Raw genomic sequence first — 112,417 nt, 5'->3', positions numbered from 1 at the left:
CAGAGCGTGGAGTCGCCCTCCTCCAGGCCGAACTCCTTGTGCCGGGAGGCGATCTCGTCCGGTTCGAACTCCCCGAACAGCAGGCCGAGCGCCCCGTGGACCGTGCCGGCGGCGCCGCCCTCCTCGTAGTCCGCCGCCTCGACCCGCTGGGCCTGTGCCAGCAGTCGCTCGGGTTCCGCCACGGCGTAGTCGCGGCGGATCAGCACGCTGATCGCGTTCGGTTCCTCCGGGCCCGCGTACGGCGGCAGGTCCTCCGCGCCCGGGATCTCGAAGGGTGTGACCTCGTCGTAGCGGTCGTAGAGCAGCTCGTCGTACACCTCGGCGGCCGCGGCCAGTTGGTTGAAGGCCTCGTAGACGGCCGGGTCGTCCTCACCCGACCTGCGTTCGACCGCGGCCAGGTGGCGGTCGAGCGCGGTCTTGACCGCCTCGGCGGCGGCGCGTACCTCGGCAGCGGTGGGCTGCGCAGCATCAGACATAGTGCAGACGCTATCCGTACCGGGCACCAGACCGCACAATAGATGCGATGCCGGAATACGAATTTGTCGACGTGTACGTCCCGCGCGGGGTCTCCCGCAAGGAGGCCACACGTCTGCTGACGGACCATGCCGAGTACGGACACTGGGAGTTGGACCGACTGAGCCTGATGCGCGATGGCAGCCGCAGGGTGCGGTTGCGCCGGCGGATCATCCGTCAGGTGCGTGCCACGTGGTGAGACGAGGCGCATGAACGGAGCGGGCCCCGCGGTGCGGGGCCCGCTCCGTTTCCGGGTCACGCCGAGGCGCGTGCCCTGCGGTACAGCACCGCGCCCGCGAGCAGCGCGCCGGCGCCGGCCGGCAGCATCAGGTCCAGCGGCAGTTCACTGCCGGTGTGCGCGAGCTGCCCGGCGGAGCTGCCGCCCTGCTCGCCGACCTGGGACGAGCCACCGGGCGTGCGTCCGCCGTGACCGCCGTGACCACCGGTGGCGGGCGGAGTGCCCGGAACTCCGGGGTGGCCGGGCCGGCCCGGGTGCCCCGGCTGACCCGGGTGCCCCGGGTGCCCCGGCTGACCCGGGTGCCCCGGCTGGCCCGGCTGACCGGGGTGCCCCGGCTGGCCCGGGGTGCCGGGCGGGGTCGTACCGCCGCCGCCCGGAGGCTGCGTGTGGTGGCCGCCGCCGTTGGCGCAGTCGTCGCCCTTCGTGCCGTTGCCCGCGCCGATCACGTCGACGCTGTTGCCGCAGACGTTGACCGGCACGTCGATCGGCACCTGCACGGTGTTGCCCGAGCCGACGCCCGGCGAGCCGCCGGTGTGTCCGCCCGCGTGCGAACCCCCGGAGCCGCCGGAGCCGCCCCCCTCGCCCGGGTTGGCGCACCGGTTGCCCGCCGCCGGGTTGAGGACGCCGACGACGTTCACGCTGTTGCCGCAGACGTTGACCGGCGCGTGCACCGGCGCCTGCACGACGTTGCCGGAACCGACGCCCGGCGAGCCGCCGGCGTGCCCGCTCGCGTGCGAACCCCCGGAGCCGCCGGTGTTGGCGCACCGGTTGCCCATCGCCGGGTTGAGGAGCCCGACGACGTTCACGGTGTTGCCGCACACGTTCACCGGCACGTGCACCGGCGCCTGCACGACGTTGCCGGACAGTACGCCGGGCGAGCCGTTGGCGAAGCCGCTCGCGCCCGAGTCGGCGTGGGCGTAGCCGCCCGCTGCGGCGATCACGCCGGTCGCGGCGGCCACGGTCATCAGGCCCTTGCGGGTGCCCTGTCGCATGGTTGGTTTTCCCCTGCCTTCGATCCTGCTGTCGTTTTCTCGCTGTCTTTTCTCGTGAAAGGACGCGAAAAGAGCGGTCGGCCCCGGAGCGCATGGCGCGCGCTCCGGGGCCGACGGAAAAGACGCCCCTCAGGGAGTCGGCGTCACTTGTTGACGCAGGTGTTGCCGAAGGCGGGGTTCAGCAGCCCGATCACGGAGATCGTGTTGCCGCAGACGTTCACCGGGACGTGAACGGGCACCTGAACGACGTTGCCGGAGACGACACCCGGGGAGTGCACGGCGGCACCCTGGGCACCGGAGTCGGCGACGGCCAGGCCCGCACCCGCGAGAACCAGACCACCAGTGGCAGCCGCAGCAGCGACGACCTTCTTGAGCATTTGTTCCTCCTTGTTGGCAAAGCGACCCCAAGCTTTCGGGATCACATGACCAGTAACGAGGAGGGAGTAATGGAGCTACGAGCTTATGGTCGCATTCACTCTTTTCAGTACAGCTCGTACGAGCGCCCGATTAACTGACCGCGCGGCCTTACGAGGCGTCGATGAACCGGTCGAGCACGCGCACGCCGAACCGGAGCCCGTCCACCGGCACCCGCTCGTCGACACCGTGGAACATGCCCGCGAAGTCCAGCTCCGGCGGCAGCTTCAGCGGAGCGAAACCGAAACCGCGAATGCCGAGGTCGTCGAAGGACTTGGCGTCGGTGCCGCCGGAGAGCATGTAGGGGACGGCCTTCGCGGCCGGGTCCTCGGCGAGCAGCGCGGACTGCATGGCGTCCACCAGAGCCCCGTCGAAGGTGGTCTCCAGCGCCTTGTCGGAGTGCACGTCCTCGCGCCGCACGTTCGGCCCGAGGAGCTTGTCGAGGTCGCCGAGGAACTCCTCCTCGAAGCCGGGCAGGAAGCGTCCGTCGACGTGCGCGGTGGCCTCGCCCGGGATGACGTTGACCTTGTACCCGGCGCCGAGCTGGGTGGGGTTGGCCGTGTTGCTCAGGGTCGCGCCGATGAGCTTGGCGATACCCCCGAGCCTGGCCAGGGTGGACTCCATGTCCTCCGGGTCCAGCTCGGTGCCGAGCGCGTCCCCCAGCTCGTCGAGGAAGGCCCGTGTGGTCTTGGTGACCCGCACCGGGAACCTGTGCCGCCCGACCCGGGCGACGGCCTCCGACAGCTCGGTGATCGCGTTGTCCCGGTGGATCATCGACCCGTGCCCGGCGGTGCCGGCCACGGTCAGCTTCATCCAGTGCATGCCCTTCTCGGCCGTCTGGATCAGATAGAGCCGCCGCTGCTCGTTCACGGTGAACGAGAACCCGCCCACCTCGCTGATCGCCTCCGTGACGCCCTCGAACAGCTCGGGGTGGTGGTCGACCAGGTACCGGGCCCCGTAGGTGCCGCCGGCCTCCTCGTCCGCGAGGAAGGCGACGACGACGTCCCGCGGCGGCCGCCGTCCGCTGCGCAACCGGTCCCGGACGACCGCGAGGGTCATGGCGTCCATGTCCTTCATGTCGACGGCCCCGCGCCCCCACACGCACCCGTCCGTGACCTCGCCGGAGAACGGGTGGTGGGTCCAGTCGGCGGCGTTCGCCGGTACGACGTCCAGGTGGCCGTGGATCAGCAGGGCGGGCCGCGACCGGTCCTCGCCCTCGATACGGGCCACGGTCGAGGCGCGCCCCGGGTGCGACTCGAAGATCTTCGGCTCCAGCCCGACCTCGGCGAGCTTCTCCGCGACGTACTCGGCGGCCTTGCGCTCGCCGGGTCCGGAGTGGTCGCCGTAGTTGCTGGTGTCGAACCGGATCAGCTCGCGGCAGAGGTCCACGACCTCGTCCTCGCCGGTGACGCCCCTGGCCGTGTCCGTCTCGCTCACGTGCTTCCTCCCGCTGTCACTGCCGGCTGTCCGTCTTCGCCGTCGTTGCCGGTGGTCATCCTCATCCTCCCCCTCCCCCGTCCCGGGCCCAAGACCGGTCCCGGCCCGGTCACACGCCGTTCACGCGCGAGCGGACCCGGGAACGGGGGGTGATCGGCCACCCCGGAAAGCCTGGTAATGTTTCCTTCGTCGCCGCGGGGGAAACCCCGCACGACAGACACCTTGTCCGGGTGGCGGAATGGCAGACGCGCTAGCTTGAGGTGCTAGTGCCCTTTATCGGGCGTGGGGGTTCAAGTCCCCCCTCGGACACCAGCTGAAACCCCTGCTGAGCAGGGGTTTCTTGCGTTGGTGGCCCACGCCGGCCGACCTGGCCGCCGCACGGCTTGCGCGCGCGGCTTCCACACGGATTCCGCGCGGCTTGCGCTTCAACTCCTCCTCGCCCAGGGCGACATGTGGGCCATCTCTCGCCTGTCCGGTGGATCCGCAGGTCAGGGCGTCGGGGCCGGGGTCCGGCCGTCCTCCGTACGGCCGTCCCGGGTGGCCGCGCCAGGGCCTCGGTCCTAGCGTCGTACTAATATTTCCGGCTTGTTACCGAGCTGGAGCCGGACAACCCCAGGCAGACCTGCGGGCCCGCCAGCGCCCCGGGTGCCCCGGGATCGAGACGCGAGGACCCGATGGCAGCCATCAGCGAGAGCAGCGCTCTCGGCCTGCTCGAGGACGAGATCCGCGAGCGGTACGGTGACACGGAACCCTCGACGGCACGTTTCTCCGCCGGGCCGGCCGCCCCGCCGCGGACCCTCGTCGACGTCTTCGACGCCTCCGTGCGCTCGCACCCGGACGAACTCGCGCTGGACGACGGCTCCGACCGGCTCACCTACCGGGCGCTGGCCGCCGAGGTGGAGCGGACGCGGCGGCGGCTGGCCGAGGCGGGCGTGGGGCTCGGGGACCGGGTCGGGGTGCGGGTTCCGTCCGGGACCAACGAGCTGTACGTCACCGTCCTCGCCGTACTGGCCGCCGGTGCCGCCTATGTACCCGTGGACGCCGAGGACCCGGACGAGCGGGCCGAGCTGGTGTTCGGGGAGGCCGGGGTGCGGGCCGTCGTCGAGGGCGGCCGGCGGATCACCGTGCACGGCGGGCCGGGGGCGCCGGCCGGGCGCCCCGGCCCCGGGCACGACGCCTGGGTGATCTTCACCTCCGGTTCCACCGGCAGGCCCAAGGGCGTCGCCGTCAGCCACCGCAGCGCCGCCGCCTTCGTGGACGCCGAGGCCGCCCTGTTCCTCACCGAGGAGCCGATCGGCCCCGGGGACCGGGTCATGGCGGGTCTGTCCGTCGCCTTCGACGCCTCCTGCGAGGAGATGTGGCTGGCCTGGCGGTACGGGGCCTGTCTGGTGCCGGTCCCCCGGTCGCAGGTCAGGAGCGGCGCCGACCTCGGGCCCTGGCTGGTCGAGCAGGAGGTCACCGTGGTGTCCACGGTGCCGACGCTGGCCGCGCTGTGGGAGCCCGAAACCCTCAACGACGTACGGCTGCTGATCTTCGGCGGTGAGGCCTGCCCGCCCGAGCTGGCGCAGCGACTGGTGACGGAGGGGCGCGAGGTCTGGAACACGTACGGGCCCACCGAGGCCACCGTCGTGGCCTGTGCCTCGCTCATGAGCGGTGCGGAGCCGATCAGGATCGGGCTGCCGCTGAACGGCTGGGAGCTGGCCGTCGTCGACGAGGCCGGCGAGCCGGTGCCGATGGGCGGCAGCGGGCAGCTGGTGATCGGGGGCGTGGGGCTCGCGCGCTACCTCGACGCGGAGAAGGACGCGGAGAAGTACGCGCCGCTCACCTCGCTGGGCTGGGAGCGGGCCTACCGCAGCGGCGATCTGGTGCGGGCCGAGCCCGAGGGACTGGTCTTCCTCGGGCGCGCCGACGAGCAGATCAAGCTGGGCGGCCGGCGGATCGAGCTGGGCGAGGTGGACGCGGCGCTCCAGGCGCTGCCCGGTGTCGCCGGCGCCGCCGCCGCCGTGCGCACCGCCCGCGGCGGCAACCAGCTCCTGGTCGGCTATGTCGTCACCCAGGACGGCTGGGACCAGCGGGCCGCCGTCGAGAAGCTGCGGGCCGTGCTGCCCGCCGCGCTCGTCCCGTTGCTCGCGCCGGTCGACGAGCTGCCGACCCGCACGTCCGGCAAGGTGGACCGCAACGCCCTGCCGTGGCCCCTGGAGGGGGTGGAGGCTCCCGCCGCCCAGCTCTACGGCACCGAGGCCTGGCTCGCCGAGCAGTGGACGGAGGTCCTCGGCATCCCGGTCACCGGTGCCCGTGACGACTTCTTCGCGATCGGCGGCGGCAGCCTGGCCGCCGCCCAGCTGACGACGCGGCTGCGCACCCGCTACCCGAGCGCCGCCGTCCTCGACATCTACCAGCAGCCGACCCTGCGCAAGCTGGCCCGCCGGCTGGAGGAGTCGGCGCAGGACGACGCGGCCGGCCGGGTGGTCGCCCCGGTGCCGGTGCGCGCCCAGCTCGTCCAGCTCCTGCTGCTGGTCCCGCTGTTCACCCTGCTCGGGCTGCGCTGGACGGTGGCGCTGGCCGCTCTGGGGAACCTGCTGCCCGCGTACTCCTGGCTGCCGACCGCCCCCTGGTGGCTGGTCGCGGCCGGTGCCGTCGTCCTGTTCAGTCCGCCGGGCCGGATCGCGGTCGCGGCGGGCGGGGCGCGGCTGCTGCTGCGGGGCGTGACGCCCGGCCGGTATCCGCGTGGCGGCGGTGTGCATCTGCGGCTGTGGACCGCCGAGCGGCTGGCCGAGGCCGCCGGGGCGACCTCGCTGACCGGGGCGTGGCTGCAGCGGTACGCGCGGGCGCTGGGCGCCCGGGTCGCCGCGGACGTGGACCTGCACGCGCTGCCGCCGGTCACCGGCATGCTCCGGCTCGGGCGCGGGGCCGCCGTGGAGTCCGAGGTGGACCTGTGCGGGTACTGGCTGGACGGGGACCGGCTGGAGATCGGCCCGGTCAGGGTCGGCGCGCATGCCGTCGTCGGGACGCGCAGCATCCTCTTCCCGGGCGCCCGGGTGGGCAAGCGGGCCGAGGTGGCGCCCGGCTCGGCGGTCGCCGGGCAGGTCCCGACCGGTCAGCGCTGGGCCGGGGCGCCCGCGGTCAAGCTCGGCAAGGCCAAGCGGAACTGGCCCAGGGAGCGGCCGCCGCGCGGCACGTTCTGGCGGTTCGTGTACGGCGTGACGGGCGTCGCGCTGACCCTGTTGCCGGTGCTCGCGGGCGGGGCCGCCCTCGCGGTGGCCGCGCTGTTCGTGGCGCCCGGCGGCGGGCCGGGGGCGGCCCTGCGCGGTGCCGCGCTCGCGCTGGTCCCGGCGACGCTCGCCTTCGGTCTGGCGTACGCGCTGCTGGTCCTGGTGGCCGTACGGCTGCTGAGCCTCGGGCTCCGCGCGGGAACGTACCCGACGCACGGCCGGGTCGGCTGGCAGGCGTGGACGGTCTCGCAGCTGATGGACCGGTCGCGGGAGACGCTGTTCCCGCTGTACGCGGGGCTGGTCACGCCGGTGTGGCTGCGGCTGCTCGGGATGCGGATCGGGCGGGGCGCCGAGGTGTCGACCGTGCTGGCGCTGCCGAGCCTGACCACGGTCGGCGAGGGCGCGTTCCTGGCGGACGACACGCTGACCGCGCCGTACGAACTGGGCGGCGGCTGGATGCGGATCGGGCGGGCGGAGATCGGCCGGCGGGCGTTCCTGGGCAACTCCGGGATGACCGCGCCGGGCCGCTCGGTGCCGGACGGCGGTCTGGTCGGGGTGCTGTCGGCGACGCCCAAGAAGGCGAAGAAGGGCAGCTCGTATCTGGGGCTGCCGCCGGTGAGGCTGCCGCGCAGCGCGAGCGACGGCGACCAGAGCCGTACGTACGACCCGCCGGCCCGGCTGCTGTGGGCGCGCGCGCTGGTGGAGCTGTGCCGGATCGTGCCGGTGCTGTGCTCGGCGGCGCTGGCCGGGCTGACGGTGGCGGCGCTGTGCGCCCTCGGGCCGTGGGCGGCGCCGCTGTCCGGTGTGGTGCTGCTCGCGGCGGGCGGCGCGGCGGGCGTGGTGTCGGTGCTGGCCAAGTGGCTGCTGGTGGGGCGGCACCGCCGTGCGGAGCATCCGCTGTGGAGCGCCTTCGTGTGGCGCAACGAGCTGGCGGACACCTTCGTCGAGGTACTGGCGGTGCCGTGGCTGGCCGGGGGTGTGCCGGGGACGCCGGTCATGACGGCGTGGCTGCGCGGGCTCGGGGCGCGGATCGGGCGGGGCGTGTGGGTGGAGAGTTACTGGCTGCCGGAGACGGACCTGGTGACGCTGGCGGACGCGGCGACGGTGAACCGGGGGTGTGTGCTCCAGACGCACCTCTTCCACGACCGGATCTTGCGGACGGATACTGTGGTCCTCCGTGAGGGTGCCACGCTGGGCCCTGGCGGGATCGTGCTGCCCGGCAGCACGGTCGGGGCCGGTACGACCCTGGGTCCCGCGTCGCTCGTCATGGCCGCGGAGTCCGTCCCGGACGACACCCGCTGGCTCGGCAATCCGATCGAGGCATGGCGTCCCTGAGCGGCGCGGGCCACTGCGGATCGGCGGGCGGGACACCGGCGGAGCCAAGTGGTGGCACGGCGCAGGGAGCGGACGAGGCAGTGGCGGTTCAGCAGTCGACGGGTCCGGATCCGTACTTCCCGGACAACGGTGATCCCCGGTACCGGGTGCACCGTTACGAACTCGCGCTGGAGTACCGCCCGGGTCCGAACCGGCTCTCGGGCACGGCCCGGATCAACGCCATCGCGGGCCGCTCCCCGCTCACCGAGTTCCATCTCAACCTGGCGGACTTCAGGATCGGGCGGGTCCGCGTCGACGGACGCCAGCCGCACTACACGCACCGTGGCGGCAGGCTGCGGGTGCGTCCCGCCAAGCCGGTGCGGGCCGGGGCTGCGTTCACCGTCGAGGTGCACTGGTCGGGCAATCCCGGGCCGGTGGCCAGCCCCTGGGGCGAGATCGGCTGGGAGGAGCTGGAGGACGGGGCGCTGGTGGCGAGCCAGCCGGTCGGGGCGCCGTCCTGGTACCCGTGCAACGACCGGCCCGCCGACAAGGCGTCGTACCTGCTCTCGATGACCACGCCGTCGGCGTACGCGGTGGTCGCGGGCGGCCGGCTGCTGACCCGTACGACGAAGGCCTCGACGACGACCTGGGTGTACGAGCAGTCGGCGCCCACGTCGAGCTATCTCGTGGGCCTCGCGCTCGGCAAGTACCAGACGGTGCTGCTGGGCGATCCCGGGCCGGGCGGGGTTCCGCAGCACGGGCACATCCCGGCGCACCTGCTCCCCCGGTTCTCCCGGGACTTCGCGCGCCAGCCCGCGATGATGGACCTCTTCCAGGAGCTGTTCGGGCCCTACCCGTTCGACGAGTACGCGGTGGTGGTGACCGAGGAGGAACTCGATGTCCCGGTCGAGGCGCAGGGGTTGTCCCTGTTCGGGTCCAACCACGTGGACGGGGCCAGGGGTTCGGAGCGGCTGGTGGCGCACGAGCTGGCGCACCAGTGGTTCGGCAACAGTGTCTCCATCGCGGACTGGCGGCACATCTGGCTGAACGAGGGGCTGGCCAAGTACGCGGAGTGGCTGTGGTCGGAGCGTTCGGGTGGCCGTGGCGCCGGTCAACTGGCGGCCGCCGCGCACCGGTTGCTGTCCTCGCTCCCGCAGGATCTGCGGCTGTCCGACCCGGGTCGCAAGCTGATGTTCGACGACAGGCTCTACGAACGCGGGGGCCTGGCCGTGCACGCGGTGCGCTGCGCGCTGGGCGACGACGCGTTCTTCCGGATGCTGCGGGACTGGACCCGGCTGCACCGGGGCGGCGCCGTGACGACGGCGGCCTTCCAGGCCCATGTGGCGCGCTTCTCGGACGAGCCCGTGGAGGGGCTGTTCCAGGCGTGGGTGCGGGAGGTGGCGCTGCCGCCGCTGCCGGTGGCGCGGGAGGCGGCGTAGGGGGGTCGGGGGCGGCTCGGCCGGCGCGGCACAATGGTGCCCGTGACCGCGCGTTCCTGCCCCTGTGGCCTGCCCGAGCCGTACACCGCATGCTGCGGCCGCTACCACTCGGGTGCGGCCGCGGCGCCCACCGCCGAGGCGCTGATGCGGTCGCGGTACAGCGCGTTCGTGCGGCGGGACGTGGCGTATCTGCTGCGGACGTGGCATCCGCGGACCCGGCCCGCGCGGTTGGAGCTGGACGAGCGGATGAGGTGGACGGGGCTGGAGGTCCTCGCCGCCACCGACGGGTCGGCCTTCCACTCCACCGGGACCGTGACCTTCCGGGCCTCCTACCGGGGTGGTTCGCTGCACGAGCGGAGCCGGTTCGAGCGGGTCGGCGGGGCCTGGGTGTACGTCGACGGGGAGTTCCCCGAGGCGTAGGGCTACGGCGCCAGGATGTCCAGTTCCTGGAGGGCGCCTACCGTGATCTCGCGCGTCAGCCGTTCGGCGCGGGCGGCGTCGCCCGCGCGAACCGCCTCCGCGACCTGGACGTGCAGGGTGACGGCGGCCGGGTCGGGGTCCTCGAACATCACCTCGTGGTGGGTGCGGCCGGCCAGCACCTCGGCCACGACGTCGCCGAGGCGGGCGAACATCTCGTTGCCGGAGGCCGTGAGGATGACCCGGTGGAAGGCGATGTCGTGGATCAGATAGCCCTCCAGCTGGTGGCCGCGTGAGTTGGCCACCATGCCGAGGGTGCACTCGGTGAGTTCGGCGCACTGCTCGGCGGTGGCGTGGCGCGCCGCCAGGCCCGCCGCCACCGGTTCGACCGCCGACCGCAGCACGGTGAGGGAGCGCAGCTGGTGGGGGCGGTCGGCGCCGGCCAGCCGCCAGCGGATGACCTGCGGGTCGTAGACGTTCCACTCGGCCTTGGGGCGGACCGTGACGCCGACGCGGCGGCGGGACTCGACCAGGTGCATGGACTCCAGCACCCGGACGGCCTCGCGCATCACGGAGCGTGACACCTCGAAGTGCTGGGCCAGTTCGTCCGTGCGCAGGACGCTGCCCGGCGGGTACTCGCCCGCGGTGATCGCGGGGCCGAGGGAGTCCAGTACACGGCCGTGCAGCCCCCGGCCCGGTGTGGTCATGCACTCAGCGTACGGGGTGGATCACCGAGCCAAAAAGTCAGACTTATTCGTCACGGACTCTTGAATTCGTCGTACCTAATGGGTTTCAGTGTCGTCGACATCAGGTGTCGACGAAGACAGCGAGGTAGTGATGACCACCCCCCACGTCGTCGTGGTCATGGGTGTCGCGGGCACCGGGAAGACCACCATCGGTCCCCTGCTCGCGGCCCGGCTCGGCGTTCCCTACGCCGAGGGCGACGACTTCCACCCGCCGGCCAACATCGCCAAGATGTCGGCCGGGGTCCCGCTCGACGACGCGGACCGGTGGCCGTGGCTCGACGCCATCGGTGCCTGGGCGCACGGGCGGGCCGGGCTCGGCGGAGTGGTCAGCTGCTCGGCGCTGAAGCGGTCGTACCGCGACCGGCTCAGGGCCGCGGCCCCCGGGGTCGTCTTCGTCCATCTCACGGGCGACCGCGCGCTCATCGAGGGCCGGATGTCGCACCGGCAGGGGCACTTCATGCCCACGGCGCTGCTCGACTCCCAGTTCGCCACGCTCCAGCCGCTGGAGCCGGGCGAGGCGGGTGTCGCGGTGGACGTCGGGGGCGGCCCCGAGGAGATCGCCGAACGGGCCGTCGAGGCGCTGGACGAACTGCCGCAGCCGGCCGAGTAACACCTCCCCCGTCCCCGTACCTGCAAGGGAAACCCGTGACCAGACTCAGAGTCGAGATGCTGGCAGCGGACACCGTCCAGCCGATCACCTCGGCCGGCCACGCCCGGCTGGGCATCGCCGTCCTGGTCGGCATCGCCGTCATCGTCGTCCTCATCACCCGGTTCAAACTGCACGCCTTCCTGGCACTGACCATCGGTTCGCTGGCGCTCGGCGCGTGCGCCGGGGCACCGCTCGACAAGGCCATCACGAGCTTCACCACCGGCCTGGGCAGCACGGTCGCCGGTGTCGGTGTGCTGATCGCCCTCGGCGCGATCCTGGGCAAGCTGCTCGCCGACTCCGGGGGCGCGGACCAGATCGTCGACACCATCCTGGCCAGGGCGGGCGGTCGCGCCATGCCGTGGGCGATGGTGCTGATCGCCTCGGTGATCGGTCTGCCGCTGTTCTTCGAGGTCGGCATCGTGCTGCTGATCCCGGTGGTGCTGATGGTGGCCAAGCGCGGCAACTACTCGCTGATGCGGATCGGCGTCCCGGCGCTGGCCGGTCTGTCCGTGATGCACGGCCTGATCCCGCCGCATCCCGGCCCGCTGGTCGCGGTGGACGCGGTCAAGGCCAACCTCGGTGTGACACTGGCCCTCGGGGTGCTCGTGGCCATACCGACGGTGATCATCGCGGGTCCGCTGTTCTCGAAGGTCGCCGCCCGCTGGGCGGACGTCCCGGTCCCCGAGCGGATGCTGGGTTCGAGGCCGTCCGAGGACCTGGAGCGGCGGCCCGGCTTCGGCGCCACCCTCGCCACCATCCTGCTGCCGGTCGTGCTGATGCTGGCCAAGGCCCTGGTCGACATCGTGGTCGACGACCCCACGCACCTGGTGCAGCGCGTCTTCGACGTCGTCGGCTCGCCGCTGATCGCCCTGCTGGTGGCCGTGCTGGTCGGCATCTTCACGCTCGCCCGCCCGGCCGGCTTCAGCAAGGAGCGGATCTCGTCGGCGGTCGACAAGGGGCTGATGCCCATCGCGGGGATCCTGCTGATCGTCGGCGCGGGCGGCGGCTTCAAGCAGACGCTGATCGACTGCGGGGTGGGCCGGATGATCCTGGAGATCTCCAAGGACTGGTCGATCCCGGCGCTGCTGCTGGCCTGGCTGATCGCGGTGGCCATCCGGCTGGCGACCGGTTCGGCGACGGTGGCGACCGTCTCGGCGGCCGGTCTGGTCGCCCCGCTGGCGGCCGACATGTCGACCGCGCACACAGCGCTGCTGGTGCTCGCCATCGGTGCCGGGTCGCTGTTCTTCAGCCATGTCAACGACGCCGGTTTCTGGCTGGTCAAGGAGTACTTCGGGCTCAGCGTCGGACAGACGGTCAGGACCTGGTCGGTGATGGAGACGATCATCTCGGTGGTCGCCGGCGGTCTGGTCCTCCTGTTGTCCCTGGTGATCTAGGAGCGGTACGGCGATGACGGCTCACCCCTTGTTCGACATCAGCGGGCGTACGGCCCTGGTGACCGGCGCCGGCCGGGGCATCGGGCTCGCCCTCGCCCGGGGCCTGGCCGAGGCGGGCTGCACGGTGGTCCTCAACGGGCGAAACGGCGAGCGGCTCGCCGAGGCCGCCGCCGGCCTGCCCGGCGACCGGGTGCACACGGCCGTGTTCGACGTGACCGACGGGCCGGCCGTGGCCGCCGGGATCGCGGACGTCGAGGAGCGGGTGGGCCCGCTGGACATCCTCGTCAACAACGCGGGCATCCAACTGCGCGCCCCGCTGCTGGAGTTCACCGACGCCGACTGGCACCGGATCCTGGACACCAACCTCACCAGCGCGTTCCTGGTCGGCCGGGAGGCGGCCCGGCGGATGACGGAACGCGGCCACGGCAAGATCATCAACATCTGCTCGCTGCAGAGCGAGGTGGTCCGGCCCGGCATCGCGCCGTACGCGGCGACCAAGGGCGCGCTGAAGCTGCTCACCAAGGGCATGTGCGCGGACTGGGGCCCCTGCGGCGTGCAGGTCAACGGGCTGGGGCCGGGCTACATCGAGACCGAGCTGACCCGGCCCCTGGTCGCGGACGAGGAGTTCAGCGCCTGGGTGCGCCGCCGCACCCCGGCCGGCCGCTGGGGCCGTACGGAGGATCTGGTGGGCGGGGTGCTCTTCCTCGCCTCGCCGGCCGCGGACTTCGTGAGCGGACAGGTGCTGTACGTCGACGGCGGTATGACGAGCGTGCTCTGAGGGGGCGTCGGGGATGCTGGGTTGTGTCATCCACGGGACGGGCGATCTGCGCGTCGAGGAACTGCCGGTGCCCCGGCCCGGGCCGGGGCAGGCGCTGGTGGCCGTCCGCTACGGCGGGGTGTGCGGCTCCGACCTGCACTACTGGCGGCACGGCGGGGTCGGCGACTTCCGGCTGCGCGAACCGATGGTGCTCGGGCACGAGGTGGTGGGGACGGTGACCGGCTACGGCGTCCGGGCGTCCGGTCCCGCGCCGGGTACGGCCGTCGCCGTGCACCCGGCCACGCCGTGCGGGGGGTGCCCGGAGTGCCGTGCCGGGCGGCCGAACGTGTGCCGCGACACCCGCTATCTCGGCAGCGCGGCCCGCTTCCCGCATGTGCAGGGTGGTTTCGCCGCGCACGTGGTCGTACCGGCCGAGCAGGTGAGGGCGTTGCCGGCGGGGCTGGAGCCGCGCCGGGCGGCGCTGGCCGAGCCGCTGTCGGTGGCGCTGCACGCGGTGCGCCGGGCCGGGGACGTGCGGGGCCGCCATGTGCTGGTGACCGGCGCCGGACCCATCGGGTGCCTGGTGGTGGCGGCCGCGAAGGCGGCGGGCGCGGCCCGCGTCACGGTGACCGACCTGGTGCCCCTGGCCCTGCGGTACGCGACGGCGGTCGGGGCCGACACCGCCGTACGGGCGGACGACCCCGCCGATCCCGGGTGGCCGGCGGAGGTGGACGTGGCCGTCGAGGCGTCGGGGGTGGCGGCGGGACTGGAGACCTGTCTGCGGCGGGTGCGGCGCGGTGGGGTGGTCGTGCAGCTCGGGATGCTGCCGCCGGGCGAGTCGCCGTTCGCCGGGAACCTGCTGGTCAGCCGGGAGATCGAACTGCGCGGGGCGTTCCGGTTCGGCGCGGAGTTCGACGAGGCGCTGCCGCTGCTGGCGGGCCGGCCGGAGTTCGACACGCTGATCAGCGCGGTGCTGCCGGTCGCCGCGGCTGAGTCGGCGTTCGCCCTGGCCGCCGACCGGGGCCGGTCCTGCAAGGTGCTGCTGGACTTCACGGACGGCGCCGCGGGCTGACGCCCGGCCGGGTCAGGGGCGCCACAGGCGGTGCTCGCGGGCCGCCCACTCCCGGCTGACCGTTCCGGTGCGCAGGCCCCGGCGGGCCTCCGGGTCGCCCAGGGCCATGCCGATGTGCCCGGCCAGGACGACACCGATGGTCAGGGCCAGCCAGTCGTGCACGAAGGTCGCCGACGTCCGCCACTCCAGGGGCGCCAGATGGGTGAACCACATCAGCAGGCCGGTGCCGAGCATCACCAGCGTGGCGCCGGCGATCCAGGAGGCGTAGATCTTCTGTCCGGCGTTGAACTTGCCCGCCGGGCGCGAGGAGTGCCGTTTGTCGCGGGCCAGGGCGGCCTTCAGCCAGAGGCGGTCGTGCGGGCCGAAGCGGTTGAGGAAGCCCAGGTCGGCGCGGAACGCGCGGGAGGCGAGGCCGAGCAGGACCGGCACGGGCAGGACGAGGCCCGCGCACTCGTGGATCCGGACGACCAGTTCCCGCCGGCCGACCAGCACGGCGAGCTGCGGGATGTAGAGGACGGCGGCCGTCAGCACGCACACCCCCATCAGCGCGGCCGTCGCGCGGTGCACCCAGCGCTCCGCCGGCGTGAAGCGCCGCAGCCTCGTCGTGGCGGCCGGGGCCTCAGCTCGTAGGGTCATCGCCGCGTCCGTTCGAACGGCCCACCCAGGCGTCGACGTCGTAGCCCAGGTTCTCCCAGTATCCGGGGCGGACGTGGTCGGTGACGGTGATGCCGGAGAGCCACTTGGCCGACTTGTAGAAGTACATGGGGGCGACATAGAGGCGGACCGGGCCGCCGTGGTCGTGGGTGATGTCCTTGTCCTGCATGCGCAGGGCGACCAGGACGTCCGGGCGGCGGGCCTGGTCGAGGGTGAGGCTCTCGGTGTAGGTGCCGTCGAAGCAGGTGAAACGGATCGCCCTGCCGGTGCCGCGCACCCCGGCCGCGTCCAGCAGCCGGGAGAGCCGTATGCCCTCGAAGGGGGTGCCCGGGACCCGCCAGCCGGTGACGCACTGGACGTCCTTGACCAGCCGGGTCTGCGGCAGGGCGCGCAGGTCGGCGAGGGTGTAGGTGTGCGGGTGGTCGACGAGCCCGTCGACCTTGAGGGTGTAGTTCTCGGGTCCCTGGTGCGGGACGGACGCGGCGACCGAGTAGTAGCGGAAGCCGCCGCCGTTGGGCAGCAGACCGGTCAGGCCCGTGGGGTCCTGCCCGGAGACGGAGCCGAGGAAGGACTCCAGGCCGCGTTGGAGCACCGGCGCGGTGGCCACGCCGAGGGCGCCGAGGCCGAGGGTGCCGAGGAAGACGCGGCGGCCGACGGGACGGCCCTGTTCAGGTCCCTCCCGCGACGGCCTCGGTTCCTCGGACGGTTCAGGGTTCACGCGTTTCATTCGAGCACCTCATGGGCCCGGGGGCCAGGGATCCCGGCCGGCCGTCAGGACTCCGTAATCACTTCTTACGTACGTGCCGGAAAGCCTGGTGACTCAAAGGGCCTCGGGTCCCTGGAACCTCGGGTCCGTGAAGCCTCGTGGCTCAGAAGGCGAGGGCGTGGGCGCGGGCCCGGCCGAAGGCCTCGCGGGGGTCGCGGTGGGGGTACGACCAGGGCGCCGGGGTGGCGTGCCGGCCGATGCGCCGGAACAGGGCCGCCGCCTCGGCCGGCCGGCCCGCGCAGGACATGGCGAAGGCGAGGTGGTTGAGGTCGACGTGGCGGCGGGGGTGGTCGTCGTGCTCCCACTCCAGCCACCAGTCGAAGGCGGCCTCCAGTACCCGGCGCGCCCGGGCCCGGTACCAGTGCCCCCAGGTGGCCGGATCGGCGGGCGCCAGGCCCGCTGCGGCCAGCACCCGGTAGCGCTCGGCGAGCGCCACGGCCGGCAGGACGGCCAGCGGGGAGTCGGCGGGCGCCTCGGCGGCGCACCGCTCGGCGAAGTCGTACACCTCGTGCGCCCCGCGCGCCCCGTGCGCCCCACGCGGCTGGTCCTGGCGCCGTTCGGCGAGGCGGGCGGTCAGCAGGTGGTGGGCGTGGTGGTGCTCCGGATGGCGGCCCCGGACCTCGGCGAAGGCGCGCAGCACCTGGCGGTGCGGGCCCATGGTGCGCTCCAGCCGGAGCAGGCCGAGCCACGGCGTGGGGTCGGCGGGGGTGAGCGCGGCGGCGGCGCGGCAGGCCTCGCGGGCCCGGTCCGGTGCCTCGTCGCCGCGCAGGGCCCGCTGGACCAGGGCCAGGGCGAGCAGGGTGGCGGCGTCGGCGGAGGCGGGTTCGGCCCGCAGCCAGCCGTGGACCCACGGGGCGGCGTGGGGTTCCCTGGCGAGGACGGTGACCCGGTGGCCGCGGCGGTCCCAGTCGTCACCCGTGTGCAGCAGCAGCGAGCGGACGGCCTGCCACCGGCCCTGGGCCAACGCCGTCCGGGCGGCGGCGAGTTCGGCGTCGTCGAGGGCGTCGTCGAAGGCGTCGGTGTCCTGCGGGGTGAGCAGGGGCAGGAGTGGGGGCACCGCGGGCTTCCTGATTCTCGGGCTGCCATCAGCCGATCACGCACAGCAAACCCTCAGCCAATGGTTTGCGTCAAGCGGAACAGAGGTGTTATTGACTTCAACTACCTTGCCGGGCGCGGAACTTGGGTCCGACGGTCCGTCGATGTCGTACCGTGGAGCGGCGGTTCCCGGTCACGGCTGTGGCCTGCGCCATGGCGCGCCGGGGTCAAGTCGCCGCATGGTGGCCGAGTCAGGTATCCGTTCCTCGGGTACTCCCCGGGGCGGCACCGGCCCGGGAGCGCTACAGTCGGCCACTACGCACCCGTGGTCCACCCGGATGATCGAGGTACGCAGCGTGTCCGTTCTGGTTCTCGTTCTCGCCGTGAGCGCGGCCTGTTGCCTGGGCTTCGGGTTCGTGCTCCAGCAGAACGTCGCCCAGCGGGCCCCGCTCAGCGACTTCCTGTCCTTCCGGCTGCTGCTGGACCTGATGCGGGTGCCGCGCTGGCTGGGTGGCATCGGTCTGATGGTGGCCGGCATGGTCCTGGGCGCGATCGCCCTCGGCAAGGGGGAGATCTCCCTGGTCGAGCCGCTGCTCGCCACGAACCTCCTGTTCGCGCTCGCCCTCTCCCGCCACCAGACCAGACAGCCCCTGAGCCACCAGGGCTGGACCGGCCTGCTCCTCCTCGCCGGCGGGGTGACCGCGTTCATCCTGGCGGGCCAGCCGCGCGGCGGCACCGCGGTCACCAACCCGTTCCGGCACTGGCTGATCATCGGTGTCATGGTGGGCGTGGCCCTGCTGCTCACCACCTGCGCCAAGCGCTCCCGGCTGAGCTGGGGACCGGTGCTGCTGGCGCTGGCCGCCGGACTGCTGTATGGCGTGCAGGATGCGCTGACCCGGGTGACCGGCACCCGCTTCTCCGAGGGCGGCCTGGTCGAGGTGGTCACCGGCTGGCAGCCGTACGGTGTCGTCGCGCTCGGTGTCACCGGGCTGATGCTCGTGCAGAGCGCCTTCGAGACCGCCCCGCTGCGGATGTCGCTGCCCGCGCTCACCGCCGCCCAGCCGCTCGCCGGGATCCTGTGCGGCGTGGGCTTCCTGGGCGACCGGCTGCGCACCGACACGGGAGCGCTGGCCTGGGAGGCGGCGGGGCTGGCCGCGATCGTCGCGGGCATCGTGCTGCTGGGCCTGCACCCGGCCATGCCACGCGGCACGTCCGAGACGGAGCGGGCGCGGGACCTCCAGTCGCGCTGAAACCTGCCCGACGGCACCCGCCCAGCCCGCAGCCCGCCCGGGTCGGCCCCCGCCCAGCCCGCACCCCCGCCCGAGTCGGACCCCGCCCAGCCCGCACCCCGCCCGAGTCGGACCCGCCCAGCCCGCAGCCCGCCCAAGTCGGACCCCGCCCGGCCCGGACCCCGCCCGGACAGGGACCCCTGGGCCGGGACCCGCCCGGCCCGGACCCCGTCCAGCCCGCCCCCGCCCGGTCGGACCCCGCCCAGCCCGCACCCCGCCCGGTCGGATCGGGCTCCGCCCCGACGGGAGCCGCCCGCACAGGACCCTGGTTGGATGAGGGCATGAATCCTGCTGACGAGATCCTCGACATCGTCGACGACAACGACCAGGTCGTCGGGCAGGCCCCACGCGGCGAGGCGTACGCGCGCGGGCTGCGGCACCGGTGTGTGTTCATCCAGGCCCGGGACGCGGCCGGGCGGCTCTTCGTCCACCGCCGCACGCCGACCAAACTGGTCTTCCCGTCCCTGTACGACCTGTTCGTCGGCGGAGTGGTCGGCGCGGGCGAGTCCTACGACGACGCGGCCCTGCGGGAGGCGGAGGAGGAGCTGGGGGTGAGCGGACTGCCCCGGCCGTCGTTCCTCTTCAAGTTCCTCTACGACGACGGGGCCGGCAAGAGCTGGTGGTCGGCGGTGTACGAGGTGCGCTGCGAACCGCCGGTGCGCCCGCAGGCGGAGGAGGTCGAGTGGTACGGCTTCCTGCCCCAGGACGAGGTGGACCGGCGGCTCGGCGAGTGGGAGTGGGTACCGGACGGACTGGCGGCGTGGGAGCGGCTGCGGGAGCACCGGGGCGGCGACCGCGTACCGCTGACGTAGGGTCCTGCGCGTGATCGATTTCGCGCGGAACATCCGGCTGTGGTTCGCCCCCGAGGTGATCCGGGAGGAGGGCGGCACCCCCGACTACCGGTTCTCGCTGGCGAACGAGCGCACCTTCCTGGCCTGGCTGCGGACCGCGCTCGCGCTGATCGGCGGGGGTTTCGCGGTCGACCAGTTCCTGCCGGAGCTGCGCCGGGGCTGGCGGGTGGGGCTGGCGCTCGCCCTGCTGGGGGCCGGCGTGCTGTGCTCGCTGCGCGCGGTCAACCACTGGGTGCGGTGCGAGCGGGCGATGCGCCGGGGCGAGGACCTGCCGGTGTCCCGCTTCCCGGCGGTGCTCAGCCTGGTCGTGGCGGTGGTGGCCGTCGTGATGGTCGTCGTCGTACTGGTCGGATGGGCGGGGTGACGCCCGGGCGCGACCCGGGGCTGCAGCCGGAGCGGACACGGCTGGCCTGGCGGCGCACGACCCTGTCGGGCACCGTCGCCGCCGTCCTCGCGGTGAAGACCGCCCTGCACGGCGGCGCCTCGACGGGCGGCGTCCTCACGTGCGCGCTGTGCTGCGCCCTGTGGCTGGGCTTCCTGTGGGTCGCCCAGCACCGCATCCGCGCCCTCGCGGCGGCCCCCGCCCCCCGGGCCCTCGCACCACGCCACGCGACGGCCGCGGCACTGTGCACGGTGGCGCTGGCCGTCTGCGCGGCGGCACTGGTGGTGTAGCCGCGCGGCCGGCGTCCTCGGACGTCAGGGAGCCGTGTGCTCGTCCTCCCAGTCCACCGTCACCACGATCTTGCCGCGGGTACGGCCCTCCTGGTTCAGGCGGTGGGCGTCCGCCGCGCGTTCCAGCGGGAAGGTCCGCGAGACGTGCACGGAGATCACCCCCTGCTCCGCCAGCGCGGACAGCCGTTCGAGGTCCTCGGCGTCGGGGCGCACGAAGCAGTAGCGGCCGCCGTGGCTCAGCACCTCCGGGTCTGCGATCGAGGCCAGCCGCCCCTCGGGGGCGAGCAGGTTGACCGAGGTCTTCAGCGTGTCGCCGCCGATGGTGTCGAAGACCGCGTCCACCCCCTCGGGCACCAGGGCGCGCACCCGTTCGGCCAGTCCCTCGCCGTAGGCCACGGGCTCGCCGCCCAGACTCCGGACGAAGTCGTGGTTGTGCTCACTGGCCGTACCGATGACCCGGGCCCCCAGATGCGCCGCGAGCTGGACGGCGATCGAGCCGACCCCGCCGGCCGCCGCGTGCACCAGGACGGTCTCGCCCTGCTTGGCCTCCAGGGCGTGGACGAGCACCTGGTAGGCGGTGAGCCCGGCCAGCGGCAGCCCGGCGGCCTCCTCGAAGGACAGATTGCGCGGCTTGCGGGCCAGGGTCCGCACCGGCGCGGCCACGTACTCGGCGAAGGTGCCCCGGGACAGGAAGTCCTCACGGACGTAGCCGATGACCTCGTCGCCGACGGAGAACTCCGTCACCGCGGCACCGGGCTGCACCACCACCCCGGACACGTCCCAGCCCGGGATCACCGGGAAGACGGCGTCGAGAGCGCCGTCCAGATATCCCTCACGGCACTTCCAGTCGACCGGGTTGACGGCCGCCGCGCGCACCTTGACCAGCACCGCGTCGGGGCCGACCTTGGGGTCGCGCAGCTCGCCGTACTCCAGCACCTCGGGTCCGCCGTACCGGCTGTAATGGATGCCCTTCATGCCCTCGACCCTCCGGGGTTGGTGAACGCCACGCAACCGGGATGCCCCCATATGTCCCGTTCGCGTGGCAGCCTGTCCGTCGTCATCACGTCATCACCCCGTACCCCGAAGGTGAGCACCATGACCATCCTTCACCAGGAACACACCGCACACGACAGTCACGCCCACGGCCCCGGCTGCGGACACACCGCGGTGCCGCACGGCGACCACCTCGACTACGCGCACGACGGACATCTGCACCGCGAGCACGGGGACCACTGGGACGAGTGCGAGCCGGCCGGGCACACCGCCCACGAGGACCACGAGCACCGGCACGGCGAGAACTGCGGGCACGCGCGCGTGCGTCACGGTGACCATGTGGACTACCTGCACGACGGCCACCGGCACGCGGAGCACGAGGACCACTGGGACGACCACTGACGGACGGGTGACCGACGGCTCCCCCGCGGGGCGACCCCGGGGAGCCGTCGGACCGGGGTGGCCCCGATCACGTTCGGCTCACCCACTGGACGGCATACCGACCGGTCGGCATCATGAGTGGGGTCCCGTTCTTCACCCCGTTCGTAGGAGCGACGCATGAGCCCCGACCACCCGCCCGGACTCGATCTCGACCGGCTGCGCGGCCTGCTCGACCGGGAGCGGCCCGGCCTGGTCAGCGGCCCCCTCACCGGCCGGCTGATCGAGGGCGGACGGTCGAACCTCACCTACGCGCTCTCCGACGGTACGTCCAAGTGGGTCGTACGGCGGCCACCGCTCGGCCATGTCCTGGCCACCGCCCACGACATGAGGCGCGAGCACCGGGTGATCAGCGCACTGCACCCGACGAGCGTGCCGGTGCCCCGCCCGGTGCTGCTGTGCGAGGACGAGGAGGTGCTCGGGGCGCCGTTCTACATCATGGAGTTCGTGGACGGCACCCCGTACCGCACGGCCGACCAGCTCGCCCCGCTCGGCCCGGAGCGCACCCGTGCGGCGGTGCTGTCCCTCGTCGACACGCTCGTCGAGCTGCACGCCGTGGACCCGGCCGCCGTGGGCCTGGCGGACTTCGGGCGGCCCGAGGGCTTCCTGGACCGTCAGCTGCGCCGCTGGGGCAAGCAGCTGGACGCCTCCCGCAACCGCGAGCTGGCCGGCATCGACGAACTGCACGCCACCCTCGGACGCCGGCTGCCCGTCTCCCCCGCCGCCACCGTCGTGCACGGCGACTACCGCCTCGACAACGTCCTGATCGGCGCGGACGACCGGATCGAGGCGATCCTCGACTGGGAGATGTCGACGCTCGGCGATCCGCTCACCGACCTGGGTCTGCTGGTGATGTACAGCCGTCCGCTGGGCATGGCCGACTCCCCGGTGTCGACCACGGCCGAGGCCCCCGGCCACCCGGACCCGGCCGAGCTGATCGAGCGGTACGCCGCCCGGTCGGGGCGGGACGTGTCGGCCGTCTCCTGGTACACGGCCTTCGCCTGGTTCAAGCTCGCCGTGATCCTGGAGGGCATCCACTACCGGTACACGCTCGGCCAGACGGTCGGACGCGGCTTCGACCGCATCGGCGACCTGGTGCCCGTCTTCATCGACCACGGACTGACCACTCTTCAGGAAGGCTGACCCGAGATGGACTTCGCGTTCGACGCGCGCACGGAGGAGCTGCGTGCCAGGCTCCTCGCCTTCATGGACGAGTACGTCTACCCGGCCGAGCCGGTCGCCGAGGAGCAGCGGGCCGCTCTGGCCTCGCCGTGGGAGACCCCGGCCGTGGTCGAGGAGCTGAAGGCCGAGGCGCGCCGCCAGGGCCTGTGGAACCTCTTCCTGCCGGACGCCGAGTACGGCGCGGGGCTCACCAACCTCCAGTACGCGCCGCTGGCCGAGATCACCGGCCGCTCCCCGCATCTCGCGCCCACCGCGCTGAACTGCGCCGCGCCCGACACCGGGAACATGGAGGTGCTGGCGCAGTTCGGGAACGAGCAGCAGCGCAAGCAGTGGCTGGAGCCGCTGCTGGCCGGTGAGATCCGCTCGGCTTTCGCGATGACCGAGCCGGAGGTGGCCTCCTCCGACGCCACCAACATCACCACGCTCATCGAGCGGGCCTCCGACGGCACCGACGAGTACGTCGTGACCGGGCGCAAGTGGTACATCTCCGGGGCGATGAACCCTGACTGCAAGATCTTCATCGTGATGGGCAAGACCGACCCGGACGGGCCGGACATCCGCCGCCAGCAGTCGATGGTGCTGGTCCCGCGCGACACCCCGGGCGTCACCGTGAAGCGCGCCATGCGGGTGTTCGGCTACGAGGACCACTCGCACGGCGGCCACGCCGAGGTGGTCTTCGACCACGCGCGCGTGCCGGCGGCGAACCTGGTCGGCGAGGAGGGCGGCGGCTTCGCCATCGCCCAGGCCCGGCTCGGTCCCGGCCGCATCCACCACTGCATGCGGCTGATCGGCATGGCCGAGCGGGCCATCGAGCTGATGTGCCGCCGGGCGGTGTCCCGTACGGCCTTCGGCAAGGCGCTGGCCCAGCAGGGCGTCGTCCACAACTGGATCGCGGACGCCCGGGTGACCGTGGAGCAGCTGCGGCTGCTGGTGCTGAAGACGGCCTGGCTGATGGACACCGTCGGCAACCGGGGCGCCCACACCGAGATCCAGGCCATCAAGATCGCCACGCCCAGGGCGGTCGTCGACATCATCGACCGGGCGATCCAGCTGTACGGCGCTGGCGGCGTCAGCCAGGACTTCCCGCTGGCCGAGCTGTACGCGAGCGCCCGTACGCTGATGATCGCGGACGGTCCGGACGAGGTGCACCAGCGGTCGCTGGCGCGACGGGAGCTGAAGAAGTACCTCTGAGGGGCCGAAGAGCCTAGGGACGCAGGGCCCGCAGGAGCAGGTCGGCCAGCTGGTCGGCGACCTCCTGCGGGGTGAGCGGGCCCTCGGGGCGGTACCAGGTCGACAGGTGGTGGACCGATCCGAAGTGGTAGTCCACCACCAGGTCGGCCGGTGTCGCCGTGGAGAAGACACCCGCCTGCTGTCCCTCCTCGATCAGCGCGCGGAAGCGCTCGTGGTAGCGCCGGCGCTCCGCGCGCACCTGCTTGTTCTTCTCCGGGCTCAGATGGTGCATGGAGCGGAAGAAGATCATCGCGTCGTCGAGGTTCTCGATGGTGGTCACCACGACGTCGGCCGCCGCGCCTCTGAGCCGCTTCTCGATGGGCTCGTCCGCGTTCGCGAACGCGTCGAGGCGCTCCTGCTGGACGCGCAGCACGCGCGCGTACACCTCGTGCAGCAGGTCGTCCTTGGAGCCGAAGTAGTGGTACAGCGCCCCCTTGGTGACGCCCGCCGCCTCGACGATCTCCTGTACCGACGTGCGGTCGTAGCCCTGCTCGGCGAAGAGCCGGGTGGCGGCGGCCAGCAGCCGCTGCGGGACGGGCGTACCGTCTCCGTCCGTGGTCCTGGGCACTGCCGCCACCTGCCTTTCGTTCGTTCTACTGGCTGTCTTGCGCGCGGGAGCGAAGTTCCCGACGGAGGATCTTCCCACTTGCCGTCTTGGGCAGGTCGGGCAGGATCTCCACCTGTCGCGGGTATTTGTAGGCGGCCAGTCTCTCCTTGCAGTAGGCGGCGAGCGTACCGGGGTCCGTGTCGGCGCCGGGACGCAGGCTGATGTACGCCTTGACGGTCTCGCCCCGGTAGCCGTCCGGGACGCCGACGACGGCCGCCTCGCGCACCGCCGGATGGGTGTAGAGGACGTCCTCGACCTCGCGCGGCCACACCTTGAAGCCGGAGGCGTTGATCATGTCCTTCTTGCGGTCGACGACGTAGAGCCAGCCCTGTTCGTCCATGAAGCCGATGTCGCCGGTGCGCAGCTCGCCGTCCGGGAAGGTCTCGGCGGTGGCCTCGGGGCGCCGCCAGTAGCCGGGGACCACCTGGGGGCCGCGTACGACGATCTCGCCCTGTTCGCCGAAGGGGACCTCGGCGCCCTGGTCGTCGACGATGCGGACGATCGTGTCGGGGCCGGGCAGGCCGACCGCCAGCGTGCCGGAGCCGGGGTCCACGGGCGCTTCCAGGCCGGGCGGGACGGAGGCGCAGGGGGCGGTGCACTCGGTCAGGCCGTAGCCGTTGCGGATGTACGGCCCGAAGCCCGCGCGGAACTTCTCCACCAGGGCGGGCGGCACGGGGGCGCCGCCGGAGGAGATGTTGACGAAGGAGGAGAAGTGGCCGGGGGTGGCGTCCGGCTGGGCGGCCAGCGCCATGAAGGCGGTGGACGGGCCGACGGTGTAGTGCGGGCGGTGTTCGGCGAACGCGTCCAGCACGACGCCCGGTTCGAACCGGTAGGTGAGCACCAGGGTGCCCGCGCTGACGAGGCAGGCGCCGAGCTGGCAGACCATGCCGGTGATGTGGAACAGCGGTGCCATGGCGTAGTAGACGGGCGCCTCGGGCAGGGCCAGTCCGGTCCGCTGTCGCTCGGCGTTGTACATGATGTTGCCGTGGGTGTTGGTGGCGCCCTTGGGGGTGCCGCTGGTGCCCGAGGTGTAGCTGATCAGCGCGATGTCGGCGGGGGCCGGGTCGCGGCCCTCGGGGCCCTTGCCGCCCTGCCGGGCGACGGCCACCAGGTCGTCGGCGTCGGCGGCCGGGGGCAGCCGCTCGAAGGTCAGCACGCGCGCGTCGTGGCGGGTCTGGAAGTCCAGCTCGCAGCCGGTGAGCACGATCCGCACCGGGGAGCCGGCGGCCGTGTCGCGCAGGTACGACTCCCAGGCCCGGTCGGAGCAGATCAGCGCGGCGACCTCGCCGTCCCGCAGGACGTGGGCGACCTCGGCCGACTTGTACATGGGGTTGACGGGGACGACGGTCGCGCCGGCCTTCCAGGCGCCGAGCAGGGCCAGCACGAAGTGCGGGGAGTTCTGCAGCAGGACGGCGACCCGGTCGCCCCGCTCCAGCCCGCGTCCGGCGAGGTGGGCGGCGACGGAGTCGCTCAGCTCGTCGACCTCGCGGTAGCTCAGGCGGGCGTCGAAGTAGGTGAGGAAGGTGCGCTCCGGTGCCTCGGCGACCGCGCGGCGCAGGGCGTGCACCAGGGAGTCGGCCGGGTCGACCGGGCCGCGCTGCGCTTCGTTGAGGAGGGCCAGCCAGGGCCGGGCCGCGTAACGGGACTCGGTCACCTCGCCGCCTCCCACTTCTGCTGCAGGTGGTTCATGCTGGTCAGCCAGCGGTCGGGGTGGCCGGCCCGGGCGGTGTAGTACCCGGCGACCTCGGGGTGCGGCAGGATCAGGAAGCGGTCCTCCGCGATGCCCTTGAACAGGGCGTCCGCGACCTCCTCGGGGGCGATCGCGGTCGGCTGGAGCACGAGGTCGCCCGCGCTGCCGGTGGCGGCCAGCATGTCGGTGCGCACGCCCTGCGGACAGATCGCGTGCACCTTCAGGCCCCGGTGGCGGTAGGTCAGCGACAGCCACTCGGCGAAGGCGTAGGCGCCGTGCTTGGTGACGGCGTAGGACGGAGCGCCGATCATGGTCAGCAGTCCGGCGGCGGACACGGTGGAGACGAAGCGGCCGGTGCCCCGCTCCAGCCAGTCGGGGAGCAGTTCGTGGGCCGCGCGGACGTGGGCCATGAGGTTGACGTCCCAGGACACCGCCCAGGACTTCTCGTCGAGCACCCCGCCGACAGAGCCGAGACCGCCGTCCTCGAAGGCGACGCCCGCGTTGGCGCAGTACACGTCCACGGTGCCGCCGAGCGCGTCGCGTGCGTCGCCGACGATCGCGGAGGCGTCACCCGGTACGGCGATCCCGCCGATCTCCTCCGCCACCGCCTCGGCCTTGCCGGCGTCCAGGTCGTTGACGACCACCCGGGCGCCCTCGGCCGCGAACCGGCGGGCCAGCGCGGCACCGATCCCGCCCCCCGCCCCGGTGACGACCACTCCCGCATCCTGCACGGCTTCCACCATCGGTCTCCTTCGACACGGTGCGACTCGGCTCTGCGACGCCAGACTAACCAGTCGGTATGTACAAAAGGAAGGGCGGCTGTCACACCCTGGGAGCCCGCGCCTTCCACCCCCACGGAGGTCACCCCCATGCACCTGTCCAGAAGGGCCCTGCTGGCGGCGGGGGCCGCGACGGCCTCACTGCCGGCGGCACCCGCCGCCGCGGCCCCCGCCCACGGCCTGCGCACCGGGTTCGACAGACTCGCGGCCGACGGATACACCCTGCTCAGCGGCGAGCGGGTGGGAATCGTCACCAATCCGACCGGCGTCACCGCCGACGCCCTGCACATCGTCGACGTGATGCACGCCGACCCGCGCGTCCGTGTGACGGCGGTCTTCGGACCGGAACACGGCTTCCGGGGCACCGCGCAGGCGGGCGGCTCGGAGGGCCGCTACGCCGACCCCGCGACCGGTCTGCCGGTCTACGACACCTACCTCAAGAACGGGCAGCCGCTGGCCGACGTCTTCACCGCCTCCGGCGTGGACACCGTCGTCTTCGACATCCAGGACGTGGGCGCGCGCTTCTACACCTACATCTGGACCCTGTACGACTGCATGGAGGCGGCGTGGCTGGCGGGCAAGCGGTTCGTCGTGCTGGACCGGCCCAACCCGGTGACCGGCCGGTCGGCCCGGGGGCCCGTCCTGCACAAGGAGTTCGCCACCTTCGTCGGGCGGCAGCCCATCGCCCAGGCGCACGGGATGACGGTGGCCGAGCTCGCCCGGCTGTTCGACGGGGAGTTCCTGGGCGGCCGGGTCGCGCCGGAGACCGTACCGATGTCGGGCTGGCGGCGGTCGGAGTTCTACGACGCCCACGATCTGCCCTGGGTGCCGCCGAGCCCGAACATGCCGACGCCCGACACCGCGCTGGTGTACTCGGGAACCTGCCTGTTCGAGGGCACGAACCTGTCGGAGGGGCGCGGCACCACCCGGCCCTTCGAACTGCTGGGCGCCGAGGGCGTCGACGGACGGTGGGCGGCGGCCGCCAACGAACTGGGCCTGCCGGGCGTGCGGTTCAGGGAGGCGTACTTCGCGCCCACCTTCTCCAAGTTCCAGGGGAAGACCGTCGGGGGTGTGCAGATCCATGTGCGCGACCGGACCGTCTACGACCCCGTACGCACCGGGATCGCGCTGCTGGTGACCGCCAAGCGGGTCTGGAGCGGCTTCGGCTGGCGCCCGGACGACTGGATCGACAAGCTCACCGGCTCGGACCGGGTCCGCACGATGATCGACGCCGGTGCCGGCCCGGACGAGGTGGTCGGGGCCTGGCAGTCGGAGCTGGCGGCGTTCCGGCGGATTCGAAAGGAATATCTCCTCTACCGGTGAGACGCGGTGTATGGCCAACCTCGGCCGGCGGCGGGACGATGCGTCCACATCGCACCGTTTCGGGGGACGAGGGAGCCTGGTATGGCGGATCCTGGGATGAGCGTGACTCCCTACTGGGAGCTGACCTTCGACGCGGACGGGGACGTGGATCCCCCGGAGCGGGACCGGCTGATGGCGGAGGTCACCGCCGCGGGCGTGCACGACCTGCTCGTCTTCGCGCACGGCTGGAACAACGACCGTTCGGGCGCCACCGCCCTCTACCGACAGTTCTACGCCCCGGTCCCCCGGCTCGCGCCGGCGGCACGGATCGGGTACGTCGGGGTGATCTGGCCGTCGATGCGCTTCTGCGACGAGCCGATCCCGGACTTCCCGAGGTCGGTTGCCGCCGTGGAGGCGGCGGCGGCACCGCCCTCGGCGCTGGACAAGGACACCCGGCGCGCACTGCTGGAGACCTTCCCCGGCCGGGCCACGGTGGTCGACCGGCTCGGCCGGCTGCTGGACGAGCAGCCCGCCGGCCCGGCCGGCCTGGAGGAGTTCGGCGGGCTGGTGCGGGTGCTGGTGGCGCGGACACCGGACGGTTCCCGGCCGCCGTGCGCGGCGGACACCTCGACGGAGGAGGGGAGCCCCGCGCTGCTGGCCGGGGACACGGCGGCGGCCTGTGATGCCTTCGCGCAGGCGCTGGCCGGGCTCGGACCCTCGGGCGCGTCGGAGGGGTTCACCCTGCCCAACCCGTGGAACGGCGCCAAGGAACTCCTGCGCCAGGCGACGTACTACGCGATGAAGCGGCGGGCGGGCACGGTCGGCGAGCGGGGACTCGGACCCGTGATCGGCCGGTTGGCGCAGGCCGCGCCCCAGGTTCGGGTGCACCTGGTCGGGCACAGCTTCGGCGGGCGGCTGGTGGCGTTCGCCCTGCGCGGGCTGCCGGACGGGGTGCGCGCGGTGAAGTCGGTGACGCTGCTCCAGGGGGCCTTCTCGCACTACGCGTTCGCGGCCCGGCTGCCCCAGGACGCGGACGCGACGGGCGCCCTGCGGGGCCGGCAGGACCGCGTCGACGGCCCGATCGTGTGCTGCTACTCGCACTTCGACCAGGCGCTCGGCGACCTGTATCCGCTGGCCTCGCGGATGGCGGACGACGACCGGTCCTTCGCGGGCATCGACCTCTCGGGGGTGCTGGGCACCCGATGGGGGGCGATGGGCCACGACGGGGTGCAGGGCGTGCCCGGCACCCGCGGGCTGGATCTGGACGGGGCGCTGCGCGGACCGCTGCCGGCGTCGGGCTGTGTGAACGTCGACGCGGCGGCGGTCGTCCGGCGCGGGGGCCCGCCGGCCGGGGCGCACAGCGACATCGTGCACCCGGAATTGGCGCGGCTGGTGCTGGCGGCGGGCCGTATCGCGTGACCCGCCGCCGCTGCGGCGTCAGCGGTGCGAGGTGTACTCCACCACCTGCTGGAAGGTCGGCCGGTTCTGCCAGCTGATCTTGCCGTGCTTGATGCCGCCCAGGGTGCGCTGGACGATCGAGTCGGCGCACCACTGGTCGCCCGCCGAGCACTGGTCGTCGCCGGGGTAGACCTGGGCGGCGGTCAGCCCGGCCGCCTGCTTCAGCGTGCTGAGGAGGATGTCCCGGCAGGAGCCGAGGCTGCCGCCACCGCAGTAGGTCTGGCCGAGGCCGCCCTGCACGGACTCACCGAGGACCGCCCGGATGTCCTTGTCGACATAGCTCCACCAGCCGTACTGGAAGGAGCTTCCGGCGTGCGAGCCGGTCGGGCCGTGGCCGGCCGAGGGGGCCTCGTCGATGGACAGGTTGCCGGTGAAGGCGGTGTACAGGTCGCTGCCCAGGCCGGGTTCGAACTCGGCCTTCACCAGCAGCGGCCACCAGGCGTCCAGGATCCGGATGGCGTCGGCGTCGGCGTACGTCTTCGAGCCGGCCGAGGTTTCCGTGCGCTTGCCGCCCGCGGTCACCCACGCCTGGAGCTTGCTCACCGCGGCGGCGGCCGTGGAGTCGGTCACCGTGGAGGAGTTGATCACCTGCAGCAGCTCCGGCAGCACGTCCTCGGCGCGCAGGTCGGTCAGGGCCGCGTCCGCCATCGCCTTGACCAGCGCGGACCGGGTCACACCGCCGGCCGCGACCAGCTTCTTCACCCGGTCCTCCAGCAGGTTGCCGCGGTGCACCGAGCCGTCGCCCCAGGAGGCGGTGGTGTAGTTCTTGGCCTGCTTGTTGTTCCAGGAGATGTAGTAGTCCTGGTCGATCGAGTTCGGGTGGGCGGAGGCCGGGGTGTAGTCGGCCGTGTTGGTGGCCGGGTCCCAGTTGCGCCACTCGTAGGCCGCCTGCGCCCACACCGGGAACTCGGCGTCGACGCCGCTGGCCCGCACCGGGTTGTCGCCGCTGTTGTAGTAGGCGGTGTGCTGGGAGTCGGCGTAGAACCAGTTGAAGGTGTAGTTGATGTGCTGCGCCGCGCTCTGGAAGTCCTGCGGGCCCTTGATGTAGCCGGGGTCGTTCAGCATCTGGAAGCCGATGATCGAGTCGGCCTCGTGCAGGTACGAGGAGCGCAGCGTGGTGTAGGCGACCTTCTTGCCGCCGACGGTGGCCCGGTACTCGACCGGACCGTACTTGGTGCGCCAGACCCGCATCGTGTACGAGCCCGCCGCCGTGCCGTCGGCCGTGGTCGGCTTCCAGGCGTTGGCCTGCTCGACCTTGTCCATGGCCGTGCAGGTGCCGTGGTACAGGTAGTGGTAGTCGTCCTGGCACAGTTCGACGGCGTAGGTGTCGATGATGTCCTGGCCGGAGGTGGTCGCGCTCCAGGAGTAGTCCTGGCCGCGGCCGAGTTCGACGTACATGCTCAGGCCCGCGAAGGAGGCGCCGCGGGCGCTGATCCCGGGGCCCTGGATCTCCTGGAGCATGAGGAGCTGCGGGGCGAAGTAGCCGGTCTGCGGTCCGAAGACGGCGATCGGATGCCCGCTGGCGGTGTACTTGCCGCTGACCACCAGGGCGTTGGACATGCCCCGCTTCGCGGAGCTGAGCGTCGCCTTCGCCGCCGTCGCGGAGGCGCCGGTGGCGCCGGCGGTGGCCGCGCTGCCGGTGCGGTCGTAGACCAGCGGTTCCTGGGTCACCGAGCCCGCGTCGGGCAGCGCCTCGCCCTGGGCGTCGGCCGGCTTGGCGGCGTACGGGAAGCTCTCGCCGTTGTGGACGGTGAGGACGGCCTCGGGGTCGTTGCGCTCGCGGAAGGCCTCCCAGACCTTGGTGCCCTGCTCCACGCCGTACTTGGCCTGGGCGTCGATCAGGGAGATCGCGTTGTTGACCTCGCCGCCGCCGCCGGAGCCGAACAGCGTGCCGATCACGGAGGCCAGCGCCACCAGGTCGGTGATCTTGAAGTGGTCGATGGTGCCGGCGTTGGTGATTGAGTCCTTGTGCCCGGTCAGCACGTACTCACCGGGGAAGTAACGACCGCTGTCGGAGGCGTCTATGTAGGAGTTGATGCCGTCGAGGTAGGCGTCGGCGTCGGCGAGGGCCTGCTGGCCCCGGGCGCCGTTCTTGGCCACGGCATTGTCGATCTGCGCCTGCAGGTCGGCCTCGGTGTAGGGAGCGTTCCGGTAGAACTCCTGCTCAAGGCCCTGGTTGGCGGCCGCACCGCCCGCGAAGGTGGTCAGCTGGCCGCGTCCGACGTGCCGGAAGACGTCCATCAGCCACAGCCGGTCCTCGGCCGCCGCGTAGCCGGCGCCGAACTCGGTGCCGTACCTGGTGGTGCCGGTGATGTGCGGCACACCGGCCTTCTTGTCGCGGACGATGGTGACGTCGGTGCGGCCGGCCGGCTTCTCGGTGGAGGCGACCTGGTCGGAGGCGACCCCGAAGGACGCGTCGTTGAAGAAGGTGTTGATCTTCGCGTCGGTGAGCGTCGAGTAGCCCTTGGCCAGGCCGGAGTAGAGGCCGAGCTGGTCCTCGGCGTGGTCCGGCTGGGTGCCGAAGGCCTGGTTGAGCAGGATCTGCGCGAGGGTGGCGTTGCCGTTCTCGCCGGGCGGCAGGACGTCGGAACACTGGCCGCCGCAGTAGTCGTTGGAGGCCGTGGCCGCGACGGCGGCCGTCTGGGCCAGCGGCGAGAGCAGCCCGGCAATCAGTACGCATACGGATGCCGTCTTCAGGAACCCGGTGAGCCTGCTGGGAGTTCTCAGTTTGTCGAACAAGTCGTGATGTGGGGTGCGCCGTGGCATGGCTGCTCCTGATGACGGGGGTGGGGCCGGACGTTACCGCCGGTATCCCCGAGATTGAAGATGAACATGCGTCACTTTTTGGAGTCGATGGAGTCGGAGCCGTTCGGTCAACCCGGGGTGCCTTATGGGAGGGCATCGGAAATCGGATGGAGCCGAATCGTGTGTCGACACGTCTATTCGGCGACGTCGGGCACAGCCCGTACGACGACGCCGAAGTGACCGAAGTACAGATGCAGGTGTGACGGAGGTGCAGGGCGATGGCCGGTTTCCGGAGTCTGGCGAGACAGGTGCGCGACCCGCGGTGCGATCTGGCGCTGCGGCGGTACTCACTGCGCAAGTGCCTTGAGCGGTTCGCCCCCTACGGGCACAGGGCGACCTGGGACCACCTGTGCTCCCGGGCCGGGTTCGGTCCCGAGGACCGCTCTCCCGAACCGGCGCGGCTCGTGGCCGCGTTGGAGGAGCTGGAGGCGGCCCGGGTGGTCTGGCTGGCCTATGAGGTCGAGTTCGCCGAGCGCCGCAGGAAGGAGAAGCACGACGGGCTGCGCCGTCCGGGCAGCGTCGACGACTGGCACCGGCTGACCTGGGGCGGTTTCGGCGTGGCCTGGTGCGACGACCCCCGTGTCCACCCCGACGAACCACTGGCCGAGGTGCTGCGACGGCTGATCGCCGCCCTGGAGCGCGAGCCGGGCTCGACCTGCCCGGTGTGCGACGGGGAGCGCCTCCTGTGGAAGTACGACCTGGACCACGAACCGTCGTCCGGTCCGGTCTGCGTGGACTGCGGGATCCTGGTACCGCGCCCCGTGCTCACACCGGAGGCACTGGCCTACGCCAGGCGCGGCCGGCTGCTGATGTCGGCCTGAGCGCCGACGGAACCCGGGGGGTGCGCCGGGGATGCCGCACCCCCTGCTCGTGCCGTGCCGTGGCGTCGTGGCCGCTGAAGGGGCCCTAGCGGGCCGTAATTCGCTCGCTCCACTCCTTTCCCGTCCGCACAGTGGGAGGCGATGAAGCCGAACTGAGCGGCCCGGAACGAGGAGTCCCATGTCGACGCTGCGCGTCACCGCCGAAGTGCTGACCGTCCACGAGCATCCGAACGCCGACGCGCTGGAACTGGCCCAGGTGGGCCTGTACCGGGCCGTCGTCGCCAAGGGGGCGTACCGTACCGGCGAGGCCGCCGTGTACATCCCCGAGCAGTCCGTGCTGCCGGCCGGACTGATCGAGGAGCTGGGACTGACCGGGCGGCTGGCGGGCGGCAACGCCGACCGGGTCAAGGCGGTGCGGCTGCGCGGCGAGCTGTCCCAGGGCATCGTGTGCCGCCCGAGGGCGCTGGCGGACCTCGACCTGGCGCGGGCCGCCGCCGAGGGCACCGACTTCGCCGAGCGGCTGGGCATCACCAAGTGGGTGCCGCCGATACCGCCCACCATGAACGGCGAGGTCGAGCCGGCGCCGGGGCTGCTGCCGTGGGTCGACATCGAGAACATCCAGCGCTATCCCGGCATCTTCACCCCGGGCGAGCCGGTCGTGCTGACCGAGAAGCTGCACGGTTCGGCGTGCCTGCTGACCTACACCGCCGACGAGGACCGGGTGTACGTGTCCTCCAAGGGCTTCGGCGCCAAGTCCCTCGCGCTGGCCGAGGATCCGCTGAACCTCTACTGGCGGGCGGTGCGCGGGCACGGCGTGGCCCGGGTGGCCGCCGGGCTGGCGAAGCGGCTCGGGGCCAGGCGGGTCGGCGTCTTCGGGGAGGTGTACGGCGCCGGGGTGCAGGATCTGGCGTACGGGGCGGACGGCCGGCGGGACACGCTCGGTTACGCCGTGTTCGACGTGTCGGCGGAGATCGACGGGACGGTGCGCTGGCTGGACGCGGCCGAACTGCTGGAGGGGGAGCTGCCGTTGGTGCCGCGCGTGTACGCGGGGCCGTACGACATCGAGCGGGTGCTGGAGTTCGCGTCCGGGCGGGAGACCGTGTCGGGGCGGGAGCTGCATCTGCGGGAGGGTGTGGTGATCCGGCCGGCCGTGGAGCGGTACAGCCCGGTGACCGGGGGCCGGGCGATCGCCAAGGCGGTCAGTCCGGCGTATCTGACCCGCAAGGGCGGCACCGAGTACGAGTGAGGCGGGGCGGCCCGCGGCGGCCGAGGTGGCAGCCGCCGCGGGTCAGCCGTCCCGCTCCACCATCAGCCGCGAGCCCACCCGGCGTTCGCCGAACACGTCGTCCGGATTGGACAGGACGCAGGTGTCCAGGGACAGACAGCCGCAGCCGATGCAGTCGGTGAGGTGGTCGCGCAGCCGGTTGAGCTGCTTGATGCGCTCGTCGAGCTCGGAGCGCCAGGTCTCCGAGAGACGGGCCCAGTCCTCACGGGTCGGGGTGCGTTCCTCGGGGAGCTGGGCGAGCGCCTCGCGGATCGTGGCCAGCGGGATGCCGACCCGCTGGGCGGCCCGGACGAAGGCGACGCGGCGCAGGGCGTCCCGGCCGTAGCGGCGCTGGTTGCCGGTGGTGCGGCGGCTGGTGATCAGGCCCTTGGCCTCGTAGAAGTGCAGGGCGGAGACGGCGGCACCGCTGCGCGCGGACAACTGGCCGACGGTCAGCTCGTGGATCTTCTCCGGAATCTGGGGCACCCCTCAGAGCCTACCCACCGCCCACCCGCGGCCCGCCGTCGCGGTCCGTTGACATCGGCCCCGCTCCCGACCATGCTAAGCAGTTGCTTAGAGTTTTCGCGATGCGAGCGAGAGGCCGGGACATGGCAGCACCGAGGACCTTCACCTCCCCCGACGAGCTGAAGGCGGCCGTGGGCGAGCAGCTGGGGTACACCGACTGGCTGGAGGTCGACCAGAAGCGGATCGATCTCTTCGCGGAGGCCACCGGCGACCACCAGTGGATCCACGTCGACCCGCACAAGGCGGCGGCCGGCCCGTTCGGGACGACCATCGCGCACGGGTATCTGACCCTGTCGCTGCTGCCGCTCTTCGGCCCGCAGCTGATCCAGGTCGAGGGCGTCAAGATGGGCGTCAACTACGGGACGAACAAGGTCCGCTTCCCCTCCCCCGTGCCGGTCGGCTCCCGGCTGCGCGCCACCGCGACGATCAGCGCCGTCGAGGACGTCAAGGACGGCGTCCAGCTGACCCTCGCGTTCACCGTGGAGCGCGAGGGCGGCCAGAAGCCGGCCTGCGTCGCGGAGTCGGTCTCCCGCTACTACCTCTGACGGTCCCGGGGCCCGGACCGGCTACTTCGCTCCCACCATCCGCAGCACGAGGTCGGCGTAGAGCGCGCCGACCTCCTCGGGGGTGCGGGGGCCGTTCACGGTGAACCAGCGGGCCACGTCGATGCAGAGCGACAGCACGGCCAGCGTGGTGCCGTGCACGTCGAGCACGTCGAACTCGCCCGCGGCCACGCCCTCCTCGATGATCCCGCGCACCTCGGCGTCGACCTGGCGGCGCAGCGCGATGATCTCGGCGCGGGCGTCCGGGCCGAGCGCGTCGAGTTCGTACTGCACGACCCGGGCGGTGGTACGCCGGCCGGCGTGCCAGCGGACGAAGGAGCTGACGGCGTCGGCGAGCCGCTCGGTGGCACTGCCCTCGCGCCGGGCCGCCGTGCGCAGGATGTCGAGGGCCCGGTCGTGGCCGATCCGGCTGATGCGGTGGAGCAGCTCTTCCTTGGTCTTGTAGTGGATGTAGAGCGCGGCCGGGCTCATCCCGGCGCGGCCCGCGATGTCGCGGGTCGTCGTCGCGTGGTAGCCGCGCTCGGCGAAGGCCTCCACGGCGGCGACGAGCAGCCGCCGTGCCGCGTCCGGGGTGACCTCGTCCCACGGCTCGACCTCGCCGCCGGTCGTCTCCTCCGCCGTACTCATCGCTCGCTCGCCCCTCTCGGTGACAGGAGCTCCACCATACCGCTGAAGCTGAGCGGTCGCTTAGTGTGCCCGCTCGGAGCTTCTCGGCTTCTCGAAGGGGTCGTGCTCGGCCAGCAGCTTCTCCAGTCGGGCCTGGTCGACCCGGCTGACGATCTGGCCGGCCTCCTGGCGGTCCCGGATCACCTTGGCGAGGGTGAAGGCGGAGGTGACGAGGTAGAGGACGGCGATGCCGAGGAAACCGCGCACCCAGGCGCTGGCGCTCAGCTGGTAGATCCCGATGGCGGTGGCCGCCATGGCGACCGCGAAGGAGGCGACGGCCTGGCCGTAGAAGGCGCCCGTGTTCTGCTGCTTGACCGGTGTGTCACTCATGCCGACCAGGATCGCCGGGCGTGACGGCCGCCACATCCGCCGAAGTACTCAGCCGGATACTCAGAACGCCGAGACCCCGGTCAGCGCACGCCCTATGAGGAGCTTCTGTATCTGGCTGGTGCCCTCGTAGAGGGTCATCACGCGGGCGTCGCGCAGGAGTTTGCCGACCGGGTACTCGTCGATGTAGCCGTAGCCGCCGAAGACCTGGAGGGCGTTGTTGGCGGCGCGCACGGCGGCCTCGGAGGCGAAGAGCTTGGCCTTGGAGGACTCGACGGCGAACGGCAGCCCGCGGTCGACGAGATCGGCGACCCGCCAGGTCAGCAGCCGGGCCGCGTCCACGTCGACGGCGATGTCGCTGATCAGCTCCTGGACCAGCTGGTGGTGGGCGATGGACTTCCCGAACTGCTCGCGCTCACCGGCGTGCCGCACGGCCGCGTCCAGGGCGGCCTGGGCGATGCCGACGCATCCCGCGGCCACCGACATCCGCCCCTTGGCCAGTGCCGACATGGCCACCGAGAAGCCCTTGCCCTCCTCGCCCAGCAGCGCCGAGGCGGGCACCCGCACGTCCTGGAGGACCAGTTCGGCGGTGGCCTGGCCGCGCAGACCGAGCTTGCCGTGGATGGCGCGCCGGGTCAGACCGGGGGTGTCGGCGGGCACGAGGAAGGCGGAGACGCCCTTGTGGCCGGGGACGTCGGTGGAGCGGGCGAAGAGCAGGACGACGTCGGCCCAGGTGCCGTTGGTGATGAACATCTTGGAGCCGTTGATGACGAAGTCTCCCCCGCTCCCGCGCACGGCCCGGGTGGTGAGGCTGCCCGCGTCGGAACCGGTGCCCGGCTCGGTCAGGCCGAAGCAGCCGACGTACTCGCCGGCGGTGAGCCCCGGCAGCCAGCGCCGCTTCTGCTCCTCGCTCCCCCAGGCGGCGACCGACTTGGCCACCAGGCCCAGGGAGACGGAGACGATGCCCCGCACCGAGGAGTCGCCGCGCCCCAGCTCCTCGGTGACCAGGCAGTACGCGAGGTGGTCGCCGCCCGAGCCGCCGTAGTCCTCGTCGATGGTCAGACCAAGGAAACCGACGTCGCCGAGCTTCTTCACGATGCCCCGGTCGACCTCCTCGGCGCGGTCCCAGGCGACGGCGTGCGGAGCGATCTCACGGGCCACGAAGTCCCGGGCCAGCTGCCGGACCGCCGTCTGCTCCTCGCCGAGCCCCAGGTTCACCACGGGATCACCCCACTTGGAAAGTCGTTCTTGAAAGCCGTACCTTTAAATTAGCGCTGCTAGTTTCTGATCGCAGCCCTACTATGTGCGCCATGGCCCGACCGCGCAAGCCCCTCCTCAGCACCGACCGGATCGTCGAGACCGCGCGGGCCCTCGTGGACGCGGAGGGTCTGGCGGCCGTCTCCACGCGCCGGCTCGCCGCGGAGCTGGGAGTCAGCGGGCCGTCGCTGTACAACCACTTCCGCACGAAGGACGAGATCCTGGAGGCGGTCGCGGACTCGGTGAGCGCCCAGGTCGACCTGTCGATGTTCGAGGACGGGCGGGAATGGCGGACCGCGCTGCACGACTGGGCGGTCTCCTACCGGGGCGCCCTGCGCGACCACCCGAACATCGTCCCGGTCCTCGCCCGGGGCCCCGGCCGCCGCCCGGCCGCGCTGCGGCTCGCCGACGCGGTCTTCGGCGCGATGGTCGACGCGGGCTGGCCGCCGGCCCAGGCCACCTCCATCGGGGCGCTGATGCGGTACTTCGTCATGGGTTCCGCGCTGGACTCCTTCGCCGGCGGGTTCGTGGACGACCAGAGCGCCTACGACCCCGCCGACTACCCCCATCTCGGCCAGGCGCACCTGCTCGCCGAGCGGCAGGAGAAGATCGACGAACGGGCCTTCGAGACTGGCCTGAGGGCACTGCTGGACGGACTGACCCAGCAGTACGCGGCACTGCGCGCCCTCTGACCCGCGTCTTCGCCTCAGAACACGACCAGCGCCCGTCCGCCCTTGCCGGCCAGCATGTTCTCGAAGGCCGCCGGGATGCCGTCCAGGGCGATCCGCTCGGTCACCAGCGCGCCGAGGTCCAGCCGGCCCGCCCGGACGTGCTCGGCCAGCACCGGCAGGTCGCGGGCCGGGTCGCAGTTGCCGTAGACGCAGCCGGCGAGGGTGCGGCCCCAGTGGAAGATCTCCAGGGCGTTGAAGGTGACCTGCTGGTCCTTGCCACCGATGCCGACCACCGTGGTACGGCCGCCCCGGCGCGTGGACTCCCAGGCGGCGCGGATGGTGGCCGCGCGGCCCACGCACTCGACGGAGACGTCGACGCCCTGCTTGGCGGTGAGGGCGCGGATCTCGCGGGGCGTGTGCTCGGAGGCGAGGACGTAGTCGGTGGCGCCCGCCGCGCGTGCCAGCTCCTCCTTGTGCGGGGAGACGTCCACGGCGATGATCCGTGCCGCTCCGGCGATGCGGGCCGCCTGGAGCGTGGCGAGGCCCACGCCGCCGGCGCCGAACACCGCGACCGTCTCGCCGGGCCGTACCCGGGCCGAGTGGTGGACGGCGCCGTAGCCGGTGAGGACGGCGCAGCCGAGGAGAGCGGCGTCGGTGAGCGGGATGCCGTCCGGCAGCGGCAGCAGGCAGGAGGCGGGGACCACGGTCTCCTCGGCGAACGCGGCGACGTTCAGACCGGGGCGCAGGTCGGTGCCGTCGGCGGTGCGGGCGTACACCTCGGCGGCGCCGCTGAGGGCGTTGGCGCACAGCCAGACCTCGCCCAGCGTGCAGGCGTGGCAACTCCCGCAGGAGGGTGCCCAGTTGAGGACGACCGCGGCTCCGGGCGCCACCTCGGTGACGCCCTCGCCCACGGCGACGACGGTGCCGGCGCCCTCGTGGCCGAGGACGGCCGGGACCGGCACCCGCATGGTGCCGTCGGACAGGGACAGGTCGGAGTGGCAGACCCCGGCGGCGGCGAGGCGGACGCGGACCTGTCCGGGGCCCGGCTCCGGCAGGTCGATGTCGGTGATCTCCAGCGGGGCACCGATGGCGGGCAGGACGGCGGCACGTACGGCCATGACGGGCTGACTCCCTTAGAACTGGAGGGACTTGGTCTGGAGGTACTCGGCGAGGCCGGCCGTGCCGAGTTCCCGGCCCACGCCGGACTGCTTGTAGCCGCCGAAGGGGGCGAGGGGGTTGAAGCGGCCCCCGTTGATGTCGACCTGGCCGGTGTCCATGCGCCGGGCGAAGGCCACCGCGGCGGCGTCGGCGGCCCACACGGCGCCCGCGAGGCCGTAGACCGTGCCGTTGGCGATGCGCAGGGCGTCCTCCTCGTCCTCGTAGCGCAGGACGGCCAGGACCGGGCCGAAGATCTCCTCCTGGGCGATGGTCATGTCCGGGGTGACGTCGGCGAACACGGTGGGGCTGACGAAGTAGCCCTTCTCCCGCGGGGACCGGGTGCCGCCCGCGACCAGGCGGGCGCCCTCGGCCAGGCCCTTGTCGATGTACCCGAGCACCCGGGCGCGCTGCTTGGCGTTGACGACCGGTCCGATGCGGTCGGCGTACTTGGCGGCGGCGGCCGCCGCCAGCTCCACCGCCTCCTCGTACCGGGCGGAGTCCACCAGCATGCGGGTCCAGGCGCTGCAGGTCTGCCCGGAGTTGGACATCACGTTGGCGACCCCGACGCCCACCGCCCTGGCCAGGTCGGCGCCGGGCAGGATCACGTTGGCGGACTTGCCGCCGAGTTCCAGGGCGACCTTCTTGACGGCCGCGCCCGCCACGGCGCCGATCTGCCGGCCGACCGAGGTGGAGCCGGTGAAGGAGACCAGGTCGACACCCGGGTGCTCGGCGAGGGCCTGCCCGGCGACCGGGCCCAGGCCGGTGACCAGGTTGAACACCCCTGCGGGAAGGCCCGCTTCGTGCACCGCCTCGGCGAAGAGCCGGGCGGTGAGCGGGGTGTCCTCGGCGGGCTTGAGGACGATCGTGCAGCCCGCCGCGAGCGCCGGGGCGACCTTGGCGACGATCTGGTGGAGCGGGTAGTTCCAGGGGGTGATCGCGCCGACCACGCCCACCGGCTCGTGCAGCACGGTGGAGTTGCCGACCTTCTCCTCGAAGGCGTACGACGCCGCCAGTTCGGCGTACGAGCCCGCGACCGCGACCGGTACGCCCACGTGGACGGCCTGGGAGAAGGCGAGCGGCGCGCCCAGTTCGGCGCTGATCGTCTCGGCGATCTCGTCCCCCCGCGCCACCAGCACGTCCCGCAGTGCGGTGAGCCGGGCGGCCCGCTCGGCCGGGGCGGTGGCGGCCCAGCCGGCGAGGGCGGCGCGGGCGGCCCGTACGGCGGTGTCGACGTCCAGCGCGCCGCCCGCCGGGACACGGCCGATGACCTGTTCGTCGGCCGGGTTCACGACCTCGATCTCGTCCGTGCCCGCGGCGGGCCGCCAGCCGCCGTCGATGTACAGGCCGTCGTGTGCCTTCATGCTGCTTCCTCCCGGCGGGTGATCGTCGTCCGGCATACAAACTAGCGGCGATAGTTTTCCTGCGCCAGGCGTACCGGGACATCATGGCCGGGCCGGCCGCCCCCGTCCCGTACCGGGGTCACTCGTCCAGGTCGGGCAGGCGTGCCGGGTTGGGGCAGATGCGTTCGCCGTGCTGGTCGAAGACGAACAGGTGGGCGATGTCGACGAGGAGCGGGATCTGCATGCCGTGCCCCAGCCGGATGTCCGGGGTGGTGCGCACGACCAGGTCGCCGGGCAGCCGGCCCTCCGGGGGCGCCGGTTCGGGCTCCGCGTCGGCCGGGTGCTCCAGCACCACCACGGGCCCGGCCCGGGTGGATCCGGCCCGTTCCAGGAGCCGGTCCAGCATGCCGGGCCCGGTCCGGCGCCGGCGCCGCGCGGGCCGGGCCGCCGGGCGCGGGGCCTCCAGTTCCGGTACGACGGCGGGCCGGGAGCCGGTGTCGAGGTGGACGAGCACCTCGTGCCCCTGGAACTCCACGTGCCGCACCAGACCGGTGATCGGCACCTCACCGGGCCGGGCGGCACTGTGCTTGGCGATCCGCACCGCCTCCGAGCGCAGGCCCACGATCACCTCGCGGCCCTGCTGCACCCGCAGCAGCCGGTGGTCCAGGCAGAGGGGCTCGGGCAGCCGCAGGGACTGCTTGCCGAGGCTGATGGTCATGGCGCCGTCCAGCGGGGCCCGGACCAGTCCGCACAGCAGGTTGATGCGCGGGGTGCCGACGAAGGCGGCGACGAAGACGTTGCGCGGCTGCGCGTACACCGAGCGCGGGCTGCCGACCTGCTGGAGCACCCCGCCGCGCAGCACGGCGACCCGGTCGCCGAGCGACATGCCCTCGGCCTGGTCGTGGGTGACGTACACCGTGGTCACCCCCAGCTCCCGGGTCAACTGGGAGATCTCGGCGCGCAGATGGCTGCGGAGCTTGGCGTCGAGGTTGGACAGCGGCTCGTCCATCAGGAAGGCGGAGGGGTGGCGGGCGATGGCCCGGCCCATGGCCACGCGCTGGCGTTCGCCGCCGGAGAGCTGGTTCGGGAAGCGGTCGAGGAGGTCCTCGATGCCCAGCATGCGGGCGGTGGCGTCGACACGCGGGCGGTGGTCGGCGCCGGGCGCCTCGATGCGCAGCGGGAAGCCGATGTTGTCGCGGCTGCTCATGCTCGGGTACAGCGCGAAGTTCTGGAACACCATCGCCATGTCACGGTCCGAGGGCAGCCAGTCGTTGGCCTGCTCGCCGTCCAGGAGCAGTTCCCCCTCGTCGATCTCCTCCAGCCCGGCGATCATTCTCAGCACGGTCGACTTGCCGCAGCCGGACGGTCCCAGCAGGACCAGGAACTCGCCCGGTGCGATGTCCAGCGAGAGCCGGTCCACCACCCGGGGGCCGCCGCGGGAGTAGGACTTGCTCACGTCGTGCAGGGAGATGGCGCGTGTCATGACTGCTGCCCCCGGGGGCTGTCCGGAGCGCCGCTGCTCCGTGGTCGGAGACCTCGTGCGGGTCGTACGGGGCCTGTGCGTCACGGAAGTTAACGGAATGTACGCGGGCGGGGGAAGAGTTCGAGCGGTAACGGGTGTCGCGGTCTCAGCGGGTCGCGGTGAGGTGGGCGAAGACGACGACGTTGCTGGTGTAGCCGGTCCGCCGGCTGTAGAGGCCGCCGCAGGTGAGCAGCCGCAGCTCGGGGCGCCGGCTCGGGCCGTACACCTCCTTGTCGGGGAAGTTCGCTTTGTCGAAGACCCGTACCTTGTCCACCGTGTAGACGGCCGTGCGGCCGTCGACGCGCCGGGCCTCGATCCGGCCGCCGGGGTGCACCAGGGCGAGGGCGGAGAAGACCGCGGGACCGGAGCTGGTGTCGCGGTGGCCGACGGCGACGGCGGTGCCCCGCTCCCCCGGTGTGGGTCCGTCCTGGTACCAGCCGGCGACCTCGGGCTTGTCGAGCGGCGGTGTCTCCAGCTGCCGGTCGGGGCCGAGCCGTACCCCGACGAGCGGTGCGTCGATGCCCAGGGAGGGGACGCGCAGGGTGGTGGCCGGGGACCGGGGCAGCGGCGCGGGCGGCGGCCCCTCGGCGACCGGCGCGTCCTGCGCCCCGTCCGCCCCGGACGGGGCGCCGCGTCCCTGGCAGTGGGCGCCGACCGTCACCAGGACGGTCACCAGCGCGGCCGTCCTGACCAGGCGGTAGGCGCGGGTGCGGTGCCAGGGCCTGCGTCTGCGCCTACGCGGCACCATGCGGCCGCCGGCGGACCAGCCGGAGGTACACGGTCGCGCTGACCACCACCAGCCCCACGGCGGCGGCCGCGGTCACCGGGGTGTAGGCCTTGACCGTCTCGATGCCGCCACCGCCGGCGTGGACCCCGCCCCGTGGACCGTCACCGCCCTCCCGGGGGCCGTCACCGCCACCGCCCTGCGGGCCGTCACCGCCGCCCTGGTGCCCCTCACCGCCGCCCGGGCCCGGAGCCCCGCCCTGGTGGTCCTCGATCCGGCCCGGGTCCCCCGCGTCCTGCCGCTGGGGGTCGTGCCGGCCGTGGCAGTCCACGTGGAAGATCTTCTCCTTCGGCGTGGTGCCGATGACCCACGTGATCCGGTACTGGCCGTCGGCCAGGCTCATCGGGTCCGTGTGCCCGGCGCCGGAGCCGGGACCGAGCGCGATGGTGCCGGTCACCGTGGCGCTCGTGGGCAGCGGGGGCTGCGCCTCGATGGTGTAGGCGATGCTGCCCAGCGAGTCGAAGTTGACGGCGTCGAGATAGAACTTGCAGACCTCGGGGTCGTCCTTGGAGACGCCGAAGGGCACCCCGACCCGGTGGATCCTGATGTCACCGGCGTCTCCGGGGACGGCCGCCGCGATCGGTGCCGCGAGCCAGCTGGCGCCCGCCGCGCCGAGAACCGCGAGGGCCGTGACGCCGAACCGGGTACGGACGGCGGGCGGGGGAGTCAAGGTGGGCATGCGCTTCCTCCGAGTCAGACGATTTTCATACAAATCGCTCTCGGTCTGACTCTCTTTCACACCGGCCCCCGGTTTCCGGGAGCCCAGCCCGACGCGCCCTCAGATTTCGCTCGACCGGCGCAACCGGCGCCGCTCCCGGGTCCCCCGTCCGGCGGTCTCCGCCGCCGCCCGCGCCGCCAGGGCCGTGGCGCGCGGCGCCCGTGCGGCACTGCCCGCCGAGACCAGCAACAACCCGGCGAGCATCACGAACGGCGCCCCCACCCCCGCGACACCCGCGACCAGGCCGGCGGCGGCCGGCGCGGCGACCTGGCCGAGGCGGTTGCCGGTCAGCCGCAGGGCGAGGGCGGTGGAGCGGGCGGCGTCCGGGGCGGCCTGGACGACCGTCGTCATGGACAGCGGCTGCCCCACGCCCAGGCAGAAGCCGAGGGCCGTGAGCAGCAGGCCCAGCACCCACACCGGCACCGGCGCCGCGACTCCCGCGCACAGCACGGCCGCCAGGAAGCAGGTCACGGTGAGCAGCAGGGGCCGGCCCAGCAGCCTGAGCAGTGGGGTGAGGATCAGCCGGCAGGCGACGGTGGCCCCGGCGCGCAGGCTGAGCAGCACGCCGACCACCGAGGGCGCGATGCCCCGGTGCTCGCCGACCACCGGGAGGTAGGCGGTCAGGATGTCGGTGGCGGACAGCACGGAGAGGCTGATCAGCATGCCCGCGGGTACGCCCCGGGCGCGCAGGATCCGCCCGACGGGGACCCGGTCGCCGTCCCCGGAGCGGGACATGAGCGCCGTACGGTCCTCGATGCGCCACAGCGAGGTGAAGGCGACCGCGGCGCCCGCGCCCGCCACCACCAGGGCCAGCGCGCTGCTGCCGGCCATGTCGGGGCCGCCGATCAGGGCACCGGCCGCGATCGGGCCGACGAGCTGTCCGAGCGAGGCGCCGATGGTGAAGTGCCCGAAGTTGCGGTCCTGTTCGCGCGGGGCGGACTGGCGGGCCACCAGCGACTGGGCGCCGATCACGAAGCAGAGGTGGCCGAGGCCCATCACCCCGCTCCACAGGGCCATCGCCCAGAGGGTGCCGGCGGTGCCGCTGAGGACGCAGCCGCCCGATATCAGGACCACGCCGGCCGGCAGCAGGGGCGCGCAGCGGCCGTGGTCGGTGCGGCGGCCGAGCGGTACGGCGGCGAAGAGCGGGAGCAGGGCGTAGACGCCCGCGACGACGCCGACCGCGCGCTCGTCGGCGCCCAGCGCGAGGGCCCGGTAGGAGACGGCGGGCCGGGCCATCGACACCGCCCCCTGCGCGAAGCCGAAGGCGATGACGAGGCGGAGCAGCCAGCCGCGGTTCCCACCGGGCCTCATGGTGAATTCCTCCGACGAAGGGTCAGGTGATGTCAGACGATGCCGAGGACGAGGCCGGCGCCGAGCACCACCAGGGAGGTCAGGGCGGCCCACTTGACCACGAACCGGGTGTGGTCGCCGAACTCGACCTTGGCCATGCCGACCAGGACGTACACGGCCGGGACGAGCGGGCTCGACATGTGCAGCGGCTGGCCGACGAGCGAGGCGCGGGCGATCTCCAGGGACGAGACGCCGTGGGCCTGGCCGGCCTCGGCGAGCACCGGGAGGATGCCGAAGTAGAAGCCGTCGTTCGACATGAAGTACGTGAGCGGGATGCTCAGGACGCCGGTGACGAAGGCCATGTGCGGGCCCATGCCGTCCGGGATGTTGTCCACCAGCCACTTGGCCATGCCGTCGACCATGCCGGTGCCCTGCAGGACGCCGGTGAAGACGGCGGCGGCGAAGACCATGCCGGAGACGTTGAGGACGTTCTCGGCGTGCGCGCCGAGCCGGGCCTTCTGGTCGGGCATGTACGGGAAGTTCACGGTCAGTGCGAGCGCGGCGCCGAGCAGGAACAGCACCGGGATGGGCAGCCACTCCATGATCATGGCGGTGAGCAGTACGACGGTCAGCAGCGCGTTGAACCAGTACAGCCCGGGGCGCAGGGTGGGCCGGTCGGGGTCGAGGCCCTGCAGCCCCTCGGCGGGCTCCTCGGGCAGGTCCGCGCCGGAGCCCGCCCCGGAGCCGGTGGCGGCCCTGTCGCGTGCCGGGGTCTTCTCGGAGCCCGCGCCGACCAGGACCGTCTCCGTGCGCGGCTCCTCCACCAGCACCTCGTCCAGCGTCAGCACGCCGAGCCGGGAGCGCTCGCGGCGGCCGAGGGCGTAGGCGAGGGCGAAGACGAACAGCAGGCCGACGGCCAGGGCCGGGATCATCGGGACGAAGATGTCACTGGCGTCGAGCTTGAGGGCGGTGGCGGCACGGGCGGTGGGGCCGCCCCACGGGAGGGTGTTCATCACGCCGTTGGCCATCGCGGCGACGCCGGTCATCACGACCAGGCTCATCTTCAGCCGCTTGTACAGCGGGTACATCGCCGAGACAGTGATCATGAAGGTGGTGGACCCGTCGCCGTCCAGGGAGACGATCGCGGCGAGGACGGCCGTGCCGACGACGATCCGCAGCGGGTCGGCCTTGCAGAACCTGAGGATGCCCCGGACGATCGGGTCGAAGAGGCCGACGTCGATCATCACACCGAAGTAGACGATCGCGAACATGAGCATCGCCGCGGTGGGCGCGAGGCTGGTGACGCCGCTCAGGACGTAGTCGCCGAGCTTGGCGCCCTTGCCGACGAAGACACAGAACAGTGCCGGGATCAGCACGAGCGCCGCGATCGGCGACATCTTCTTCAGCATGATCAGGACCAGGAAGGTCGCGATCATGGCGAAGCCGAGGATGGTCAGCATGAATGGATTACCTAACGTTCGCCCTTGAACATCCCGCCGGGCAGGCGGTGCGATGACGTTAGGTCCGTCCAAACGGCGTTAACAAGACGTTGACGTGCGAGCAATAAGCGCAAAACTCCAGGTCACAGCAGTGCGGCGGCGGCGACTGCGGCGATCGCGGTGACCTCGACGGGTATGCCGTTCAGGACCGCGTTGCCGGAGAGCGGGTCGAGCAGGCTGCCGTCGAGGAGCTGGTTGACGTTGACGCCGGGGCTGGCGGAGGCGTGGGTCAGCCGGGTGCCGGAGCGGTCGTGGCCCCAGCCGTGCGGCAGGCTCACCACACCCGGCCGGACCGCGTCCGTGACCTCGGCGGGCGCCGTCACCTCTCCCCCGGGGCCCTTGACCCGTACGTCGGCCCCGTCCCGCACGCCCAACCGCTCGGCGTCCTCGGGGTGGATGTGCAGGGTGCAGCGGTTGCTGCCGCCGGTGAGGGCCGGCACGTTGTGCATCCAGCTGTTGTTGGAGCGCAGATGGCGGCGGCCGACCAGGACCAGCCCGGCCGGGCGCTCGAGCAGCGCCTGCCGCAGCCGGGGCAGATCGTCCTCGATGGGCCCGGGCAGCAGCTCGATCCTGCCGCTCCTGGTCCTCAGCGGCTGCGGCAGCCGGGGGCGCAGCGGGCCGAGGTCGATGCCGTGCGGGTGGTCGAGCAGTCTGGCCAGGCTCAGCCCGTCGGGTCGTGCGCCGAAGCCGTCGCCGTAGGGGCCGAGGCGCAGCATCAGGTCGAGCCGGCGCTCGGGGCCGCCCGTGCCGGTGAGCCGGCCCGCGAGTTCCTTCGGGTCGCGGCCGTGGACCGGGGAGTGCGGCTCCTGGACGGCCTTGCCGAGGGTCTGGTCGATCACCATCGCGTCCACGGCGGCCGGGTCGGCGCCGTGCATGCCGGTGGCCGCCAGGATCAGCCGGGCGAAGATCTCCGTCTCGGCCATCCTGCCGTCCTCCAGGGGGACGGCGGAGCGGGTGTAGCGGACCTGGTTGCGCACGGCGAAGGAGTTGAGGGCGAAGTCGTGGTGCGGGCTCTGGGAGGGCGGCGGCGGGGGCAGTACGACGTGGGCGTGGCGGGAGGTCTCGTTGAGGTAGGGGTCGAGGCTGACCATGAAGTCCAGGGAGGCCAGGGCCTTGTCGAGGCGGTCGCCGTCGGGCGCGGAGAGCACCGGGTTGGCGGCCACCGCGATGAGCGCGCGGATCGGTTCGCCCTCGGGTGTCGCGGTGTCGATCTCCTCGGCGAGCGCGGACAGCGGCAGTTCGCCCTTCGCCTCCGGGTGCCGGCCGACCCGGGAGTGCCAGCGCCCGAGCGCGAAGCCGCGTCCGGGGCCCTCCGGGCGGGGTGTCCTGCCGGTGGCGGCCTGCGGGAAGAGGACGCCGCCGGGCCGGTCCAGGTTGCCGGTGAGGATGTTGAGGACGTCCACGAGCCAGCTGGCGAGGGTGCCGTGCGGGACGGTGCAGCTGCCGATGCGGGCGTAGACGGCGGCGGTGGGGGCGGCGGCGAGTTCGCGGGCCAGGGCGCGGGTCACGTCGGCGTCGATGTCACAGGCCTCGGCGACCGACTCGGGGGTGAACTTCCGTAGCGCGGACCGGACTTCCTCCGCACCCTCGACGTGCGGGGCCAGCAGGCCCACGTTCACGAGGTCTTCCTCGAAGAGCACGTGGACCATGGCCGCCAGCAGCAGGGCGTCGGTGCCGGGGCGGATCGCGAGGTGCCGGTCGGCCAGCCGGGCGGTGCGGGTGCGTCGCGGGTCGACGACGGTGAGGGTGCCGCCGCGGGCCTTGAGCGCCTTGAGCTTGCCGGGGAAGTCGGGGGCGGTGCACAGACTGCCGTTGGACTCCAGCGGGTTGGCGCCGATCAGCAGCAGATGGCCGGTGTGGTCCAGGTCCGGTACGGGGATGGCGTGGGGGTCGCCGAACAGCAGCCCGCTGGAGACGTGCTTGGGCATCTGGTCGACCGTGGAGGCGGTGAACAGGCTGCGGGTGCGCAGGGCGCCGAGCAGGACCGACGGGTAGAGCGCGCCGGCCATGGTGTGCACATTGGGATTGCCGAGGACGACACCGACCGCGTCGGCGCCGTGCCGCTCGACGACCGGGCGCAGGCCGGCCGCCACCGCGTCGAAGGCCTCCTCCCAGGTGGCCTCGCGCAGCACGCCGTCCTCGCGTACGAGGGGGCCGCGCAGCCGGTCGGGATCGCCGTCGAGGGCCCCGAAGGAAGCTCCCTTGGGGCAGATGAACCCCTTGCTGAAGACGTCGTCACGGTCGCCGCGGGCCCCGGTGACGCGGGTGCCCTCGATGGTGAGGGTCAGCCCGCAGGTGGCCTCACACAGCGGGCAGATGCGCAAAGTGGTGCGGGACACGGGTCCTCCCGGGGCAGCGGTGCCTGTCCCGGGTGAGCATACCGACCGGTATGCCCAAAGGGGAGGCCTGTCCGGTCACCAAGCGGCACGGGGGTTCAGTCCAGCACCCGTCCCAGGTACGCCCGCAGCAGTTCCCTGGTCTCCGTGATGATCTCCGGGTTGCCCTCCGGGTCGATCCGGAAGGCGAGCTGGACGAGGGTGTCGGCGGTTTCGACGGCGACCAGGAAGGTGCGGCGCAGACGGTCGTCGGACTCACGGCCGAGGTATCCGGAGAGCATGGCGGTCAGGCGTTCGGCGACCCGGTGGTTGGGTTCGGACTGCCGGGTGCCGACCGGGATCTGGTTGCCGAAGTCGACGAGGGAGAAGCCGGGCGCGGTGCGCTTCATGGCGAGGTACTCGTCGAGTACGGCGTCCATGGCCGCCCGCCAGTCGCCCCGCTCGGCCTCCCCCAGGCGCTCGCGGACCCGCTCGGACCAGCGCTCCAGGTTGCGCTGGGCGAGGGCGTCGGCCATCTGCCGCTTGTTGCCGAAGAACCGGTAGACCGAGCCGATGGGCACTTCGGCGCGCAGGGCGACGGCCCGGGTGCTCAGGGCGTCGTAGCCGACCTCGTCGAGGAGGTCGGCGCAGGCGTCGAGGATCCGGGTCAGCCGTTCGGCGCTGCGCCGCTGGACGGGGGCTCGGCGGAGCGAGGTCGCGTGGGGCACGGGCTTCATGATGCCTTTCCGCCGGGGCCGGGTGAAGCTCACCCCGGAGTACGGAAAAGGATGGCCGTTGCACTCACCCCGGCCCGGGCGAGCCCGCCGTGACCGTGACGGTCGCGGTGTCGCCGTCGGGGCCGGCGGTCGCCCGGCCGGTGGCCGGCCCCGCCCCCGGTTCCGGCCCGCCGCCCGGTTCCGGCCCGCCGCCCGACGCGGTGATGTCGGCCGTGCTCTCGACCGGTCTGCCCTTGACGGCCCACACCGTGCCGTCGTCCGCGTACAGGCGGGCGGTGACGTGGTGGGTGCCGTGCGGGACGAGGCGGTCGGCGAGGTGGTGGCCGGGGGTGCGCAACCGGGTGACCAGGGCGCCGTCCACGTAGAGGTAGGCCACGCCGCGACCGGTGGCCGCCGTGGGACCGGTACCGGTGGGCGACAGGCGGAAGTGGTGGAGTCTGAGGCGTACGTCCCAGCCGCCCGCGGCGTCGGGCGCCACCACGACGTCGACCTCGGGCGCCCCCCGCTGGGCGACCTCGCGGTAGCGCCGCCCGGTCTCGTCCGTAGCGTCGAGGAGTTTGCCCACCGGTGAGGCCGACTCCCCGCGCCCGTGCGCCTCGCCGGCCGCGCACCCCGCCGCCGCGGCCGACAGCAGGACCGAGACCGCGAGCGCGGTGGGTAATCCACGCGTCCACGACATGACCCGGAGAGTAGAACACCCGTGCGCCGCCCGGATCCCCCTGAAGTCTGGTTCCGCCCCCACGCCGGCGGAGGTTCGGGACCCCTCTTGCGCGCGCGAAACCGCAATCCTACGGTGTTACATAGGAATCAGGAGCGCAAAGGAGCGATCATGAGCGGGGACGCGCGCAAGAGCGCCGAGGGACTGTCGTACCTCTCCGGGTTCGGCAACGAACACGCCTCGGAGGCGGAGCCGGGCGCCCTGCCCGAGGGCCGCAACTCGCCCCAGCGGGCACCGCTGGGCCTGTACGCGGAGCAGCTGAGCGGTACGGCGTTCACCGAGCCGAGGGCGCACAACCGCCGCTCCTGGCTGTACCGGATCCGCCCCTCGGCCGCGCACCCGGCGTTCACCCGCGCCGACAACGGCGCGATCCGCACGGCGCCCTTCACCGAGACCGTGCCCGACCCCAACCGGCTGCGCTGGAACCCGCTGCCCGAGCCGCCGGCCGGCACGGACTTCCTGGCCGGCCTGTGGACACTCGGCGGCAACGGCGACGCGACGCAGCGCACCGGCATGGCGGTGCACCTGTACCACGCCGACTCCTCCATGGACCGCGTCTTCAGCGACGCCGACGGGGAGCTGCTGATCGTCCCCGAGCGCGGCGGGCTGCTGCTGCGCACCGAGTTCGGGCCGCTGCACGCGGAGCCGGGCCATGTGGCGCTGATTCCGCGCGGTGTGCGGTTCCGGGTGGAGCTGCTCGACGAGTCGGCCCGCGGCTATGTGTGCGAGAACTACGGCGCCCCCTTCCAGCTCCCCGACCTCGGGCCCATCGGCGCCAACGGGCTCGCCAACGCCCGGGACTTCCGGGCGCCGGTGGCCGCCTACGAGGACGACGAGCACAATCCGGGCCCGGTGGAGGTGGTGAACAAGTTCTGCGGCAACCTCTGGACGGCGACGTACGACCACTCCCCGCTCGACGTCGTCGCCTGGCACGGCAACCATGTGCCCTACGTCTACGACCTGCGTCGTTTCAACGTCATCGGCAGCATCTCCTACGACCACCCGGACCCGTCCGTCTTCACGGTGCTGACCTCGCCGAGCGACACCCCGGGCCTGGCCGGGGTCGACTTCGTGGTGTTCGCGCCGCGCTGGCTGGTGGGCGAGGACACCTTCCGGCCGCCGTACTTCCACCGGAACGTGATGAGCGAGTACATGGGGCTGATCGAGGGGGCGTACGACGCGAAGGCGGAGGGCTTCGTGCCGGGCGGCGGCTCGCTGCACAACATGATGTCGGCGCACGGCCCGGACCGGGAGACGTTCGACCGGGCGAGCGCGGCCGAGCTGAGGCCGCAGAAGATCGACGACGGGCTGGCGTTCATGTTCGAGACCCGCTGGCCGGTCACCCTGACCGGGCACGCGGCCCGGGCGGAACACCTGCAGCCGCGCTACGACGACGTGTGGCAGGGCCTGGAGCGTCACTTCCGCCCCTTGCACTGAAGATCCCCTACCGGTACGGATGGCCCCGTGACCTCCTTCGCCCCGGACTCGATCGTCCTGAACCGCAAGCTGCCGCTCTGGTACCAGGTGTCGCAGTCGCTGCGCGCCTCCATACTCGGCCGTTCGCCCCGGGACCCGCTGCGGCTGCCGACCGAGGAACGGCTGGCGGAGCACTACGGCGTCAGCGTGCTGACCATGCGTCAGGCGCTGAAGGAGCTGGAGGACGAGGGGCTGATCAGCCGGCACCGGCGGCGCGGCACGTTCATCGAGCCGGGCGCGCGACGCGGCGCCCCGGTCCGGCTGCTCGGCTCGGTGGACGCGATCGTGGCCCAGCAGTCCGGGATGACGACCGAGCTGCTGGACCACGGCCGGGCACCGGTGCCGGCGGATCTCGCCGAGTACTTCCCGGATCTCGCCGAGGTGGCGACGTACCACCGGCTGCGCGGTGACGAGAAGACCGGCGAGCCGACCAACCACGCCGTCAACCACGTCCGTCCGGAACTCGCCGCCCGGATCGACCTGGCGGACCTGGTCCGCTGGCCGATGACGAAGGTGCTGCGGGACGCGGTGGGGGCGGACATCAGCCGCATCACGGACACCGTGGAGGCCCGGCTGGCCGACCCGGAGACGGCACGGCTGCTCCAGGTCCCGCTGCTCAGCCCGATCCTGCACTACACGGGCGTGACGTACGACGCGGCGGGCCGGGTGCTGGACGTGGCGGTCATCCACTACCGGGGCGACCGCTTCTCCTTCACGGTGACCCTGGACGCCACCTGACCACGCCGCCGGCGGGAGGCCGTACGATGCCGGGCGTGACGCACGACGACGCTCCGCTGCTCGCGGACCTGATGCCGTGGTCCGTCGCACCGCTGCGGCTGGGCCGCGCCTGGCCGACGGCGCCCGACCCGGCTTCGCTGAGGACCCGCTGGGACACCCTGCTCAAGGCCGAAGGAGCAGGTCGCGAGGCCCTGTTCGAGCCGACGCGCTCGCGTTCGCCGCACTCGGCGGTGGGCCAGCTGCCCGGGCAGGAGGCGGGGACCGAACGCCTGGCGCGTGCCTCGGGCCCCTGCGCGGAGCCGGTGCGGGTACTGGTCGCGCCCTTCGACGAGCAGTGGCTGATCCCCGACCACCGCCTCATCGACACCGCCCGCCCGGAGTTGTGGCGGGTGGCGGACGAGCGGCAGGTGTTCACGGTGGAGACGGGCGCCGACGCGGCCGACGGCACCCCGCTCCTGGCCACGTCCCTGCTTCCGCTCCTGCGCCCCGGCCGGGTCCGTCCGCTCTACCGCCGCCCCGGCGGCGCGGAACCCAATCTGGCGCCGGGTCTGCTGGACCTGCTGGGCGACCGCCTCGGCGAGCGCCCCGCCGCCCTGGACGTGCTCGCCTGGATCCTGGCGACGGTCCGCGCGGACCTCACCGTCCCGCTCACCGGGGACGCCGGGCTCTGGGGGCGCGGGGTGGCCCTGGGCCGGCGCACGCTGTGGCTGATGCGCCGCGACGGCGAGCGCCCCCGGCTTCCCGGCGGCCGCCGCCCCTACGTCCGCGCGCCCCTGCCGGCCCGTCCCCTCACCCTCGTGTACGACCGTGAGGAGGAGGTACTGCGTCTCGACGAGGGTCGTATCTCGCCGGTGCCCTCCCAGGCCTGGGACTTCGAGGTGGCCGGGGTGCGGGTGCTGGAGTCCTGGTTCACGGCCCGGGTCACGCCGGCCGAACCGGGCACGCTCGCCGCGATCCGCCCGTCCACCTGGCCGCAGGCCTGGACGTCGGAGCTGCTGGAGCTGATCACGGTGGTCACGCTGCTGGCCGAACTGCGTTCGCAGCAGGACGGGTTGGAGCTGTCGGCGCCCATCACGGCGGCGGACCTGCGCCGGGCGGCGATCCTTCCGCCCCCGTCGGCGTCCCGCCGCCCCGCGTCGGTCCTGGACCACGCGGAGGAGGGCCCGGAGGGTCAGTTCACGCTGATCTGAGCGGGAGCGGTGCCGGGAGGTGGGGGCGCCGGCCGGGGCGAGCCAGGTGGGAGGGGGGACGGGCCCGCGCACGGGTACGCACACCGGGGCGCTGCCGCGTGCCGTGGGGATGACGGACGACGGGATCGCGGCGTTGCGCGAGGACGGTGTGGCCGGCCCGAGCGCGGGCGGGCGCGTTCAGTGCCTGTTGCCGCCGAACAGCGAGCGGCGCAGTCGGCGCAGGGGTGCGAAGAGGGAGACACGGCGGACCCGCGCACCCCGGTCGCTGCGCTTGTGCGTCGTGTCACGCGCGGTCAGCTCAAGCATCAGCGAGGTGGCTTCGGCCGTCTCTCCCTGCGGTATGGCGGGACCCGCCAGTACCGACAGATGACGGTCGAGCCGCGAACTGGTCGCGCTGCTTCCGCAGGTGATCGCAGGGACCCTCGCCCTGCTGCGCACTGTTATCTGCTCCATGTCACTCCCCACCCGTACGAGTCCACCCGGCCCGGGCAGGGTAACCCTATCTCCCCGAGGGGGCATGCGTGTATCGCGGTCACGGGATTCACCTTCCCTGCAAGGAGGTTGACGACTCCTGCACGGTCACTCTCCGAATCCAACCGATTTCAGGGCGAGTTGGACAACGGGCTGGCTGGTGGGCTGCACTGAGCCTCCGTCGGGCTCGACGGTCACGGCGAGTGACGCCGACGAGGTGTCGAGACCCTTCGCGACCAAGGGCGTGTCGCCCGCGAAGAGCCCGAGGGAGCGCGGCCCGCCGCGGGGTCGCATGAGCCACAGCTGGTGCACGCGTCCGCTGGGCAGGGTGCCGTATCCGCTGAGCGTGACGACGACCTGGCCCTCCGATGCGGAAGCGATCACTCCGATATTTCCGCCGCGGTTGTCCCTTCCGCTGGTCGCACGGACGTCCGGGGCCGCGAGAACGTGGGCGATCTCACGCGACTGGGCACGCTGGGCGTCGAGTTGGCGTTGAGCCCGGCCGGCCTGGACCGCGAAGAGGGAGGCGACGACGAGGGCCGCGGCGGCGGTGGCGGTGGCGAGCGGCACGAAGAGGGGGCGCCTGCGGGGCGCATGGGAGCGGGACGGCGGCGGCTGGGCGCCCCAGACGTGCGGCGGCAGCTGCGGCGTGCGTTCACGCGCGGCCGACGCCCGCTCCTGCGGGGTGGTGCGTACGGCGGCCAGCACCCGGTCGCGCAGCGCGGCCGGCGGCGGGGCGGCCGTGGACCAGGCGAGACGGACCGCGTCCTCGGACAGGGCCCGTACCTCGGCGGCGCAGCGGTCGCAGTCCTTGAGGTGCTTGTCGAAGCGGCGCCGCTCACCGGGTTCGAGGGCGTCCAGCGCGTAGGGGGCGGCGAGGGAGTGCAGGTCCTCGCGGTTCAGGAGGCGACCAAGGATGCTCATGCGACTCCTCCCAGGCACTGGCGCAGCCGGGTGAGTCCGTCGCGCATCCGCGTCTTGACCGTGCCGAGCGGCAGCGAGAGCCGCTCGGCGACCTCACGATAGGTGTAGCCGTCGTAGTAGGCGAGGGTGACGGACTGCCGTTGCAGGACGGTGAGGCGGTCCAGGCAGCGGCGCACGGACTCGCGTTCGAGGCCCGCCTCCACCTCCTCGGCGACCTGGTCGAAGGCGGGCGACGAGGAGCGGATCGCCTCGCGCTGCTCGCGTTCGCCGGCCGCGCGGGCGCTGCGCACCCGGTCGACGGCCCGGCGGTGGGCGAGGGTCAGGATCCAGGACAGGGCGCTGCCCCGGCCGGGGTCGAACCGGGCGGCGGAACGCCAGAGTTCGAGCAGCACCTCCTGGGCCACCTCCTCGGACTGGGCGGGGTCGCGCACCACCCGCCGCACCAGCCCGAACACCGGCCCGGCCACCAGTTGGTACAGGTCTTCGAAGGCCGTCTGGTCGCCGCCCGCGACGAGTACCAGAAGCTCGTCCGCCTCCACACCGTCCCCCTTCCGCCGGCCCGAGCACCCGGTCCTTCCCGTCACCCCGCGTACGCGCAACAGAACGCACCTCCGGAGGAGTTACGGATCGGCGGCCTGAAAACGCGGGTCCGGAAAGCCGAAAAGATTTTTTCCCTCGGACCAAACCGATCGGGGGTTCCGCTCCGTATACCCGTCCGTCAGGCAAGTTGGCACTGAGGACGGACGGCATGACACCTCTAATCTCCAGGAGCGGTGCGGGGCGCAAGGGCCTTGTCACCCTCATCTGTGGTGCGCTGGCCGCAGGCGGGATCACAGCCGCCAGCGTCGCCGCGCTGGAACCGGGGGTGGCCGCAGCCTCCTCCCACCGGGAAGCCCCCCTGATCTCGGGGACCCCGCAGTACGACAACACCGACCTGTACGCGTTCGTCAGCCCGGACAAGCCCGACACCACCACGATCGTGTCGGACTACATCCCGTTCGAGGAGCCCGCGGGCGGTCCGAACTTCTACCAGTTCGCGGACGACGCCCAGTACGACATCCACATCGACAACAACGGTGACGCGAAGGACGACCTGATCTTCCGTTACACCTTCAGGACCCAGATCAAGAACAAGAAGACGTTCCTCTACAACACGGGTGTGGTCGACAACCTGACCGACCCGGACCTGAACGTCACACAGTCGTACAACCTCGACCTCATCAAGCTCAAGGACGGCAGGCAGCAGTACACGTCGAGGATCGCCAGCGACGTCCCGGCCGCCCCGTCGGACGTCGGCAAGGCCTCGATGCCGGACTACGCGAAGCTGCGCTCGCAGGCCATCTACAAGACCTCGAACGGCGGCGCGACCTTCGCCGGCCAGGCCGACGACCCGTTCTTCGCCGACCTGCGCGTCTTCGACCTGCTGTACGGCGGCAACCTCTCCGAGGTCGGCAACGACACCCTCAAGGGCTACAACGTCAACACGATCGCCCTCCAGGTGCCGAACGACCTGATCCGGCAGTCGGCGACACGTCCGACCGTCGGCATCTACGCGACGACCCAGCGCAGGAACGCGCAGGGCTACTACGCGCAGGTCTCGCGCCTCGGCAACCCGCTGGTCAACGAGGTCGTCAACCCGCAGAAGGACAAGGACAGGTTCAACGCGTCCCAGCCCAAGGACGACGCGCAGTTCCTGAGGAACGTCACCAACCCGGAGCTGCCGAAGCTCATCGAGGCGATCTACCACATCAAGGCGCCGTCGGAGCCCCGCAACGACCTCGTCAGCGTGTTCCTGACGGGCGTCAAGGGTCTCAACACGGAGCAGCCGTACGCGACGCCGTCGGAGATGCTCCGGCTGAACACGTCGATCAAGCCCACCGCCAATCCCAAGCGGCTCGGTGTGCTGGACGGTGACAACGCGGGCTTCCCGAACGGGCGCCGGCTCACCGACGACGTCATCGACGAGGCGCTCCAGGTCATGGAGGGCGAACTGGTCGGGCACAAGAACGACCTGGGCGACGCGGTCGACAAGAACGACAAGGGGTTCGAGAAGTACTTCCCGTACGTCGCCGAGCCGACGTCGGGTTCGCGCGGGCCGCTCGCCAAGGGCACGACCAGCGGCACGGACGTGCGCAGCCAGCTCGGTGACGCGCTGCAGCCGGCCGGCTCGGGCTCCGGCGGCTCCGGGAACACGGTGCTGATCGCGGGCTCGGCGGCCTCGGGCGCGGCCGGGATCCTGCTGATCGGCGCGGCCTTCGCGTGGTGGCGTCGGCGCGTGCAGCGCCCGTACTGACGCCCGCACCCCCAGACCGGCGCGGCCCGCACCCCCATTCCCCCACGGCGGGCCGCGCCATCCCCCCACGACATCCATCAGCCGATCGAGGAGAGGGCATGCCCCCGCGCACGAACGACAACGAGCCCGACGGGCGGACGGTGCCCGACACCGGGGCGTCCGGGGCGGGTGACCACCCCGCGCCCGAGGCGTCGGCGCCGGACCGGACTCCGGAGCCGTCGACGCCCGCCGCAGGTGACCGGGTCGCCGCGCTGCGCCGGGTCGCGGCCGCCGGTCGGCGCTGGCGGGGGCTTCAACTCGCCGGTACGGCCGCGTTGTTGGCGGTGGCGCTGACCGGCGGGGCGATCGCCGTGGGGGCCGACCGGGAGGCGCCGGCGTCGGTGGCGACCGCCTCCGGCGCGGTGTCCCCCTCGTTGCTGGCCGGCGGGGACCTGGACGCGAGCATCGCCGCGTTGCAGGCGCACCTGCGCGCGCAGCCCAAGGACCACGACGGCTGGGCCACCCTCGGTCTGGCCTACGACGAGCAGGCGCGGACCAAGGGCGACCCCTCCCGGTACCCGCAGGCCGAGCAGGCACTGAAGCGCTCGCTGCGGCTGTCCCCCGGCAACGTCGAGGCCCTGGCCGGCCAGGCCGCGCTCGCCGCCGCCCGGCACCAGTTCCAGGACGCCCTCACCTACGCGGACCAGGCCCTGAAGCAGGACCCGTACGGCGAAGGCGCCCTGTGCTCGCGGATCGACGCCCTGGTCGAACTCGGCCGGTACGACGAGGCGTCCAGGGCCGCCGACACCGCCGACGCGCGCAAGCCCGGCGTGCCCGTCTTCACCCGGTACGCGTACGTGCGCGAGCTGCGCGGTGACGTGACGACCGCACGCCGGGTCCTCCAGCAGGCCCTGGCCGCCGCCACCGCCAAGGGCGACGTGGCCTACGTCGCGGCCCAGCTCGGCCAGCTCGCCTGGAACCAGGGCGACTACAGGACCGCCCTCGACTACTACGCCCGCGCCCTGGCCGCCCAGGACACCTACCTGCCCGCCCTGGAGGGCCGGGCCCGCGCCCAGGCGGCGAGCGGCGACCGCGCCGACGCGATCAAGGGCATGGAACTGGTGGTCTCCCGCTACCCGCTGCCCCAGCCGCTCGTCGAACTCGGTGAGCTGTACGAGGCCCGTGGCGCGGCCGGCGACAAGGCCAGGGCGAAGAACCAGTACGCCCTGGTGGACGCCTGGATCGCGCTGGCCCGCGCCAACGGCGTCAACGCCGACCTCGACACCGCGCTCGCCGCCGCCGACCACGGCGACAAGGCCTCCGCCCTGCGCGCGGCCCGCGCCGAGTGGGCCCGCCGGCACACCGTGCACACCGCCGACGCGCTCGCCTGGGCCCTGCACGTCAACGGCCACGACCAGGAGGCACTTCCCTACGCCCGCAGTGCCACGGCCACCGGCTACCACAACGCCTCCTTCCTCTACCACCGCGGCATGATCGAGCTGGCCACCGGCCACACCGCTGACGGCCGCGCCTCCCTGACGGCGGCCCTGAAGCTGAACCCCGGTTTCTCCCCGCTGGGCGCGGATCAGGCCCGCAAGGCGTTGGGGACGGCCGAGTGAAGCCCCGTCGACTCCTCGGCGCCGCCGTCGCCGCCTGCGCGCTGGCGCTCCTGCCCGCCACGGCCGCGAGCGCGCACCCGTTGGGCAACTTCACGGTCAACCGCTACGACGGTCTGGTCGCCGCCCCCGGGCAGCTCCGCGTCGACCACGTCGAGGACCTGGCCGAGATCCCGGCCACCCAGGCCAAGCCCGACATCGAGGAGCTGGGGCTGTCGGCGTGGGCCGAGCAGCGGTGCGCCAAGGCGGCCGAGGGCAGCAGGCTCACGGTCGACGGCCGGGCGACACCGCTGACCCCCGGCGCGTCACGGGCCCGGCTGCGGCCCGGCCAGGCGGGACTCAACACCCTGCGCGTGGAGTGCCGGTTCACCGCTCCGCTCGCCAAGGAGGGCAGCGTCGCCGTCGGCTTCCACAGCGCCGGGGACACCACCGGGCCCGGCTGGCGGGAGATCACCGCGCGCGGCGACCGGATGACGCTCACCGGGACGGACGTGCCGAAGACCTCCGTCTCGCACGAACTGAGCAGCTACCCCAAGGACTTGCTCTCCTCGCCGGACGACACCGTGACCGCCGCCCTGCGGGTGCGTCCGGGCGGGCCGGCCCTGACCGAGGAGCGGCCGGGCGCCCTGGGCGCCTCCATCCTGCCGCGCGGCGCCGACCGCTGGACGCAGGACCTGAACAACCTGGTCGCCCGCCATCACCTCACCGCGGGCTTCGCCGCCCTCGCGCTGCTCATCGCGGTCGTCCTCGGCGCCATGCACGCCCTCGCGCCCGGCCACGGAAAGACGCTGATGGCCGCGACGGCGGCGGCGCGGGGCGGGCGGGCCCGGCTGAGGGACGTCCTTCCCCTGGCCGCCTCCGTGACGGTCACCCACACCCTGGGCGTGGTCGCCCTCGGCCTGCTCGTCACGGCCGGCTCGGCGGCGACCCCCTCGGTGATCGCCTGGCTGGGCCTGGCCAGCGGCGTCCTGGTGCTCGCCGCCGGAGCCAACCTGCTGCGGCGGGCCTGGCGCAACCGTGCGCCCCGGCTCTCCGGACACCACCATCACCACCCGCACCCCGAGAAGCGGTTGGCGCTCGTGGGCGCCCACGACGCGGCACCGGCGACCGGACACGGCCATCGCCATCACGAGCACGGCCACGAGCACCACCACGAGCACGAGCACGGCCATCACCACGATCACGAGCACGAGCACAGTCATGATCACGGCCACGGCCACACCGTGGAGCACACCCACGGCGGCTTCACCCACACGCACTCCACCGCCCCCACCCTGCGCGGCACGATCCTGCTCGGCTTCGCGGGCGGTCTGGTTCCCAGTCCCTCCGCGGTCGTCGTCCTGGTCGGCGCGGCGGCGCTGGGGCAGGCCTGGTTCGGGCTGCTGCTCGTGGTGGCGTACGGCGTCGGTCTCGCCCTCACCCTGACGGCCGCCGGGTTCGCCGTCGTCCGGCTGGGTACGGGAATGAACCGGGTGCTGGACCGGCGCCCCCGCTGGACCACCCACCCGGTGGCCGTCCTGGCACGCCGGAGCATGCCGCTCGTGTCCGCGCTGGTCGTCGTCGCCCTGGGTGCCTCACTGGTGCTCAAGGGGGCGGCATCCGCACTCGGCTGAGCTACGTTTGTGCAGGAGTCACGCGAGATGCCGTGGGGGGCGCCCGTGTCCGAACAACCCGGCACCGAACGGGTGATCGCCGACCGTTACCGGCTGCTGTCGCCGCTCGGCGAAGGCGGCATGGGAACCGTGTGGCGCGCCCGCGACGAGGTGCTGAACCGCGAGGTCGCCGTCAAGGAGGTGCGGGCCCCGGCCGGTCTGGCCGCCGCGGACGTCGAGCGGATGTACGCGCGGCTGGAGCGCGAGGCCTGGGCGGCGGCCCGGGTCGCGAACCGCAACGTCGTCACGGTGTACGACGTGGCGATGGAGGGCGGCCGGCCCTGGGTCGTGATGGAGCTGGTGCGCGGTCTGTCGCTGGCCGACGAGTTGGAGGCGCAGGGCGCGATGTCCCCGCAGCGGGCCGCGCACATCGGCGCCGAGGTGCTGTCCGCGCTGCGTGCCGCGCACTCCGCCGGGGTGCTGCACCGGGATGTGAAACCGGCCAATGTGCTGCTGGCGAACGACGGCCGGGTGGTGCTCACCGACTTCGGCATCGCCACGGTCGAGGGCAGCTCCGCGCTGACCATGACCGGCGAGGTCATCGGCTCGCCCGAGTTCCTCGCGCCGGAGCGGGCACTGGGCCGCACCCCGGGGCCGGAGTCGGACCTGTGGTCGCTGGGCGTGCTGCTGTACGCGGCCGTCGAGGGCAACTCGCCCTTCCGGCACGACACCCCGCTGAGCACGCTGCGGGCGGTGGTGGACGAGGAGTTGCCGCCGCCCTACCGGGCCGGTCCGCTGGCCCCGGTCATCGAGGGGCTGCTGCGCAAGGACCCCGCCGAGCGGCTGCCGGCCGAGGTGGCCGAGCAGCAGCTGCGGCTCGTCGCGGCGGGCGGCGCGCCCCGCGCGGACACGGTGCCGGTCGCGTCGTACGGCCCGGTCGTCGAGGCTCGGCGGCAGCAGCCGGCTCCCACCCCGCCGATGCCGTTCACCGCCCGGCGGACCGCCGCCGAACCGGTCCGGGAGCGCCGGGCGGGGGCCGTCCTGCTGGTGGGCCTGCTGGCCGTCGTGCTCGCCCTGGCCGGGCTGACGTACGCGCTGGTCAACCACTACGGGGGCGGGGCCGGGAGCGGGGGCCGGACGGACAGCGGGCAGTCGGCCGGCAGCAGTCTCAGCTCGCCCGCTCCCAGCCGCGGCACCGAGTCGGACACCGGTCCGGCGCAGCCGACGCCGAGCAGTACCCCGCCGAGCAGCCGGCCCGCGCAGAGTGTGGACGTCACCCTGACGGGCTCGCACACGGACTACTCCGGGAGCTGTCCGCCGTCCGCCGGCCAGGCGCCCGCCTTCACGGCGACGTTCACGGTGGGGCGGCTGCCGGCGCGGGTGGAGTACCGGTGGGTGCTGCGGAACGGGTCGGTCTCCGACCCCGGGTGGAAGACGCTGTCGTTCCCGGAGGGCGGCGGGAAGAGCAAGCAGGACCGGGTCGTGCTGACGACGTACTCGGGAAGCGGCACGATCCGCAACGCGGTCGGTGTGGAGGTGCGCGGCCCGGTGCGGGTGACGTCGGACCTGGTGCCGTTCTCGGTGACGTGCACGGCGACGGAGACCCCGACGGACGGGGCCTCCGCTTCTCCCTCGGCATCACCCTGACGGGTGTGGGCGGGTGCGGCCTCGGGTTGACGCTCAGGCCGCGCCGGCGAACGCGGGCAGATAGCCGCCGGACTGGCCGGCCGCCGTCGGGTGGTAGGACTCGCCGATGTCGAGCAGGTTCAGGCTGTGCAGCCAGGAGCTGCCGGAGCAGATCTCGTGACCGGAGAACGTGGTGCGGACGTCACCGAAGGTGAAGCCGTGGTCCAGGGCGCGCTTCTGGACGGCGGTGTCCAGGTAGTCCGCGGCGTCGTTGATGGCGGAGCGCTTGGTGTCGGACAGGCCCACGCAGGTCGTCCCCAGCCGGTAGAAGCGGGGGTAGCCGAGCACGACCACATGGGCGGACGGGGCTTTGGCCCGGATGGCGTCGTAGACGCTGTCGAGCTTGCCGGGGAGCGTGGAGTCGACGTACGCCTTGGCCGTGTCGATCCGGGACAGACAGGCGCTGTCCGACTGGAGCACACAGGTCGTCATGACGTCGGAGAAACCGGCGTCGTTGCCGCCGATGGTGATCGAGACGAGGGCGGTCGAGGAGCTGAGGGAGCCCAGCTGACCCGAGAGGACGTCGTCCGTGGTGGCGCCCGAGCAGGCGTTGAAGGCGAACGAGGACGGGGCGTGGGCGGCGTTCCACAGGTACGGGTACGCCTTGGTGCTGCGGTCGCAACTGCCGCTGGAGGCGAGGTAGCTGCCCGAGCCCACCCCGGAGGAGTAGGAGTCGCCGAGGGCCACATAGCCGCCGGTGGCCGCGGCCGGCGCCGCCTGCGCGGTGGCGGCCCCGGTCAGGCCGACGCCGGTGGCGAGGAGGAGCGAGGTCACGTATGCCGTAAATCGGGAACGTCTCATGGAACCTCCCTTTAGCAGGATCTCTGCCTCAACCGTCGTAGCAACTACGCGTGTTGACGGGAAGTGTTCATGCCAAAACTTTTCGGGCTCCGCACGGCCGGACGCACCCCCGGGCGGATCGCGGGCCGTATGCCCCGTCTTGACGGTTCCGTCGGGGCTGCGTCACATTGAAGCCCGGCATCCGGCGCGTCGGGGGGCAAAGTCGCCAATGCAGACCTTAGGTACCAACAGACATTCATCAGACGGCGCCGAGCGGGCGCGGCCGGGACCGGGGAGGGACCTGCCGCCGCTGCTCGCCGGCGCCGCGACCGCCATCGGCGCGGTCGGCGCGCTGCTCGCGCTCACCGGCACCGACTCGCCGCTGCGCGGCCCGTGCACGCTGTTCTTCCTGCTCGCCGCCCCGGCCGTGGCGATCGCGGCGGCGCTCGGCGGGCTGGATCCGTTCGGCCGGACGCTCGCCTCGCTGGCGGGCGCGGTGGTGCTGAACATGCTGGTGGCCCAGGGCATGCTGGCCATGCACCGCTGGTCGGTGCGCGGCGGGGTCGTCGCCGTCACCGTGCTCAGTCTCTCCCTGCTGGTCCCGGTCCTGACCCGTGGGCGAATCCGTTCGAGAGGGGGAACAAAGTTCGACAAAGTTGTGTAACGGCCAAACCAACAAAAACGTGAGACCTGCTTCCAGGTCTTGCCATACAGGTTCAATCGTCAATACCGTCGTACATCTCACCCGCATCGGTCCGTCATGAAGTAACCAGAAGTACCAAGCGGCTCCAGGGGAGGGCTCAGGGCCGCGACGTTCCGGCGCGGGGCGCGGTAGGGGGGTGCCGTGCTCGGTGACCGCACTGGTCCGCCGAGTCGTGCCGCGCAAGCTTTGCCAGCTCACCTGCGAGTCCGGAGATCCGTCGGGTACGGGGACCCGTTCGTCGTGCGCAGGCGAGAACCCCCCTTTCGAACCGGACACAAAGCCGGGCCCCCCGGGGGCGGGCGGCCCGCCGGACGAGAGGGACACAACTCGTGAGTTCTGTTCTGCGACCGCCCAGTTCGGGCCAAGATCCCGGATTGGCGGCCCAATACCGGCCCGTCTCCTCTCACCTGGCCATCGCGCCGCCGGTGAGTGTGGTGATCCCCGCCATGAACGAGGCGGAGAATCTCCCCTACGTCTTCAAGACCCTTCCGGACTGGATACAGGAAGTGGTTCTCGTGGACGGCAATTCCACCGACAACACCGTCGAGGTGGCCCGTGAGTTGTGGCCGCAGGTCAAGGTCGTCGAACAGCTGGGGAAGGGCAAGGGCGACGCACTGATCACCGGGTTCGAGGCGTGCAGCGGCGACATCATCGTGATGGTCGACGCGGACGGCTCGGCCGACGGCCACGAGATCGTCTCGTACGTCTCCGCGCTGGTCTCGGGCGCGGACTTCGCCAAGGGCTCCCGCTTCGCCAACGGCGGCGGCACCGACGACATGACCTTCATCCGCAAGCTCGGCAACTGGGCGCTGTGCACCATCGTCAACCGCAAGTTCGGCGCCCGCTACACCGACCTGTGCTACGGGTACAACGCGTTCTGGCGGCACTGCCTCGACAAGATCGACCTCGACTGCACCGGCTTCGAGGTCGAGACCCTGATGAACATCAGAGTGGTCAAGGCCGGGCTCAGAGTGCAGGAGATACCCAGCCACGAGTACCTGCGCATCCACGGCACCAGCAACCTGCGGGCCGTACGGGACGGCTTGCGGGTGCTGAAGGTGATCCTCGGGGAGCGCTCCAACCGGCGTGCCCTGCGCCGCCGCGGGCACCACTCGCCGATGCCGGCCGCGGGGCGGGGAGAGGTGTCTTGAGAGATCCCGACATCTCCGTCGTGATCTGCGTGTACACCGAAGACCGCTGGGAGGACGTCCTCGCGGCGGTCTCCTCGGTGCGCGCGCAGTCGTACCCGGCGCTGGAGACACTCCTGGTCGTCGACCACAACCCGGCGCTCCTGGACCGTCTGGCCGGGGAGTACAAGGAAGCCGGTGACGTGCGGGTGCTCGCCAACGCGGGCCCGCGCGGGCTGTCCGCCGGCCGCAACACCGGCATCGCCGCCTCGCGCGGCGCGGTGATCGCCTTCCTCGACGACGACGCCGTGGCCGAACGGGACTGGCTGCGCCGCTTCGCCGAGGGGTACGCCGACCCCCGGGTGATGGCCGTGGGCGGCCGCACGGAACCGGTATGGGCCTCGGGACGGCGGCCCGACTGGTTCCCGGAGGAGTTCGACTGGGTGGTGGGCTGCACCTACCGGGGGCTCCCGCCGGGCCGCGTCCGGGTGCGCAACGTACTCGGCGGAAACGCTTCTTTCCGGCGTACGGCCTTCGACGCGGCGGGCGGCTTCGCCACCGGCATCGGCCGCGACGGCGACCGGCGCCCCCTGGGCTGCGAGGAGACGGAACTGTGCATCCGCCTCACCCGCGCCCGCCCCGACGCCGTCCTGCTGATCGACGACCGGGCGGTGATCCACCACCGGGTGCCCGAGGTCCGCGAGCGCTTCGCCTACTTCCGCGCCCGCGCCTACGCCGAGGGCCTCTCCAAGGCCCTGGTGGCCCGCAGCGTAGGAGCCGGCAAGGGGCTGGAGTCCGAACGCCGGTACACCACCAGGGTGCTGCCCGCCGGGGTCGCCCGCGGCCTGCGGGACGCGCTGCTGGGCCGGCCGGGCGGCGCGGGCCGGGCGGCCGCGATCGTCGCCGGAGTGCTCACCGCGGCCGGCGGCTATGTCATGGGCGGTGCGCGGGCGCGGCGGGGCGGGACGGCGTTCCGCGTCGTGGAAGTCACGCAGACCGCCGGGGGCGCCGGGCATGCAGGGACCGCCGCGACCGGGGAGGCCCAGGATGGCTGAGGCACCCGTGCCGATCCTCATGTACCACGCGGTCGCCACCGCGCCGAACGACGCCACCCGCGCCCTGTCGGTCGCCCCGGAGGCGTTCGCGGAGCAGCTGGCGCTCATCGGCGACCTGGGTCTGACTCCCGTCAGCACGGCCGACCTGGCCGCGAGTTGGCGGTCCGGACGGGCGCTGCCCGAGCGGCCGGTGCTGATCACCTTCGACGACGGCTACGAGGGCGTCCACCGGCACGCCCTGCCGGTCCTCGCCCGGCACGGCTTCCCGGCCACCCTGTACGTGTCGACCGGCTGGCTGCGCGGCGCGTACGACATGGGGGGCGGCCTGGACGCCATGCTGGACTGGGACCAGGTGCGCGAGCTGGCGGACGCCGGCGTGGAGATCGGCGGCCACAGCCACACCCACCCGCAGCTCGACCAGCTCGACGACGACACCCTGTGGTCGGAGCTGACCCGCTGCAGGGAGATCGTCGCCGACGAACTGGGCAGCGTGCCGTTCTCCTTCGCCTACCCGTACGGCTACTCCAGCCGCCGGGTGCGCCGGGCCGTGCGCGCGGCCGGGTTCACCCAGGCGCTGGCGGTCGGCAACGCGCCGGCCCGCCGCCGCCAGGGGCCGTACGCCCTGCGGCGGATCACCGTGCGCCGCAGCACGGACGCGCGGGAGTTCGCGCGGCTGCTCGAAGGCCGTTCGCTCACCCGTACGTTCGCCCGGGACCGTGCCCTGACCAAGGGGTACGCCGTTGTCCGCAGAGCCCGCCAGGTCCGCCGGAAGGCCATCCGTTCCCGTGTCTGACACGACCACCACGAAGGCCGCGTCCACCGTCGCCGATGCGCCCGGGCAGCCGGGGCGCCGTCTCCGTCTCCCCGGGCTCGGCCGCTCCCCGGGCGGCAGCCCGCTGTTCCGCAACGCCTACGCGCTGATGCTCAACACCGGCATCTCGGCGGTGCTGGGCCTCGGGTACTGGCTGGTGGCCGCCCGCTACTACTCCGAGTCCTCGGTGGGCCAGGGCTCGGCCGCGATCGCCGCCATGAAGCTCCTCGCGGGGCTGACCGCGGTGACCCTGACGGGCGCCCTGGCCCGCTTCATCCCGGTGGCGGGCCGCGCCACCGGGCGTCTCGTCTTCCGTACCTACGCGGCCAGTTCGGTCCTGGTGTCGTTCGCGGCCGGGGTCTTCCTGCTGACCCTCGACACCTGGGGGCCGTCGTACCGCTTCCTGCACGGGTCCATCAAGGGCCTGGGCTTCGTCATGGCCGTCGCCGCCTGGAACGTGCTCACCCTCCAGGACGGGGTGCTGACCGGGCTGCGCAGCGCGACCTGGGTGCCGGCCGGGAACACGGTGTTCTCCGCGGTGAAGCTGGCGCTGCTGGTCGGCCTCGCCGCCGCCCTGCCGACCACCGGCGTCTTCGTCTCCTGGGTGCTGGCCATCGCCACCTCCATGGTGCCGCTCGGCCTGCTGGTCTTCCGGCGACTGGTCCCCCGGCACGTCAGAGCCACCGAGGAGCACGTCCAGCCGCCCACCGTGAAAGAGATCGGCAGGTTCCTCGCCGGGGACTACACCGGCTCCCTGTTCTCCCTCGCCGTGGTCTATCTGATCCCGGTGATCATCGCCTCGCAGGTCAGCTCCCAGGACAACGCGTACTTCTACATCACCACCACCATCGGCGGCACGGTCAACCTGCTCGCCATCAACATGGGCGCCTCGCTGACCGTCGAGGGCTCGCACGACCCGGCCCGCCTGGCCGCCAACACCCGGGCCGCGCTGCGCCGGATGGCCCGCATCATGCTGCCGATCTGCGGGCTGCTGTTCGTCGGGGCGCCGTGGATCCTCGGCGTGTTCGGCGCCGGGTACGCGCAGGCGGCGACCCCGCTGCTGCGCTGGTTCGCGGTCGGCGCACTGCTCCGGGTCGTGATGGAGACCTACTTCGCGGTGCTGCGCGCACAGAGCCGCACCGCCGGACTCGCCTGGCTGCAGGGGCTGTTGTGCGCGCTGGTGCTGGGGCTGACCCTGCTGCTCCTGCCCCGCATGGGGCTGACCGGGGCGGGTGTCGCGGAGGTCTCCAGCCTCGCGGTGATCGTCACGATCGCGGCGCCCCGGCTGTGGAGGACGCTGAAGGCCGCTCCGGCCGTGGTGCCCGAGACGACGGCACCCGACGGGGACCTCGCCGACCTGGGAGCGCGTGAGGTCACCGCCTCGTTCGCACCCCACCGGCGGGGGCCGGCCTGGGCGCTGGACAGCGACACCCTGGGCCTCGGTGTCCAGGTGGACTTCGACCACCAGGAGCGCCGGCCGGACGTGCGCCCCGGGCCCGGTACGCCGCCGACGGGCACCCCCGTGGCGCGCCCGGACCGGCCGACCTGGGCGCTGCGGCCCCGGACGGCGCAGGCTTCGGGGCTGACCGGGGAGCTGGGCAGCGAGCCCGGTGCGGAGGCGTCGCTGGGGCCCGCCGAGGCCGCGCTGCTGGGCAGGGCGGAGGTCGACGCGCCGTTCGAGGAGGTGCCTTCGCCCGAGGACGCCGTACCGGAGGCCGCCGTATCCGAACCGGACGTACCACCGGGGCCGGCGGATCCCGCGCGTTCCCTCCGTGACCGCCCGGTGCCCACCCGCGCCGGGGTCGTCCTCGGGTGTCTGCTGGTCGCCGCGCTCCTGCTGTACTGGGTGCCGGCGCTGCGGCTCGGCGAGTCCGACCTCGCCGCGATGGGCGGGCTCGGTCTGGTCTCCGTGCTGCCGCTGCCGACGCTGGCCGGGGCGGCGCTGCTGATCACGGTGTTCGCCTCGCTGCTCTGGCTGCGCCGCGAGCACCGGGCGCTGCTGCTGGTCACCCTGCTGGCGACCGTGGTGTCCCTGCACGCGCTGCCCGCGGTGATCGAGACCGAGCCGCGGTTCCCGACCGCCTGGCAGCACCTCGGGTTCATCGACTACATCGACCGCACCGGGTCCGCCGTGCCGGACCTGGACGCCCGCTGGAGCTGGCCGGGCTTCTTCGCGGCCGCCGCGTTCCTCGGCCGGGCCTGCGGGATCACGGACTTCACCGGGATCATCCGCTGGTGGCCGACCGCCGTCCAACTCGCCTACCTGGCACCGATGTTCCTGCTGGTGCGGTCGATGCGGGCGAGCTGGCGGGCCAAGTGGACGGGCGTCTGGATCTTCGTGCTCAGCGGCTGGGTCGGCCAGGACTACTTCTCGCCGCAGGGCTTCACCTATCTGCTGTACCTCGTCTTCGTGGCGATCCTGCTCGTCTGGTTCCGCGCCCCGGGCGTGATCTGGACGAGGTTCCGGCCGGGCGAGGCGGAGGTGGAACCGGCCGGCCGGCGCCAGCAGGCCGTGCTGCTGCTGGTGCTGATCGGCCTGTACGCGGCGAGCGTCCCGGCGCACCAGCTCACCCCGTTCGTGATGCTGGGCGTGCTCGCGGCGCTCGTGCTGACCGGCAGGTCCGAACTGCGCGGACTGCCGGTGCTGTTCGGGGTGGTGGCCGCGGTCTGGGTGGGCTTCATGGCCGAGCCGTACTGGTCCGGGCACTTCAACGACCTCTTCGGCGGGGTCGGCGGGGTCGGCAGCAATGTCTCGACCTCGGTCTCCGGCCGTATGCGGGGCGGCAGTTCGTCGCACGAGCTGGTGCTGTACGCGCGGGTGCTGCTGGCCGGCGGCGTCCTGTCCCTCGCCTGCTGGGGCTGGTGGCGGCGGCGTTTCCACCGCTACCGCGAGCGGTCGCTGCTGGTGCTGGCCTTCGTCCCGTTCCTGGGCTTCGGCATGCAGTCGTACGGCGGTGAGATGGCGCTGCGCGTCTTCATGTTCGCCCTGCCCGGGGCGGCCCTGCTCGGCGCCCTCGCCCTCTTCCCGCGCACCGGTGCGACCGCGAGGGAACGCGAGCGGGACCGGGTCAGCCTCGCACCGCTGGCCGCGCTGCTGGCCGGCCTGCTGCTCATGGGCGGCTTCCTGGTGGCCCGCTGGGGCAACGAGGCGTTCGAGCGGGTGCGGCCCGGCGAGGTGGCCGCCATGGACTACGTGTACGCCCACGACAGGCCGACCGTCCGTCTGCTGTGGCTGAGCAACGACACGGTCAACGACGTGACACCGGCGATGCCGTGGGGCGCCAGGGACATGGAGCGCGTCGACTACCGGCCCACGCTCGCACCGGCCGACCCGGTGCTGGTGTCCGGCCTGGTGAAGGCGCTCAAGGACGCTGGCCCGAACTCGTATCTGATGGTCAACAAGGGGCAGGTCGCCTATCTGGAGCTGGACGCGGGCTACTCGACGACCTGGCAGTCCCGGCTGGTCCGGAACCTCGACGACCGGCAGGAGCTGACGAAGGTCCTGGTCAACGACGACGTGACGCTGTACGCGATGCGGAAGCGGCCGGCCGGCGCGGTGCCGCGGCCGCACCCCGGACCGCTCGGGCCGCGGATCACCTGGACACCGTGGTCGGTGGTCGGCGCCCTGGCCGCCGTGGCGCTCATCCTGCTGCTCGGCGCCCGCGAGGTGGTCCGGGTCGCGGCGCGGCCGGGCATCCGCCGGCTGCGGCTGCTGCAGAGCGGTTTCTGGTTCTCGCTGCCGCTGCTGGCGGTGGTGCTGGCCTCGCTGGTGGAGCGGTTCCTGACGCTGAAGTAGCGGTGCGGGTGGGGTGGCTCAGCGGGCTCAGCGGTTGAGCCACTTCACCCCGTAGGCGCCCATGTCGAACCGCCGGCCGTCGACCTCGGCGCTGACCGGCCGGCCGAGGGTGTTGACCACCAGCACGGTCCGGTCGCCGGCGAGCACGCGGAGGTGGGGTGCGTCGTCCTTCGCGACGGACACCGTCTCGTACCGTGTGCCCGGCCCGAACGCCTTTTGGAACCTGGACAGCAGGTCGTACATGGGCAGTCCGCGCCCGCCGTCGGCGCCGTCGGTCGGTGTCCACAGGCAGCCGGCGCAGCCGGTGCCCTTCTCGTCCTCCGGGTTCCAGTAGAAGCCGGATCCGGTGCCGCCCTTGGCCAGGGCGATCATCCCGGCGGCCTGGACGGCGACGCGGTGCGGCTCGGACCAGCCCTTGCGGCCGTCGTTGCCGTCGCCGGGCTCCACGTAGTACTCGGCCCACCACAGCGGCAGGTCGTGGGTCCGCTGCCGTACCCAGCGGCTGACGGCGGTGAACTTGTCGGTGGCCGCGAACTCGTCGGGCAGCAGGTCGTCGTCGTCGGTGTAGCTGGAGCCGTCGACGACCACGAAGTCGGCGCCCGCCCGGTGCGCGTTCCAGTAGTCGAACGCGTCCAGGACCCGCTGGTCCATGGCGCCCCAGGGGCCCTTGAGGACGGTGGAGGCGTTCTGCGTCTGCCGGGGGCCGACACTGTCCATGACCAGGTACGGGCCGCCGACCATGATGTCCGCGTCCACCTTCTTCAGCGCCCTGTAGACGAGGTTGTACAGCTTCGTGTACCCCTCGTAGTCCCAGCGTCCCTTCGCGTTGTTCCAGAAGCCCTTGAACTCGTTCCAGACGACGAAGTGCCGTACGTCCGGGTAGCGCCTGGCGACGGTCGCGGCGAGGTCCGCGAAGTCCTGGTAGTGGTCGGGGGTCGGGGCGGTCTCCAGGGCGGCCTTGCTCCAGTCGGTGTGGTCGACGCCCGCCCGGCCGCCCTTCATCCAGTCCGGGGAGCAGCACAGCGTGATCACCGGAGTGCCGCCGGACCTGCGGACGAAGTCGATGCGGCGGTCCATCGCGGCGAAGTCGTAATGCCCCTTCACCGGCTCGGGGTTGTCGGCTCCCCAGCCCATGATGTGCTGGTTCTGCGGCAGCCCGGCATCGCCCGCCAGCAGCCGCTGGACGCGGTCGGTGGCGGCCGTGGCGCCCTCGTCGGCGCTGTACTGGGTGTGGGTGAAGCCCCAGCCGACGTTCGGCCGCGGCCGCTGGCCGGGGGCGACGGGCGTGCCGTGCACCTTGTCGCCGTCGCGCGAGGTGCCGGCGGTGCTTCCGCCGCCGGGAAGCGTGTTGAACAGGGTCACCACCACGGCCAGGGCGACGACCCCCACACCGAGCAGAGCGGTGAGCCGCCACCGCAGTGTGCCCGCAACTCCCGAATTCCACCCATGACGTCCCATCAAGGACAACAGTAGGGGCGGGGGTCCCCGGTGGGACAGATCCGCGAAGAAGCGGCGGAAATGCGGTGCGCGGAGCGTCCCGGTGCCGGATCATGGCGGCATGTCTGCCAACCCGTACGACGCTCTGCCGATCCGGCTCAACGTCGATGACTCCGACTCGCCGTCCGACGTCGTCGACGCGCTGTTCCTCGGCCGTTTCGCGACGGGCGAGCAGCCGTACTCGCACGCGGCCAACATCGACCGGGTGCGCTCCGGGGCGACTCTTCTGCCGCAGGACGCGCGGGTGTTGCGCATCGCCCGCGACGACGACCGCAGCGCGACCCTCGCCGAGGGCGACGGCTGGACGCTGCTGGTCTCCCGCTGGAACCGGGGTGCCGACGTCACCGTCACCGCCACCACCGCCGAACTGGCCAAGAAGGTCCTCGACCAGGCCACGGACGGCGCGACCGACGAACCGGAGCCGCAGCCGGAGAACGTGACCATGGGTTTCTGGTACGTCTCCCCCAGACGCGGCCCGCACCGCACCACCCGGCAGATCTCCGCGGGTACGTGGGAGGAGGTGCGGCCCAACTACACCGCCCCGGTGGCCGACGCCATGGACCAGCTGATGAAGACGACCCCCGAGGACATCGCGGGCCGCCTGCTGCTGCTGCACGGCCCGCCGGGCACCGGCAAGACCTCGGCGCTGCGCACGCTCGCCCGCTCCTGGCGGGACTGGTGCCAGGTGGACTGCGTCCTCGACCCCGAGCGGCTCTTCTCCGACGTCGGCTATCTGATGGACATCGCCATCGGCGAGGAGGACTCGGCGGGCAAGGGCCGCTGGCGTCTGCTGCTGCTGGAGGACTGCGACGAACTGATCCGCGGTGAGGCCAAGCACACGGCGGGCCAGGCGCTGTCGCGGCTGCTGAACCTGACCGACGGCCTGCTCGGCCAGGGCCGCAACGTCCTGGTCGGCGTCACCACCAACGAGGACCTGGAGCGCCTGCACCCCGCCGTGGTCCGCCCCGGCCGCTGTCTGGCCCGTATCGAGGTGGGCAGGCTGACGCGCGCGGAGTCGGTGGCCTGGCTGGGTGCCGAGGAGGGGGTCGGCCGGGACGGGGCGACCCTGGCGGAGCTGTACGCGCTGCGCCGGGGCACGACACCGCCCTCGGTCCCGGGGGCGCGGGACGGGGCGGACGCCGGGCTGTATCTGTAGTGCTTTGATGGACGTATGACCCTGTTCGTCGGAACCTCGGGGTGGCAGTACAAGGACTGGCGGGATCTCGTCTATCCGTCGGGTGTTCCGACGCGGTTGTGGCTGGAGGAGTACACCCGGCTGTTCGCGACCGTGGAGATCAACAACGCCTTCTACCGGCTGCCGTCACGGGAGACCTTCGAGTCCTGGCGCGAGCGGGTGCCGGCGGACTTCGTCGTCGCGGTCAAGGCCAGCCGCTTCCTCACCCACATCAAGCGCCTGAAGGACCCCGAGGAGCCGGTCCACCGTCTGATGAGCCACGCGGCCGGCCTCGGTGACCGGCTGGGGCCGGTCCTGCTCCAGCTGCCGCCTACGCTGCGCGTGGACCCGCCGCTGCTGGACGCCTGCCTCGCCCGCTTCCCGTCCGGTACGAGGGTCGCGGTCGAGCCGCGCCACGACTCCTGGTGGATCCCCGAGACGCGTGCCGTGCTGGAGTCCCGGGGCGCGGCCCTGTGCTGGGCGGATGTGCTGGCCCGTCCGATGACCCCGCTGTGGCGCACCACGGACTGGGGGTACGTGCGCTTCCACCAGGGCCGCGCCAGGCCCTGGCCGCGCTACGGCCGGCGCTCCCTGGAGACCTGGGCGGACCGCGTCGCCACCACCTGGTCCGGCACGGCGGACGTCTACGCGTACTTCAACAACGATCCCGGGGGCGCGGCGGTGCTGGACGCGGTGCTGTTCGCCAGGACGGCGGAGCGCGCGGGGTGGACGGTGACGCGCACGCCGGACGCCCTTCGTCAGCCGTCGCCGTAGACGGCCCGCAGGGCGTCCCGTACGGCCGCGAGCGCCGCGTCCTCGTCCAGCCCGAGCCGCTTGACCCGCTCCACGTACGCCTGGGCGGCCGAGGACGCCTCCCGCACCGCCGCCGGGCCGGCGGCGGCCACGAACGTTCCGTGGCGGCCCCGTGTCTCGATCACCCCGTCCGACTCCAGCGCCCGGTACGCCTTGGCCACGGTGTTCACCGCGAGCCCCAGGGACTCGGCCAGCCCCCGCACGGTCGGCAGCCGGTAGCCCACCGGCAGCGCGCCGGACCGCGCCTGCTCGGAGATCCGCGCCCGCACCTGTTCGTACGACGGCGCGCTGTCATCGATGTGGATCTTCAAGGTCACGGGGCGATTGTCCCGCACCCGGCGGAAAATGAGAGGCACCCCGGCACGCCTCCCCCGTACGGTGCCTCGACATGACAGTGATCGTTCGCGACCTGCGCCCCGAGGTGGAGGCCGACGCCGAGGCCTTCGCCCGGGTCCGCCGACTCGCCCTTCCGTACCTCCTGTTCACCGCCGACTCCGTCCGGCACGTGCTCAGCCACTCGCATCCCGACGCGCGCTTCAGGTCGCTCGTCGCCGAGGAGGACGGCGAGGTGATCGGCACGGCCCAGGTGGCACTGGCCCATGAGAGCCGGGAGCCGGGCCAGGGGTACCTCAACATCTACGTGCACCCGGAACGGACCGGTCGCGGGGCGGGCCGGCTGCTGGTGCGGGCGGCCGAGGAGCACCTGGCCGGCTGCGGTGCGACCCGGCTGTACGCCTGGATCCTCGACGAGCCGCGCAACCGCGCCTTCGCCGAGCGGCACGGATACCTGCGCAGGCGTTCGGCGCGCCTCCTCCGGCTGGACCTGGCCGGCGGCACGCTTCCGCCGCTCGAGGAGCCGCCGCCGGGCGTCGAGCTGCGCACCGGCGCGGACTTCGCGGACGACCCGCGCCCGCTGTTCGAGCTGGACGCGGAGGCGGCGTCGGACGAGCCGGGCGATGTCGGCGTCGACTTCTCCGACTTCGAGGCCTGGATCGAGCACTACTGGAAGCATCCGCTGCTGGACCGTGAGCTGACCGTGGCGGCGGTCGTCGAAGGCCGTCCCGTCGCCTTCAGCGTGGCCTACACCGACGGCACCGGCTCCTACGCCACCGCGATGACCGGCACCGCCCGCGCCCACCGCGGCCGTGGTCTGGCCAAGCTCGCCAAGAACCACTCCCTGCACCGGGCCCGGGCCGCCGGCTGCACCGAGGCGTTCACGGGCAACGACGCCGGGAACGAGCCCATGATGGCGATCAACAGGTGGTTCGGCTACGAGATCTGCGCGACGGAGACCCGGTATGTCCGTGAACTCGGCTGAGACGGCCGGTGAGGTGGAGGTCGTGCTGGTCAAGGCGGGCCGTACGAAGATCCGTTATGCGGCCCGGCTGCTGGCCGACGACGGTTCGAGGATCACGGTCCGGGCGCCCTGGGCGGGCACGGGCGTACGCGACTTCGGCTTCGTGCGCTTCGAGCCGGGCGATGTCTTCACCGAGTACTACTGGCGGGAGCGCTGGTACGCGGTGAAGGAGGTCCGTGACGCGGGGGGCCGGCTGAAGGGCTGGTACTGCGACATCACCCGCCCCGCCACCCGCTCCGGGGCCGAACTGGTCGTCGAGGACCTGGACCTGGACCTGTGGCGCTCGGCCGACGGCGGGGACGTACGGCGGCTGGACGAGGACGAGTTCGAGGAGAGCGGGCTGGCTCGGACGGACCCGCGGGCCGCGTCCGCCGCGCTGGCCGCGCTGGACGAACTGGAGACACTGGCCCGCGAGGGCGGTTTCGACGCCCTGCTGGCCTGACACCGCCCTGAGCGCGCCGGGCGACGGCCCGGCCGTCGCGGGCTCCTCACACCGTCGCGACCACCGCGTACCGCTCGTCGTCCACCTCCTTGCCCCACAGCAGCGGCTCGCCGGACAGCCGCTCGACGCGCACCCGCCCGGCGAGGGGCTCCAGGAGGGCGACGAGCCGCTCGGCGGGTATGCCGACCGGACCGGCCGTCCCCCACACGCCCTCGACCAGCACGAACCGTCCCCCGGGCCGCAGCAGACCGCGCCAGTGCCGCAGCACCCGGGCCGGGTCGGGCAGCGTCCACAGCACATGCCGGACCAGGACGGCGTCGAAGCACCGCTCCCCCACCGGCGGGGCCGCCGCGTCGCCCACGAGGAACACCGCGTGCCGGCCGGCGAGTTTGGCGCGGGCCCGTTCGACCATGGCCGGGGACAGGTCGACGCCGGTGACCCGGTGTCCTCGCTCGGCGGCGAGCAACGAGAGGCTGCCGGTGCCGCAGCCTAGGTCCAGGACGTCGGCGGCGCGTTCGGGCAGCCAGGTCCGCAGCCGGTCCGCCCAGGCCGCACGCACCGTGGGGTCGCGCAGACCGTGGTCGGGCTCGTCGTCGAAGGCGACGGCCTCGGCATCCCAGTCGACACCCGGAGCAACCGTTCGCTCACTCTCGTTCGTCATGTCCCAAGAGTGACACCCGCCACTGACAAACCGGCATCGATGAGTAACTCTCCCGGGAAGGGTCTACCTCCGCGAGAACGCGGAACCCGGTAGGCACGCAAGGAGGCAGCCATGCGCCGCATGACCGTGCACAAGCCCCTGAAGAAGACGGACGCCCGCCGGGTCCGCGAGGAGACCGAGGAGCGCCCCTCGGGGCGGCCGGAGGTGCGCAAGGACATCGCCCGCACCTGGTGGCCGGACGGCTGAGCGCGCCGCTGCCGAGCCCAGCCTGATCCCAGCCTGATCCCAGTCTGAGCACTGCCTTAACAGCGCCATAAGGATCTCCGTCACCCGCCTCCAGCAGGCGGTTTCGTGGTCTGCGGGGGCTAGTTTCTGATCCGCAGGGGACCTGTCCGGCGGCTCAGGCCGGACAGGCCCCGGCGGACTCAGCTGAGCGCCGACGCGCAGGTGGTGGCGGTGGCATGGGCCGGGTCGAGCGCGTTGGCCACCTCGTGGAAGGCGATCCGGTCGAAGAGCCCGATCGCCACGTGCTCGGACAGGTCCAGCGGGCACAGGTCCTGCAGCAGGACGTTCTTGACGTCCGGGCCGCTCAGGTACTGGCTGCGCCAGGGCGTGGCCACCTCGTCGTGCTCCGTGGCGATGACCGTGTAGTGCACGCCGGGGTCGGTGTCGCCGCCCGCGTCGAGCTTGGTCAGGAAGGCGGAGCCGGTGATCTGGTCGGCGAGGCCGGGGGTGGTGGCCTTGATCAGGTCCGCGGCGCCGGGGAAGTACGGCAGCAGGTTGGTGAGACCGTCCAGGGTGGTGCCGTGGTTGTCGGGGGCGAGCCCGACGAGGGCGTTCACCTTGGCGGCCCCGCCGAGGAACCTCAGGTAGTAGCGGGGCATCATGCCGCCCTGCGAGTGGCCGACCAGGTCGGCCTTGGCGGCGCCGGTGGCGGTGAGCACCCGGTCGACGAAGGCGGACAGTTGCTCGGCCGACCTGTCGATGGGGCCGAGGCCGTAGAAGACGGGGACACCGGGGAGCTGGCCGTAGTCGAGGGAGAAGACGCAGTACCCGCGGTCCTCCAGGTACGGCGCGAGGGACAGCCAGTTGTCGACGGAGTTGCCCAGCGTGCCGTGGACCAGGACGACAGGGCGGGGGTGGGCGGCGGAGGGCTTGCAGGAGTAGTCGTTCCAGCCTCCCCCACTCTCGGCTTCGCTCGAACGGGGGGACCCCCAGGTCGGTGCGGTGGAGGCCTGGGCGGTGGAGGCGTGGGCGGTGGCGGCGGGGACGGCGGCGACGGCGGCGGTCAGGACCAGCGCGGCGAGGGGTCTGAGCACTCGCTTCCAGGGCAGCATCGGGTGATCTCCTTGCGGCTCAAGGGGAGGTGCGACGGCCTTACCCTGTGATCCGGATCACGAGGATGCTGTTCACTCGTCAAGTTACGGACGGGTAGCTCAAGAGTGAAGTTACGCGTCAGTAAAAACTAGGAAGGGCAGCTCCGCGGGGGCGCTCCCGCGGTGTGGGCGCGGTCAGTCGGCGAGGGTCGCCGGCCGCACGGCCCGCGGACCGAAGCGCCGGCGCGCGCGGTCGGCGGCGGCCTCGGCCGCGCGGGCCCGGTCGCCGCCCGGGTCCAGGGAGAGCTGGCGGTAGGCGCTGCCGGACGGCAGCAGGCGGTCGGCGCGGATCACGTAGGAGCGGACTCGCGCCCGCTGCAGCCCCAGCGCCGCCAGCAGGCCCAGGGCGGCTGCCGCGAGGGCGGGTGAGTGGTCGGTGGGTTCCGGCAGGGTGCAGGTGCGCGTGGTGGAACTGCGGTCGGCGTAGCGCACCGTGAGAGTGAGCCGCCCGGCCACCTGGCGCTCGCCGCGCAGGCGCCCGCCGATCCGGTCGGCGAGGTCCAGGACCGCTCGGTGGTGCCGGACCGGGTCGAGGCAGTCCCGGTCCAGTACGAGGTCGGCGACCAGGCGTTCGGCCGGTTCCGCCGGGGTGACCGGGCGGGGATCGCGACCGTGGGCCCGCTCGGCCAGCAGCCGGGCGGGTCCCGCGCCGAGCAGGCGCTGCAGGGTGGCCGCGGGCAGGTCGGTGATCTGGCCGATGGTGTGCAGGCCGTACCGGTGAAGCGTTTCCGCCGTGGTGCGGCCGACCCCGGGCAGCGCGGTGACCGGCCGCGGGTACAGCCAGTCGGCCACCTGCCCGGCGGGAACCCAGGTGGTCTCGCCCGGCGCGGACGCGTCGGCGGCCATGGCCGCCAGCATGCGATTGCCCGCGAGGCCCGCGCTGCTGTCGATGCCGTAGAGCGCCTTCAGCCTGATCTTCGCCAGTTGGACCACGTCGTAGGGGGACAGGTCGAAGTATCTGAGTGCCGAGGTCAGGTCGAGCTGGACGGCGTCGGGCGGAACGGCCTGGACATGAGGCGTGACACCAGACATCAGTTCGATTGCGTCGTCGTACTGGATCCCGCTCGGTACGGCGTGCAGGTGGAGGTGGGCGATGTGCCGCTGCCGTGGGGCCGTCCCGTTCATCCCGCGCTCCCGGGGCTGGTGTATCCGAACTTCTTCAGGTCCGCCGAGCGGGTGCCGGCGGGCTGCAGGTCCGCGTACGGGTGCAGTCGGGCGCCGGTGGTGCCGTTGGCCAGGGTGCGCCGCGGCTGGGCGGGGGTCGGGTGCGGGCGGCTCTCGCCGAGGAGGGCGAGCGCGGCCTCGGGGCCGTTGTCGCGGCGGGCGGCGGCGATCTCGTCCAGGTCCCAGGCCATGGTGCCGACGACGGTGCGCCGGGTGCCGCGCACCTGGACCGTGCCGCGCACCAGCAGCAGCCCGCTGTGGAAGACGGTGTGCGCGCAGGCGGGATGGGAGTCCTCGAAGAACGCCAGGTCGACCAGGCCGGAACCGTCCTCCAGGGTGACGAAGATGATCCGCCGGCCGCTGGCGATCGGCGGGGTCTGGGTGGAGGCCCGTACCCCGGCGACCAGGACCTGCCGGCCGGGGCGCATCGCGGCCAGGTGGGCCGCGTCGGTCGCGCCGATCTCGCGCAGCAGCCGGTGGTGGTGCTCCATCAGGTGTCTGGAGACGTCGATGCCGAGGGTGCTCAGCTCGGCGCTCAGGGCCTCGCGTCCGGTCATCTCCGGCAGACCGCTCGGCTCCGCTCCCCCGACGGCGTTCGTGTCGATGGGCAGCTGGCCCTTGCCCGCGGAACGGACACGGGAGGCCCGGTGGAGTTCGGCGATCTGCAACAGCAGGTCGCGCCGCGTGAGGCGCCCGTCGTGGAGCGTGTCCAACGCCCCGATCTCCGCCAGGCGTTCGGCGACCGGCCTGGAGGGGTGGGCCCGCTGCCAGAGGTCCGACAGCGATCCGTACGGCTGCCCCTCCTCGATCCGGGCGCACTCGCCCTCGCTGATGCCGCGCACCTCGGACAGCGCGAGCCGTACTCCCCACCGTCCGCCGTCGGTCTCCTCGACGGTGTGCTTCACCCTGGACCGGTTGACGTCGACGGGCAGGACGGGGACACCGTTGCGACGGGCGTCGGCGACCAGGACGCGCTTGGGCCACATCCCGGGGTCGTGTTCGAGCAGGCCCGCCAGCAGGTACGCCGGGTAGTGCGCCTTGAGCCAGGCGCTCTGCAGGGCCGGTACGGCGAACGCGACCGCGTGCGCCCGGCAGAAGCCGTAGGCGCCGAAGGCCTCGACGGTCCTCCAGACCTCGTCCCGGACGGCAGCGCTGTAACCACGCGCGCGCGCCAGGCCGTGGAACCACTCCCTGATCCGGGGCAGCCGCTCCTTCTCGCCGAGCGCCCGGCGTGCCAGCTCGGCCAGCGCGTAGTCGCAGCCGGTCATCACCGAGAGCGTCTCGATGATCTGCTCGTGCCAGATGGTCACGCCGTAGGTGTCGGCGAGCACCGGCTCCAGGTCCGGATGGGCGTACCCCGGTGTGCCGCCGTGGCGTGCGGCGATGTACCGCTCGGGCATGCCCCCGGCGACCGGGCCGGGACGGAAGAGGCTGATGTCGGCGATGACGTCCTGGGGATCGCGTGGCTTCATCCGGGACAGGAGATCCTGCTGGCCGGGCGACTCCAGCTGGAACAGACCGAGGGTCCGGCTCTCCTGGATGAGCTTGAACGCGAAGACGTCGTCGAGCGGCACCTGTCCGGGGTCGTCGAGGTCGATGTGGTTGCCGGTGGTCCGTTCGATCTCGGTGACGGCGTGGGCCATCGCGGACTGCATGCGGACACCCAGGACGTCGAGTTTGATGTTGCCGAGGTCCTCGATCTCCTCCTTCGCCGCCATCGCCATGGGGTAGTCGCCCTGCGGGGTGGGCTGTACCGGCAGCCGGTCGAGGAGGGTCGCGTCGCTGACGACCACTCCGCAGGGGTGCATGGCCATGCCGTGGACCAGCGAGTCGAGGCCTTCGGCGAGTTCCCACAGGGGCCCGAACCGGTGTGCCTCGGCGGCCAGTCGCCGCAGTTCGGGCAGTTCCGCGAGGGCTGCCGTGATGTCGGAGGCGCGCAGGTGCGGGAAGCTCTTGGCGATCCGGTCGACGTCCGCGGGCGCGATGCCGAGGGCGAGGCCGGTGTCGCGCAGGGCCCGGCGGGCCCGGTAGGTCTCGGGCATCGCGGTGACCGCGACCCGCTCCTTGCCGAACCGGTCGAAGACCGCGTCGTAGCACTCCAGCCGCCGGGCGGATTCCACGTCGATGTCGATGTCGGGCAGCGAGGCCCGGCGCACGCTCAGGAAGCGTTCGAACAGCAGGCGGTGGTCGAGCGGGTTGGCGGTGGCGATGCCCAGCGCGTGGCAGACCATCGACCCGGCGCCCGAGCCGCGGGCCGCGACCCTGATGCCCTTGGCCCGGATGTCGGCCACGACCTGGCCGACGGCGAGGAAGTACGAGTCGTAGTCCAGCGTGGAGATCACGCCGAGTTCCTCGTCCAGCCGGTCGAGTGCCGCCCGGTCGCGGTCCAGGCCGCGCCGGGCCATGCCTGCCTCGCACTGCCGGCGCAGCAGTTGTGCGGCCCCTCCCGCTCCGGGACCGGCACCGAAGAGCGAGGCCTCCGGGAAGTGCGAGGTCCCCAGGCCGAGGTCGGCCCGGGGGTCGACGGTGCACGCGGCCGCCGTGGCGGCGGTGTCCGCCATCAGGCGCCGGGCCCGCCGGACGTCCGCTCCGGCGCACTCGGCGACCGTCCGCGCGACGGCCGCCATCGCCCTCTCGTCCTTGAGCCAGCGCTGCCCGCTGTCCAGGCCGCGCCGGTCGATCGGGCGCAGCAGTCTCGCGGCGTCCAGGACGTCGGCGAGGCGGTGCTGGTCGGCGTCGGCGTAGCGGACGGCGTTGGCGAGCACGGCGGTGGTGCCCGTGCGGTCGGCCAGGGCCAGGGTGCGGGCGGCCAGGCGCAGGGATCCCGGTCCGCTGCCGAAACGTTTCTGCGCAACAGCCTCCAGCCGGACCCCACTTCCGAAGATCTCCCGCCACGGCGCCAGCAGCTTCACCGCGACATCCTCCCTGCCCTCCGCCAGCGCCCGGACCGGCTCCGAGAGCGGGCCGAGCAGCACCGTCAGCCCGGGACCGCCGTACTCGCGCAGCGCCTCCCACGACACCACCACGGGGGCCGCGCCGGAGGCGGTACCCGCATGGGCGGCCGAGGTGATGCGGCACAGCCGCGCCCACCCCGCCCGGTCCCGCGCGAGCAGCACGAACCGCAGCGGCGGCTCGACGACGTACGCGCCGCCCCGGGCCGGGGTGCGCCGGCGCCGGGCGGGCGGCGCGGGCGCGAGGGCCTCCACCGCCAGGTCGACGCCGAAGAGCGGCCGCACGCCGGCTTCGGCGCAGGCCCGCGCGAACCGGACGGTCCCGGTGACCGTGTCCCGGTCGGTGAGCGCGAGTGCCGTCATGCCCCGCTCGGCCGACCGCCGGACGAGATGCTCAGGATGGGCGGCGCCGTAGCGGGCGGAGTAACCGGACGCGACGTGCAGATGGGCGAAGCCCGTCATGCCGCACCTCCATCACTCCACCCCTTTTCGGCCTATATATCCAGAATGCCATCGTACTCGCGTTCGATTACTCTAACCCCCATCAGCCCCGGTCAGCGACCAGATTCGAACACATCAGCGATTCTTTGGCGAGGAGGCGCGCGCATCCCGCCCGGGGCGCCGAAAACGACGGCGGTCCCGCCCCGCGCGCGAGGGGCGGGACCGCCGGAAGGATCACTGGCCGGTCCGCGCCGGCCGGCCGATGCGGGCCGGGGTCAGCCGATCTGGGCTCCGGTCGCCGCCAGGGCCGCCGTCACCGGCTGGAAGAACGTCTCGCCGCCCGAGGTGCAGTCGCCGCTGCCCCCGGAGGTCAGACCGATGGCGTCGCCGCCCGAGAAGAGGGAGCCGCCGCTGTCGCCGGGCTCGGCGCACACGTCGGTCTGGATGAGGCCGCTGACCGTGCCCTCCGAGTAGTTCACGGTGGCGTTCAGGCCGGTGACCTTGCCGGAGTGCACATGGGTCGTCGAGCCGCTGCGGGTGACCTGCTGGCCGACGGTGGCCTCGGCCGCACCCGTGATCTTCTGGGTGGAGCCGTCGTAGAGGTCGACCTCGCTCGGGTGGCCGGTGTCCGAGGTGTACTTCACCAGACCGAAGTCGGTGCCCGGGAAGCTGGACTTCTCGTTCTTCCCGATCACGTTGCCGGACGAGTCCGACCAGGTGGAGATGGAGGCGGTGCAGTGCCCGGCGGTCAGGAAGTACGGCTGCCCGCCCTTGACCACGTTGAAGCCGAGCGAGCAGCGTCCGCCCGAGCCGCCGATCGCGTCGCCACCCGCGATGAAGGGCTTGAACTCCCCCGCTCCGCGCCTGAGTTCGGCCCTGCCGCCGAGCCCCTCGACGACCTTGCCGAGCCTGGCCCACTCGGCCTTGCCGACGGTCCGGTCGGCGGTGACGACGACCTTGTCGGAGACCGGGTCGGTCGCCCACGAGGTGCCGGGGATGGTCGCGTCCCGCTTCAGCGTCGCGCGGGCGCTGTCGAGCCGGGCGAGCGAGTTGGCGACGACTCTCGCCTTGGCGCCGGCCGCCTCGACGGTCTTGGCGGCGGTGCTGTCCAGCACGTTGACGACGAGGCTCCTGGTCCGCGTGTCGTAGTAGGTGCCCGCCGCGCCGGAGCCGAGGCCGGCCACGAGGGTGGAGGCGAGCTTTCCGGCCGCCGATGCCGAAAGGATGTGCGGCGCAGCGGACTTCGAGGGTTCGCTGGCGTTCGCAGTCTGGAAGGTGACACCCGCGATGACCAGTGCGGCGATGCCCGCACCCGTCATGGCGGCCCGCCGCCCGGATATGCGTCGGTGCTGCAACTCACGTCCTCCTGTGGGGGGTCGGCCCAGGAGGTGGTGGGGACCTCGCGGGCCGGAAGGCTGGTTGACGGGCGCCCACTCTTCCGAACCGCGCGGGGAGCACACAAGGTCGACTTCCGGACGCGCGTAGAAAGCCGTTGTACGCCCCCTTCGACCTTTCTCATTTTTGACTGTCCACGGTCACCCTTGAGGAAATTCGCATCGCAAACACTACGTGCGAGTAACCTCCCACGGACGGTGAGGCGTTGCCTGGCGCGAATTCGCCTGTTCGGGCGCCGTGAGCAGGGGAGAGCCCCCGCACGCTCTTCGCGTGCGGGGGCTCTGCCCGGAGCCGGCCGGAAGGGCCGTCAACCGAAAGGCCGTCAGCCGACGCTCACGCCGTAGGCGCTCAGCGCCTCGGTGACCGGCTGGAAGAAGGTCGTACCGCCGGAGGTGCAGTCACCGCTGCCGCCAGAGGTCAGACCGTAGGCCACGGAACCGCCGTAGAGCGGGCCGCCGCTGTCGCCGCCCTCGGCGCAGACCGTGGTCTGGATCAGCCCGTAGACGATGTCACCGTTGCCGTAGTTGACGGTCGCGTTCAGGGCGGTGACCCGGCCGCTGTGGGTGCCGGTGGTGGAGCCCCGGCGGTAGACGGTCGTCCCCACGGACGGCGTGGCCGCGCGGGAGATGGTCTGGCTGCCGACCGCGCTCGGGTGCGAGACGGCGGAGTTGGTGTAGCGGACCAGCGCGTAGTCGTTGCCCGGGAAGCTGTAGCTGACGTTCGTGCCCAGCACCGTGCTGTGGCTGGAGTTGCTGTACCAGGTGGAGGCGACCTGGCCGCAGTGACCGGCGGTCAGGAAGTAGTAGGTGCTCCCGCTGTGCACGTTGAAGCCGAGGGAGCAGCGGTAGGAGCCGCCGTAGATGGCGTCGCCGCCGCTGATCAGCTTGTTGAACCTGCCGGGGGTGTGCTTGATGGTGAGCGCGCCCGCCTCCGCGCCGGCCTGCCGCCTGATCCTGGCGATCTCGGCCGGGGAGACGGTGCTGTCGGCGGTGACGACGACGCGGTGGGTCTTGCTGTCGACGGCCCAGGCCGTACCGGGTACGTCGGCCTTGAGGACGGAGTCGCTCGCCTTGGTGAGCTGGTTGGCGCCGAACGTCTGGGTGTCACTCGCGTTCGCGGTGGGGGCGGCGAACGCGGCCGCGGCCACGAATCCGGAGACCAGGGCGATCAGCCGGGTCCGTCTCGCGAGACCGCTGCGGGGGGTGGTGCGCTTGATCCTCACTTGTCGTTCCCTCCCAGGGGAAGTCGGGGGCCCGCGTGGGGTGGGGCCCGTGAGGCGCAGCCAGGGGTTTCCACGCCCGGATTCCGAACACACATGCCCCTGACAAGCGCTGAGGGGGAGTATTCGGCCGAACGACCGGTAGACGCAAGGGCGCCTTTCGGCCGTCAACCTTTGAACCACCTTTACGTACCAGCCGAACCACCTTTACGCACCATTCTCCTGACGTCGGCTCACCGAGCGCTCCCCCGCCTCGACGGCGATGCCCAGCGCGTTCCCCGGTGGCGGGAAGGGGCAGACGAAGTGGTCGGCGAAGGCGCACGGCGGCAGCACGGCGCGGTTGAGGTCGACGGTCGTACGGCCGTCGGCGTCCGGCGCCGGGGGATGCAGGAACCGGAAGCGGAAGCTGCTGTCTCCGCTGGTGGTGTCGGCGAACACGGCCCAGAGCCGGCCGTCGCCCTGCCGCGCCACCTGGAGCGTCAGCCGCTGCCCGGCCACCGTGAAGGCGAGTTCCCCGGCGAGACCGAGTCCGCGCTCGCGTCCGTCCGCGGTGTCGACCCGTACGGTGCGGGTGTCGTCGTACGGCGTGAAGCGGCCCGGCACCGCCCAGGCGGGGTCGTAGGGGGTGGCGTCGATGCCCTGGAAGGCGCGGCGGGCCGCGGCGGCCGGGTCGTAGTCCCGTACGCCCCACACCCCTTCGCGCACCAGCACGAACAGCCGCCGTTCGCCGAGCGCGACCCGGGCGTCGGACTCCGGTCCGGTGTCGGCCGTCAGCCGGGCCTCGCCGGTCAGGGGCCGTCCGTCCACGGTCAGCCCGTCGGCCTCGGCGGCCCTGAGGACGACCCCGGCGCCCGTGGGCGACCAGGTGCCCGGGAGGTCCGGAAGTAGCCCGTCCGGATGGTCCTCGAACCAGTGGGTGGCGGTCAGCGCGAGCGGTCCGTAGGGCGCCGAGACCGTCTCCACCCGGTGCTGGTGCCACCGCTTCCACTCGTCGGCCGCGTCCGTCGTCATGTGATCAGCCCTTCCATACCGGGACGGGAAGTCCGAGGTGTGAGCGCAGGGTCGCGCCGTCGTATTCCGTGCGGAAGACGCCGCGCTCCTGGAGCAGCGGCACCACCCGGTCCACGAACTCGTCGAGGCCGCCGGGTGCGGGATGCGGGAGGAGGACGAAGCCGTCGGCGGCCTCTTCGCGGGCCGACTCCTCCAGCTGTGCGGCGACCGCCTCCGGGGTGCCGAGGAAGGACGGCCGGCCGCTGAGCGAAGAGGCGCGCCGACGTGCCTCGGCGTCGGTGTCGCCGAGGACGACGGTGACACCGGACATGATCCTCAAGTCCCGCGGCGCACGGCCGTACTGGGGCAGCCGGCGTCTCATGTCGGCGCGGAAGGCGCGGTCCGCCTCAGGCGAACCGCGCCGGCCGACGATCACGTCGGCCGAGGCGGCGGCGAACTCACGGCTCGCACCGCTCTCCCGGCCTCCACCGTCCCCCCAGTCGTCACCGTCCTCGTGGTGGCCCCTCGCGTGGATCACCACGGGGTGCCCCTGCGGGGAGCGTGGCAGGCCGAACTCGCCCGCGAGGTCGAAGTGCCGGCCCTGGTGCGCGACCGGCCGGGCCACCCCCTCCGGAGTCCAGGACTCCCACAACTCGCGTGCCACGGCGACCAGTTCGGCGGCGCGAGGAGAGGCCGGCACGTTCCAGGCGGCCCGGCCCCCGCTGAGGTGGTCCAGGGTGGCGAGCCCCCGGGCGGCTTCGTAGGGCTCCGCGACGGCCGGGTCGACCGGCGCGGCCAGGCCCAGCCGTTCGGTGACCCCGGCGAGCGCGCCGAGCACCGCCCGCGGCTCGGGGTCGCTGTCGCGTACCGGTCCCGGCCCGTCGGCGAGGAGGAGGAAGTCGAACAGTCCGCGCTCGGCGGTGCGGGCCAGGCGCTCCAGGGAGGAGAAGCCGGTCCGCGATCGCGCGAGCACCGCCAGGTGGATCCGTCCGCGCGGCCGTACGGTCATGACGCTCCCCCGGTCATGGCGTACTGCTTGACGGGCCGGGCCAGTCCCAGGTGCTCGCGGAGTGTGCCGCCCGGGTAGAACGTGCGGAACAGGCCCCGGTGCTGGAGCACCGCCACCGTGCCGTTGACCAGCCGTTCCAGGTCGCGGCGCGGCTCGACGGGGACCAGGTGGAAGCCGTCGGTCACGCCGTCCGCGTGCCAGGCGGCGATCAGCACCGCGAGGTCGACGGGGCCGCCCCGGTACAGCGGGCCCTGCGTGGTCTGCCGGGGGCCGCCCCCGCCGTGGCCCGGCTCGGCCGCGCGCTCCCCGTCCCCGAGGTCGACCAGCAGACTCACCAGCACGCGCACGGTGTCCGGGTCGCGCCCGGCCTCGACGGCCCGCGCCCGCAGCTCGTCCCGTACGGCCGCCGCCCGCGCCGGGTTCGCGGCGCGGACCAGGGCGACGTCGGCGTAGCGGGCCGCCGTCGCCCGGGCCGGCCCGTCGGTGGCGTCGACCACGCGCAGCGGGTGGCCCTGCGGGGGTCTGGCGGCCTCGTCGTCCCGGCTGTCCCACACCGTGGCGGCCAGGGCGGCCACTTCGCCCGCCCGCCGCCACAGCGCGTCGGCGGGCGCGACCGGCCGGCGGCCGAAGAGGCGGGCCTCGGCCTGGGTGGTGGAGACGTCGATCCGCCAGCCGGCCCGGCCGCCGCTGACCCGGTCGAGAGTGGCGACGGCGGCCTGCACTCGGAAGGGGTCGGTGTGCGTGGTCGTGACCGTGGGGACCAGGCCGATCCGCCGGGTGGCAGTCGCCACCCGGGACAGCACGCAGAGCGCGTCGGGCCCGGGGCGGGCGAAGCTGTCGTCGAGCGTGACGAAGTCGAGTCCGCCGCTCTCGGCGAGCCGGGCCGGCTCGACGAAGGACCCGGCGTCGTAGGCCGACCGCCGGTCGACGGCGGCGGCCAGGTGCAACAGCCCCCGGCCGGAGGATGAGGTCATGAAGGGGAGACCTTTCGGGATCGGGAAGAAGGCGGACGGCTCACGCGGCGGTGCGGCGCGCCAGGTCCCGCAGGAGGGCCAGCGCGGCCCGGGCGGTGGCGTCGTTCTGCCGGAAGGCGGGCCCGCCGGTGTGCGGCCGGGTGAAGGCGCCGGGGGTGCGGCCGTCGGTGTACGGGCCCAGGGCGAAGCGCCGGGGGTGCGGGCGCCCGGCCGCGTCCAGGATCCGCCCGTCGTCGGGGTCGACCCTGAGCAGCCCGTCGGGGGTCTCGGCGGCGCCGTCGGCGTGCAGTTCCCGCAACAGGCCCTCGCGGGCCCGGCCGAGGGTGGGTTCGGGCAGCCGGGCCTCGACCAGCGCCCGCGCCTCGACCGAGAAGCCCGGCACGGTGGCGCTGGACGCCCGGAACACCCCGTCCTCGGCGGTGACGGTCATGTCCGCGCCGACGAAGCGCAGCACCCCGGCCCGGGAGAGCGCGAGCATCTGCCGCAGCCGGGGGCCGGGCGGCCCGGAGGCCAGATAGCTGAAGAATCCGTGCCACCACGTCCCGATGCCGCCGAGCCGCACCAGTTGGCCGTAGACGGACAGCAGTCCGAGGAACACCGCCAGGTCGGCGCTGTGCTCCGGGTCGTGGCGGCGGCCCAGATCGGCCTCGACATAGCCGCGCAGCCCTTCCTGGAACTCCTCGTGCGAGGCGTACCGCACGCCGTCCAGCGGGTGGTCCAGCGCGGTGAGGTCGAGCCGGTCGGCGGGATCGGGTACGGCGGCGGCGACCAGGGCCCGCGCCTCGGCATCGTCGGCGGCGGCCGCGTACCTCTCCTCGAAGTCGCTCCAGGCGACCGCCGTCCGCTCGGGGTGGGCGGTGAACAGCCGGTGGTAGTGCGCGAACCCCAGTTCCTTCTCCACCAGCGGCCACACATCGCGCCGGAAGTCGAAGCCGCCGGGCCGGGCGAGCAGCGCCTCGACCTCGGGGGGCCCGAAGAAGCGGGGCAGCGGGGGCCGGTCGCCGGTCCAGTCGTAGCCGATCTTCGAGTGGTACGGCACCCCGCGTCGCGAGCCGACGTACAGCACCGGCTCGCGCCCGGAGGGGAGGTAGGCGTCGCCGTCGTAGCGTCCGCCCCGCCCCTCGGTGAGCAGCACCATCAGGTCGACGAAGGCCAGCCCGAAGCCGCGGACCAGGACGGGTTCGCCGGGCCCGAGGGCGGTCAGGTCGCTGTCGGCGGTGAAGTCGGGCGGCAGGTGGACCAGGCCGTGGGTGCGGGCGTACGCGGCCAACTCGGCCTGCTGGGTGTCGAGTTCGGCGTCCAGGTGACCGAGGGCGAGGACGACCAGGTCGGCGAGGAGCGGGCGGGAGCGGCCCTCCAGCCACACCCGCTGGCGTCCCTCGCGCGGGCCGCTGACGCGCAGGGCGCGCCGGGTGTGGTGGTGGACGGTGACGCCCGGCGGCAGCTCGGCGACGGCGCGGTCGTACACCCAGCGCAGATAGCGGCCCTGGATCCGGCGGTCCGCGAAGGTGCGGCCGTCCAGGGCCGCCCACTCGTGCAGGGTGGGGCCCTCGCGCACCGGGCCGGCCATCCGCACCGACTCGTCGGTGAACATGGTGACGTCCTCGGCGTGCGAGTTCATCCACAGCAGCGGCGACTGCGCCTCGCGCCAGATGCGTCCGGCGCCCGGCGGATGGGGGTCGACCAGGTGGATGTCGAGGCCCGAACCGGCGTACAGCTCGGGCGCGTTGGCGGCCAGGCGCTCCAGGAGGCCGGTGCCCCGTGGGCCGGCCCCGACGATCACGATCCTCGGGGCGTCCGCGCGCTCGGGCGGCTGCTGCGCGGGGGGAACGGGGGCAAGGGTGTCGGATGACATGCGAAGGCTCCGTGACGGTCGAACACGGGTGGTGCCTTCACACGGGCGCGCCGCGTGGCGCGGTACGGCCGAGCCCCTCAGCAGGGCCGTGCACCGAGAGTAAGGGGACGTTTCCCCTCACTGTCAAGGGCGTCCACAGTGTGAGCGGTACGTCTCACGTCGGTTGACGCGAAACCGGATGCCTGTTCCACTTGGCCCATGCATCGGCAGCAGTGGCTGGTCACCCGCTCCCACATCGACTTCGGTCGCGTGTGGTCCTCGTCCTGTTGAGCTGACCCCCTGCGCGCCCGCCCCCTGGGCGCCTTCGCGCGTGCTCCCGTCCTTCCTCTCCCACGCCTTCACACGCACCCCTCCCCTCGCGCCCCCCTGGCACCCCCCTCGCGCCACATCAACCCGGCCCGGATCCGCCCGGGTTCGCCGGGCGGCCCGCCTCCCCGCCCGGAGCCTGAGGTTCCGTCACAGCCGTCCGTCCCTCCGGCCGATATGAGGGACGGACTGTCGGGTCGTATCCACTTCCACGTTCACCCGAACGCACCGAGCGTCACCCATACGCCGTGGACTATCATATTTCACTCACAGTCAGCAGCGGTGTGAGTCAATACCCTTGGGGCACACGGACTCTCGACGGATCCGCTGTGCACCAGTACCGTCACAAACCCCCCGCGCGGCGTCTATCCACTTGGCGCACCGTCCGCATCATGGATGACCATAGGGATGCGGAAAGCACGAAAGACCGCTGTGAGAGGAGGCGTCCATGGGATCGGTACGCAAGGCGAGTGCGTGGCTCGGCCTCGTCGACGACAACGATGACGAGCGCTACTACGACGACGACTACTCCGAGGGGACCGAGCCCGGCGACGCCTGGGTCACCGACCCCCGGGTGAAGGTGGCGACGGACGTCGCCGAGGAGAAGGGCCGCCGGATCGGCACGGTGACCCCCGACAGCTTCCGGGACGCCCGTGCCATCGGCGAGCTGTTCCGGGAGGGCGTCCCCGTCATCATGAACCTCACGGCCATGGAGCCGGCCGACGCCAAGCGCGTGGTCGACTTCGCGGCGGGGCTCATCTTCGGCCTGCGCGGTTCGATCGACCGCGTCTCCAACCGGGTGTTCCTGCTGAGCCCGGCCGACACGGAGATCGTCAGCGGCGATCCCGGCGGGCGCCGCGAGGACGGCTTCTTCAACCAGAGCTGAGGCAGGGCCGCCCACCGGCCCTGCCCCGCTTCCGGCGTCAGTGGAAGGCGTCGATCCCGGTGAGTGCCTTGCCCAGCACGAGCTGGTGCATCTCGACGGTGCCCTCGTAGGTGAGCACCGACTCCAGGTTGGTCGCGTGCCGCATCACGGGATATTCGAGCGAGATCCCGTTGGCACCCAGGATCGTCCGTGCCGTGCGGCAGATCTCGATGGCCTCTCGTACGTTGTTGAGCTTGCCGAAGCTGACCTGCTCGGGACGCAGGCGGCCGGCGTCCATCCGCCGCCCCAGATGGTGGGCGAGCAGAATCCCCTTGTGCAGTTCCACCGCCATGTCGGCGAGTTTGGCCTGGGTGAGCTGGAAGCCCCCGATCGGCCGCCCGAACTGCTCCCTCGTCCTCGCGTACTCCACGGCCGCCTCGAAGCAGCTGCGCGCCGCGCCCATCGCTCCCCACACGATCCCGTAGCGGGCGTGGGACAGACAGCTGAGCGGGCCCCTGAGCCCGACGGCCTCCGGCAGGATGGCATCGGCGGGCAGCCGTACGTCGTCGAGGACCAGTTCGCTGGTGACACTGGCGCGCAGGGACCACTTGTGCTTGATCTCGGGCGCCGAGAAACCGGGGCTGTCGGTGGGCACCAGGAACCCGCGGATCCCGCCGTCGGTCCGCGCCCACACCACGGCGACCCCGGCCACGGACCCGTTGGTGATCCACATCTTGCGGCCGCTCAGCACCCAGTCCCCGCCGTCGCGCTTGGCGTACGTCCGCATCGAGCCGGGGTCGGACCCGTGATCGGGTTCGGTGAGACCGAAGCACCCGATGACGTCACCGGCGGCCATCCGGGGCAGCCAGCGCCCCTTCTGCTCCTCGCTGCCGAACCGGTGGATCGCGTACATGGCGAGGGAGCCCTGCACGGAGACGAGGGACCGGATCCCGGAGTCGGCGGCCTCCAGCTCCAGACAGGCCAGGCCGTACTGCACGGCACTGGCCCCGGCACAACCGTACCCGGTGAGCGACATGCCGAGGGCGCCGATGGTGCCGAGTTCCTTCGCCAGCTCCTTGATCGCCGGCAGTTCGCCCCGCTCGTACCACTCGGCGACGGACGGCAGGACACGGTCGGCGGCCCAGCTGCGGACGGTGTCCCGGACGGCGAGATCCTCCGCGTCCAGGAGGTCGTCGAGCCCCAGTGGGTCGGACGGGTCGAACGGCGGCAACGTGGACACGGATGGCCTCCGGCGTAGTCAAAAACTAGCAGCGCTAATCAGGAGACTACCGTCAGCCGTCGCCGACGAGACACCCCGCTACGCGGAGACACGCGACCTCTGCGCTTCCCGGGGACCCGGAACCTCCGCAGGAACGGCCTCGCACTGCATGGTCCGCGGCAGCCGCAGCGCCATCACCGCCCCCAGCAGCAACAACCCGGCACTCACCAGCAACGTCACATGCAGCCCGTGCACGAACGCGTCCCGCGCGGCCCGCCGCAGCGCCGCCCCGGCTCCCCCGCCGAGTCGCGCGGCCACGTCGTACGCCTCGCCGAGCGAGTGCCCCGCCGCGGCCGAGGCCGGCGCCGGCACGCCCGGCACCCGCGCGATTCCGGGGGCGTACGCCCCGTTCATCACGCTGCCGAGCAGCGCGATCCCGATCCCGGCGCCCAGCTGGTAGGAGGTCTCCCCGATCGCGGCCGCGCCGCCCGCCTGCTCGGCCGGCGCCTCGCTCAGCATCGACTCGTACGCCCCGAAGAGCGTCGTCTCCAGGCCGAAGCCCAGCAGGACGAAACCGGACAGCAGCAGCGCCGCGTTGTCCGCCCCGCCCATCGCGGTCAGGGTCAGCACCGCGGCCGCGGTCAGCAGGAAGCCGCAGCACACCATCCGGCGGGGCCCGAAGCGCCGCAGCATGCGCGCCCCCGCCAGGCCGGCGGCCATCGCCGCGACGGTCAGGGGCAGCAGCCTCAGTCCCGTCTCCAGCGGCGACAGCCCGAGCACCAGCTGCAGATACTGGGCGGCGATCAGTTCCAGCCCGACCAGCGCGAGCATCGCCAGCACAATGCACCCCACCGCCGTACTGAACGCGGGCCGCCCGAACATCCGCAGGTCCACCAGCGGATACGGCCGCCGCCGCTGTCGCCGTACGAAGAGGACCAGCAGCCCCGCACCGATCAGCAGCGGCAGCACGGTGAAGGGGCTCGCCGCCGGCTCCCCGCCGCCGAGCCGCTTCACACCGAACACCGCCCCGAACAGCCCGGCCGCCGCCATCAGCGCGCCGACCACGTCCCAGGGGCCGTTCCCGTCGCCCCGCGACTCGGGCAGCAGCATCCGGCCCACCGGCAGGCTGACCAGCATCAACGGGATGTTGATCAGGAAGACCGCACCCCACCAGAAGTGCTCCAGGAGGAACCCGCCGAGCAGCGGGCCGACCGCCGCGCCCACCGCGGCCACCGCGCTCCAGATCCCGACCGCGAGGGCGCGCTCACGCCGGTCGGGGAAGACCTGGCGGAGGATCGAGAGGGTGGCGGGCATGATCATGGCGCCGCCGACGCCGAGCAGCGCCCGGGCCAGGATGAGCGTTTCGGCGCTCGACGCGAGGGCGGCCACCGCGGAGGCGACGCCGAACAGCGCGTACCCGAGGAGGAGGACGCGTCTGCGGCCGATCCGGTCGCCGAGCGTGCCGAAGAGGATCAGCAGCGAGGCGCAGACCAGCGGGTAGACGTCGACGATCCAGAGCAGCTGGATGGCGCCGGGCCTGAGGTCCTCGGTGACGGCGGGCACCGCCACGTGCAGCACGGTCGCGTCGAGCGCGACGAGCAGCAGGCTGACGCAGAGGACGACGAGGACGACCCAGCGGTTGGCACCGGCCCCGGCCGCCCGACGGCGCGGCCGGACGGCAGCCGTGGTCGTCCCGGACATGTACGTACCTCCCAGATGATCCCTCGCGGGCGGCAGGCGACAGGTGGGGACTTCCCGTCGTACGGCCGGGGAGGAGCGGTGTCCCCGGCCCGCGCCGGTCAACGCGAGTGACTCGCCAGCGTACGCGAGTTCGTTCCGCGGACACGTGGCGGACCTCTCACGTTGGCTCGCGAACCTGTGTGGCGTACACCACTCCACCCGTTCTCGACCACGCCCCGGCGCGGCGCCCGGTTCCGCGCCCGGCCGATAATCGAGCCCGTGACCGACCTCGCGACGCGCGTGACTCCCGCCCGCGCCTCCCTCCCGCGCCGGGCGGCGCCTGCCCTCCTCGGGTACGCGGCCGTGCGCGCGCTGGGCCTGGCCGTGCTGGCCGGGTGGAGCGCGGCGCGCGGAAAGAACGCGTACACCCTGCTGACCGCCCGCTGGGACTCGCTGTGGTACGCGCGGGTCGCCGGGTCGGGCTACGGCTACGAGGTACGCCTGCCGAACGGCGACGTCCACTCCGACCTGGCGTTCTTCCCGCTGCTGCCGTGGCTGGAGCGGCTGCTGCACGCGCTCACGCCGCTGTCGTACGCCGACGCCGGCTTCGTCGTCGCCCTGCTCGCCTCCCTGGGGGCGGCCTGGGGGATCTTCGCGGTCACCGATCACGTGTACGGCTCGCGCGCGGGGGTCTGTGCGGTGCTGCTGTGGGCGGTGCTGCCGGTCGGGATCGTGCAGTCGATGGCGTACAGCGAGTCCCTGTTCACGGCCCTGGCCGCGTGGTCGCTGTACGCGGTCCTGACCGGGCGCTGGGTGAGCGCGGGCGTGCTGGCGGCGCTGGCCGGACTGACCCGGCCGGTGGGGCTGGCGGTGGTGGCCGCCGTGTGGACGGCGGGCATTGCCTCGTTCGTGCGGGACCGAAGCACGCCGGGCACCCGCGGCGCACACCGGGGCGAACACGCCCCGCCCCCGGCGGGCGTCGCCCGCGTCGAGCGCGTTCCGGCACCGGACGGCGCGCAGGAGACCACGCACGCCCCCACCGTCGGGACCGGCGCGCGGCCCACCACACACGCCTCTTTCGCCACTCACGGCGCACCCGCCCGGCGTCGCGCCCTCGGTCTGCTCCTCGCCCCGCTCGGCGCCGCCGGCTACGTCCTGTGGGTAGGCCACCGCACCGGCAAGGGCCTCCTCGGTTATCCGGACGTGCAGGCAGGCTGGCGAAACGGCTTCGACGGCGGATACGCCTTCGCCCGCTTCGTCGCCGACAAGTTCACGACAATTCCAACGGCGTTCGCCGGGTGCGCAATGATCATCGGGGTCGCCCTGCTGATCCGGCTCTACGTCGTCGGCGTACGGCAGCGCCAGCCGCTTGCCCTGCTGGTGTACACGGGTGTCGTGCTCGCCCTCGCGCTGTGCGCGTCCAGTTACTTCGGCTCCAAGCCACGGCTGCTGATGCCCGCCTTCCCGGTCCTGCTGCCGCCGGCGCTCGCCCTGGCGCGGCTGCGCACCTCCAGATCCGTGCTGGTCACGGCCGGTTTGGCGGTGGCTTCGGCGGTGTACGGCGCGTTCTGGCTGAACGGCTCCGGTCCCCCGTGACCGGCCCCCGGCGCCCCGTGAGCACCCGGGGAATTCCATCCCATCATTCGGTGAACGAATTCATAATCGGCATAAGACCGCCACCCGGCATGATCAAAGGAATTGCAGAGGTTCGCCGCGCGGGATTACGGAATCCATAGAATTCTCTTACTCCTGAGACGTTTCCCACATCACATCGTCATCACAAAGCCGCGGATTCGCCCGGGAACAGACCTCACTCGCTGTAACGTCGATTGGGTGCGTACCGAACGAAACCTCACCCGTCGTCTGGACCGGGTGTTCGCCAGGCTGGACCGTGAGCCCGAACGGCCGGCCCACATCGACGTGCCGAGGATGAGCCGGCACCGGGTCGTGCTGTTCACCGCGACCCTCGCCTTCTACCTGGCGATCGTGTGGGCCGTGGTGATCAGCTCCTGGCTGGTCCGGCTCGACTGGCAGGTCATGTTCTTCCGGCCGTACCAGCAGTGGCCGCAGATCCACGCCTTCCTCGACTACTACGTGGTGCTCGGCCAGCGCGGCCCCACCGCCGTGATGGTCGCCTCGTGGCTCGGCTGGCGCTCCTGGCGGCAGCACACCCTGCGTCCGCTGCTCACCCTCGCCGCCTCGCTGCTGCTGCTGAACATCACGGTCGGCGCCGCCAAGTACGGCATGGGACGGCTCGGACCGCACTACGCGACCGTGATCGGCTCCAACGAGATGGGCCTGGGCGGCGATATATTTCCCAGCGGCCACACCGCCAACGCGGTGGTGACCTGGGGCATCCTGGCGTATCTGGCCTCCACCCCGCGAGCCCGCCGCTGGCTGTCCGCCCTGTCGGCGGTCACCTCCCTCGGCGTCGGCCTCACCACCGTCTACCTCGGTACGCACTGGCTGAGCGACGTGCTGCTGGGCTGGGCCGCGGGCCTGCTGATCCTGCTCGCCCTGCCCTGGTGCGAGCCGCTGATCGCCCGCTCCGAGGACGCGCTGTTCGATCTGCGCGACCGCTGGCGCGAGCGTCGCCGCCGCACCGCGCCCGTCCCGGCCGTCCCGGTCACGCCGGTGGTGCTCAAGCCGCGCCCGGCGGCCGTCGAGAAGGCGGTCCCCGAACGCGAGCCGGTCACCTCGGGCCGCGCCCCGCGGGCCCCGATGCATCTGGCGCCGGGCCCGCACACGGCCCGCTCGGAACGCACCCCGGTCACCCCGGCCGGCAGCCGCCGCCCGCCGCACGCGGACCGTCTCCCGCGCGGCACGGCCCAGCCCGCCCGCCCCCTCACCGGCGGCTGACGGCCCGCACGACAGCGGGGTCCGGTACGCACGACCCACCCCGCACCGGCGAAGGCCCCGGCACCTGAACCCAGGAGCCGGGGCCTTCGTGTCGTCGCCACCGCGGTGGTTCAGCCCTTCCAGGCGCGGGCCACCCGGCCCTCGCGCACCTCGAAGTTCAGCCGTCCCGCCCGGTACTCCATGGTGATGATCGCGCCCGGCGGCAGCGCCCGTACCGTCGGCCAGCCGCGCTGCCGCGCGAGCAGCTCGGCCTGCGTCACGTCGAGGCCGACGTACCCGTCCGGACTGTCCTGGGGCTCCGCTGGCGGAGTGGGAATCGGTGCCATGCGGCCACGCTAGGCCCCCTCCGGCGGCAGAGGGAAGCCGGGACGCCGACGGCCCGCGTCCCGCCTCCGTCACACTTCTGTCACAGGGTCACGGCACCCGACCGGGTCGCCGGCACGGCGGATGCCGCGCGGCGGGCCGTCACACGTACGGGCGGTTCCGTTCCTCTTACTGGCGCATTCGAACGTAATTCGCGCGTGTCGCAGACGTCTTTCCATAACCCGCTGCGACGGCCGGAAGCGCGGGTACAGGAACGTGTCCGGGATTCTTTTCCCCTGCCGAATACCGAGGGCCCGGAACCTGACACCACATAGGAAGTTCACGCCTTCCGCACAAAACCCCCCTGGGTCCCCGGGGGGAGCGTCCGGGCCAGAGCGGCGTCGAGGCGGTCGCGTACCGCCGTGATGGCTTCGGTCAGCTCGGCGGGCTCCAGCACCTCGAAGGGAAAGCCGGTCATCATGATGTGGATGACCATCACCTCGAGGTTGGCCGCACCGCTGCGCAGGACGCAGGCGTCCGCGCCGTCGGCCTCCAGGGTTCCGGCGGACGGCGAGATCCGCTCGGCGGCCTCGTGGAGCGGGACCAGCAGCCGGACGGCCGAGTGGGTGGCGTACGCGCGCGTGGAGACGCCCCGCGACACATAGGCGGCGAGGTCCTCGGCGGGCGGCTCGCGCGGGGGGAACCGCGGGCCGTGCGGGGGTCTCGGGGTGATGCGGTCGACGCGGAAGGTCCGCCAGTCCGTCCGCTCGACGTCCCAGGCGACCAGGTACCAGCGCTGCTCGGTGCACACCAGCCGGTGCGGTTCGACGGTACGGCGGCTCTCGGTGCCGTCGTGCGCGCGGTACTCGAAGCGCAGCCGTTCGGCGTCCCGGCACAGATGGGCGAGTTCGGTGAGCAGCGCCGGGTCGACCGGGGTGGACGGAGGGCCGTTGCGCAGCATCGGCACGGTGAAGGCGTTCAGGGCGCCCACCCTGCGGCGCAGCCGGTCCGGCAGCACCTGTTCGAGCTTGGTGAGGGCGCGTACCGAGGTCTCGCCGATGCCCTCGATGCCCTGCCCGGCGGCGGTGCGCAGGCCCACGGCCACGGCCACCGCCTCGTCGTCGTCCAGCAGCAGCGGCGGTAACTCGGCGCCGGCGCCCAGCTGGTAGCCGCCGCCGGTGCCCGGACTGGCGTTGACCGGGTAGCCCAGCTCGCGCAGCCGGTCCACGTCCCGGCGGACCGTGCGCGCGGTCACGCCGAGCCGCTCGGCGAGTTCGGCGCCGGACCAGTCGCGGTGGGCCTGGAGGAGCGAGAGCAGGCGCAGCAGTCGTGCCGAGGTCTCCAACATGGGGCCGAGTCTGCCAGCCGATGCGGACAGCCGCTGTCCTCGACGGGGACAGCGGCTGTGGTGCGCAGGTGCCGGGCGCTCAGAGCGCGAGGCGCTGGCCGGGCACGATCAGGTTCGGGTCGCCGCCGATGACCTTCTTGTTGGCGGCGTAGATCCGCTGCCAGGTGGTGCCGTGCCGGGCGGCGACGGCGCTCAGGGTGTCGCCCTCGCGCACGGTGTAGTCACCGTGGGAGTCGCCGGCGGCCGAGTCGGCCGCGGGGCTTTGCGGCGTGCTCGCCGGAGCGGAGTTCGTGGCGGTGGTCTTCGCCGGGGCGGACTTCGTCGTCACGTCGCTCTTCCAGGCCGGCGTGCCGGAGGAACCGGTGCGGGCGGCCGCCGGCGCGGCGCCGGACGCTCCCGCCCGGCCCGAGCAGACCGGCCAGGCGCCCCAGCCCTGGGCCTGCTGGACCTTGCCGGCGACGGCGATCTGCGCGCTCCTGGAGGCCTGGTCGGCCGTCGGCGCGTAGGCCGAGCCGCCGTACGCGCGCCAGGTGCCGGCGGAGAACTGGAGGCCGCCGTAGTAGCCGTTGCCGGTGTTGATGTGCCAGTTGCCGCCGCTCTCGCACTGGGCGATGCGGTCCCACACTCCGTTGTCCGCCGCCGCGGCGTTGCCGGTCGCGGCCAGCAGACCGAGCGGCGCGAGCAGGGCCGCGCCGGCCAGGACGGCCGTCGTACGCACCGTGCGGGTGCTGTCGTCACGAGCGGTGTTACGGGTGGTATCGGCACATTCGGACATGTAATTCCCTCTCCACGAACCCGGGATCCCCCAAGGCGGGGCGCGGTTCCCGCGTATCGACGCGGTCCTCGCGCCCGCCCCGTCCGCGCCGGCCGGTGCCGGTGATGCTCTGCACTGGTGCGGTCGGCGGACGTACCCGAGCGGTGCTCGCTGCACACGGCGGAGCAATCTAGGGAGCGGAGACGGTCGACATCAACCAACTCCTCGTCCTTCCAGGCCAGTTCGCCGTTACCGCCGGTATCGGCGATTTTCGGCCACCCATTTCATTCGCTGATTTCATGATTTGTCGACCACCGCCCTGGGTGGACTGTGACCCACTTCACCGAGCCAAGTCCCTTGACTGTGCGCGGAGTTGACTGGGAGTGCTCGATTCCGTACCGGAAGTGACACTGTGCGGTGGATGGTTCGATTCCGTTCCCCTCCATGCGTGACTCCCGCCACAGATCGCCCGTTGTCTCCTTCGACCCAGTACCGCATCTGGAGGGAGCCACCGTGCCGCGCATGCTCGACGTCAGCGACGCCGTACGCGCCGAGATCGGCGACGAAGAAGCCGACCGGCTGCTCGCCGGGGAGAACGCCCCGGGCAGTTACGACTGCACGTCCTGCCGCACCCCGGGCGACTCCGAGCAGGAGCGCACCAGCACCGTCCTGTTCATCGGCGACGAGACCGCCGTCCTCGCCTTCGCCCACGCCAGCTGCCTGCCCTCGCAGGTGGTCCAGGTCACCGAGGAGCAGTTGCAGGGCGCGGTCCGCTCCATCAGCGGCGACATCGCGTCCTCGGGATCCCGGCAGACCGCCCCCGAGCCGGCCGTGCTCGGCGTGACCAGCGGGCTGATGCTGATCGCCGGGGAACTGCACCCCGCGCTCGTCGTCGAGCCGACCGCGCCGATCGTGCGCCCGGGCGGCACCGGGGCCGGTGACGACTTCCTCCCGCTGCTCATCGAGCAGGGCTTCATGCCGGTGCCCGAGCTGGCCTCGGTGCCCCCGGTGCTGCACGGCTGGTCGGTGCTGCTGGCGGTCGGTCAGCTGCACGCCGTCCTCCAGCCGGGCAGCGACGGCGGTCAGCCGGTGGCCTGGTGGCAGGCGCACCAGCCGCTCCAGGTGACCGACGGCTGGCGGGCCGCCGCCAACAAGCACCAGCAGGTGCTGATGTTCGCGGCGCCCGTGGGCTCCATCGGCCGTCAGCCGCGCGAGGACCTGCTGCGCGACGCGCTGGACAAGGCGGCCGCGAACGGCAAGCTGGTGGCGGCCGCGCTGCCGCTCGCGGGCACCTGACCCGCCGCCCGACCGCATCCCTGACGGCCCGGTGTCGTTTGGACATACGTGCACGCATACGACGTTCCTCCCCGCCGTCCGTCCTTCTCCGCCATCCCGTCCGCCCGGTCGGGGCAGGACTCCCCGAGCGGCCCATCGGCCACGCCGATCTACGACATGCTCTACGCGGAGTGGGTCAAGACCTTCCGCACGCTGCCGGGCGACCGCACCGGCGAGGAGGACCTGGGGTTCGTCGCCTTCGGCAGGGCCCCGCACAGCGGCGGCACGGGGTCGTACGGCGGCAACTCGTACGGGGGCACCTCGTACGGCGGCAACTCCTACAGCGCCTACAGCGCGGGGGCGTACAGCGCCCGGCAGCAGTCGTCCTCGCCGTGGCAGCGGATCGGGACGCTCGGACGGCAGCAGGACACCGGGATGCACTACGTCCCGGCGGCACTGCCGCCCGGCCAGCGCCGGGGAATGTGACGTACTCGGCTGCGTGACGTACGAACGCCGAAGGGCGGCCCCGGATCGTTCGGGACCGCCCTTTCGGCGTGTCGGCCGTGCCCGCCGGAACTACCTCCGGGTCACTTCTTCTTCGCTCCGCGCTTCTCGCGCACCCGCACCGAGATGTGGATCGGCGTGCCCTCGAAGGCGAACTCCTCGCGCAGTCGGCGCTCGATGAAGCGCCGGTAGCCCGCCTCGATGAAGCCGGAGGCGAACAGCACAAACCGCGGCGGCTTGGTGCCGGCCTGCGTGCCGAACAGGATGCGCGGCTGCTTGCCGCCCCGGACCGGGTGCGGGTGGGCCGAGACCAGCTCGCCGAGGAAGGCGTTCAGCCGGCCCGTGGGCACGCGCGTCTCCCAGCCGGCCAGGGCCGTCTCGATCGCGGGGACCAGCTTCTCCATGTGCCGGCCGGTGCGCGCCGAGACGTTGACCCGAGGCGCCCAGGCCACCTGGCCCAGCTCGGTCTCGATCTCCCGCTCCAGGTAGTAGCGGCGCTCCTCGTCGAGCGTGTCCCACTTGTTGAAGGCGAGGACGACCGCGCGGCCCGCCTCCACGGCCATGGTGACGATGCGCTGGTCCTGGACCGAGATGTTCTCCGACGCGTCGATCAGGATGACGGCCACCTCGGCCTTCTCGACGGCCGCGGCGGTGCGCAGCGAGGCGTAGTAGTCGGCGCCCTGCTGCAGGTGGACGCGCTTGCGGATGCCCGCCGTGTCGACGAACTTCCAGGTGACACCGCCCAGTTCGATCAGCTCGTCGACCGGGTCGCGGGTGGTGCCGGCCAGCTCGTTGACGACGACGCGCTCCTCGCCGGCCACCTTGTTCAGCAGCGAGGACTTGCCGACGTTCGGGCGGCCGATCAGGGCGATCCGGCGCGGGCCGCCGACGGCGGTGCCGAAGCTCTGCTCGGGCGCCTCGGGCAGCGCCTCCAGGACGGCGTCCAGCATGTCGCCGGTGCCCCGGCCGTGCAGGGCCGAGACGGGGTGCGGCTCGCCCAGGCCCAGGGACCACAGGTAGGACGCGTCGGCCTCGCCGCTCGGGCCGTCGACCTTGTTGGCGCACAGCACCACGGGCTTGCCGGCCTTGCGCAGCAGTCGTACGACCGCCTCGTCGGTGTCGGTCGCGCCGACCTTGGCGTCGACGACGAAGACGACCGCGTCGGCCGCCTCGATGGCGTACTCGGCCTGCGCGGCCACCGAGGCGTCGATGCCGAGGACGTCCTGCTCCCAGCCGCCGGTGTCGACGACCTTGAAGCGGCGGCCCGCCCACTCGGCCTCGTAGGTGACGCGGTCGCGGGTGACGCCCGGCTTGTCCTCGACGACGGCCTCGCGGCGGCCGATGATCCGGTTCACCAGGGTCGACTTGCCGACATTGGGGCGGCCGACCACGGCGAGGACGGGCAGCGGGCCGTGCCCGGCCTCCTCGATGGCGCCCTCGACGTCCTCGACGTCGAAGCCCTCGTCCGCGGCCAGCTCCATGAACTCCGCGTACTCGGCGTCGCCGAGCGCCCCGTGCTCGTACTCGTGCGCGGCCGAGCCGTCGGGCTGGTTCTGGTCGTTCATGAAGTCCGTACCTCGTCGTTCATCGTGGTGATCGGTGGAGACCGGTGCATACGGTGATCCACTACTCAAGTGTCGCCTGGCGCCCGGTCAGGCGCCTGGCGTTTTCCAGGTGGGCGCTCAGGTGCTTCTGGATGCGCTCGGTCGCCTCGTCCAGCGCCCCGCGCGTTCGCCGCCCGCTGCCGTCGCCCGCCTCGAACGGGTCGCCGAAGACGACGTCGACGCGGGAGCGCAGCGGCGGCAGCCCCTTTATCAACCGTCCGCGCCGCTCGGAACTTCCCAGGACGGCCACGGGCACGATCGGCGCCCCGCCGCGCACCGCGAAGTAGGCGAGGCCGGCCCGCAGCGCGGCGAAGTCGCCCTCGCCCCGGGTGCCCTCCGGGAAGATGCCCAGCACTCCGCCGTTCTCCAGCACCCCGAGGGCCTGCGTGACGGCCGTGCGGTCGGCGCTGTGGCGGTCCACCTTCACCTGGCCGATGCCCAGCAGGAACGGGTCGAGCGGGCCGACGAACGCCTCCTTCTTGATGAGGAAGTGCGTCGGCCGGGGCGAGACGCCCATGACCATCGGGCCGTCGATGTTGTGGGAGTGGTTGACGGCGAGGATCGCCGGGCCGGTCGCGGGCATCCGCCAGGCGCCCAGCACGCGCGGCCGCCACAGCCCGTACATCAGGCCGACCCCGATGCGCCTGCCGACCTCGGCGCCCTTCTCCGAAGGAACGGACGCCTGGGTCACTTCCCGGCCCGCTTCTCCTCGACGAGGGTGACGACGCACTCGATGACCTGCGCGAGGGTGAGGTCGGTGGTGTCCACCTCGACCGCGTCGTCCGCCTTGGCGAGCGGCGAGGTCGTACGGCTGGAGTCGGCCGCGTCCCGCTTGATCAGGGCTTCGCGGGTGGCCTGGACGTCGGCGCCCTTCAGCTCGCCGCTGCGGCGGGCCGCGCGGGCCTCCGGGGAGGCGGTGAGGAAGACCTTGAGGTCGGCGTCCGGCAGCACGGTCGTACCGATGTCCCGGCCCTCGACGACGATGCCCCGGTCCGCGGAGGCGGCCAGCGAGCGCTGCAGCTCGGTGATCCGGGTGCGCACCTCGGGCACCGCGCTGACCGCGCTGACCTGGGCGGAGACCTCCTGGGTGCGGATCGCGAGGGCCACGTCGGTGCCATCGACGGTGATCGTCGGGTTCGCCGGGTCGGTGCCCGAGACGATCTCCGGCTTGCCGGCCACGGCGGCGATCGCCGTCGGGTCCTCTATGTCGATCCCGTTGGCCACCATCCACCAGGTGATCGCCCGGTACTGGGCGCCGGTGTCCAGGTAGCTCAGGCCGAGCTGCGCGGCCACGGCCTTCGACGTGCTCGACTTGCCCGTGCCGGCGGGGCCGTCGATGGCGACAATCACGGGCTGGGCGGCGCCGTTTTCCACGGGCGGACACCTTCCTGGTGCGGGCTGGCGAGGGAGTGCGGGACGCGAGGGCGCCCCGCACAAGGTTACTGGCTCGCCGGAGCCCCTCTTACGGTGGACCGGGGCGCCGGCTCACTGCCGCAGCGCCCAGCCCCGCTCGCGCAGCGCGGCGGTCAGCACCGGCGCCGCCTTGGGCTCCACCATCAGCTGGACGAGACCGGCCTGCTGTCCCGTCGCGTGCTCGATGCGGACGTCCTCGATGTTGACCCCGGCCCGTCCCGCGTCCGCGAAGATGCGGGCCAGCTGGCCGGGCTGGTCGTCGATGAGGACGGCCACGGTCTCGTAGACGCGCGGGGCGCTGCCGTGCTTGCCCGGTACCCGCACCTGCCCCGCGTTGCCGCGCCGCAGCACGTCCTCGATGCCGGCACCGCCCTCGCGCCGCTTCTCCTCGTCCGAGGACTGCAGCGCGCGCAGGGCACGCACCGTCTCGTCCAGGTCGGCGGAGACGTCCGCGAGCAGGTCGGCGACCGGCCCGGGGTTGGCGGACAGGATGTCGATCCACATCCCGGGGTCGGAGGCGGCGATCCGGGTCACGTCCCGGATGCCCTGCCCGCACAGCCGTACGGCGGCCTCCTCGGCGTGCTCCAGCCGCGCGGCGACCATGCTGGAGACCAGGTGCGGCATGTGGGACACCAGGGCCACCGCGCGGTCGTGGGCGTCGGCGTCCATGACGACCGGCACGGCCCGGCAGTGCGAGACCAGCTCCAGGGCGAGGTTGAGCACCTCGGTGTCCGTGTCCCGGGTGGGGGTGAGCACCCAGGGGCGGCCCTCGAAGAGGTCACCGGTCGCGGCCAGCGGGCCGGACTTCTCACGGCCCGACATGGGGTGCGTGCCGATGTACGCCGAGAGGTCGAGGCCGAGTGCCTCCAGCTCGCGGCGCGGGCCGCCCTTGACGCTGGCCACGTCGACGTAGCCCCGGGCCAGGCCCCGGCGCACGGCGTCCGCGAGCACGGGGGCGACATGGGCCGGGGGCGCGGCGACGATGGCGAGGTCGACGGGGCCCTCGGGCGCCTCGTCCGTGCCGGCCCCGAGCGCGGCGGCCGTACGGGCCTGTCCGGGGTCGTGGTCGGCCAGGTGGACGACGACTCCGCGTCCGGTGAGGGCGAGCGCGGCGGAGGTGCCGATGAGCCCGGTGCCGATGACGAGCGCGGTCCTCACTGGGCGATGTCCCTGCGCAGGGCGGCCGCGGCGCCGAGGTAGACGTGGGCGATCTCGGCGCGCGGCCGGTCGGACTCGATGTGCGCGAGGATCCGCACGACCCGGGGCATGGCGCCCTCGATGTCCAGCTCCTGGGCGCAGATCAGCGGTACGTCGACGATGCCCAGCTTGCGGGCGGCGGCCGCCGGGAAGTCGCTGTGCAGGTCGGGGGTGGCGGTGAACCAGATGCTGATCAGGTCGTCCGCGCCCAGTCCGTTCCGCTCCAGGACGGCGGTGAGCAGGGCGCCCACCTGCTCGTCCATGTGACCGGCCTCGTCCCGCTCCAGTTGGACGGCCCCCCGGACCGCTCGTACCGCCACGGCGCTGCTCCTTGCTGGATGTGTATCGCTCTTGGTCCGTCCAGCGTAGTCAGACCGCGCCGGGCGGGCTCGTCGCGCCCGCCCGCTGAGACGGTGTTCGGAGGGCACGCTTCCTTCGCCAATGGCGCGCTTGATGCAAAAATGCCCGTTGTTACATCTTTGCCCAGAATTGCTCCTCCTCGGGCCTTCCTCGGGGGGTTACTCGGCTTGCCCAGACGTTCGGAGTGACGACATGACCCACGAAACGACGCGGCGCACGGCTCTCGGGACGGGCGCGGCGGCGCTCGCCGCGGTGTGCGTGGGCTGCGGCGGCAACAGCAGCAGCAATGGCAGCGGCGGCAGCGGTTCCTCGTCGCCGTCCTCCACCGGCGGGGCGGAGCTCGCGCGGACCGGTGACATCCCGGAGGGCGGCGGCAAGATCTTCAAGGAGAGCAAGGTCGTCGTCACCCAGCCGGCGAAGGGCGAGTTCAAGGCCTTCTCCGCGATCTGCACCCATATGGGCTGCACGGTGGACCAGGTCGCGAGCGGCACCATCGACTGCCCCTGCCACGGCAGCCAGTACCGCATCGCCGACGGCTCGGTGGTCCGCGGCCCCGCGCCCCGGGCACTGCCCGCCCGGTCCATCACGGTGGAGGGAAATTCGATCCGGCTGGCGTGAGGTGCCCGCGTACGCTCCGGGCATGCAGCCCGAGGACCTGGTACGCGACCACACGATCTACGCCTGCGTCATGGGTTCCCGGGCGTTCGGTCTGGCGACACCGGACAGCGACATCGACCGGCGGGGCGTCTTCGTGGCCCCCACACCCCTGTTCTGGCGCTTCGAGAAGCCGCCGACGCATGTGGAGGGGCCGGCCGAGGAGCAGTTCGCCTGGGAGCTGGAACGGTTCTGCGAACTGGCGCTGCGCGGCAACCCGAACATCCTGGAGTGCCTGCACTCGCCCCTGGTCGAGTACGCCGACGACACCGGCCGCGAGCTGCTCTCCCTGCGCGGCGCCTTCCTCTCCCGCCGCGCCCACGACACCTTCACGCGATACGCGGAGGGCCAGCGCCGCAAGCTCGACGCCGACGTGCGCGTCCACGGCGCCCCGCGCTGGAAGCACGCGATGCATCTGCTCCGGCTCCTGACGAGCGCCCGCGACCTGCTGCGCACCGGTGAGCTGACGGTCGATGTCGGTCAGGAGCGCGAGCCGCTGCTGGCGGTGAGGCGGGGAGAGGTGCCCTGGCCGGAGGTGGAGTCCCGGATGGCCCGCCTGGCGGCCGAGGCGGAGGCGGCCCTGAGCCGCACCCCGCTCCCGCCGGAACCGGACCACGCGCGCGTGGCGGACTTCGTGTTCCGCGTCCGCCGGGCCTCGGCAGTGGCTTAGGCCCTGTCGGCCCGGACGCCCTCCAGCCGGAGCCGGACCACCAGGTCGTGCAGGGCGTCGTGGGCGGTGGGGGCCTCGGGCAGCGCGGAAGCGGTCTGCGCCTCGTCGAGCAGGGTGTGCAGCCGCTCCACGTCCGCCGCCACGCGCGCGTGCCCGACCTCGGCCGCGCCGTGCTCCCGCTCCGCCTTCGCGGCGATCAGCTCGGGCAGATAGCCGGGACCGTCCACCTCGCCGAGGAGCGTGGGCAGATGGGCCTGCACCTCGCCGCTGCGCATCAGATGGATGCCGGTGAGCAGCACCCGGAAGGTGTAGAGCAGCGGCTTGAGTTCGCCGGTCTTCTCGAACAGCCGCCACTGCGTCACCGCGAACCCCCGGTAGTGGTGGGCGTGGTGGCTGGTCAGGACGCCGGGCGCGAGCGCGGTCAGTTCGCGGTGGGCGTCGGTGGTGTGCACGACCAGCGGCGAGAGCAGCTGCTCCAGCACATAGCCGTTGCGCCGCAGCATCAGCCGGACGAACTTGCGCAGGTCGTGGGTGACGAGGTCCATCTCGACGCCGTAGCGCACCCAGGCCCGGGAGCGGGTCTCCTCCGGGTCCCGCAGCCCCACCAGGTCGGCCGCGGGCAGCAGATGGACGCCACGCAGGTCCAGGTCGGAGTCCTGCGAGGGGAAGCCGTACAGGTGTGCTCCGGAGACGGTCGCGAACAGCAGGGGGTCGGGCTGTTCGGCGACGACGGGCGCCAGGTCCAGGTCGAGGTCGTCGATCATGGTCTAAGCGTCCCAGAGCGCTCCGAGGGTGAGCAGGTCGCCCCGGTACTCGATCCGGTCGGCCCACTCGGCCGGCCAGGCGTCCGCGCCCAGCCAGGCACCCGCGAAGGCACCGGTCAGACAGGCGATGGAGTCCGAGTCGCCGGAGGAACAGGCGGCCCGGCGCAGGGCGTTGACGGGTTCGTCGGGCAGGAGCAGGAAGCACAGCAGGCCGGTGGCCAGGGCCTCCTCGGCGATCCAGCCCGCGCCGGTGGCCAGGCACGGGTCGTCCTCCACGGAGGCGGTGCGCACGGCGTCCGCCAGACGGTCCAGGATCTCCAGGCACTCGTCCCAGCCGCGCGCGATGAACTGCTCGGGACCCGGGTCCTGCGCGTGGGCCCACAGGTCGCCGAGCCAGGCGTGGTGGTAGCGGGTGCGGTTGTCGTGGGCGTAGGAGCGCAGCCGGTCGATCAGGCCGGCCGGTTCGGTGCCCTGGGCGAGCAGGTGGACGGCGCGGGCGGTGAGGTCGGAGGCGGCCAGGGCGGTGGGGTGGCCGTGGGTGAGCCCGGACTGCAACTGGGCCGCGCCGGCCCGCTGTTCGTCGCTCAGCCCGGGGGCGAGCCCGACCGGCGCCACCCGCATGTTGGCCCCGCACCCCTTGGAACCGACCTGGCTGGCCTCCTGCCAGACGCGCCCCTGCGCCTTCAGCAGCTCGCAGGCGCGCAGGCAGGTGTTGCCGGGGGCGCGGTTGTTCTCCGGCGACTGGTACCAGTCCACGAACTCCTCGCGCAGCGGCCGCTCCAGCCGCTTGGGCGCGAGCACCCCGCGGTCCATGGCGGTCCGCAGGGCCCGGCCCACGGCCAGCGTCATCTGCGTGTCGTCGGAGACGAAGGCCTGCCGGGGCAGCTTCATCCCGTTCCACGGCCCGCACTTGGCCAGGATGGACGGGACGTCGTTGAACTCCGTCGGGAAACCGAGCGCGTCCCCGAGGGCGAGACCCACCAGGGATCCGGTGGCGGCACGCTTGCGGACGGTGGTCGTGGTCATGCGGGGTGTCCTTCCGGGGACGGCCGGAGCAGGGGCGGGTGCAGGGTGGTGGCGGTGCCCGCGCGGTAGAGCGCGGCCGGCTTGCCGCGGCCGCCGGTCAGCCGGGCGGCGCCGGGCACGGGTTCGACGAAGCCGGGGGTGGCGAGCACCTTGCGGCGGAAGTTGGGCCGGTCCAGTCCGGTGCCCCAGACGGCCTCGTACACCCGCTGCAGCTCGCCGAGCGTGAACTGGGGCGGACAGAAGGCGGTGGCGACGCAGCTGCACTCCAGCCGGGCCCCGATCCGGTCGTGGGCGTCGGCCAGGATCCGGTCGTGGTCGAAGGCGAGGGGGCGCGCGGTGTCGTACGGCAGCCAGCGGGCCTGGGCCGCGTCGCCGCCGCCGCGTGGTTCGGGGGCGTCGGGCAGCAGCGCGGTGAAGGCGACCGAGACGACCCGCATCCGGGGGTCGCGGCCGGGTTCGCTGTAGGTCCGCAGCTGCTCCAGGCGCAGCCCGGACACGTCCGACAGGCCTGTCTCCTCGGCCAGTTCACGCCGGGCGGCCCGCTCGGCGGACTCGTCGGGCAGCACGAAGCCGCCGGGCAGCGCCCAGTGTCCGGCGTACGGCTCCTGTCCGCGCTCGACGAGCAGGACGTGCAGGGCGCCCTCGCGCAGGGTCAGGACGGCCAGGTCGACGGTGACGGCGAACGGTTCGTAGGCGTGCTTGTCGTACGCCTGCCTGTCGTGGCCGGGTTCGTCGTGGCCGCGCACGAGCACCCCCTTTAATAGTCATATCGACTATAAAAGGGGGTGTCCTGGTCCACAAGTCCTACAGGTCGACTTCCTTCATCAGCATGCCGACCTCGGTGTTGGACAGCCGCCGCAGCCAGCCCGACTTCTGGTCGCCCAGGGTGATCGGGCCGAAGGAGGTGCGCACCAGCTTCTCGACCGGGAACCCGGCCTCCGCCAGCATCCGGCGCACGATGTGCTTGCGGCCCTCGTGCAGGGTCACCTCGACCAGGTAGTTCTTGCCGGTCTGCTCGACGACCCGGAAGTGGTCCGCGCGCGCGTACCCGTCCTCCAGCTGGATGCCGTCCTTCAGGCGCTTGCCCAGGTCGCGCGGGATCGGGCCCACGATGGCGGCGAGGTAGGTCTTCTTCACGCCGTACTTGGGGTGGGTCAGCCGGTGGGCCAGCTCGCCGTGGTTGGTGAGCAGGATGACGCCCTCGGTCTCGGTGTCCAGCCGGCCGACGTGGAAGAGCCGCGTCTCACGGTTGGTGACGTAGTCCCCGAGGCACTGGCGCCCCTCCGGGTCCTCCATGGTCGACACGACACCGGCGGGCTTGTTCAGCGAGAAGAACTGGTACGACTGCGTCGCCACCGTCAGGCCGTCGACCTTGACCTCGTCCTTCTCGGGGTCGACCCGCTTGCCCTGCTCCAGCACGATCTCGCCGTTGACCTCGACCCGGGCCTGCTCGATCAGCTCCTCGCAGGCGCGCCGGGAGCCGTAGCCCGCGCGCGCGAGCACCTTCTGCAGGCGCTCGCCCTCCTGCTCGGCGCCCGGGAAGGTCTTGGGCAGCTTGATCTCCTTCTTGCCCGCGTACCGGTCCCGGTTGCGCTCCTCGACCCCCGTCTCGTACTCCCGGGAGCGCGCGGGGGCCGTCCGGCCGCCCTGCTGGGGCTTCTTCGGGCCGCCCTTGGCGCCGCCGCGGGCCGCGCCGCCCCGCCCGGCCTTGGGGCCGTCCGTGGTGGCGCCGGGACCCACGTCGTAGCGGCGCTCCTCGGGGCGGGGCTTGCGGGGACGGCCCTGCCCCTGCTTGTCGTCCCTGTTGTTGCCGGCACCGCGGTAGTTACCGCGCCCGCCACCGCTCTTGCCGCTGCCGCTGCTTCGCATCAAAGTTCCGTCTTAGTCGTCTGCGTCGTCTGCGCCGGGCGCGTCGGGCGCGTCCGGGTCGAACGACGGGACTCCTTCCTGGGTCTCGGCCTCGATCGCCTCCGCCTCCGGGAGGAAGGGCGCGAGTTCCGGAAGTTCGTCCAGGCCGCGCAGGCCCATCCGCTCCAGGAAGTAGTTCGTCGTCCTGTACAGGATCGCACCTGTTTCGGGTTCCGCGCCCGCCTCCTCGACCAGACCGCGCTGCAGGAGGGTGCGCATCACACCGTCGCAGTTGACTCCGCGTACGGCGGAGACGCGGCTGCGGCTGACCGGCTGGCGGTAGGCGACGACCGCGAGGGTCTCCAGCGCCGCCTGGGTGAGGCGGGCCTGCTGGCCGTCCAGGACGAAGCCCTCGACGGCGGCGGCGTACTCGGGGCGGGTGTAGAAGCGCCAGCCGCCGGCGACGAGTCTCAGCTCGAAGCCGCGGCCCTGGACGGTGTACTCGTCGGCCAGTGCCCGCAGGGCGTCGGCGATCTGCCGCCTGGGCCGCTGGAGGATCTTCGCCAGGTGCTCCTCGGTCGCGGGCTCGTCCACGACCATGAGGACCGCCTCCAGGGCGGGTCTGAGATCGAGTGCGGCGACGCCGCCGTCCGGGCCCGTGGAGGGGCGGGTGGTCTCCTCGGTCACGTCTTCTGCTCCTCCTCGGGCTTCTCGGGGGGCCGGTCGAACTCGTCGGTGACCCGGGGCGTCCCGGCGCCGTCCCCGCCGGTCCAGCGCACGACGAGGTCGCCCAGGGCGGTCTCCTGGTCCAGCGCGACGGCCTTCTCGCGGTACAGCTCCAGCAGCGCGAGGAAGCGGGCCACGACCGTCAGGGTGTCGTCGGTGTCCTCCACCAGCGCCCGGAAACTGGCCTCGCCCAGCTCCCTGAGCCGTGCGATCACGATCGCGGCCTGCTCCTGCACGGAGACGAGGGGTGCGTGGATGTGGTCGACGTACACCTGCGGCCTGGGCTTCGGCTGCATCGCCTTGACCGCGAGCCTGGCGAACCCTTCCGCGCCGATGCTGATGACGACCTCGGGCAGCAGGTCGGCGTGATGGGGTTCGAGACCGACGGTACGGGGATAGCGCCGGCCCTCCTCCACCAGCCTCCGGTTGAAGATGTCGGCGATCTGTTTGTACGCGCGGTACTGCAGAAGCCGGGCGAACAGCAGGTCCCGGGCCTCCAGGAGCGCCAGGTCGGCCTCGTCCTCGACCTCGGCTGTGGGCAGCAGCCGGGCCGCCTTCAGGTCCAGCAGGGTCGCCGCGACGACCAGGAACTCGGTCGTCCGGTCCAGGTCCCAGTCGGGCCCCATGGCCCGGATGTGCGACATGAACTCGTCGGTGACCTTGGACAGGGCGACCTCGGTGACGTCCAGCTTGTGCTTGGAGATCAACTGGATCAGCAGATCGAAGGGCCCCTCGAAGTTGGCGAGCCGCACGGTGAAGACACCGCCGGAGCCCCCTTCGGCTTCGGCCTGCGGGGCCCCACCCTCCGGAGTTCCGGCCCCGGCGGCTCCAGACCCAGGGGTCCCGGTCTCAGGTTCTCCTGGCTCCGGGGTTCCCGGCTCGGCGGCCTCGGGCCCAGCGCCTTCCGGCCCAGCAACTCCAGGTTCACGAGTCCCCGGCTCGGGCGTCCCCGGTTCCGGGCATCCCG

104 protein-coding genes and 1 tRNA gene (1 of these 105 cut by a window edge) are annotated in these 112,417 nt (G+C 72.7%); 46 read left to right on the top strand and 59 right to left on the bottom strand.

The genetic code is table 11. The features are described 5' to 3' along the window. Positions 1–476: the 5' portion of a hypothetical protein gene (locus ACFYMM_RS33850; RefSeq protein ID WP_388393755.1), read on the bottom strand. It extends 220 nt beyond the left edge of the window; only the first 476 of its 696 coding nucleotides appear in the window; its start codon is at positions 474–476; the stop codon falls past the left edge of the window. A 47-nt stretch (positions 477–523) separates the two neighbouring features. On the opposite strand from ACFYMM_RS33850, the gene ACFYMM_RS33845 reads away from it, so the two are divergent. Next, complete coding sequence (locus ACFYMM_RS33845) at positions 524–712, top strand: DUF5703 family protein (RefSeq protein WP_046732800.1); 189 nt, start codon at positions 524–526, stop codon at positions 710–712. Positions 713–768: 56 nt separating this feature from the next. Here the strand turns inward: ACFYMM_RS33845 and ACFYMM_RS33840 are convergent, their stop codons facing one another. From ACFYMM_RS33840 to ACFYMM_RS33830, 3 genes are all read right to left on the bottom strand, one after another. Further along, the gene (locus tag ACFYMM_RS33840; protein WP_388393752.1) at positions 769–1,743 is read right to left on the bottom strand and encodes a chaplin family protein; all 975 of its coding nucleotides are present in this window, start codon (positions 1,741–1,743) and stop codon (positions 769–771) included. 143 nt (positions 1,744–1,886) lie between these two features. Then, complete coding sequence (gene chpH, locus ACFYMM_RS33835) at positions 1,887–2,120, bottom strand: chaplin ChpH (protein WP_388393749.1); 234 nt, start codon at positions 2,118–2,120, stop codon at positions 1,887–1,889. A gap of 148 nt (positions 2,121–2,268) precedes the next feature. Continuing rightward, entirely contained in the window at positions 2,269–3,594 is a 1,326-nt protein-coding gene (locus tag ACFYMM_RS33830; RefSeq protein ID WP_388393746.1) for a M20/M25/M40 family metallo-hydrolase, read from the bottom strand. A gap of 224 nt (positions 3,595–3,818) precedes the next feature. Here ACFYMM_RS33830 and ACFYMM_RS33825 point away from each other — a divergent pair. The 4 genes from ACFYMM_RS33825 (at position 3,819) to ACFYMM_RS33810 (ending at position 9,979) form a co-directional block, all read left to right on the top strand. Beyond that, a tRNA-Leu gene (locus ACFYMM_RS33825) sits at positions 3,819–3,906 on the top strand. A gap of 362 nt (positions 3,907–4,268) precedes the next feature. Beyond that, entirely contained in the window at positions 4,269–8,141 is a 3,873-nt protein-coding gene (locus tag ACFYMM_RS33820) for a Pls/PosA family non-ribosomal peptide synthetase (protein ID WP_388393743.1), read from the top strand. Positions 8,142–8,221: 80 nt separating this feature from the next. Next, positions 8,222–9,559 carry a M1 family metallopeptidase gene (locus tag ACFYMM_RS33815; RefSeq protein WP_388393802.1) on the top strand — a complete coding sequence of 446 codons (1,338 nt, stop codon included), beginning with the start codon at positions 8,222–8,224 and terminating at the stop codon, positions 9,557–9,559. Positions 9,560–9,592: 33 nt separating this feature from the next. Then, positions 9,593–9,979 (top strand): YchJ family protein, encoded by a 387-nt coding sequence (locus ACFYMM_RS33810; protein WP_388393740.1) that lies wholly within the window; start codon positions 9,593–9,595, stop codon positions 9,977–9,979. Positions 9,980–9,981: 2 nt separating this feature from the next. Here the strand turns inward: ACFYMM_RS33810 and ACFYMM_RS33805 are convergent, their stop codons facing one another. Further along, a complete protein-coding gene (locus ACFYMM_RS33805) occupies positions 9,982–10,683 on the bottom strand; it encodes a FadR/GntR family transcriptional regulator (protein WP_388393738.1) in 702 nt (233 codons plus the stop codon). A gap of 130 nt (positions 10,684–10,813) precedes the next feature. On the opposite strand from ACFYMM_RS33805, the gene ACFYMM_RS33800 reads away from it, so the two are divergent. Genes ACFYMM_RS33800 through ACFYMM_RS33785 form a run of 4 tightly spaced genes read left to right on the top strand, consistent with a single transcriptional unit; the run spans position 10,814 to position 14,594 of the window. Then, the gene (locus ACFYMM_RS33800; protein ID WP_388393735.1) at positions 10,814–11,332 is read left to right on the top strand and encodes a gluconokinase; all 519 of its coding nucleotides are present in this window, start codon (positions 10,814–10,816) and stop codon (positions 11,330–11,332) included. A gap of 35 nt (positions 11,333–11,367) precedes the next feature. Beyond that, positions 11,368–12,765, top strand: coding sequence for a gluconate:H+ symporter (locus tag ACFYMM_RS33795; RefSeq protein ID WP_388393733.1), 1,398 nt, complete (start codon positions 11,368–11,370; stop codon positions 12,763–12,765). 13 nt (positions 12,766–12,778) lie between these two features. Beyond that, complete coding sequence (locus ACFYMM_RS33790) at positions 12,779–13,543, top strand: SDR family oxidoreductase (RefSeq protein ID WP_388393730.1); 765 nt, start codon at positions 12,779–12,781, stop codon at positions 13,541–13,543. Positions 13,544–13,556: 13 nt separating this feature from the next. Continuing rightward, the gene (locus tag ACFYMM_RS33785) at positions 13,557–14,594 is read left to right on the top strand and encodes an L-idonate 5-dehydrogenase (RefSeq protein ID WP_388393727.1); all 1,038 of its coding nucleotides are present in this window, start codon (positions 13,557–13,559) and stop codon (positions 14,592–14,594) included. 12 nt (positions 14,595–14,606) lie between these two features. On the opposite strand, the gene ACFYMM_RS33780 is transcribed toward ACFYMM_RS33785, so the two are convergent. The 3 genes from ACFYMM_RS33780 to ACFYMM_RS33770 all read right to left on the bottom strand — a co-directional run bounded on the left by ACFYMM_RS33780 (position 14,607) and on the right by ACFYMM_RS33770 (position 17,071). After that, positions 14,607–15,230, bottom strand: a complete 624-nt coding sequence (locus ACFYMM_RS33780) for a cytochrome b/b6 domain-containing protein (protein WP_388393724.1) — start codon at positions 15,228–15,230, stop codon at positions 14,607–14,609. Beyond that, positions 15,214–15,966, bottom strand: coding sequence for a molybdopterin-dependent oxidoreductase (locus ACFYMM_RS33775; protein WP_388393721.1), 753 nt, complete (start codon positions 15,964–15,966; stop codon positions 15,214–15,216). The genes ACFYMM_RS33780 and ACFYMM_RS33775 overlap by 17 nt, the downstream gene beginning before the upstream one ends. A 151-nt stretch (positions 15,967–16,117) precedes the next feature. Further along, positions 16,118–17,071: a hypothetical protein gene (locus ACFYMM_RS33770; protein WP_388393718.1), complete on the bottom strand. Its 954-nt coding sequence runs from the start codon at positions 17,069–17,071 to the stop codon at positions 16,118–16,120. Positions 17,072–17,405: 334 nt separating this feature from the next. Between ACFYMM_RS33770 and ACFYMM_RS33765 the strand changes: the two genes are divergently transcribed. From ACFYMM_RS33765 to ACFYMM_RS33750, 4 genes are all read left to right on the top strand, one after another. Beyond that, complete coding sequence (locus ACFYMM_RS33765) at positions 17,406–18,299, top strand: DMT family transporter (protein WP_388393715.1); 894 nt, start codon at positions 17,406–17,408, stop codon at positions 18,297–18,299. 320 nt (positions 18,300–18,619) lie between these two features. Continuing rightward, positions 18,620–19,150, top strand: a complete 531-nt coding sequence (locus ACFYMM_RS33760) for an NUDIX hydrolase (protein WP_388393712.1) — start codon at positions 18,620–18,622, stop codon at positions 19,148–19,150. A 10-nt stretch (positions 19,151–19,160) separates the two neighbouring features. Beyond that, entirely contained in the window at positions 19,161–19,553 is a 393-nt protein-coding gene (locus ACFYMM_RS33755) for a YidH family protein (protein WP_388393709.1), read from the top strand. After that, a complete protein-coding gene (locus ACFYMM_RS33750; protein WP_388393706.1) occupies positions 19,541–19,861 on the top strand; it encodes a DUF202 domain-containing protein in 321 nt (106 codons plus the stop codon). The genes ACFYMM_RS33755 and ACFYMM_RS33750 overlap by 13 nt, the downstream gene beginning before the upstream one ends. A gap of 24 nt (positions 19,862–19,885) precedes the next feature. Here ACFYMM_RS33750 and ACFYMM_RS33745 read toward each other — a convergent pair whose 3' ends face one another. Beyond that, positions 19,886–20,836 (bottom strand): NADP-dependent oxidoreductase, encoded by a 951-nt coding sequence (locus ACFYMM_RS33745; protein ID WP_388393703.1) that lies wholly within the window; start codon positions 20,834–20,836, stop codon positions 19,886–19,888. A 120-nt stretch (positions 20,837–20,956) separates the two neighbouring features. Here ACFYMM_RS33745 and ACFYMM_RS33740 point away from each other — a divergent pair, with 120 nt between their 5' ends. The 3 genes from ACFYMM_RS33740 to ACFYMM_RS33730 all read left to right on the top strand — a co-directional run bounded on the left by ACFYMM_RS33740 (position 20,957) and on the right by ACFYMM_RS33730 (position 23,665). Then, on the top strand, positions 20,957–21,256 hold the full coding sequence (locus tag ACFYMM_RS33740; protein ID WP_388393700.1) for a hypothetical protein: 300 nt from the start codon (positions 20,957–20,959) through the stop codon (positions 21,254–21,256). A 156-nt stretch (positions 21,257–21,412) separates the two neighbouring features. Continuing rightward, positions 21,413–22,435: a phosphotransferase family protein gene (locus ACFYMM_RS33735; protein ID WP_388393697.1), complete on the top strand. Its 1,023-nt coding sequence runs from the start codon at positions 21,413–21,415 to the stop codon at positions 22,433–22,435. A 6-nt stretch (positions 22,436–22,441) separates the two neighbouring features. Continuing rightward, entirely contained in the window at positions 22,442–23,665 is a 1,224-nt protein-coding gene (locus ACFYMM_RS33730) for an acyl-CoA dehydrogenase family protein (RefSeq protein WP_388393694.1), read from the top strand. Between the two features lie 13 nt (positions 23,666–23,678). Here the strand turns inward: ACFYMM_RS33730 and ACFYMM_RS33725 are convergent, their stop codons facing one another. Genes ACFYMM_RS33725 through ACFYMM_RS33715 form a run of 3 tightly spaced genes read right to left on the bottom strand, consistent with a single transcriptional unit; the run spans position 23,679 to position 26,744 of the window. Next, positions 23,679–24,272, bottom strand: coding sequence for a TetR/AcrR family transcriptional regulator (locus ACFYMM_RS33725; protein ID WP_388393692.1), 594 nt, complete (start codon positions 24,270–24,272; stop codon positions 23,679–23,681). A gap of 25 nt (positions 24,273–24,297) precedes the next feature. Then, on the bottom strand, positions 24,298–25,965 hold the full coding sequence (locus ACFYMM_RS33720; protein WP_388393689.1) for a class I adenylate-forming enzyme family protein: 1,668 nt from the start codon (positions 25,963–25,965) through the stop codon (positions 24,298–24,300). Further along, complete coding sequence (locus tag ACFYMM_RS33715) at positions 25,962–26,744, bottom strand: SDR family oxidoreductase (protein WP_388393686.1); 783 nt, start codon at positions 26,742–26,744, stop codon at positions 25,962–25,964. The genes ACFYMM_RS33720 and ACFYMM_RS33715 overlap by 4 nt, the downstream gene beginning before the upstream one ends. 126 nt (positions 26,745–26,870) lie before the next feature. On the opposite strand from ACFYMM_RS33715, the gene ACFYMM_RS33710 reads away from it, so the two are divergent. Further along, on the top strand, positions 26,871–28,103 hold the full coding sequence (locus ACFYMM_RS33710; RefSeq protein WP_388393684.1) for an exo-beta-N-acetylmuramidase NamZ domain-containing protein: 1,233 nt from the start codon (positions 26,871–26,873) through the stop codon (positions 28,101–28,103). An 81-nt stretch (positions 28,104–28,184) separates the two neighbouring features. Beyond that, positions 28,185–29,501, top strand: a complete 1,317-nt coding sequence (locus ACFYMM_RS33705) for a serine-threonine protein kinase (protein ID WP_388393681.1) — start codon at positions 28,185–28,187, stop codon at positions 29,499–29,501. Positions 29,502–29,519: 18 nt separating this feature from the next. Here the strand turns inward: ACFYMM_RS33705 and ACFYMM_RS33700 are convergent, their stop codons facing one another. Continuing rightward, on the bottom strand, positions 29,520–32,306 hold the full coding sequence (locus ACFYMM_RS33700) for a penicillin acylase family protein (RefSeq protein WP_388393679.1): 2,787 nt from the start codon (positions 32,304–32,306) through the stop codon (positions 29,520–29,522). Positions 32,307–32,563: 257 nt separating this feature from the next. Here ACFYMM_RS33700 and ACFYMM_RS33695 point away from each other — a divergent pair, with 257 nt between their 5' ends. Together ACFYMM_RS33695 and ACFYMM_RS33690 are read left to right on the top strand one after the other, a co-directional pair. Next, positions 32,564–33,166 carry a hypothetical protein gene (locus tag ACFYMM_RS33695; protein ID WP_388393676.1) on the top strand — a complete coding sequence of 201 codons (603 nt, stop codon included), beginning with the start codon at positions 32,564–32,566 and terminating at the stop codon, positions 33,164–33,166. Between the two features lie 178 nt (positions 33,167–33,344). Beyond that, on the top strand, positions 33,345–34,412 hold the full coding sequence (locus ACFYMM_RS33690) for an RNA ligase (ATP) (protein WP_388393674.1): 1,068 nt from the start codon (positions 33,345–33,347) through the stop codon (positions 34,410–34,412). Positions 34,413–34,454: 42 nt separating this feature from the next. On the opposite strand, the gene soxR is transcribed toward ACFYMM_RS33690, so the two are convergent. Continuing rightward, positions 34,455–34,916 carry a redox-sensitive transcriptional activator SoxR gene (soxR, locus tag ACFYMM_RS33685; protein WP_388393671.1) on the bottom strand — a complete coding sequence of 154 codons (462 nt, stop codon included), beginning with the start codon at positions 34,914–34,916 and terminating at the stop codon, positions 34,455–34,457. Between the two features lie 122 nt (positions 34,917–35,038). Here soxR and ACFYMM_RS33680 point away from each other — a divergent pair, with 122 nt between their 5' ends. Then, a complete protein-coding gene (locus ACFYMM_RS33680) occupies positions 35,039–35,500 on the top strand; it encodes a MaoC family dehydratase (protein WP_388393669.1) in 462 nt (153 codons plus the stop codon). 21 nt (positions 35,501–35,521) lie between these two features. On the opposite strand, the gene ACFYMM_RS33675 is transcribed toward ACFYMM_RS33680, so the two are convergent. The 3 genes from ACFYMM_RS33675 to ACFYMM_RS33665 are packed head-to-tail and all read right to left on the bottom strand — an operon-like array spanning position 35,522 to position 37,729. Next, complete coding sequence (locus tag ACFYMM_RS33675; protein WP_388393666.1) at positions 35,522–36,145, bottom strand: TetR/AcrR family transcriptional regulator; 624 nt, start codon at positions 36,143–36,145, stop codon at positions 35,522–35,524. A 60-nt stretch (positions 36,146–36,205) separates the two neighbouring features. Next, positions 36,206–36,514 (bottom strand): YiaA/YiaB family inner membrane protein, encoded by a 309-nt coding sequence (locus ACFYMM_RS33670; protein ID WP_388393664.1) that lies wholly within the window; start codon positions 36,512–36,514, stop codon positions 36,206–36,208. 60 nt (positions 36,515–36,574) lie between these two features. Next, complete coding sequence (locus ACFYMM_RS33665; RefSeq protein ID WP_388393800.1) at positions 36,575–37,729, bottom strand: acyl-CoA dehydrogenase family protein; 1,155 nt, start codon at positions 37,727–37,729, stop codon at positions 36,575–36,577. Between the two features lie 92 nt (positions 37,730–37,821). Here ACFYMM_RS33665 and ACFYMM_RS33660 point away from each other — a divergent pair, with 92 nt between their 5' ends. Next, positions 37,822–38,460 carry a TetR/AcrR family transcriptional regulator gene (locus ACFYMM_RS33660; RefSeq protein ID WP_388393661.1) on the top strand — a complete coding sequence of 213 codons (639 nt, stop codon included), beginning with the start codon at positions 37,822–37,824 and terminating at the stop codon, positions 38,458–38,460. Between the two features lie 14 nt (positions 38,461–38,474). Here the strand turns inward: ACFYMM_RS33660 and ACFYMM_RS33655 are convergent, their stop codons facing one another. From ACFYMM_RS33655 to ACFYMM_RS33610, 10 genes are all read right to left on the bottom strand, one after another. Further along, the gene (locus ACFYMM_RS33655) at positions 38,475–39,557 is read right to left on the bottom strand and encodes a Zn-dependent alcohol dehydrogenase (protein WP_388393659.1); all 1,083 of its coding nucleotides are present in this window, start codon (positions 39,555–39,557) and stop codon (positions 38,475–38,477) included. A 15-nt stretch (positions 39,558–39,572) separates the two neighbouring features. Beyond that, the gene (locus ACFYMM_RS33650; protein ID WP_388393657.1) at positions 39,573–40,958 is read right to left on the bottom strand and encodes an aldehyde dehydrogenase family protein; all 1,386 of its coding nucleotides are present in this window, start codon (positions 40,956–40,958) and stop codon (positions 39,573–39,575) included. A gap of 118 nt (positions 40,959–41,076) precedes the next feature. Continuing rightward, positions 41,077–42,420, bottom strand: a complete 1,344-nt coding sequence (locus ACFYMM_RS33645) for an ABC transporter ATP-binding protein (RefSeq protein ID WP_388393655.1) — start codon at positions 42,418–42,420, stop codon at positions 41,077–41,079. A 145-nt stretch (positions 42,421–42,565) separates the two neighbouring features. Beyond that, positions 42,566–43,207 carry a class F sortase gene (locus ACFYMM_RS33640; RefSeq protein ID WP_388393653.1) on the bottom strand — a complete coding sequence of 214 codons (642 nt, stop codon included), beginning with the start codon at positions 43,205–43,207 and terminating at the stop codon, positions 42,566–42,568. After that, positions 43,194–43,922 (bottom strand): hypothetical protein, encoded by a 729-nt coding sequence (locus ACFYMM_RS33635; protein WP_388393650.1) that lies wholly within the window; start codon positions 43,920–43,922, stop codon positions 43,194–43,196. The genes ACFYMM_RS33640 and ACFYMM_RS33635 overlap by 14 nt, the downstream gene beginning before the upstream one ends. A gap of 99 nt (positions 43,923–44,021) precedes the next feature. Next, a complete protein-coding gene (locus ACFYMM_RS33630; RefSeq protein WP_388393648.1) occupies positions 44,022–45,272 on the bottom strand; it encodes an MFS transporter in 1,251 nt (416 codons plus the stop codon). A 32-nt stretch (positions 45,273–45,304) separates the two neighbouring features. Continuing rightward, a complete protein-coding gene (locus tag ACFYMM_RS33625) occupies positions 45,305–46,711 on the bottom strand; it encodes a CitMHS family transporter (RefSeq protein WP_388393646.1) in 1,407 nt (468 codons plus the stop codon). Between the two features lie 122 nt (positions 46,712–46,833). Next, complete coding sequence (locus ACFYMM_RS33620) at positions 46,834–49,089, bottom strand: molybdopterin oxidoreductase family protein (protein WP_388393643.1); 2,256 nt, start codon at positions 49,087–49,089, stop codon at positions 46,834–46,836. A gap of 95 nt (positions 49,090–49,184) precedes the next feature. Continuing rightward, positions 49,185–49,802, bottom strand: a complete 618-nt coding sequence (locus ACFYMM_RS33615) for a TetR family transcriptional regulator (protein ID WP_388393640.1) — start codon at positions 49,800–49,802, stop codon at positions 49,185–49,187. Between the two features lie 64 nt (positions 49,803–49,866). Beyond that, positions 49,867–50,481, bottom strand: coding sequence for a hypothetical protein (locus ACFYMM_RS33610; RefSeq protein ID WP_388393638.1), 615 nt, complete (start codon positions 50,479–50,481; stop codon positions 49,867–49,869). Positions 50,482–50,631: 150 nt separating this feature from the next. On the opposite strand from ACFYMM_RS33610, the gene hmgA reads away from it, so the two are divergent. From hmgA to ACFYMM_RS33595, 3 genes are read left to right on the top strand one after another with little or no spacing between them, the layout of a single operon-like run. After that, a complete protein-coding gene (gene hmgA / locus ACFYMM_RS33605) occupies positions 50,632–51,957 on the top strand; it encodes a homogentisate 1,2-dioxygenase (protein ID WP_388393635.1) in 1,326 nt (441 codons plus the stop codon). A 27-nt stretch (positions 51,958–51,984) separates the two neighbouring features. Next, positions 51,985–52,734, top strand: a complete 750-nt coding sequence (locus tag ACFYMM_RS33600) for a GntR family transcriptional regulator (protein ID WP_388393632.1) — start codon at positions 51,985–51,987, stop codon at positions 52,732–52,734. A 26-nt stretch (positions 52,735–52,760) separates the two neighbouring features. Beyond that, positions 52,761–53,924, top strand: coding sequence for a type ISP restriction/modification enzyme (locus tag ACFYMM_RS33595; protein WP_388393630.1), 1,164 nt, complete (start codon positions 52,761–52,763; stop codon positions 53,922–53,924). 177 nt (positions 53,925–54,101) lie between these two features. Here ACFYMM_RS33595 and ACFYMM_RS33590 read toward each other — a convergent pair whose 3' ends face one another. The 3 genes from ACFYMM_RS33590 to ACFYMM_RS33580 all read right to left on the bottom strand — a co-directional run bounded on the left by ACFYMM_RS33590 (position 54,102) and on the right by ACFYMM_RS33580 (position 55,903). After that, positions 54,102–54,377 carry a hypothetical protein gene (locus ACFYMM_RS33590; protein ID WP_388393627.1) on the bottom strand — a complete coding sequence of 92 codons (276 nt, stop codon included), beginning with the start codon at positions 54,375–54,377 and terminating at the stop codon, positions 54,102–54,104. A 126-nt stretch (positions 54,378–54,503) separates the two neighbouring features. Beyond that, positions 54,504–55,319: an anti-sigma factor domain-containing protein gene (locus tag ACFYMM_RS33585; protein WP_388393624.1), complete on the bottom strand. Its 816-nt coding sequence runs from the start codon at positions 55,317–55,319 to the stop codon at positions 54,504–54,506. Next, the gene (locus ACFYMM_RS33580) at positions 55,316–55,903 is read right to left on the bottom strand and encodes a sigma-70 family RNA polymerase sigma factor (RefSeq protein WP_388393798.1); all 588 of its coding nucleotides are present in this window, start codon (positions 55,901–55,903) and stop codon (positions 55,316–55,318) included. Before ACFYMM_RS33580 ends, ACFYMM_RS33585 begins: the two co-directional genes overlap by 4 nt. A 164-nt stretch (positions 55,904–56,067) precedes the next feature. Between ACFYMM_RS33580 and ACFYMM_RS33575 the strand changes: the two genes are divergently transcribed. The 4 genes from ACFYMM_RS33575 to ACFYMM_RS33560 are packed head-to-tail and all read left to right on the top strand — an operon-like array spanning position 56,068 to position 62,446. Beyond that, positions 56,068–57,612, top strand: a complete 1,545-nt coding sequence (locus ACFYMM_RS33575; RefSeq protein WP_388393621.1) for a DUF4331 family protein — start codon at positions 56,068–56,070, stop codon at positions 57,610–57,612. Continuing rightward, on the top strand, positions 57,579–59,210 hold the full coding sequence (locus ACFYMM_RS33570; RefSeq protein WP_388393618.1) for a tetratricopeptide repeat protein: 1,632 nt from the start codon (positions 57,579–57,581) through the stop codon (positions 59,208–59,210). The genes ACFYMM_RS33575 and ACFYMM_RS33570 overlap by 34 nt, the downstream gene beginning before the upstream one ends. Next, positions 59,207–60,820: a sulfite exporter TauE/SafE family protein gene (locus tag ACFYMM_RS33565; protein ID WP_388393615.1), complete on the top strand. Its 1,614-nt coding sequence runs from the start codon at positions 59,207–59,209 to the stop codon at positions 60,818–60,820. Before ACFYMM_RS33570 ends, ACFYMM_RS33565 begins: the two co-directional genes overlap by 4 nt. Before the next feature lie 27 nt (positions 60,821–60,847). After that, the gene (locus ACFYMM_RS33560) at positions 60,848–62,446 is read left to right on the top strand and encodes a protein kinase (RefSeq protein WP_388393612.1); all 1,599 of its coding nucleotides are present in this window, start codon (positions 60,848–60,850) and stop codon (positions 62,444–62,446) included. Between the two features lie 33 nt (positions 62,447–62,479). Here the strand turns inward: ACFYMM_RS33560 and ACFYMM_RS33555 are convergent, their stop codons facing one another. Continuing rightward, positions 62,480–63,286, bottom strand: coding sequence for an SGNH/GDSL hydrolase family protein (locus tag ACFYMM_RS33555; RefSeq protein ID WP_388393609.1), 807 nt, complete (start codon positions 63,284–63,286; stop codon positions 62,480–62,482). Positions 63,287–63,494: 208 nt separating this feature from the next. On the opposite strand from ACFYMM_RS33555, the gene ACFYMM_RS33550 reads away from it, so the two are divergent. The 5 genes from ACFYMM_RS33550 (at position 63,495) to ACFYMM_RS33530 (ending at position 70,757) form a co-directional block, all read left to right on the top strand. Continuing rightward, a complete protein-coding gene (locus ACFYMM_RS33550; protein ID WP_388393606.1) occupies positions 63,495–63,929 on the top strand; it encodes a hypothetical protein in 435 nt (144 codons plus the stop codon). A gap of 368 nt (positions 63,930–64,297) precedes the next feature. Continuing rightward, positions 64,298–65,119, top strand: a complete 822-nt coding sequence (locus tag ACFYMM_RS33545; protein ID WP_388393603.1) for a glycosyltransferase family 2 protein — start codon at positions 64,298–64,300, stop codon at positions 65,117–65,119. Then, the gene (locus ACFYMM_RS33540; RefSeq protein ID WP_388393601.1) at positions 65,116–66,150 is read left to right on the top strand and encodes a glycosyltransferase; all 1,035 of its coding nucleotides are present in this window, start codon (positions 65,116–65,118) and stop codon (positions 66,148–66,150) included. The genes ACFYMM_RS33545 and ACFYMM_RS33540 overlap by 4 nt, the downstream gene beginning before the upstream one ends. Continuing rightward, a complete protein-coding gene (locus tag ACFYMM_RS33535; protein ID WP_388393599.1) occupies positions 66,143–66,943 on the top strand; it encodes a polysaccharide deacetylase family protein in 801 nt (266 codons plus the stop codon). The genes ACFYMM_RS33540 and ACFYMM_RS33535 overlap by 8 nt, the downstream gene beginning before the upstream one ends. Beyond that, positions 66,936–70,757 (top strand): lipopolysaccharide biosynthesis protein, encoded by a 3,822-nt coding sequence (locus ACFYMM_RS33530; protein ID WP_388393596.1) that lies wholly within the window; start codon positions 66,936–66,938, stop codon positions 70,755–70,757. The genes ACFYMM_RS33535 and ACFYMM_RS33530 overlap by 8 nt, the downstream gene beginning before the upstream one ends. A 27-nt stretch (positions 70,758–70,784) precedes the next feature. Here ACFYMM_RS33530 and ACFYMM_RS33525 read toward each other — a convergent pair whose 3' ends face one another. Beyond that, positions 70,785–72,215, bottom strand: a complete 1,431-nt coding sequence (locus ACFYMM_RS33525; RefSeq protein ID WP_388393593.1) for a xylan 1,4-beta-xylosidase — start codon at positions 72,213–72,215, stop codon at positions 70,785–70,787. A 100-nt stretch (positions 72,216–72,315) separates the two neighbouring features. Here ACFYMM_RS33525 and ACFYMM_RS33520 point away from each other — a divergent pair, with 100 nt between their 5' ends. Beyond that, entirely contained in the window at positions 72,316–73,410 is a 1,095-nt protein-coding gene (locus ACFYMM_RS33520; protein WP_388393590.1) for a DUF5925 domain-containing protein, read from the top strand. A 15-nt stretch (positions 73,411–73,425) separates the two neighbouring features. After that, positions 73,426–74,202 carry a DUF72 domain-containing protein gene (locus tag ACFYMM_RS33515; protein ID WP_388393587.1) on the top strand — a complete coding sequence of 259 codons (777 nt, stop codon included), beginning with the start codon at positions 73,426–73,428 and terminating at the stop codon, positions 74,200–74,202. Here the strand turns inward: ACFYMM_RS33515 and ACFYMM_RS33510 are convergent. Next, positions 74,187–74,558 (bottom strand): GntR family transcriptional regulator, encoded by a 372-nt coding sequence (locus tag ACFYMM_RS33510; RefSeq protein ID WP_388393584.1) that lies wholly within the window; start codon positions 74,556–74,558, stop codon positions 74,187–74,189. The two genes, ACFYMM_RS33515 and ACFYMM_RS33510, sit on opposite strands and share 16 nt — an antisense overlap. A gap of 71 nt (positions 74,559–74,629) precedes the next feature. Here ACFYMM_RS33510 and ACFYMM_RS33505 point away from each other — a divergent pair, with 71 nt between their 5' ends. After that, positions 74,630–75,559, top strand: a complete 930-nt coding sequence (locus ACFYMM_RS33505; RefSeq protein ID WP_388393582.1) for a GNAT family N-acetyltransferase — start codon at positions 74,630–74,632, stop codon at positions 75,557–75,559. Beyond that, positions 75,540–76,040, top strand: coding sequence for a DUF402 domain-containing protein (locus tag ACFYMM_RS33500; protein ID WP_388393579.1), 501 nt, complete (start codon positions 75,540–75,542; stop codon positions 76,038–76,040). The genes ACFYMM_RS33505 and ACFYMM_RS33500 overlap by 20 nt, the downstream gene beginning before the upstream one ends. Positions 76,041–76,086: 46 nt before the next feature. Here ACFYMM_RS33500 and ACFYMM_RS33495 read toward each other — a convergent pair whose 3' ends face one another. Further along, positions 76,087–76,701 carry a class I SAM-dependent methyltransferase gene (locus ACFYMM_RS33495; protein WP_388393577.1) on the bottom strand — a complete coding sequence of 205 codons (615 nt, stop codon included), beginning with the start codon at positions 76,699–76,701 and terminating at the stop codon, positions 76,087–76,089. 111 nt (positions 76,702–76,812) lie between these two features. Here ACFYMM_RS33495 and ACFYMM_RS33490 point away from each other — a divergent pair, with 111 nt between their 5' ends. Next, positions 76,813–76,947, top strand: coding sequence for a hypothetical protein (locus tag ACFYMM_RS33490; protein WP_388393574.1), 135 nt, complete (start codon positions 76,813–76,815; stop codon positions 76,945–76,947). Between the two features lie 179 nt (positions 76,948–77,126). Here the strand turns inward: ACFYMM_RS33490 and ACFYMM_RS33485 are convergent, their stop codons facing one another. From ACFYMM_RS33485 to ACFYMM_RS33445, 9 genes are all read right to left on the bottom strand, one after another. After that, a complete protein-coding gene (locus tag ACFYMM_RS33485; RefSeq protein ID WP_388393571.1) occupies positions 77,127–78,038 on the bottom strand; it encodes an esterase/lipase family protein in 912 nt (303 codons plus the stop codon). A 174-nt stretch (positions 78,039–78,212) separates the two neighbouring features. Then, complete coding sequence (locus tag ACFYMM_RS33480) at positions 78,213–79,202, bottom strand: ImpB/MucB/SamB family protein (RefSeq protein WP_388393568.1); 990 nt, start codon at positions 79,200–79,202, stop codon at positions 78,213–78,215. Next, on the bottom strand, positions 79,199–82,654 hold the full coding sequence (locus tag ACFYMM_RS33475; RefSeq protein ID WP_388393565.1) for a DNA polymerase III subunit alpha: 3,456 nt from the start codon (positions 82,652–82,654) through the stop codon (positions 79,199–79,201). Before ACFYMM_RS33475 ends, ACFYMM_RS33480 begins: the two co-directional genes overlap by 4 nt. Positions 82,655–82,908: 254 nt before the next feature. After that, positions 82,909–83,988, bottom strand: a complete 1,080-nt coding sequence (locus ACFYMM_RS33470) for a S1 family peptidase (protein ID WP_388393562.1) — start codon at positions 83,986–83,988, stop codon at positions 82,909–82,911. A gap of 362 nt (positions 83,989–84,350) precedes the next feature. Further along, positions 84,351–85,250 carry a S1 family peptidase gene (locus tag ACFYMM_RS33465; protein ID WP_388393559.1) on the bottom strand — a complete coding sequence of 300 codons (900 nt, stop codon included), beginning with the start codon at positions 85,248–85,250 and terminating at the stop codon, positions 84,351–84,353. A gap of 204 nt (positions 85,251–85,454) precedes the next feature. Then, complete coding sequence (locus tag ACFYMM_RS33460; protein ID WP_388393556.1) at positions 85,455–86,258, bottom strand: DUF1684 domain-containing protein; 804 nt, start codon at positions 86,256–86,258, stop codon at positions 85,455–85,457. Between the two features lie 4 nt (positions 86,259–86,262). Next, on the bottom strand, positions 86,263–87,246 hold the full coding sequence (locus tag ACFYMM_RS33455; RefSeq protein WP_388393553.1) for an LLM class flavin-dependent oxidoreductase: 984 nt from the start codon (positions 87,244–87,246) through the stop codon (positions 86,263–86,265). Then, entirely contained in the window at positions 87,243–88,220 is a 978-nt protein-coding gene (locus ACFYMM_RS33450) for an LLM class flavin-dependent oxidoreductase (protein WP_388393550.1), read from the bottom strand. Before ACFYMM_RS33450 ends, ACFYMM_RS33455 begins: the two co-directional genes overlap by 4 nt. A gap of 40 nt (positions 88,221–88,260) precedes the next feature. Then, positions 88,261–90,075 (bottom strand): FAD/NAD(P)-binding protein, encoded by a 1,815-nt coding sequence (locus ACFYMM_RS33445; RefSeq protein WP_388393547.1) that lies wholly within the window; start codon positions 90,073–90,075, stop codon positions 88,261–88,263. A gap of 754 nt (positions 90,076–90,829) precedes the next feature. Between ACFYMM_RS33445 and ACFYMM_RS33440 the strand changes: the two genes are divergently transcribed. After that, positions 90,830–91,267, top strand: coding sequence for a cell division protein SepF (locus tag ACFYMM_RS33440; protein WP_388393544.1), 438 nt, complete (start codon positions 90,830–90,832; stop codon positions 91,265–91,267). A gap of 37 nt (positions 91,268–91,304) precedes the next feature. Here the strand turns inward: ACFYMM_RS33440 and ACFYMM_RS33435 are convergent, their stop codons facing one another. Next, positions 91,305–92,477, bottom strand: a complete 1,173-nt coding sequence (locus ACFYMM_RS33435; RefSeq protein WP_388393795.1) for an acyl-CoA dehydrogenase family protein — start codon at positions 92,475–92,477, stop codon at positions 91,305–91,307. An 87-nt stretch (positions 92,478–92,564) separates the two neighbouring features. Further along, complete coding sequence (locus ACFYMM_RS33430; protein ID WP_388393541.1) at positions 92,565–94,166, bottom strand: MFS transporter; 1,602 nt, start codon at positions 94,164–94,166, stop codon at positions 92,565–92,567. A gap of 258 nt (positions 94,167–94,424) precedes the next feature. On the opposite strand from ACFYMM_RS33430, the gene ACFYMM_RS33425 reads away from it, so the two are divergent. Together ACFYMM_RS33425 and ACFYMM_RS33420 are read left to right on the top strand one after the other, a co-directional pair. Then, positions 94,425–95,741: a mannosyltransferase family protein gene (locus ACFYMM_RS33425; protein WP_388393538.1), complete on the top strand. Its 1,317-nt coding sequence runs from the start codon at positions 94,425–94,427 to the stop codon at positions 95,739–95,741. A gap of 237 nt (positions 95,742–95,978) precedes the next feature. Further along, positions 95,979–97,004, top strand: a complete 1,026-nt coding sequence (locus ACFYMM_RS33420; RefSeq protein ID WP_388393535.1) for a phosphatase PAP2 family protein — start codon at positions 95,979–95,981, stop codon at positions 97,002–97,004. A 110-nt stretch (positions 97,005–97,114) separates the two neighbouring features. On the opposite strand, the gene ACFYMM_RS33415 is transcribed toward ACFYMM_RS33420, so the two are convergent. From ACFYMM_RS33415 to ACFYMM_RS33405, 3 genes are all read right to left on the bottom strand, one after another. Then, positions 97,115–97,330: an I78 family peptidase inhibitor gene (locus tag ACFYMM_RS33415; RefSeq protein ID WP_388393532.1), complete on the bottom strand. Its 216-nt coding sequence runs from the start codon at positions 97,328–97,330 to the stop codon at positions 97,115–97,117. 317 nt (positions 97,331–97,647) lie between these two features. Then, positions 97,648–98,655: a helix-turn-helix transcriptional regulator gene (locus ACFYMM_RS33410; protein WP_388393529.1), complete on the bottom strand. Its 1,008-nt coding sequence runs from the start codon at positions 98,653–98,655 to the stop codon at positions 97,648–97,650. Positions 98,656–98,734: 79 nt separating this feature from the next. Then, positions 98,735–99,430 carry a transglycosylase family protein gene (locus ACFYMM_RS33405; RefSeq protein WP_388393526.1) on the bottom strand — a complete coding sequence of 232 codons (696 nt, stop codon included), beginning with the start codon at positions 99,428–99,430 and terminating at the stop codon, positions 98,735–98,737. Between the two features lie 492 nt (positions 99,431–99,922). Here ACFYMM_RS33405 and ACFYMM_RS33400 point away from each other — a divergent pair, with 492 nt between their 5' ends. Both ACFYMM_RS33400 and ACFYMM_RS33395 read left to right on the top strand, forming a co-directional pair. After that, entirely contained in the window at positions 99,923–100,705 is a 783-nt protein-coding gene (locus ACFYMM_RS33400) for a hypothetical protein (RefSeq protein ID WP_388393523.1), read from the top strand. Positions 100,706–100,753: 48 nt separating this feature from the next. Next, positions 100,754–101,170, top strand: coding sequence for a hypothetical protein (locus ACFYMM_RS33395; protein WP_388393521.1), 417 nt, complete (start codon positions 100,754–100,756; stop codon positions 101,168–101,170). Between the two features lie 101 nt (positions 101,171–101,271). Here ACFYMM_RS33395 and der read toward each other — a convergent pair whose 3' ends face one another. The 5 genes from der to aroH all read right to left on the bottom strand — a co-directional run bounded on the left by der (position 101,272) and on the right by aroH (position 105,722). Then, the gene (gene der, locus ACFYMM_RS33390; protein WP_388393520.1) at positions 101,272–102,753 is read right to left on the bottom strand and encodes a ribosome biogenesis GTPase Der; all 1,482 of its coding nucleotides are present in this window, start codon (positions 102,751–102,753) and stop codon (positions 101,272–101,274) included. A gap of 61 nt (positions 102,754–102,814) precedes the next feature. Further along, complete coding sequence (locus tag ACFYMM_RS33385; protein WP_388393518.1) at positions 102,815–103,522, bottom strand: lysophospholipid acyltransferase family protein; 708 nt, start codon at positions 103,520–103,522, stop codon at positions 102,815–102,817. After that, positions 103,480–104,166, bottom strand: coding sequence for a (d)CMP kinase (gene cmk / locus ACFYMM_RS33380; protein WP_388393516.1), 687 nt, complete (start codon positions 104,164–104,166; stop codon positions 103,480–103,482). The genes ACFYMM_RS33385 and cmk overlap by 43 nt, the downstream gene beginning before the upstream one ends. Positions 104,167–104,277: 111 nt before the next feature. Continuing rightward, complete coding sequence (locus ACFYMM_RS33375) at positions 104,278–105,363, bottom strand: prephenate dehydrogenase (protein ID WP_388393514.1); 1,086 nt, start codon at positions 105,361–105,363, stop codon at positions 104,278–104,280. After that, positions 105,360–105,722 (bottom strand): chorismate mutase, encoded by a 363-nt coding sequence (aroH, locus tag ACFYMM_RS33370; RefSeq protein WP_388393512.1) that lies wholly within the window; start codon positions 105,720–105,722, stop codon positions 105,360–105,362. The genes ACFYMM_RS33375 and aroH overlap by 4 nt, the downstream gene beginning before the upstream one ends. Positions 105,723–105,954: 232 nt before the next feature. Here aroH and ACFYMM_RS33365 point away from each other — a divergent pair, with 232 nt between their 5' ends. Continuing rightward, complete coding sequence (locus ACFYMM_RS33365; protein WP_388393510.1) at positions 105,955–106,380, top strand: Rieske (2Fe-2S) protein; 426 nt, start codon at positions 105,955–105,957, stop codon at positions 106,378–106,380. A 22-nt stretch (positions 106,381–106,402) separates the two neighbouring features. Next, positions 106,403–107,086 (top strand): DNA polymerase beta superfamily protein, encoded by a 684-nt coding sequence (locus tag ACFYMM_RS33360; RefSeq protein ID WP_388393508.1) that lies wholly within the window; start codon positions 106,403–106,405, stop codon positions 107,084–107,086. Here the strand turns inward: ACFYMM_RS33360 and ACFYMM_RS33355 are convergent. From ACFYMM_RS33355 to ACFYMM_RS33330, 6 genes are all read right to left on the bottom strand, one after another. Further along, positions 107,083–107,850, bottom strand: coding sequence for a DNA polymerase beta superfamily protein (locus ACFYMM_RS33355; RefSeq protein ID WP_388393506.1), 768 nt, complete (start codon positions 107,848–107,850; stop codon positions 107,083–107,085). The two genes, ACFYMM_RS33360 and ACFYMM_RS33355, sit on opposite strands and share 4 nt — an antisense overlap. A gap of 3 nt (positions 107,851–107,853) precedes the next feature. Further along, complete coding sequence (locus ACFYMM_RS33350) at positions 107,854–108,876, bottom strand: ADP-ribosylglycohydrolase family protein (protein WP_388393504.1); 1,023 nt, start codon at positions 108,874–108,876, stop codon at positions 107,854–107,856. Then, the gene (locus tag ACFYMM_RS33345; RefSeq protein ID WP_388393501.1) at positions 108,873–109,622 is read right to left on the bottom strand and encodes an NUDIX domain-containing protein; all 750 of its coding nucleotides are present in this window, start codon (positions 109,620–109,622) and stop codon (positions 108,873–108,875) included. Before ACFYMM_RS33345 ends, ACFYMM_RS33350 begins: the two co-directional genes overlap by 4 nt. 58 nt (positions 109,623–109,680) lie before the next feature. Next, positions 109,681–110,745: a pseudouridine synthase gene (locus ACFYMM_RS33340; protein ID WP_388393498.1), complete on the bottom strand. Its 1,065-nt coding sequence runs from the start codon at positions 110,743–110,745 to the stop codon at positions 109,681–109,683. 12 nt (positions 110,746–110,757) lie between these two features. Continuing rightward, complete coding sequence (gene scpB / locus ACFYMM_RS33335; RefSeq protein WP_388393496.1) at positions 110,758–111,411, bottom strand: SMC-Scp complex subunit ScpB; 654 nt, start codon at positions 111,409–111,411, stop codon at positions 110,758–110,760. Continuing rightward, the coding region (locus ACFYMM_RS33330) for a segregation/condensation protein A (protein ID WP_388393494.1) at positions 111,408–112,417 on the bottom strand (1,010 nt) is incomplete at its 5' end. The genes ACFYMM_RS33330 and scpB, both read right to left, overlap by 4 nt.

This window comes from Streptomyces sp. NPDC006739, from assembly GCF_042869815.1.
GTDB lineage: Bacteria > Actinomycetota > Actinomycetes > Streptomycetales > Streptomycetaceae > Streptomyces.
The sequence above is the reverse complement of the archived record's forward strand: the minus strand, read 5'-3'. Positions and strand labels throughout refer to the sequence as shown.

Coding starts and splice junctions, on each gene's coding strand:
- ACFYMM_RS33845 (WP_046732800.1), top strand. CDS start 524: ATGCCGGAATACGAATTTGTCGACGTGTACGTCCCGCGCGGGGTCTCC.
- ACFYMM_RS33840 (WP_388393752.1), bottom strand. CDS start 1,743: ATGCGACAGGGCACCCGCAAGGGCCTGATGACCGTGGCCGCCGCGACC.
- chpH (WP_388393749.1), bottom strand. CDS start 2,120: ATGCTCAAGAAGGTCGTCGCTGCTGCGGCTGCCACTGGTGGTCTGGTT.
- ACFYMM_RS33820 (WP_388393743.1), top strand. CDS start 4,269: ATGGCAGCCATCAGCGAGAGCAGCGCTCTCGGCCTGCTCGAGGACGAG.
- ACFYMM_RS33810 (WP_388393740.1), top strand. CDS start 9,593: ATGGTGCCCGTGACCGCGCGTTCCTGCCCCTGTGGCCTGCCCGAGCCG.
- ACFYMM_RS33805 (WP_388393738.1), bottom strand. CDS start 10,683: ATGACCACACCGGGCCGGGGGCTGCACGGCCGTGTACTGGACTCCCTC.
- ACFYMM_RS33800 (WP_388393735.1), top strand. CDS start 10,814: ATGACCACCCCCCACGTCGTCGTGGTCATGGGTGTCGCGGGCACCGGG.
- ACFYMM_RS33790 (WP_388393730.1), top strand. CDS start 12,779: ATGACGGCTCACCCCTTGTTCGACATCAGCGGGCGTACGGCCCTGGTG.
- ACFYMM_RS33785 (WP_388393727.1), top strand. CDS start 13,557: ATGCTGGGTTGTGTCATCCACGGGACGGGCGATCTGCGCGTCGAGGAA.
- ACFYMM_RS33780 (WP_388393724.1), bottom strand. CDS start 15,230: ATGACCCTACGAGCTGAGGCCCCGGCCGCCACGACGAGGCTGCGGCGC.
- ACFYMM_RS33760 (WP_388393712.1), top strand. CDS start 18,620: ATGAATCCTGCTGACGAGATCCTCGACATCGTCGACGACAACGACCAG.
- ACFYMM_RS33750 (WP_388393706.1), top strand. CDS start 19,541: ATGGGCGGGGTGACGCCCGGGCGCGACCCGGGGCTGCAGCCGGAGCGG.
- ACFYMM_RS33745 (WP_388393703.1), bottom strand. CDS start 20,836: ATGAAGGGCATCCATTACAGCCGGTACGGCGGACCCGAGGTGCTGGAG.
- ACFYMM_RS33740 (WP_388393700.1), top strand. CDS start 20,957: ATGACCATCCTTCACCAGGAACACACCGCACACGACAGTCACGCCCAC.
- ACFYMM_RS33735 (WP_388393697.1), top strand. CDS start 21,413: ATGAGCCCCGACCACCCGCCCGGACTCGATCTCGACCGGCTGCGCGGC.
- ACFYMM_RS33730 (WP_388393694.1), top strand. CDS start 22,442: ATGGACTTCGCGTTCGACGCGCGCACGGAGGAGCTGCGTGCCAGGCTC.
- ACFYMM_RS33715 (WP_388393686.1), bottom strand. CDS start 26,744: ATGGTGGAAGCCGTGCAGGATGCGGGAGTGGTCGTCACCGGGGCGGGG.
- ACFYMM_RS33710 (WP_388393684.1), top strand. CDS start 26,871: ATGCACCTGTCCAGAAGGGCCCTGCTGGCGGCGGGGGCCGCGACGGCC.
- ACFYMM_RS33705 (WP_388393681.1), top strand. CDS start 28,185: ATGGCGGATCCTGGGATGAGCGTGACTCCCTACTGGGAGCTGACCTTC.
- ACFYMM_RS33700 (WP_388393679.1), bottom strand. CDS start 32,306: ATGCCACGGCGCACCCCACATCACGACTTGTTCGACAAACTGAGAACT.
- ACFYMM_RS33695 (WP_388393676.1), top strand. CDS start 32,564: ATGGCCGGTTTCCGGAGTCTGGCGAGACAGGTGCGCGACCCGCGGTGC.
- ACFYMM_RS33690 (WP_388393674.1), top strand. CDS start 33,345: ATGTCGACGCTGCGCGTCACCGCCGAAGTGCTGACCGTCCACGAGCAT.
- ACFYMM_RS33680 (WP_388393669.1), top strand. CDS start 35,039: ATGGCAGCACCGAGGACCTTCACCTCCCCCGACGAGCTGAAGGCGGCC.
- ACFYMM_RS33675 (WP_388393666.1), bottom strand. CDS start 36,145: ATGAGTACGGCGGAGGAGACGACCGGCGGCGAGGTCGAGCCGTGGGAC.
- ACFYMM_RS33670 (WP_388393664.1), bottom strand. CDS start 36,514: ATGAGTGACACACCGGTCAAGCAGCAGAACACGGGCGCCTTCTACGGC.
- ACFYMM_RS33660 (WP_388393661.1), top strand. CDS start 37,822: ATGGCCCGACCGCGCAAGCCCCTCCTCAGCACCGACCGGATCGTCGAG.
- ACFYMM_RS33655 (WP_388393659.1), bottom strand. CDS start 39,557: ATGGCCGTACGTGCCGCCGTCCTGCCCGCCATCGGTGCCCCGCTGGAG.
- ACFYMM_RS33650 (WP_388393657.1), bottom strand. CDS start 40,958: ATGAAGGCACACGACGGCCTGTACATCGACGGCGGCTGGCGGCCCGCC.
- ACFYMM_RS33645 (WP_388393655.1), bottom strand. CDS start 42,420: ATGACACGCGCCATCTCCCTGCACGACGTGAGCAAGTCCTACTCCCGC.
- ACFYMM_RS33640 (WP_388393653.1), bottom strand. CDS start 43,207: ATGGTGCCGCGTAGGCGCAGACGCAGGCCCTGGCACCGCACCCGCGCC.
- ACFYMM_RS33635 (WP_388393650.1), bottom strand. CDS start 43,922: ATGCCCACCTTGACTCCCCCGCCCGCCGTCCGTACCCGGTTCGGCGTC.
- ACFYMM_RS33630 (WP_388393648.1), bottom strand. CDS start 45,272: ATGAGGCCCGGTGGGAACCGCGGCTGGCTGCTCCGCCTCGTCATCGCC.
- ACFYMM_RS33625 (WP_388393646.1), bottom strand. CDS start 46,711: ATGCTGACCATCCTCGGCTTCGCCATGATCGCGACCTTCCTGGTCCTG.
- ACFYMM_RS33615 (WP_388393640.1), bottom strand. CDS start 49,802: ATGAAGCCCGTGCCCCACGCGACCTCGCTCCGCCGAGCCCCCGTCCAG.
- ACFYMM_RS33610 (WP_388393638.1), bottom strand. CDS start 50,481: ATGTCGTGGACGCGTGGATTACCCACCGCGCTCGCGGTCTCGGTCCTG.
- hmgA (WP_388393635.1), top strand. CDS start 50,632: ATGAGCGGGGACGCGCGCAAGAGCGCCGAGGGACTGTCGTACCTCTCC.
- ACFYMM_RS33595 (WP_388393630.1), top strand. CDS start 52,761: ATGCCGGGCGTGACGCACGACGACGCTCCGCTGCTCGCGGACCTGATG.
- ACFYMM_RS33590 (WP_388393627.1), bottom strand. CDS start 54,377: ATGGAGCAGATAACAGTGCGCAGCAGGGCGAGGGTCCCTGCGATCACC.
- ACFYMM_RS33585 (WP_388393624.1), bottom strand. CDS start 55,319: ATGAGCATCCTTGGTCGCCTCCTGAACCGCGAGGACCTGCACTCCCTC.
- ACFYMM_RS33575 (WP_388393621.1), top strand. CDS start 56,068: ATGACACCTCTAATCTCCAGGAGCGGTGCGGGGCGCAAGGGCCTTGTC.
- ACFYMM_RS33560 (WP_388393612.1), top strand. CDS start 60,848: ATGCCGTGGGGGGCGCCCGTGTCCGAACAACCCGGCACCGAACGGGTG.
- ACFYMM_RS33555 (WP_388393609.1), bottom strand. CDS start 63,286: ATGAGACGTTCCCGATTTACGGCATACGTGACCTCGCTCCTCCTCGCC.
- ACFYMM_RS33550 (WP_388393606.1), top strand. CDS start 63,495: ATGCAGACCTTAGGTACCAACAGACATTCATCAGACGGCGCCGAGCGG.
- ACFYMM_RS33535 (WP_388393599.1), top strand. CDS start 66,143: ATGGCTGAGGCACCCGTGCCGATCCTCATGTACCACGCGGTCGCCACC.
- ACFYMM_RS33525 (WP_388393593.1), bottom strand. CDS start 72,215: ATGGGACGTCATGGGTGGAATTCGGGAGTTGCGGGCACACTGCGGTGG.
- ACFYMM_RS33520 (WP_388393590.1), top strand. CDS start 72,316: ATGTCTGCCAACCCGTACGACGCTCTGCCGATCCGGCTCAACGTCGAT.
- ACFYMM_RS33515 (WP_388393587.1), top strand. CDS start 73,426: ATGACCCTGTTCGTCGGAACCTCGGGGTGGCAGTACAAGGACTGGCGG.
- ACFYMM_RS33505 (WP_388393582.1), top strand. CDS start 74,630: ATGACAGTGATCGTTCGCGACCTGCGCCCCGAGGTGGAGGCCGACGCC.
- ACFYMM_RS33500 (WP_388393579.1), top strand. CDS start 75,540: ATGTCCGTGAACTCGGCTGAGACGGCCGGTGAGGTGGAGGTCGTGCTG.
- ACFYMM_RS33495 (WP_388393577.1), bottom strand. CDS start 76,701: ATGACGAACGAGAGTGAGCGAACGGTTGCTCCGGGTGTCGACTGGGAT.
- ACFYMM_RS33490 (WP_388393574.1), top strand. CDS start 76,813: ATGCGCCGCATGACCGTGCACAAGCCCCTGAAGAAGACGGACGCCCGC.
- ACFYMM_RS33485 (WP_388393571.1), bottom strand. CDS start 78,038: ATGCTGCCCTGGAAGCGAGTGCTCAGACCCCTCGCCGCGCTGGTCCTG.
- ACFYMM_RS33480 (WP_388393568.1), bottom strand. CDS start 79,202: ATGAACGGGACGGCCCCACGGCAGCGGCACATCGCCCACCTCCACCTG.
- ACFYMM_RS33475 (WP_388393565.1), bottom strand. CDS start 82,654: ATGACGGGCTTCGCCCATCTGCACGTCGCGTCCGGTTACTCCGCCCGC.
- ACFYMM_RS33460 (WP_388393556.1), bottom strand. CDS start 86,258: ATGACGACGGACGCGGCCGACGAGTGGAAGCGGTGGCACCAGCACCGG.
- ACFYMM_RS33455 (WP_388393553.1), bottom strand. CDS start 87,246: ATGACCGTACGGCCGCGCGGACGGATCCACCTGGCGGTGCTCGCGCGA.
- ACFYMM_RS33450 (WP_388393550.1), bottom strand. CDS start 88,220: ATGACCTCATCCTCCGGCCGGGGGCTGTTGCACCTGGCCGCCGCCGTC.
- ACFYMM_RS33445 (WP_388393547.1), bottom strand. CDS start 90,075: ATGTCATCCGACACCCTTGCCCCCGTTCCCCCCGCGCAGCAGCCGCCC.
- ACFYMM_RS33440 (WP_388393544.1), top strand. CDS start 90,830: ATGGGATCGGTACGCAAGGCGAGTGCGTGGCTCGGCCTCGTCGACGAC.
- ACFYMM_RS33430 (WP_388393541.1), bottom strand. CDS start 94,166: ATGTCCGGGACGACCACGGCTGCCGTCCGGCCGCGCCGTCGGGCGGCC.
- ACFYMM_RS33415 (WP_388393532.1), bottom strand. CDS start 97,330: ATGGCACCGATTCCCACTCCGCCAGCGGAGCCCCAGGACAGTCCGGAC.
- ACFYMM_RS33410 (WP_388393529.1), bottom strand. CDS start 98,655: ATGTTGGAGACCTCGGCACGACTGCTGCGCCTGCTCTCGCTCCTCCAG.
- ACFYMM_RS33405 (WP_388393526.1), bottom strand. CDS start 99,430: ATGTCCGAATGTGCCGATACCACCCGTAACACCGCTCGTGACGACAGC.
- der (WP_388393520.1), bottom strand. CDS start 102,753: ATGAACGACCAGAACCAGCCCGACGGCTCGGCCGCGCACGAGTACGAG.
- ACFYMM_RS33365 (WP_388393510.1), top strand. CDS start 105,955: ATGACCCACGAAACGACGCGGCGCACGGCTCTCGGGACGGGCGCGGCG.
- ACFYMM_RS33360 (WP_388393508.1), top strand. CDS start 106,403: ATGCAGCCCGAGGACCTGGTACGCGACCACACGATCTACGCCTGCGTC.
- ACFYMM_RS33355 (WP_388393506.1), bottom strand. CDS start 107,850: ATGATCGACGACCTCGACCTGGACCTGGCGCCCGTCGTCGCCGAACAG.
- ACFYMM_RS33350 (WP_388393504.1), bottom strand. CDS start 108,876: ATGACCACGACCACCGTCCGCAAGCGTGCCGCCACCGGATCCCTGGTG.
- ACFYMM_RS33340 (WP_388393498.1), bottom strand. CDS start 110,745: ATGCGAAGCAGCGGCAGCGGCAAGAGCGGTGGCGGGCGCGGTAACTAC.